Source organism: Leptolyngbya sp. AN02str (assembly GCF_050565595.1).
Classification (GTDB): Bacteria; Cyanobacteriota; Cyanobacteriia; order Elainellales; family Elainellaceae; genus Kaiparowitsia.
In genome coordinates, this window is the sequence record NZ_JBNXVR010000007.1 from 114,439 (window position 1) to 206,995 (window position 92,557).

General features: G+C 53.5%; 76 protein-coding genes and 1 pseudogene. 38 read left to right on the plus strand and 39 right to left on the minus strand.

Annotated features, from left to right (window positions below; translation table 11 throughout):
* Positions 1-197 precede the first annotated feature (197 nt).
* Positions 198-1,028: a carbohydrate ABC transporter permease gene (locus tag ACQ4M4_RS07550; RefSeq protein ID WP_430683866.1), complete on the plus strand. Its 831-nt coding sequence runs from the start codon at positions 198-200 to the stop codon at positions 1,026-1,028.
* 191 nt (positions 1,029-1,219) lie between these two features.
* Here the strand turns inward: ACQ4M4_RS07550 and ACQ4M4_RS07555 are convergent, their stop codons facing one another.
* From ACQ4M4_RS07555 to ACQ4M4_RS07565, 3 genes are all read right to left on the minus strand, one after another.
* Positions 1,220-3,181: a CHASE2 domain-containing protein gene (locus ACQ4M4_RS07555; protein WP_430683867.1), complete on the minus strand. Its 1,962-nt coding sequence runs from the start codon at positions 3,179-3,181 to the stop codon at positions 1,220-1,222.
* Positions 3,182-3,476: 295 nt separating this feature from the next.
* The gene (locus ACQ4M4_RS07560) at positions 3,477-6,116 is read right to left on the minus strand and encodes a chloride channel protein (protein ID WP_430683868.1); all 2,640 of its coding nucleotides are present in this window, start codon (positions 6,114-6,116) and stop codon (positions 3,477-3,479) included.
* A 283-nt stretch (positions 6,117-6,399) separates the two neighbouring features.
* A complete protein-coding gene (locus ACQ4M4_RS07565; RefSeq protein WP_430683869.1) occupies positions 6,400-7,062 on the minus strand; it encodes a DUF1997 domain-containing protein in 663 nt (220 codons plus the stop codon).
* A gap of 520 nt (positions 7,063-7,582) precedes the next feature.
* On the opposite strand from ACQ4M4_RS07565, the gene ACQ4M4_RS07570 reads away from it, so the two are divergent.
* Positions 7,583-8,245 carry an SDR family oxidoreductase gene (locus ACQ4M4_RS07570; protein ID WP_430683870.1) on the plus strand — a complete coding sequence of 221 codons (663 nt, stop codon included), beginning with the start codon at positions 7,583-7,585 and terminating at the stop codon, positions 8,243-8,245.
* A gap of 101 nt (positions 8,246-8,346) precedes the next feature.
* Entirely contained in the window at positions 8,347-9,045 is a 699-nt protein-coding gene (locus ACQ4M4_RS07575) for a glycoside hydrolase family 24 protein (RefSeq protein WP_430683871.1), read from the plus strand.
* Here ACQ4M4_RS07575 and ACQ4M4_RS07580 read toward each other — a convergent pair.
* The 3 genes from ACQ4M4_RS07580 to ACQ4M4_RS07590 all read right to left on the minus strand — a co-directional run bounded on the left by ACQ4M4_RS07580 (position 8,996) and on the right by ACQ4M4_RS07590 (position 13,463).
* Positions 8,996-10,771 carry a GspE/PulE family protein gene (locus ACQ4M4_RS07580; RefSeq protein WP_430683872.1) on the minus strand — a complete coding sequence of 592 codons (1,776 nt, stop codon included), beginning with the start codon at positions 10,769-10,771 and terminating at the stop codon, positions 8,996-8,998. The two genes, ACQ4M4_RS07575 and ACQ4M4_RS07580, sit on opposite strands and share 50 nt — an antisense overlap.
* A 190-nt stretch (positions 10,772-10,961) precedes the next feature.
* The gene (locus ACQ4M4_RS07585; RefSeq protein ID WP_430683873.1) at positions 10,962-12,362 is read right to left on the minus strand and encodes an alkaline phosphatase PhoX; all 1,401 of its coding nucleotides are present in this window, start codon (positions 12,360-12,362) and stop codon (positions 10,962-10,964) included.
* Positions 12,363-13,118: 756 nt separating this feature from the next.
* Positions 13,119-13,463 (minus strand): metal-sensing transcriptional repressor, encoded by a 345-nt coding sequence (locus ACQ4M4_RS07590; RefSeq protein WP_430683874.1) that lies wholly within the window; start codon positions 13,461-13,463, stop codon positions 13,119-13,121.
* A gap of 414 nt (positions 13,464-13,877) precedes the next feature.
* On the opposite strand from ACQ4M4_RS07590, the gene ACQ4M4_RS07595 reads away from it, so the two are divergent.
* Positions 13,878-15,047 carry an HhoA/HhoB/HtrA family serine endopeptidase gene (locus ACQ4M4_RS07595; RefSeq protein WP_430683875.1) on the plus strand — a complete coding sequence of 390 codons (1,170 nt, stop codon included), beginning with the start codon at positions 13,878-13,880 and terminating at the stop codon, positions 15,045-15,047.
* Between the two features lie 168 nt (positions 15,048-15,215).
* On the opposite strand, the gene ACQ4M4_RS07600 is transcribed toward ACQ4M4_RS07595, so the two are convergent.
* The 7 genes and pseudogenes from ACQ4M4_RS07600 to pilM all read right to left on the minus strand — a co-directional run bounded on the left by ACQ4M4_RS07600 (position 15,216) and on the right by pilM (position 24,017).
* Positions 15,216-16,649, minus strand: a complete 1,434-nt coding sequence (locus tag ACQ4M4_RS07600) for an FAD-dependent oxidoreductase (RefSeq protein ID WP_430683876.1) — start codon at positions 16,647-16,649, stop codon at positions 15,216-15,218.
* A 29-nt stretch (positions 16,650-16,678) separates the two neighbouring features.
* Complete coding sequence (cobD, locus tag ACQ4M4_RS07605) at positions 16,679-17,812, minus strand: threonine-phosphate decarboxylase CobD (RefSeq protein ID WP_430683877.1); 1,134 nt, start codon at positions 17,810-17,812, stop codon at positions 16,679-16,681.
* Between the two features lie 11 nt (positions 17,813-17,823).
* A pseudogene (locus ACQ4M4_RS07610) lies at positions 17,824-18,117 on the minus strand (HU family DNA-binding protein); the annotation flags it as partial.
* A 785-nt stretch (positions 18,118-18,902) separates the two neighbouring features.
* The gene (locus ACQ4M4_RS07615) at positions 18,903-21,014 is read right to left on the minus strand and encodes an AMIN domain-containing protein (protein ID WP_430683878.1); all 2,112 of its coding nucleotides are present in this window, start codon (positions 21,012-21,014) and stop codon (positions 18,903-18,905) included.
* Positions 21,015-21,131: 117 nt separating this feature from the next.
* Complete coding sequence (locus ACQ4M4_RS07620; RefSeq protein ID WP_430683879.1) at positions 21,132-22,100, minus strand: hypothetical protein; 969 nt, start codon at positions 22,098-22,100, stop codon at positions 21,132-21,134.
* Positions 22,097-22,900: a PilN domain-containing protein gene (locus tag ACQ4M4_RS07625; RefSeq protein WP_430683880.1), complete on the minus strand. Its 804-nt coding sequence runs from the start codon at positions 22,898-22,900 to the stop codon at positions 22,097-22,099. The genes ACQ4M4_RS07620 and ACQ4M4_RS07625 overlap by 4 nt, the downstream gene beginning before the upstream one ends.
* A gap of 1 nt (position 22,901) precedes the next feature.
* Positions 22,902-24,017: a type IV pilus assembly protein PilM gene (gene pilM, locus ACQ4M4_RS07630; RefSeq protein ID WP_430683881.1), complete on the minus strand. Its 1,116-nt coding sequence runs from the start codon at positions 24,015-24,017 to the stop codon at positions 22,902-22,904.
* A gap of 567 nt (positions 24,018-24,584) precedes the next feature.
* Between pilM and ureC the strand changes: the two genes are divergently transcribed.
* Together ureC and ACQ4M4_RS07640 are read left to right on the plus strand one after the other, a co-directional pair.
* Positions 24,585-26,294, plus strand: a complete 1,710-nt coding sequence (gene ureC, locus ACQ4M4_RS07635) for an urease subunit alpha (RefSeq protein WP_430683882.1) — start codon at positions 24,585-24,587, stop codon at positions 26,292-26,294.
* Between the two features lie 257 nt (positions 26,295-26,551).
* Positions 26,552-27,097 carry an N-acetyltransferase family protein gene (locus ACQ4M4_RS07640; RefSeq protein ID WP_430683883.1) on the plus strand — a complete coding sequence of 182 codons (546 nt, stop codon included), beginning with the start codon at positions 26,552-26,554 and terminating at the stop codon, positions 27,095-27,097.
* 3 nt (positions 27,098-27,100) lie between these two features.
* On the opposite strand, the gene ACQ4M4_RS07645 is transcribed toward ACQ4M4_RS07640, so the two are convergent.
* Positions 27,101-28,621: an FAD-dependent oxidoreductase gene (locus ACQ4M4_RS07645; RefSeq protein WP_430683884.1), complete on the minus strand. Its 1,521-nt coding sequence runs from the start codon at positions 28,619-28,621 to the stop codon at positions 27,101-27,103.
* A gap of 261 nt (positions 28,622-28,882) precedes the next feature.
* Between ACQ4M4_RS07645 and ACQ4M4_RS07650 the strand changes: the two genes are divergently transcribed.
* Complete coding sequence (locus ACQ4M4_RS07650; RefSeq protein WP_430683885.1) at positions 28,883-29,809, plus strand: hypothetical protein; 927 nt, start codon at positions 28,883-28,885, stop codon at positions 29,807-29,809.
* Positions 29,810-29,826: 17 nt separating this feature from the next.
* Here ACQ4M4_RS07650 and ACQ4M4_RS07655 read toward each other — a convergent pair whose 3' ends face one another.
* Positions 29,827-30,840 (minus strand): glycosyltransferase family 2 protein, encoded by a 1,014-nt coding sequence (locus ACQ4M4_RS07655; protein WP_430683886.1) that lies wholly within the window; start codon positions 30,838-30,840, stop codon positions 29,827-29,829.
* Between the two features lie 168 nt (positions 30,841-31,008).
* On the opposite strand from ACQ4M4_RS07655, the gene secD reads away from it, so the two are divergent.
* The 3 genes from secD to ACQ4M4_RS07670 all read left to right on the plus strand — a co-directional run bounded on the left by secD (position 31,009) and on the right by ACQ4M4_RS07670 (position 33,902).
* On the plus strand, positions 31,009-32,421 hold the full coding sequence (gene secD, locus ACQ4M4_RS07660) for a protein translocase subunit SecD (protein WP_430683887.1): 1,413 nt from the start codon (positions 31,009-31,011) through the stop codon (positions 32,419-32,421).
* Complete coding sequence (gene secF, locus ACQ4M4_RS07665; RefSeq protein ID WP_430683888.1) at positions 32,418-33,401, plus strand: protein translocase subunit SecF; 984 nt, start codon at positions 32,418-32,420, stop codon at positions 33,399-33,401. Before secD ends, secF begins: the two co-directional genes overlap by 4 nt.
* Before the next feature lie 66 nt (positions 33,402-33,467).
* Positions 33,468-33,902, plus strand: a complete 435-nt coding sequence (locus tag ACQ4M4_RS07670) for a hypothetical protein (RefSeq protein ID WP_430683889.1) — start codon at positions 33,468-33,470, stop codon at positions 33,900-33,902.
* Between the two features lie 76 nt (positions 33,903-33,978).
* Here the strand turns inward: ACQ4M4_RS07670 and ACQ4M4_RS07675 are convergent, their stop codons facing one another.
* Positions 33,979-36,708, minus strand: a complete 2,730-nt coding sequence (locus ACQ4M4_RS07675) for a diguanylate cyclase domain-containing protein (RefSeq protein WP_430683890.1) — start codon at positions 36,706-36,708, stop codon at positions 33,979-33,981.
* 567 nt (positions 36,709-37,275) lie between these two features.
* Here ACQ4M4_RS07675 and pgsA point away from each other — a divergent pair.
* Positions 37,276-37,782: a CDP-diacylglycerol--glycerol-3-phosphate 3-phosphatidyltransferase gene (pgsA, locus tag ACQ4M4_RS07680; RefSeq protein WP_430683891.1), complete on the plus strand. Its 507-nt coding sequence runs from the start codon at positions 37,276-37,278 to the stop codon at positions 37,780-37,782.
* 220 nt (positions 37,783-38,002) lie between these two features.
* Here the strand turns inward: pgsA and ACQ4M4_RS07685 are convergent, their stop codons facing one another.
* Complete coding sequence (locus ACQ4M4_RS07685) at positions 38,003-38,941, minus strand: NAD-dependent epimerase/dehydratase family protein (protein WP_430683892.1); 939 nt, start codon at positions 38,939-38,941, stop codon at positions 38,003-38,005.
* A 293-nt stretch (positions 38,942-39,234) separates the two neighbouring features.
* On the opposite strand from ACQ4M4_RS07685, the gene ACQ4M4_RS07690 reads away from it, so the two are divergent.
* Positions 39,235-40,266 carry a hypothetical protein gene (locus ACQ4M4_RS07690; protein WP_430683893.1) on the plus strand — a complete coding sequence of 344 codons (1,032 nt, stop codon included), beginning with the start codon at positions 39,235-39,237 and terminating at the stop codon, positions 40,264-40,266.
* Positions 40,267-40,344: 78 nt separating this feature from the next.
* Here ACQ4M4_RS07690 and surE read toward each other — a convergent pair whose 3' ends face one another.
* Positions 40,345-41,040 (minus strand): 5'/3'-nucleotidase SurE, encoded by a 696-nt coding sequence (surE, locus tag ACQ4M4_RS07695; protein WP_430683894.1) that lies wholly within the window; start codon positions 41,038-41,040, stop codon positions 40,345-40,347.
* 9 nt (positions 41,041-41,049) lie between these two features.
* Positions 41,050-41,595, minus strand: a complete 546-nt coding sequence (locus ACQ4M4_RS07700) for an SRPBCC family protein (protein ID WP_430683895.1) — start codon at positions 41,593-41,595, stop codon at positions 41,050-41,052.
* A 559-nt stretch (positions 41,596-42,154) separates the two neighbouring features.
* Here ACQ4M4_RS07700 and ACQ4M4_RS07705 point away from each other — a divergent pair.
* From ACQ4M4_RS07705 to ACQ4M4_RS07725, 5 genes are read left to right on the plus strand one after another with little or no spacing between them, the layout of a single operon-like run.
* Positions 42,155-42,346: a hypothetical protein gene (locus ACQ4M4_RS07705; protein ID WP_430683896.1), complete on the plus strand. Its 192-nt coding sequence runs from the start codon at positions 42,155-42,157 to the stop codon at positions 42,344-42,346.
* Between the two features lie 22 nt (positions 42,347-42,368).
* Positions 42,369-42,542, plus strand: a complete 174-nt coding sequence (locus tag ACQ4M4_RS07710) for a hypothetical protein (protein ID WP_430683897.1) — start codon at positions 42,369-42,371, stop codon at positions 42,540-42,542.
* 12 nt (positions 42,543-42,554) lie between these two features.
* A complete protein-coding gene (locus tag ACQ4M4_RS07715; RefSeq protein ID WP_430683898.1) occupies positions 42,555-43,124 on the plus strand; it encodes a DUF4168 domain-containing protein in 570 nt (189 codons plus the stop codon).
* Positions 43,125-43,178: 54 nt separating this feature from the next.
* The gene (locus ACQ4M4_RS07720) at positions 43,179-44,156 is read left to right on the plus strand and encodes a carbohydrate kinase family protein (RefSeq protein WP_430683899.1); all 978 of its coding nucleotides are present in this window, start codon (positions 43,179-43,181) and stop codon (positions 44,154-44,156) included.
* Positions 44,157-44,197: 41 nt separating this feature from the next.
* Positions 44,198-44,662 (plus strand): CYTH domain-containing protein, encoded by a 465-nt coding sequence (locus ACQ4M4_RS07725; protein ID WP_430683900.1) that lies wholly within the window; start codon positions 44,198-44,200, stop codon positions 44,660-44,662.
* A gap of 302 nt (positions 44,663-44,964) precedes the next feature.
* Here the strand turns inward: ACQ4M4_RS07725 and ACQ4M4_RS07730 are convergent, their stop codons facing one another.
* Complete coding sequence (locus ACQ4M4_RS07730; RefSeq protein ID WP_430683901.1) at positions 44,965-45,696, minus strand: response regulator transcription factor; 732 nt, start codon at positions 45,694-45,696, stop codon at positions 44,965-44,967.
* 510 nt (positions 45,697-46,206) lie between these two features.
* On the opposite strand from ACQ4M4_RS07730, the gene ACQ4M4_RS07735 reads away from it, so the two are divergent.
* The gene (locus ACQ4M4_RS07735) at positions 46,207-46,812 is read left to right on the plus strand and encodes a CPP1-like family protein (RefSeq protein WP_430683902.1); all 606 of its coding nucleotides are present in this window, start codon (positions 46,207-46,209) and stop codon (positions 46,810-46,812) included.
* Between the two features lie 231 nt (positions 46,813-47,043).
* On the opposite strand, the gene ACQ4M4_RS07740 is transcribed toward ACQ4M4_RS07735, so the two are convergent.
* From ACQ4M4_RS07740 to ACQ4M4_RS07750, 3 genes are all read right to left on the minus strand, one after another.
* On the minus strand, positions 47,044-47,784 hold the full coding sequence (locus ACQ4M4_RS07740; protein ID WP_430683903.1) for an HAD family hydrolase: 741 nt from the start codon (positions 47,782-47,784) through the stop codon (positions 47,044-47,046).
* A 199-nt stretch (positions 47,785-47,983) separates the two neighbouring features.
* Positions 47,984-48,499, minus strand: a complete 516-nt coding sequence (locus ACQ4M4_RS07745) for a DUF456 domain-containing protein (protein ID WP_430683904.1) — start codon at positions 48,497-48,499, stop codon at positions 47,984-47,986.
* 44 nt (positions 48,500-48,543) lie between these two features.
* Positions 48,544-49,200: a cofactor assembly of complex C subunit B gene (locus ACQ4M4_RS07750; RefSeq protein WP_430683905.1), complete on the minus strand. Its 657-nt coding sequence runs from the start codon at positions 49,198-49,200 to the stop codon at positions 48,544-48,546.
* 228 nt (positions 49,201-49,428) lie between these two features.
* Here ACQ4M4_RS07750 and ACQ4M4_RS07755 point away from each other — a divergent pair, with 228 nt between their 5' ends.
* Entirely contained in the window at positions 49,429-50,775 is a 1,347-nt protein-coding gene (locus ACQ4M4_RS07755; protein WP_430683906.1) for a D-alanyl-D-alanine carboxypeptidase, read from the plus strand.
* A gap of 97 nt (positions 50,776-50,872) precedes the next feature.
* Here the strand turns inward: ACQ4M4_RS07755 and lptC are convergent, their stop codons facing one another.
* The 3 genes from lptC to metG form a co-directional block, all read right to left on the minus strand.
* Entirely contained in the window at positions 50,873-52,030 is a 1,158-nt protein-coding gene (gene lptC / locus ACQ4M4_RS07760) for an LPS export ABC transporter periplasmic protein LptC (RefSeq protein WP_430683907.1), read from the minus strand.
* A gap of 292 nt (positions 52,031-52,322) precedes the next feature.
* Complete coding sequence (locus ACQ4M4_RS07765; protein ID WP_430683908.1) at positions 52,323-52,928, minus strand: NYN domain-containing protein; 606 nt, start codon at positions 52,926-52,928, stop codon at positions 52,323-52,325.
* Between the two features lie 106 nt (positions 52,929-53,034).
* A complete protein-coding gene (gene metG / locus ACQ4M4_RS07770; protein ID WP_430683909.1) occupies positions 53,035-54,621 on the minus strand; it encodes a methionine--tRNA ligase in 1,587 nt (528 codons plus the stop codon).
* A 356-nt stretch (positions 54,622-54,977) separates the two neighbouring features.
* Between metG and ACQ4M4_RS07775 the strand changes: the two genes are divergently transcribed.
* Both ACQ4M4_RS07775 and ACQ4M4_RS07780 read left to right on the plus strand, forming a co-directional pair.
* Positions 54,978-55,736: a lysophospholipid acyltransferase family protein gene (locus ACQ4M4_RS07775; protein ID WP_430683910.1), complete on the plus strand. Its 759-nt coding sequence runs from the start codon at positions 54,978-54,980 to the stop codon at positions 55,734-55,736.
* 71 nt (positions 55,737-55,807) lie between these two features.
* Positions 55,808-56,665, plus strand: a complete 858-nt coding sequence (locus ACQ4M4_RS07780; RefSeq protein ID WP_430683911.1) for an alpha/beta fold hydrolase — start codon at positions 55,808-55,810, stop codon at positions 56,663-56,665.
* A 354-nt stretch (positions 56,666-57,019) separates the two neighbouring features.
* On the opposite strand, the gene ACQ4M4_RS07785 is transcribed toward ACQ4M4_RS07780, so the two are convergent.
* Positions 57,020-59,506 carry an ATP-dependent Clp protease ATP-binding subunit gene (locus ACQ4M4_RS07785; protein ID WP_430683912.1) on the minus strand — a complete coding sequence of 829 codons (2,487 nt, stop codon included), beginning with the start codon at positions 59,504-59,506 and terminating at the stop codon, positions 57,020-57,022.
* A 454-nt stretch (positions 59,507-59,960) separates the two neighbouring features.
* Between ACQ4M4_RS07785 and ACQ4M4_RS07790 the strand changes: the two genes are divergently transcribed.
* Complete coding sequence (locus ACQ4M4_RS07790) at positions 59,961-60,230, plus strand: hypothetical protein (protein WP_430683913.1); 270 nt, start codon at positions 59,961-59,963, stop codon at positions 60,228-60,230.
* A gap of 160 nt (positions 60,231-60,390) precedes the next feature.
* On the opposite strand, the gene petG is transcribed toward ACQ4M4_RS07790, so the two are convergent.
* The gene (petG, locus tag ACQ4M4_RS07795; protein ID WP_430683914.1) at positions 60,391-60,504 is read right to left on the minus strand and encodes a cytochrome b6-f complex subunit V; all 114 of its coding nucleotides are present in this window, start codon (positions 60,502-60,504) and stop codon (positions 60,391-60,393) included.
* Between the two features lie 282 nt (positions 60,505-60,786).
* Here petG and ACQ4M4_RS07800 point away from each other — a divergent pair, with 282 nt between their 5' ends.
* Entirely contained in the window at positions 60,787-61,212 is a 426-nt protein-coding gene (locus ACQ4M4_RS07800; protein WP_430683915.1) for a c-type cytochrome, read from the plus strand.
* A gap of 56 nt (positions 61,213-61,268) precedes the next feature.
* Here the strand turns inward: ACQ4M4_RS07800 and ACQ4M4_RS07805 are convergent, their stop codons facing one another.
* On the minus strand, positions 61,269-61,976 hold the full coding sequence (locus tag ACQ4M4_RS07805) for a response regulator (RefSeq protein ID WP_430683916.1): 708 nt from the start codon (positions 61,974-61,976) through the stop codon (positions 61,269-61,271).
* Between the two features lie 217 nt (positions 61,977-62,193).
* Here ACQ4M4_RS07805 and ACQ4M4_RS07810 point away from each other — a divergent pair, with 217 nt between their 5' ends.
* The 6 genes from ACQ4M4_RS07810 (at position 62,194) to ACQ4M4_RS07835 (ending at position 70,059) form a co-directional block, all read left to right on the plus strand.
* Positions 62,194-64,110, plus strand: a complete 1,917-nt coding sequence (locus tag ACQ4M4_RS07810) for a hypothetical protein (protein WP_430683917.1) — start codon at positions 62,194-62,196, stop codon at positions 64,108-64,110.
* A 242-nt stretch (positions 64,111-64,352) separates the two neighbouring features.
* The gene (mtnA, locus tag ACQ4M4_RS07815; protein ID WP_430683918.1) at positions 64,353-65,414 is read left to right on the plus strand and encodes an S-methyl-5-thioribose-1-phosphate isomerase; all 1,062 of its coding nucleotides are present in this window, start codon (positions 64,353-64,355) and stop codon (positions 65,412-65,414) included.
* A gap of 5 nt (positions 65,415-65,419) precedes the next feature.
* On the plus strand, positions 65,420-65,896 hold the full coding sequence (locus ACQ4M4_RS07820; RefSeq protein WP_430683919.1) for a GNAT family N-acetyltransferase: 477 nt from the start codon (positions 65,420-65,422) through the stop codon (positions 65,894-65,896).
* A gap of 271 nt (positions 65,897-66,167) precedes the next feature.
* Positions 66,168-66,644, plus strand: a complete 477-nt coding sequence (ndhN, locus tag ACQ4M4_RS07825; protein ID WP_430683920.1) for an NAD(P)H-quinone oxidoreductase subunit N — start codon at positions 66,168-66,170, stop codon at positions 66,642-66,644.
* Between the two features lie 230 nt (positions 66,645-66,874).
* Positions 66,875-68,062, plus strand: a complete 1,188-nt coding sequence (gene ldpA, locus ACQ4M4_RS07830; protein WP_430683921.1) for a circadian clock protein LdpA — start codon at positions 66,875-66,877, stop codon at positions 68,060-68,062.
* 134 nt (positions 68,063-68,196) lie between these two features.
* Positions 68,197-70,059 (plus strand): R3H domain-containing nucleic acid-binding protein, encoded by a 1,863-nt coding sequence (locus tag ACQ4M4_RS07835; RefSeq protein WP_430683922.1) that lies wholly within the window; start codon positions 68,197-68,199, stop codon positions 70,057-70,059.
* Positions 70,060-70,346: 287 nt separating this feature from the next.
* Here ACQ4M4_RS07835 and rsmD read toward each other — a convergent pair whose 3' ends face one another.
* The 5 genes from rsmD to ACQ4M4_RS07860 form a co-directional block, all read right to left on the minus strand.
* On the minus strand, positions 70,347-70,910 hold the full coding sequence (gene rsmD, locus ACQ4M4_RS07840) for a 16S rRNA (guanine(966)-N(2))-methyltransferase RsmD (protein ID WP_430683923.1): 564 nt from the start codon (positions 70,908-70,910) through the stop codon (positions 70,347-70,349).
* 52 nt (positions 70,911-70,962) lie between these two features.
* Positions 70,963-71,607 (minus strand): imidazole glycerol phosphate synthase subunit HisH, encoded by a 645-nt coding sequence (gene hisH / locus ACQ4M4_RS07845; protein WP_430683924.1) that lies wholly within the window; start codon positions 71,605-71,607, stop codon positions 70,963-70,965.
* An 80-nt stretch (positions 71,608-71,687) separates the two neighbouring features.
* Positions 71,688-72,194 carry a DUF4112 domain-containing protein gene (locus tag ACQ4M4_RS07850; RefSeq protein WP_430683925.1) on the minus strand — a complete coding sequence of 169 codons (507 nt, stop codon included), beginning with the start codon at positions 72,192-72,194 and terminating at the stop codon, positions 71,688-71,690.
* Between the two features lie 95 nt (positions 72,195-72,289).
* On the minus strand, positions 72,290-72,763 hold the full coding sequence (locus tag ACQ4M4_RS07855; RefSeq protein ID WP_430683926.1) for an NUDIX domain-containing protein: 474 nt from the start codon (positions 72,761-72,763) through the stop codon (positions 72,290-72,292).
* A 210-nt stretch (positions 72,764-72,973) separates the two neighbouring features.
* Positions 72,974-74,275, minus strand: a complete 1,302-nt coding sequence (locus ACQ4M4_RS07860) for a dihydrolipoamide acetyltransferase family protein (RefSeq protein WP_430683927.1) — start codon at positions 74,273-74,275, stop codon at positions 72,974-72,976.
* Between the two features lie 86 nt (positions 74,276-74,361).
* Here ACQ4M4_RS07860 and ACQ4M4_RS07865 point away from each other — a divergent pair, with 86 nt between their 5' ends.
* Complete coding sequence (locus tag ACQ4M4_RS07865) at positions 74,362-74,529, plus strand: hypothetical protein (RefSeq protein WP_430683928.1); 168 nt, start codon at positions 74,362-74,364, stop codon at positions 74,527-74,529.
* 16 nt (positions 74,530-74,545) lie between these two features.
* Here ACQ4M4_RS07865 and ACQ4M4_RS07870 read toward each other — a convergent pair whose 3' ends face one another.
* Positions 74,546-74,995 carry a YlqD family protein gene (locus ACQ4M4_RS07870; protein ID WP_430683929.1) on the minus strand — a complete coding sequence of 150 codons (450 nt, stop codon included), beginning with the start codon at positions 74,993-74,995 and terminating at the stop codon, positions 74,546-74,548.
* A gap of 107 nt (positions 74,996-75,102) precedes the next feature.
* Positions 75,103-77,013 carry an AMP-dependent synthetase/ligase gene (locus tag ACQ4M4_RS07875; RefSeq protein WP_430683930.1) on the minus strand — a complete coding sequence of 637 codons (1,911 nt, stop codon included), beginning with the start codon at positions 77,011-77,013 and terminating at the stop codon, positions 75,103-75,105.
* A gap of 276 nt (positions 77,014-77,289) precedes the next feature.
* Between ACQ4M4_RS07875 and ACQ4M4_RS07880 the strand changes: the two genes are divergently transcribed.
* The 3 genes from ACQ4M4_RS07880 to ACQ4M4_RS07890 all read left to right on the plus strand — a co-directional run bounded on the left by ACQ4M4_RS07880 (position 77,290) and on the right by ACQ4M4_RS07890 (position 80,167).
* Positions 77,290-77,715 carry a DUF427 domain-containing protein gene (locus ACQ4M4_RS07880; RefSeq protein WP_430683931.1) on the plus strand — a complete coding sequence of 142 codons (426 nt, stop codon included), beginning with the start codon at positions 77,290-77,292 and terminating at the stop codon, positions 77,713-77,715.
* A gap of 665 nt (positions 77,716-78,380) precedes the next feature.
* Positions 78,381-78,989, plus strand: coding sequence for a DUF3038 domain-containing protein (locus ACQ4M4_RS07885; protein ID WP_430683932.1), 609 nt, complete (start codon positions 78,381-78,383; stop codon positions 78,987-78,989).
* Positions 78,986-80,167: a DUF4335 domain-containing protein gene (locus ACQ4M4_RS07890; protein WP_430683933.1), complete on the plus strand. Its 1,182-nt coding sequence runs from the start codon at positions 78,986-78,988 to the stop codon at positions 80,165-80,167. The genes ACQ4M4_RS07885 and ACQ4M4_RS07890 overlap by 4 nt, the downstream gene beginning before the upstream one ends.
* A gap of 199 nt (positions 80,168-80,366) precedes the next feature.
* Here the strand turns inward: ACQ4M4_RS07890 and ACQ4M4_RS07895 are convergent, their stop codons facing one another.
* Positions 80,367-81,056 (minus strand): hypothetical protein, encoded by a 690-nt coding sequence (locus tag ACQ4M4_RS07895; protein WP_430683934.1) that lies wholly within the window; start codon positions 81,054-81,056, stop codon positions 80,367-80,369.
* Positions 81,057-81,964: 908 nt separating this feature from the next.
* Between ACQ4M4_RS07895 and ACQ4M4_RS07900 the strand changes: the two genes are divergently transcribed.
* From ACQ4M4_RS07900 to ACQ4M4_RS07910, 3 genes are all read left to right on the plus strand, one after another.
* Positions 81,965-82,921 carry an OmpA family protein gene (locus ACQ4M4_RS07900; RefSeq protein ID WP_430683935.1) on the plus strand — a complete coding sequence of 319 codons (957 nt, stop codon included), beginning with the start codon at positions 81,965-81,967 and terminating at the stop codon, positions 82,919-82,921.
* A gap of 809 nt (positions 82,922-83,730) precedes the next feature.
* On the plus strand, positions 83,731-84,426 hold the full coding sequence (locus tag ACQ4M4_RS07905; protein WP_430683936.1) for a hypothetical protein: 696 nt from the start codon (positions 83,731-83,733) through the stop codon (positions 84,424-84,426).
* Positions 84,427-84,459: 33 nt separating this feature from the next.
* Positions 84,460-86,406: a peptidoglycan D,D-transpeptidase FtsI family protein gene (locus tag ACQ4M4_RS07910; RefSeq protein WP_430683937.1), complete on the plus strand. Its 1,947-nt coding sequence runs from the start codon at positions 84,460-84,462 to the stop codon at positions 86,404-86,406.
* 178 nt (positions 86,407-86,584) lie between these two features.
* Here the strand turns inward: ACQ4M4_RS07910 and ACQ4M4_RS07915 are convergent, their stop codons facing one another.
* Both ACQ4M4_RS07915 and rimO read right to left on the minus strand, forming a co-directional pair.
* Entirely contained in the window at positions 86,585-88,015 is a 1,431-nt protein-coding gene (locus ACQ4M4_RS07915) for a DEAD/DEAH box helicase (RefSeq protein ID WP_430683938.1), read from the minus strand.
* A gap of 9 nt (positions 88,016-88,024) precedes the next feature.
* Positions 88,025-89,392 carry a 30S ribosomal protein S12 methylthiotransferase RimO gene (gene rimO / locus ACQ4M4_RS07920; protein ID WP_430683939.1) on the minus strand — a complete coding sequence of 456 codons (1,368 nt, stop codon included), beginning with the start codon at positions 89,390-89,392 and terminating at the stop codon, positions 88,025-88,027.
* 740 nt (positions 89,393-90,132) lie between these two features.
* Between rimO and btpA the strand changes: the two genes are divergently transcribed.
* Positions 90,133-90,978 carry a photosystem I biogenesis protein BtpA gene (gene btpA / locus ACQ4M4_RS07925; RefSeq protein ID WP_430683940.1) on the plus strand — a complete coding sequence of 282 codons (846 nt, stop codon included), beginning with the start codon at positions 90,133-90,135 and terminating at the stop codon, positions 90,976-90,978.
* 151 nt (positions 90,979-91,129) lie between these two features.
* Positions 91,130-92,083 carry a vitamin K epoxide reductase family protein gene (locus ACQ4M4_RS07930; protein WP_430683941.1) on the plus strand — a complete coding sequence of 318 codons (954 nt, stop codon included), beginning with the start codon at positions 91,130-91,132 and terminating at the stop codon, positions 92,081-92,083.
* Positions 92,084-92,557: the final 474 nt, after the last annotated feature.

The following is a 92,557-nucleotide window of genomic DNA, read 5'->3' on the forward strand; positions in this document are numbered from 1 at the left end:
AATATCCAACGGTCTATGCCCAAAGAAGTTCTCACTTTGGGCCATAGAATCTAGTTGATGCTGCTGGCCAATCTGGAATCTGGCGACCGATGTGGGGCCTTTTTGCTTGGGCCTGTTGTCCGATGATCTGGGGCATGCCCTTAGTTCTGGCCTGCATTCTTTGCGCTCATTGCTGATCGACTTTTCTCGCCATGTCTATGCCATCCACGCTTGCTTCGCCTCTTGATCCTGCCTCCAAAGTGCGGTTGTGGATGGGGGTTAACCTTGTGCTATTGCTGATTGGCGCTGGGTTGGTTCTGTTGCCACTGGCTATCGTAGTGTTGACCTCGGTTCATGCGGGTGACCCAGAGACTGCGTGGACAATGGCTAGCTACCGGGTCGCCTGGGCCAGGGGAGACTTTTTGCTGGCTTTTGCCAACTCGACCCTGGTTGCCCTAGCCGTTACGGGGCTTCAGATCATCACCTCTGCCTTGGCCGGATATGCCCTGGCTCGACTGCGGTTTTGGGGTCGGCAGGCGGTTCTGTTGATGGTGCTTGCTACGCTGGTGATTCCGTTTCAGCTGCTGGTGATTCCCATCTTTTTGGTGTTGAAGTGGGGCCATTTGATCAATACCTATGGGGCGCTGATTCTGCCGACTGCTGTGAATGGGTTTGGTATTTTTTTGATGCGGCAGTTTTTTCAAACGATTCCCGTTGAGTTGGAGGAGGCTGCAGCCTTGGATGGAGCCTCTCGTTGGCAAACGCTTTGGCGAGTCCTGCTGCCGTTGGCGCGTCCAGCATTGGTGACGTTGTTTTTGTTTACCTTTATCGGTGAATGGAATGATCTGTTTAAGCCGCTGGTCTTTACCTCACGACCAGAGTTGCGAACGGTGCAACTGGCGCTGGCGGAGTTTCAGGAGCAGTTTACGAATGATTGGTCGCTGATGATGGCGGCTGTGGTGATTGCCACAGTTCCGGTGGTGTTGCTGTTTTTGCTGGGTCAACGACAGTTTATTCGAGGCATTGCCACTACAGGAATTAAGAACTAGCGCTTTGTCGCAGCTATGGTTAGGCTAAATTTCCAAATGCTTATTTCAACCAGCAGAGTTTACGAGACTTCCTGCTGAATCACCGCATGACTTGGCCACGCAACGGTTCATGCTTTAGAAGCTACTCGTGTGGGGGGGCTACGGAAGCGTTCACAGAACGCTTGCGCAAGTGGTGGAGAGGGCGATCGCCCCTAGGTGGTTGATGGAACCGCTGCAGCATGACCCAGGACTCGGTACACATGCACTGGCTGCTGCTTCCCTTGCAAGATCATTGGCCCCCACGGTTCGACTTGAAAGCGGTTCTGCAAATACGAGAGGGTTTCTTCGGCAATGAGGACTCGGCAAAGGTCAACCTGGCGATCTTTGGCGCAGCTTTCAAGTCGAGAGGCCGTATTGACTGCATCTCCAATAACACCGTATTCCATGCGTTCTTTGCCCCCCAGGCTGCCGACCACCACAGGCCCGGTAAAAATGCCCACCCGCATTTGAATTTCTGATAGGTTGCGCTGCACCCAGCCCTGGTTGAGTTGCTGGAGGCGGCGACCCATCGCGAGGGCACAGGCGACAGCGCGCTGGGCATCCTCTTCGACTTCGCGATGTTCGATGCGGGGCATGGGAACGCCAAAAATCGCCAGAAGGCCATCCCCCGTAAATTTGTTGATGATGCCGTGGTGCTGCTGAATTTCCTGGGTCATGGCTTCTAGATACTCATTGAGCCATTCCAACAGCGCTTCGGGTGGCAATTGCTCTGAAATGCGGCTAAAGCCTCGAATATCGGTAAATAGCATGGTGGCAATGAGGCGCTGACCAGGGAGTTTGCCAGACTGGAGCAGGCGATCGCGCGAGTTCCATAAAGCATCGGCAATTTCGGGCGAGGTGTTTTGGCCCAGCAGTGTCATCACCATTTGCTGTTGTCGATGGGCTTGCTGGGCTCGATAGGACACGACCGTGCCAAAAGCCATGACCGAGGCGATCGCCGGAGAAACGACCGGAACCCAGTAATGCGCTGAGAACAAGCCAAAGCTGGTGCTTGCCAGCAGCATGAGCGTGCCACCACAGCACAATCCCAGCAGCAATGGATGCCGGACACTCCACGCAATAAGCCCTGATACGGTTGCCCAGCCTGCAATCCACAGGGCTTCTTGCCAATCGGTCCAGTACCAAAACAAATGCTGCCCCGTCACCGAGGATAAAAACTGGCTCACCATTTGGGCATGAATTTCGACACCGGGCATCTGGTGTGCACTTTGCTCTCCAGCGCTGTAGGGGGTGTAGAACAAATCTTTGCTGCTGGGTGCGGTTGTTCCGAGCAGCACAACTTTGTCCCGAATCCAGGCTGGGTCAACCTGGTTATTCATGAGCTGGGTTAGGGATACGGTGTGTGCCAAGTTTTGCCGAGTGCGGTAGTCGAGCAAAATTTGGTAGCCTCGGGCATCGAGCTGCTGGTATGCGCCAGAGGTCGCCTCCAAGGGTGCATACACCCCTTGGCCGAGCTGCATCCAGTCGGGTTGGCGATCGCTCGCTTGAGGAGTGATGCCCTGCTGCCCCAGGTAGCGCATCGCCAACAACAGCGAAAACGAAGGAAAGGTGCCGTCTTCGGTGGTGGCAAATAGCAAGCTGCGGCGCACAACGCCATCCTCATCCACCAGCACATCGTTAAAGCCAACTCGCTCTGGCTCGACGGTGGGCGGGGGAGGGACGCGATCGCGCTCATCGTTGCCCAGTTTAGTAATTGCAATGAGATTGGGAGCTGCCAGTTGGGGTTCTAGTTCGGTGGTGCCCGGCTCTTGGGGAACATCTCGATACAAATCCAGCCCGATCACCGCAGGCTCATGGCGTTGCAGATTGGCTAACGCTTGGGCGATCGCCGCATCCGAGGGAGTGGCCCGTTGCAAAACTTGGATATCGGCCTCGGTAATGGCCACAATGAGCAGACGCGGATCGGGGGCCTCATCGGTTCGCACGCGCACCATCCGGTCGTACACTCGCAGCTCTAGCGATTGCAGCCAGCCTAAGTGCTTCATGCCCAACACAACCCCCGTCACTGCCAAACTCGTGAGCGCGATCGCCCGCACGCCTGGTAGCCAGTGTTGCTTAAGGTGCGTCAAATCGTTCCATGGTGGAGCAATGCGAACGGAGGACAGCAGTTTCACACGATTTCAGGAATAAAGATATTAAGACTCGACCACAAGATAAGCCCGTATCCAACAGAGCCAGACCTAACACAAGTCACTAAGCCAAGAGTTTTTGCGGGAGCAGAAACCTCCCGCATCTAACACCGATCAACAAGCCCAGAAGAAAATGCACCTCATGAAACGCTCAATGCGCATAAATGACGGATAAACCACCTTGCTGCATACCATGCACAAGCGCCATGTTCAGATCATTCCCCATATTTCTTAAATACAGCGAAAGTTTCCTCGGTTCCTGTCAGTTTTTTGATCTCGCTCACGATTCCGTGTCTAGGGCGCCCCGCACCAAAATCACAGTCGATGCACTATCGCGGGCGATCGCCTCGGGAATGTTGCCCTGCATCACTTGAGTCAGCAATCCCTCGCGGCTGGCTCCCAGCACAATCACGTCGTAGGGTTTGCGCATCGCCAGTTGGCACACGGTTTCGGGTACCGACTCTCCCCAAATGGGCCGTGCCACGACCGGACAATCGGTGGTTTGACGCAGTTGGGCTAGGGCTTCTTGCAAGGGTTGCGTAATGAGCGTTGGGCTATTGGGGGAAATGACCTGGCAAATGCGAATTTCGGGCTGGTGGCCCAACTGTACTAGGGCCGGGAGAAATTGCAGCGCTTGCTGGGCATTTGGCCCACCAGCAATGGGAACCAGCCACCGATCCATTTGTACGGTATCCCCAAGCTTGACCAGCATGACCGGGCAGGGCGATTGCCGAATCAGGGTATCCACAATGCTGCCAAATACTCGTCCCGGTGTTCGGGTTCCCCCTTTCCAGCCCATCACCACGAGGTCGATATGACGCTCGGCAGTAATTTCTAAAATGGCCTGGGCTACGTCATGGGCGGCGCGAATTTGAGTGTGAATGGGAATGCGCCAAGCTTCGCCCAGGTGAACCAGCTGGCGCAACAGCCTCCGGCTTTGAGTGGTGCGCACCGATGTTTCTGCTGGCGAGTTGGCGCGTGGCACGGCAATAATTTGCACGACCTCTAGCTCATAATCCCGATTGCTGGCGATCGCCGCTGCCATTTTCAGCAAAATCGGAGCTGATGCAGGATTACTAATTGGTAGCAGAACCCGACCTCGCCCCGTTGCGGGCGATCGCGTTTGCAAAATGGGGTAAGACGGCTCTGGCTGTGGGCCAAACTGCTGCCCATTGCCGCTGAGCTGATCCGATTCCGCCCGAATAATGTCGGCACGGGTAATAATGCCTACCAGCTTGTGCCCCTCGGTAACCGGCAAGCGACTCAGCTTAAAACGGTTTAGCAAGTACAGCACATGGTTTAAGGGAGCCTGCGGGCCTACCGTGACCGGATGCTGAGTCATAATATCTGCTAGGGTCACGGGCTCTGCCGTTGCCGGACGTCGGCTGGAATCGGACAGATCGGACTGCGTCACGATGCCCACCAGCTTGCCCTGCTCCACCACCGGAAAGCCTCGATGGTGCGATCGCGAAAAAGCTTGAGTCACCTCACTGAGCGGCATGGTGCTTGAGAGCGTCTCTACCCGCCGCTGCATCAGGCTGGCCGCAGTTAGGTGCTGCCAGGGCTGCTGTTGAGCCCCCGTCGCTTCATCAATATGAATGCCGTTCCACGCGAGCAAGTGGGAATAGAGCGAACCCCCGACCAGGCGATGTGCCAGCATGTAGGCGACAACCGACCCAATCATGAGCGGCAACACCAGGTTGAAGTTGGCCGTAATTTCAAACACGATGACGATCGCTGTAATGGGCCCCCGAGTCACCGCACTAAAAAAGGCTCCCATGCCAGCCAGAGCATAGGTTGTGTTAGAGCTAATGCCCTCCGGCACTCCAAGAGGAATGCCCACTGTCGCCTCCAATCCATGGGCCGACATCCCCACCAAATAACCCAGCGCCGAGCCCAAAATTAGTGAAGGGGCAAAGATACCGCCCGGTGCCCCCGAACCATAAGCTAGCAAAGTCAACAAAAACTTGACCACAAATGCCAGCAAGGTAATTTGCCAGGTGACACTTCCCGTGCTTAGGATTTCCAGCAGACCCGTATTGTCGCGAAATGCAACTGGTAGCACCATAATGACTGTGCCCGTCACCAGTCCGGCGATGCCAATTTTCCAAGGTAGGCCCACCTTCAAAACCCGTTGATAGAAGGCCAGCGATACAAAAATGCCTTTGCTAAACAACGTGCCCAGCAGCCCTGCCAGCAGTCCTAAAATTAGGAAAAACGGCACATCTTGAAGCGAAAAGTTGGCTTGATAACTGGTGACGACCAAATCCAAGCTGAGGCTGCGCCCTCCTAGCAGGCGCGAGACGACCGCCCCAATGAAGGAAGCCAAAATCGCTGAGCCAAGCGTAATTCCCGAAAAATCGTGGAGAAATTCTTCAATAACAAAGAGCACACCAGCAATGGGCGCGTTGAACCCAGCTGCGAGACCCGCTGCCGCTCCAGCTGCAATGAGCTGCCGACGATGACTAGGCGAGGTTGGAATCCACTGGCTGAGCTGAGCGGCCAAAGCGGCGCCAATCTGAACAGTGGGACCTTGGCGACCCAAGTTCATCCCTGCGCCTAGTACCAGCACCACGCTCATGAGCTTGACCAAAGCCACCCGCAGGTTTAAAACGAGGGGAACATTTGCGAGCAGTGCTTTGACTTGGGGAATGCCGCTGCCTGCTGCTTCTGGTGCAAGCCGTTCAATGAACCAGCCAGCCAGGAACCCACCGAGCAGGCCCACGACTGGCAGCACTAGCCAGGCCGGAGCTTGGTGAGACATTTGTACACGCCATCCGCCCAGCATGCCCACGCCTTGCTTGAGCAAGACCGCCGCTAGTCCTGATACCAATCCAATCATGCACGCTTCAAGAACCGCCGTTTGGCGCGGATTAATGAAGAGCCGTTGCAGCGGGCGGAAGACTGAAGAGGGCCACATGCGATCGCAAAGGAAAGGGAATGAAATGCCGAGTGGTAGAGCCCCTATGTTCGCATGAATCGATGAAAACAAAGCTGGAAAGCAGTCTGTTGTTCTCCAGCTTTGAAATTGTTGATTTGTTAGGCCTGACGCACGTCATCCGAAAAACCAGGGAGTTGAATAATGGTTGGTGCGCTTAGCGCACCAACCATTATTCAACTCCGTCAGCCCTGTTTGGATGACGTGACTGATTTTGAATCGCGAGCGAGTGACGAGCGAACTCCAGTTCTTAAAAGCCGCTAACTTACCAGAGAAGCTTGCGCTTTTTGCCTACGGCAATTCCCTGCGTTTGGTGAAAATCGTCTTGTACTTTTTGAGTGAGGCTACGGGACACCTGGCGCACAATTTGATTGAGCAGGCGATCGCCTGTGGATTGAACTAGCGATTTGGGCAGCGACTGGATGAAGCGAGGAAACTGAATTGCAACATCTAAGTTGAGTTCCCACGTCACATTGGTCAGCACGGTGGGAGCCGTTTCTAGGCGCAGCCGAGACTGAGCTTCTGCATCCACCTCGGACTCGACTAATTGAAGAGATGCTTTGAAGTCAACCTCATAGCCGATGGATTCGTAACCCGGAATGGCGATCGTTTCGATGCGATACACCCCGTTTTCATCGGGAGGGAGCAGGTGTAGGCCAATCTTGGGTTCTACCTCGTAGCCAAAGGAGCCAAACCTGCCGATGGTAAGCCCATAACCATTGTCTCCCAGCGACTCCGACTTCATCGGGCTGGCACAGCGAGGAAACCACGCTTGGTGGGCATTTAAGTAACTAGCCACCGTTGCCGCATCGGCAACCATTTCCATCGCGCTGGCATAGAACCCCGTAAAGTGCGTAGGCTGATGCTCCATAGCAATGTCAGAGGCATCTTCGGACAAGCAGGTCGAGGGTTCAACATAAGTTGACACAATCCCGAGTACAGAACTGTCCGATTCGAATGGCTGATGTCCCAATGAGTTGGCTTGCATAACCGTTGTTTGTAGCAGTATGTGTATCAGCGTGACCGTTGTGTAGTCAGTGTTTGTGATTCAGCGTGTACTATCAGCGTAACCCGTGAAAGTATCTCAACAGATACATTACAGAACAAACAGGGAACCGGAACGGACAGGGAGCAGCGAGGCAATAGTTTGAAATCTAAACTACCGCAGCGATTGAACTGTCGTCACTCTATCAAAGTAGCGAACCAGTCGAAGTCATGAACCGAATGCGATTGATGAACTCAGCATATCTCTACCGATTGAGCAGTTACCATGTTTAATTTACGGAACTCGTGGGCGTTTTGTTGATTGGCTGCATTCACTTTGAGCGCATGTATACCTAGAGAAGGATTCGCGAAGGATGCATCCTATCGAGTTCAGACGGGCAATTTCAGCTCGGTTGACTACAATTTGAACGGTTAGGTTTCCGCACGTGGTAAGGGAAAGACAAATGAAAGCATGTGTTGCAGGTGCTACTGGGAAAACTGGACGGCGCATTGTGCAGGCGTTGGTGTCGCGAAATATACCTGTGAAGGCACTGGTGCGAAATGTGGAGACTGCTCGGGCAATTTTGCCTGTGGAGGCCGAACTGGTCGTGGGTGATGTGCTCAATCCTGCCAGTCTGAGTGGGGCGATCGCCGACTGCACGGTTCTATTTTCCGCAACGGGGGCGGCTCCCAGCTTTGACCCGACTGGCCCTTACAAGGTGGACTACGAAGGCACCAAAAATTTGGTAGATGCCGCCAAAGCACAGGGAATTCAACATTTCGTCATGGTATCTTCGCTGTGTGTGTCGCAGTTCTTTCATCCCCTCAACCTGTTCTGGCTGATTTTGGTGTGGAAGAAGCAAGCCGAGGAGTATCTGCAAAAAAGTGGTCTGACGTATACGATTGTGCGGCCCGGTGGGTTAACCGAAGAAGACAATAACCCTGATCCGCTAGTAATGTCGTCAGCCGATACGTTATTTGATGGGCGAATTCCCCGTGCTAAGGTAGCGGAAGTGTGCGTTGAAGCTGTGTTTGATCCGGCCAGCCACAATAAGATTGTGGAAATTGTTACCCAAGCTGATGCGGCGGCCAAGCCTTTTAACGAACTGTTTGCGAGTGTAGCTTAGTGGTTTCAAAACGAACAAATGTTGGATCAGCTGGCTCCTCGCCTGCGGAACCGATGGATCGGCACCGGGCCAGTGGACCCTTGCGGTCACCGCACTCCTCAATGTCTACGGCCGTTCCCAAGGAATCTTTGCCCCGCAAAGCTGCACCAGAGCGATCGCCCAATTTGTTGACTCGGGCTGTGGTGCTGGGTGGCATGGCAATGATGGCGGTTGCTGTCTTTGATCGGCTGGAAAATGGGCGATCGCCCCTAGACCCAATGTGGGATGACTATCAGCCTGCGCCGTTGGTGATGGAGGGTGGCGATCCCTATCTTCGAGCGCTGATGCGAACCATTTCGGCCAGCGAAGCCAACGATCCCCGGCCCTACTCGCTCTTGTATGGGGGCGATCGCGCTCCTAGCCTGGATCAGCATCCCGACATTTGCATCCCCATTGTGGTGGGCCCCAATGTGGGCGATTGCACCACTGCGGCGGGGCGCTATCAGTTCCTTAGCTCCACCTGGGAGGAACAGGCCCGCAAGTATCATCCCAAGCCCGATGGCTTGCTGTGGTGGGAGCAGTACAGCTTTGCCCCGGAATACCAGGACTGGGTGATGCACAACTGGCTAGATGATCCGCGTGCATGGAATGCAGACTTGTCGGAGCTGTTGCGCGACGGCCAGCTAGATACTGTGTTGTATATCCTTTCGCCTACCTGGACCAGCCTGGGCTACGGCATCGAAACCAACTCCATGACAGCATCGCTTCCGGTTATTTATGAGGAAATGCTGGCCGAGGAGCTGGTCCAGTCGGCGGAGTAAGGGGGTGGGATTCGGGATCTGCGATCGCTTGTTTGTCGGTTCGACTCTGTCCATTTTTGCCATGGCTGGCGTGAATGGAACGGGGAACTCGCCGATGCAGCGAGCTATGAGGCAGAACCCGCAGCACTTCGTCCACCGTTGTGATACCAGCGGCAACTTTGGCGATCGCAGCAGCGCGAAACGAATTGAACCCTATCTCGTCGAGATAGGCGTGCAGTTGCGTCATGGTGCCTTCATAGATGAGTTCGCGCACGGTTTGATCCACATCGAGCAGCTCAATCATGGCTTCTCGTCCCGCGTAGCCCGAATGAAAGCACCGGGCACACCCTTTACCCTTCTGCCATTGGTTGCCGTAGGTCTGCTTTGGGTTGAGTTGCAGCACCTCCAGGTCTCGCTCGGTTGGTGTATAGGGTTCGGCGCAGTGCGGGCACACCCGACGCACCAACCGCTGGGCCACAATGCCCAACAGCGCGTCGCTGATCAGTCCTGGATCAGGGCCAATATCTTTTAAGCGGGGAATGGCACTGGGAGCATCGTTGGTGTGCAGGGTCGTCAGCACCAGATGTCCTGTTAACGCTGCTCGAACGGCGGTTTCTGCGGTTTCGGCATCGCGAATTTCGCCCACCATAATAATATCGGGGTCTTGCCGCAGAATGGCCCGCAGTCCAGCGGCAAAGGTCATGCCAGCAGGCTCATGCACCTGGGTTTGGGTAATGCGGGGTAGCACGTATTCCACTGGATCTTCCACCGTCACCACGTTGACGAATTCGGTGGCGAGCTCTTGCAGGCTCGTGTACAGGGTGCTGGTTTTGCCCGAACCGGTGGGCCCGGTAAAAATGACCATTCCCTGAGGCTGCCGCAGCCAGTGCTGGTAAATTTCTAGGGCCTTGGGCGTAAAGCCTAACTCGCGAATGGTGCTGAACGGATTTTCGCGCGGGAGGAGACGGATCACAGCCTTTTCGCCTTCAACGCAGGGTAGGGTGCTCACCCGCATGTCTAGCCCCAATTCGTCGGCATTGTCGGTCATGTAGCGATCGCCAATACGTGCATCCTGGGGGCGACGGCTTTCGGCAATATCCATGCCTGCCATCACCTTGAGCGCCACAATGCAGCGACGGCTAATCTCTCGGGGCAACAAAGTAATGTCTCGCAAAATGCCATCAATGCGATAGCGAACTCGTAGCCCCTCGCTGGTGGGCTCCAAGTGAATATCACTTGCTCGATTCCGCAAAGCTCCAGAAATAATAGTTTTGATGCGGCTGATTTGATCCACAGCCTTGGCCAGGTGTAGTTCAGTGATTTCTACTAACTCGTCTGCATCGGCTTCACCCATGAACGGGTTGTTTGAGAGACTGGCGGTAATGCGGTTCTGGTCAACCTTTTGGGTGTGACACCACGTGCGGTAACTCTTCTCAGCAATCGAGATAATTTGAATCTTGGTAAGGGTGCGATCGCCAATGTATTGAATCTGCTCCGGTGTGAGGGGTTTGGGGCTTCCCAGGTAATAACAGTTCCGCCACAGCAACAACGGCACGACTGGCGGTAGCATTCTTCCATCAGGAAACTCTCTTAAAAAGCGATTGCTCACATCTGAATCAATCAAGTATTGGTTGATGATGCCTTGATCATTGACCAGCAACTTGAGAGCCTGCTCACAAGTGATTTCGTTGTTGCGAAGCCGCTGCCACGCAGTAGAGACAGCCGATGACGATGGAGCAGAGTGCATAGTTCAGTACGCGCTTCAGGATGTAAACAACAATTCGAATAGCGCTACGCGCTCGAACTCAGAATGATGATTGTGGGGCAACGCTGTGCGGCTCGAACCATCTCCGCCCTAACCTAATTACGTAAGGCCATGAAAGTGGCTCAGTTGAAGAAGGGCGATCGCGACAGATTGCCCTTCTTCAACTGAGCCATCAAGAAGAGAAGAGTTGCGGAAGGGCCAACATTCTCCAACCGCGGCGACGGTTCCAGGGACCCCAAATTGCCATCGTGATACCTGGCGAGTAAATGTTGACAAACATCGTGTTGCCATCAGGCGAGAAGCAAGCACCAGCATACTCACTGTCATTAATATTGTTCTTCGCAAATTGGTACAACTCGCCAGCCTGGTTAACCCCCACAATGTAATTGTCAGTATTCCCGCCACTACCGTCTTCACACAGCATCAGATCGCCAAATGGGGCAACGGTAATGTTGTCTGGGTAATCCAGCACATCCCGCCCTGGAGATTCAATCACCAGAGTCAGCGTTTCAGTGCTTACGTTGTAGGCAAATACCTGACCAAATCTCGCATCACCGCCACTGGTACAGGTGAAGTAAATCTGATTGTTCCCGTACCAAGCACCTTCGCCACGAGAAAACTTAGCGGCTCCCTTATCCTGCGCCTCAAATCGCACAGTATCGGTATCGGGGTCAACATCGCTAATATGAACCCAGCTGACAGGCAGCGCTTGGCCCTTGTACTGCGAGAAATTGGTGGCTGTATTAACAGTGGGCATCCCTTCAATGACGAGTGCTTCAAGAACACCACCGCTTCTCAGATTGCCTTTCACATTGGGACGGAAACGGTAGAAGCAGCTATCACCTCTGTCTTCTGTCTGATATACATATCCAGTGGCTGGATCAACTGCAACGGCTTCGTGGTTGAACCGTCCCATTGCCGCCAACGGTACAGGGTCAGCAACGGCCATGTTCGCTGTGACAGGAACTTCAAAGTTATAGCCATGCTTCTTGAAAACGTTCGTGCCGTTGGGTACAGACACGTTCTCTTCACACGTAATCCAGCTACCCCAGGGTGTCGGACCCCCCGCACAGTTGCGGATCGTGCCACCCAAAGAGCCCCACTGTTTGATAACTCGGCGATTGGAGCCAACAATCAGCGTTGTGGTACCGCCCGCGCTAGTGTCATACAGCTTTGACACATTCACCTGGGTTGAAGAAGTTGGGTCTAACTCATGGTTTCGCACCAGAATGGTTGTCTGATTCGGGCCAGGAAACGCCGCCATGCCATCATGAGCGCTGGGCACTAAGTTGCCATCATCCATAGGCTGCCCAACGATTGAAAATGCGGCGTAGTTGAACTCTGGCGGCAGTTGCAGAATGGGAGTTCTGCCCAGGTCAATGCCATCACGCACAACCCCAACCAGCTCGCCGGCATTGACAGGCATTCTGGGTGACAGCGGGCCGTAGCCGACTCCCCGAGCCGCTTGACCCTCAACAACTCTGCCGATCAGTTTCTCTAATGAGGACAGTGCGGTTGCTCCGATGGCTGTTGAGCCAGCCAGCATCAAAAAATTACGACGTGAATAAGACACCCGACGTGCTCGCGAGGTTTAAGTGGATTCGTAATTTGAAAAGTAGAACCGTAATGATAGGTAGAAAACATCAGCCTACTTTTAACGGTGGATTAAGTATGAATAAACGTTCAGGGTTTAGGGCGGTAAGCTTTAACTGCTGAAGTTTGTAATGTATTGAATTGTTTTATTGAATGGGTTTATTCAATTTTTACATATTGCAATTCTATGGGTTTTGATTTTTGGCTCTAGTCTTTAGTTTTCTTTTTTAGCTGTTAAATTCATGGAATTTTGAAATTTTTATTCAATTACAAATTAGGGTCGAAAAGTTTATGCGGTTGATAATTTAACTCGCACTCATTGCCAAATTCTCTTGTGCTCATCAATCCGTTGCCAGAAATCCACTTCAAAAATCAATGTGGTTTCGTGAGCTCGGTCTACCGCTGCTGATGTTATTAGCGATAAAGGAGCCGATGGAGCTTGGCTGACAGGAACAGATTGCCAGAACCCCATTGGAACAAGGGTGTTAGGCTTCCTCCACTAACTGATCCGCATTAATGGATAATCAGTTTTTTAGAATCTGGACAAAAAATAAACGCCAACTAGCGCTTAAATGTTCAGACTAGGTTCCTTTCATGCAAAGAGTCCTATCGTAAGGAGTGCGATCGCGGCTTGAGCGAGTGGCTCTATCGTAAGCCCCATCATGGTGTACGCGACGGCTGGCGATTAGCCCATGTCGAAGGCGGGTGCCACTTGTCTTTTTGCCGAGCTGTGCCGTTACGGCAAAAAGCGATCGAGAGCAGATTTGAGAGCGTTGAGTTCGTCGTCGATATTCCCTTCTTTGGCGGCGCGGGCCACACACTCGGTTAAGTGCTCATCCAAAATGATGCGGGCAACGCGATCGAGCGCGCCACGTACGGCGGCAATTTGCACCAGCACATCAGGACAGGGGCGACTTTCGTTTACCATCTGCTTTACCCCACGAATGTGGCCTTCAATTCGGGATAAGCGATTGGTGATTTGTCGGAGCGTTTCTGCATCATGTACATGGGTATGGGGCGCATCATGATGCTCATGGGGGGATGGGAACTCGGGAGAAGTGGGCATTTTGGATGCAGTCATGCGTTCAGAAATGTGAGAGAGCTAGAAACCGAAGCAAATTTGGCAAAATCAAAGAAGCGAACCTAGATGAACGACCTGGATCATTGACGTTGGCCATCATCTTGGATCGCTAGCCTTGAATCATGGGTCGTAAGTCATGGATCGCAGATCATGGGTCGCACGAGACGACCTCTCCTGTAATGTGTTGATCTTAGACCAGTTCATTTAACTAGGGCGGGTGGTTCGTTTTTCTCACCATGACGGGGCCCCGGACCGATCGCTAAGATATCGATGAGACTGCTTGCGCGAATGGATCCAACTGATGATAGTGCAGCTAGGCCATGAGCAACCTAGTTGAGTCTGTTCGGTAGCATGTCGTTACATCTCTTGCTCTATCCATAGATAAGGTTCTCAAACGGCTATTAGGTACGTGCTATGCAATGGAATCTTTTCACCTCAAGATTCAAACAACCATTGACTCGAATTTTTGTGCTGGTGTTGGGGGCGATGCTGCTGGTGAATCCGCTGGGAATGCGGCCTACCCAAGCAGAGACCCTAACGGCGATCGCCCCTGTTACGACTCAGGGAGGTAGCTTTGTTGCTGCTGCGGTGAACCGGGTTGGCAATGCCGTGGTGCGTATCGACACCGAGCGTACGGTCACCCGCAATGTGGATCCGTTTCTCAACGATCCGTTCTTTCGGCGATTTTTTGGGGAAGGTATGATGATGCCGGGACCTTACGAAGAGCGACAGCAAGGTCAGGGGTCTGGCTTCATTATTGATACGAACGGCACAATTTTGACCAATGCGCATGTGGTGAATGGGGCCGATAGTGTGATGGTGCGGCTCAAAGATGGCCGTACGTTTGAAGGAGATGTGAAAGGGGTTGATGAGGTTACCGATTTGGCCGTGGTGAAAATCTCGGTATCGGGCGAAGAGTTGCCGGTTTCTAGCCTGGGTGACTCTGATGCGGTGCAAGTGGGTGACTGGGCGATCGCCGTTGGGAATCCCCTCGGGTTGGATAATACCGTTACGTTGGGAATTGTGAGCACGCTCAACCGATCTAGCGCGATGGTGGGCATTCCCGATAAGCGGCTCGACTTCATACAAACGGATGCTGCTATTAACCCTGGCAACTCTGGCGGACCCCTGCTCAACGAACGCGGCGAGGTCATTGGCATTAATACTGCCATTCGAGCCAATGCGATGGGCATCGGCTTTGCCATTCCCATCAACAAGGCCAAAGAAATTATTCCTCGTCTTGCTCGGGGTGAGCGGGTGGTGCATCCCTACTTGGGTGTGCAAATCGCCACACTGACGCCCGAACTGTCGCGACGCAATAACGAAGACCCCAACTCAACCATGATGCTGCCCGAGGTGAGCGGGGTGCTGGTGATGGGGGTGGTGCCCAATTCACCTGCTGCAAGTGCCGGAATTCGGCGGGGCGATGTGGTGACTCAAATTGATGGACAAGCGGTGACCACAGCCGATCAGCTTCAGCGGCTGGTGGAAAATAGCGGACTGGGTAAGGCGCTCCGCGTTACTGTGCGTCGGGGTGATCGCTCGCAGCAGTTTTCGGTGCGTACCGCAGAGCTGCAGGAGTAGGCTTTAAGCTTGACCCCCTATTTGGGGCGACAAGCTTAAAGCCGTAAATTGCCCATATTAAGGACAATTCAAGCCCCAGCATCTGGTCTACCAATGCTGGGGCTTTTTCATAAGGTTTGCGCGCCGTGCAAACCTTATGAAAAAACTTTAACCGAAACTGACGTTCCTTTAGTGATCGCGCGATCGCAACCAATCAAACCCTGAATCGAGGGCATCTAGCACCCGTGGATGTTGATGAAGCAGCTGCATTCGCCACACGCGTTCTGCTTCGTACAGGATTGCAGCAACCGATGAGCTGGCGATCGCACCTTTGGCAAGTTTGGGTAATGGCTGTCGGGTTTGCATGGCAAGAGCGATCGTCCCTATCCACTCTTCTGCTTCAGGAGCCAAAATATGCGCTCCCAAAATTTGGCCGTTGCGATGCACCACAAACTTGGATAAACCTGTTGTTTCGGCCCGGAGCTGTGCTTTGGGTACCTGCTTGAGCGGCAGCGCAATGCTCGAAACCGCTTTGCCCCATTGCTGTTGGGCTTGGGCTGCGGTCAAGCCGACTCGCGCTAGGGGTGGGTCGGTGCGCACAATGTTGGGCATCCACTGCGGTTGAAGCCGCCACAGTGGCAGAAACAGCGCATTCTTAATGGCGATCGCGGCCTCGAATTGGGCGTGCTGTGAGTCGCCACTCAGGGCATACACCCGAGGGTGGCGGGTCTTGAGTTTGGATGTCACGGTGAGGGATTCCAGGCCAATTCCGGCCAAATTTAGCCCTGTTTGATCAAGCTGGGGTGGGGCCGTTATCAGAATGTGATCTCCCTTGAGCGATCGCCCATGGGCCTGCACCACAACCTGCTGGGCCTGCGCCTCGGCGGCATCGATGGGCGTGTGAGACAACACGTGAACCCCATCGGCTTCTAACACCGCCTGCATGAGCGCAGCTAGCTCTGGATCTTCATTCGGCAACATCCGACTGGGGCATATTACCGTTGCCTCAATACCGATGCGAACCAGAGCTTGTGCCCAGGCCACCGCCCGACTATCGCCACCTAAAATCAACAGTCGCCGTGGAAGCCGCTGCAGCTGACCCAGCGTGACCAACGTTTCGGGTGTAAGCGGTGAAACGCCTGGCAACCCAGGAAGATCGAGCTGAGGAGTGGTGCGTTGGTTGGCTAGCAAATAGGCGCGCGATCGCAACAGGTGCCCTTCCACGACAAAGCCAACGTTTGGCCGCCGCACAAACTCGCCTCGCCCTACTCGCACATCCACCCCTTGGGCCGACAAGACCTCTAGCGATCGCTCTTCTGCGAGGGTGTCCGCGATCGTTTGCGCCCAGGCCATGCCCTGGCTCCAGGACTGACTAATCTGCTCTGGGGTGGACCTTTCTGGCTTGGGTAAAAGATTGCCCTTGAACGGTTCTACCCGATTGGCTTGCCGCTGCTGCTGCCCCACCTGTTGCCACAGGCGCAAACATAAGTCCGCATCTAGGCCTCGATCCTGGTTTGGAGGCTCTACCAGTGCCACTTGCGCCCGCAGACCAGCAGCGGCGATCGCGGCCTCTCGTGCCGCCAGTGTGCCACCAATAATGACGAGGTCGTAGTCTACGGGCATAGGCGCTCGGAATAGAGAGTGGGGAAGAGCTAGAGGTTAGAGAAGAGGGCTTGAGTGAGTGCGGTGAGGAGCGTTTGGTTTTCGGTGGGGGTGCGAATGGCAATGCGAAAGTAGCGATCGCCCAATTCAGGAAAGCTGATGCAGTCGCGAATGAGAATGCGGTGGTGTTTGAGCAGGTTGTGTTGCAGTTCCACTGCAGAGCGATCGCTTTTGACGAGCAAATAGTTGGCTGCACCAGGAAGCGGCGTAAGGCCCGAAATGTGACGCAGACCGGTGAATACTTGCGATCGCGCGGCGGATAGCCAATCCCAGGTTTGTTGTTGAAAGGGGGCATCAGCCAGGGCGGCGATCGCGGCAACTTCGGCGAGCGTGTTTACGCTCCACGGATCTCGCCATTGCTGCCACAAGCGCAGCCGATCGGGGTGGGCAATGGCATAGCCCAGCCGCAGCCCCGGCAAACTGTAGAACTTGGTGAGCGATCGCAACACTACCAAATTGGGATGCTGCATCACCAGAGCGGCCACGCTTTGATCGTACTCTGGCGGCAAAAAGTCCATAAATGCCTCATCTACCACCACCAGCCGAAATCGTTCTAAAGCTGGCAACAACGTACTCTGCGCAAACAGTTGGCCGGTTGGGTTATGGGGATTGTTGACGATCAGCCCACAGTTTGCCGAGGGCACCGACTCTGGCAGCGGACAGCGAGACAGCACCAACGCCCCCTGGCTGACTAATGGTTGCTCAGATTGCTCAATGGGCGCATCCACCCAAAACGGCAAATCCACGACCGAGGCGTCAAAAGCGTTGAGCGATCGCCGATAGTCGCCAAAGGCTGGCGTTGGCAAATAGGTTGCCTCACAATCGGCCAATTCGCGGCCAGCCCAGGTCAACAACTCTGCGGAACCATTGCCTGGCAAAACCCACTCAGGGTCGAGTTGGTGATGCTGGGCTAGTGCTTGCCGCAATGCCCCATAGCCAGGGTCGGGGTAGTGGCGCAACAGGTGAATGGAATGGGCGATCGCATCAAGGACCGACTGGGGTGGCCCTAGCGGATTGATACTCGCAGAAAAATCAAGAATAAAAGAGGGGGAACAGCCCGCCAGCGATGCTGCCCAGGCTAAATTTCCCCCATGCACAGGTTGTTTCAACCGTTGATTTTGCACAAACTCGGCGTTTACTTAGGAGCCACCAATTCTTTGAACAGCTTGCCAGCGGAAAAGGCAGGAACCTTTGTTGCAGGAATTTCCATCGCTTCACCCGTCTTGGGATTGCGGCCTTCACGGGCTTTGCGTTCACGAGGTTCGAAGGAACCAAACCCCACCAAAGTAACCTTTTCACCCTGAGAAACCGCTTCCATGATGGAATCAATTGCGGCGCTGAGAACAGCATCGGCCTGCTTCTTGGTTACGTTGGCTTTTTCTGCCACCTTATCCACTAATTCGCCTTTGTTCATGAGATTCTCCTTCCATGTTCGTCTATAAGAATTTGATCATCATTACAACGATCAAAAATTGAATTCGAGAGTGAGCCAGCATGAAATGGCTGAAACCCTGATGCACTCGAATTTTCAATGCTTAATTCTAGTGGCTAGTTGGCAAAACTGGATCGTCAAAACCTTTAATTTATATGGATTTGGGCGGTTTTTTAACTTTTCTTCGTGATTTGAGGGTTGAATTAGGCTAAAAATCGCCAAAAAACTGCAAAAACTCTAGTTAGCCGGGACAATCACCGTGTTCTCTAGGGCTTCTCAAAACTCTCGACTTTTTTTGGCAAAAATGAAAGTTAGCAATAATTGAAAACTTTTGTAATCCCTTGTGGCATCTAGGATTTATCCTTTTCCCCAAAACAAGTGGCAAGCTCACAAAGGGGCAAATTTTGCAGTTTAATGCCTCTGCTTTGAAATAACTTTAACTTATAAAATAAGCCTATTTTACTATCAGCTCAAAATACCATTAGCGGATTAAATGATGAATTTTTCTGACGCTACATCAGGTTTTTAATCCGTGCGATCGCCCTTTCCTCTGCTTGACCGAGCGTCTGAGAAATCGCGAATTTGCGATGACTTGGGATTGCCAAAAAGGGTGTTGAAATTCATATTTCTATAACAAGCTGGGCTAGATTGGAGAGTCCAACTTCCGCCATCCTGCTTCTTGTCACGCCTTGTCACACAATTAGGCACAAAAAAAGGGAGCGATCGCTCCCTTGTGGATTTTGGATGCTTTAGAGAATTCGCCCTAGAAACGCTTCGCTAGCCTAGGGACGGCCTCGCTCAATCAGGTTTTGAGTATCGCGGCTGCCTGGCACATAGCGATAGCCAAACGACGACTGATCCGAATCGTTAATGATTTGAGGAGTGAGCACCACAATCACCTCGTTGCGCTCATTGGTTCGCTCGGTGCGTCTAAATAGAGCACCCAGCAGCGGAATATCACCTAAGATAGGTACCTTAGATACCTCAACCCGATCGGCGTCTTGGATAATTCCCGATAGCACCAGCGTTTGCCCATCGCGCACGCGCACCTGTCCAGATGACAAACGTCGTGACTGGAGCAAGGTAATGGTGTTTTCGCTATCGTCAATCTCAATCGTCTGCGTATCGGCGACTGCCGTCACGGATGGAGCTACCGATAGCGAGATGAAGCCATTGTCATCAATTCGATCAACCTGGACTTCCAGCACCAAACCCGCAGGCAACCGCTCGGCCTGAATCGAAATTGTGGCCACCCCTTCCGATACGGTTACCTCTCGGGTAAAGTTCGTGATCACGTCTTGGGTCAACGCCACTTCAGCCGTTTGGCCTTCCTGAATCACCAGCGTAGGATCGGTCAAGATTTTGGCGTTGCCGTTGGTGATCGCAGCATTCAGCCGAGCCACAAACGGGCTGGTTGCAAAGCGTTCATCAAAGCCAACGCCAATGCCATCAGGGGCAAGGCCACTCAGCACATCAATCCCAAAGTCACCAATCCCAAAGCCAAAGCTAGAACCGACGTTGCCGGTCTCCAGCAGGTTCACGTCGATGACTCGTACGTTCACCGCAACCTGACGACGGCGCACATCCAGGTTAACCAGCTGTGACGTTGCCAATTCCACTAACTGCGGCGTTCCCACCAGGGTTACCGAGTTTGTGCGCTCATCGCCTGTTACCTGAAGGCCACGCAACAACGGTTCCGAGTCTTGATACGCAACCCGCTGAACTTCGATCCGCTCTTCGGTGGTGGTTTGAGTTTGAGTAATGGGCGAGGTACTTGTTCCCTCAGCAGCTTGCACCCCAACTGCGTTCACACTGGTGACCAAGCGCTCTCGGCTGACGGCTGTTTCAGCCCCAAGGCCTACCAAAAAGTTGAGGGCGGGTCCCAGCGTAACCTGATTGAGCCGCAGAGTGCGTACCACCAAGTTACGAGCCGAGTTGGGCAGCCGTGGCCCCACAAAGACAGTCCGGCCTGTGAGGTTCGCTTCTAAGCCTGCAATGCGCAGCACGTAGTTAAAGACGTTCTGCACTGGCTCGTTTTCAATATCCAGGGAGATGCGAATGTCTTGGGGCCGGTTAGCATCGGGGGTTCCCGATTGTGTCGCTTGGGGATCTGCTGGTGGCGCATCGCCAATATAGGCAACGTTGATGCCTGCTGCTCGGCCCAACAGGGACAACACATCGCGTACGGGCGCATTGCGCAGAACAAGGCGCGGCACTCGCTCGCTGGTGCCCAGGTTTACAATCGATGGGCTAAAGTCACCCGAAGACACGGCAATATCGCCAACCGGGGGCGCGATCGCCCGAGGCAGCAGTGGCGGCACACCCGAAGGCCCACTACCCGGTAAGCCCAAAGCTCCTGGTGTCCCAGACGGGGCAACCGGAACGCCATCAATCGTGACTTGGGGATTTGGCACCATCACGTTGGGTGGTGGCACGTTAGAAGGAGGAGGCAACTGGGCGATCGCCCCATCGGTTGGGCCACCCGCAGCACCACCCGTGTTCACACTCATCACAATTCGGTTGGCGTCTTGGCTAATTTGCCCTACCGGGGGAGCAGTTTGCCCAGCTACGGTAACTCGCACAGTGGTGGCATCAAGCTGATTCACCATCACCATGGCCACTCCGGGTGCTGGGTTGGCCTGCAGGTAGCCGTTGCCATCCGGCAGCCGCAGCTGAGCGTTGGTAAAGTCGGCCACCAATGCATTGCCCTGGCTTACGGTAAAGACCTGGGGGCGATCGCCATCACTGGTCATCAGCTGTACACTAATTCCGCCAGCGGCTGGGCGAACTTCTACACCCGTTACTTGAGTCGGGGCTGCGATCGCTGGTAAAGCCATCACCAGGGCGATCGCGCCTCCTCCCAAAAATTCAGTCAATCCAATCAAGGGTCTCACGCTTCACTCCTCCTTTCAAACCGAGCGAAATACAATCAGCATCCAAATCACATGTACTCAAGCTGCACCTCAATCACACCGTTACTTCTGAGTAACCCCAAGTAACCGCGGCCACCCCTACTGAGCCGGAGCAGGGGGCGGAGACGGCGCAACGAGAGGTTGTCCAGTCGCCGGATCAATCACAGGTTGTCCAGTTGCCGGATCAATGGCCTGCCCCGTACTCGGATCAACCGGATACCCCAACGTTGGATCAATCGGGAATCCGGTCGTGGGATCAATTTCAGGTTGGGCCGACGACGGCAACTCCTCATTCGGAATAAGCGCAATCAATTGAAACGACGTTCTCAACTTTGGCTCAAACGTACTTACAAGCTGTCCTTGCCGATTCACCAGCACCCGTTCAGTCCCTGCCACCTCCGACTCAAAATCTCGAGCCACCAACAATGGCTGCAAACGCTCAATATTGCGAATAATGGATTGAGTTTGGGCAAAGGTTCCCAGCATTTCCACATCGAACACACGCTCACGCAGCTTGCCATTCACCTCAGGGCCAAACGAGCTGTCGTTAATCACATCCGACGCCACCGTTCCATCGGGGCCAACCTCTGGCTCTACGAGCTCAAACTGAGTCAACGTGGCGCGCGGATCGCTGCTGGCCAGGGTTTCCCCTTCAGCATCTTGCACCTGTCGAGAAGGACTCACACCCGCATTGGCAGACTGAACCCGTTCGTTAATGTCCAGCAGCAACGTATCCAAGCTCTCCTCATCAGCAAAAAGCGCCAACACATCGGCCCGCAGTTGCTCGGCTTCCTCAAGTCGAACTTGGGCATCATCAATTTGTTGCTGTACCGCCCCCTGATCGACTAGCTGCCGTTCCTTTTCGGCAATATCCTGCTTTAGCGTTTGGTTTTCTTGGAATGCAGGCTGCAACGCATTGAGCAATAACCAGAGCGCCGCCCCCAACCCAACTAACGCCAGCAAAATACCAAGAATGGTTGGCGTTAGCTTTACCCCAAACACAACAGGATAATTTGGCTCATCTGCCGCGTTCACGTCCCCAGGAATAAAATCTCCACCCACTGTCATGGCTGTACTACTCCCAAATCCCGAAGTGCATCAATTCGTGCAGGCAACCCAACCGACAACGTGTTGCGCATATCTTGCAGCAGCTCAGACGAAGGCCGCTTAGTCAGCTCTCCCGAGATGGTGTATTCCACAACGTCTGGCAAGCGAACTTCTAACCCCTGCGGCTGCTCGCCTTGAAACTCGACCTCTGCCTTATTGGGAACGAGCAAGGCACTCTCAATCTTGAGCGTGTCGGGATCCCAAAAGGTTGATTGCTTTAACAACGCCAGCAAATCGTTGACATCATTAAACGATCGCGCCACTCCTGATATTGCAATCACTGGGGGCGGTGGCTCTGGTGCAGTCGTTGGGGGCTGAGTTGGGTCAGGTGGCGTCAACGCGACTGGTGCTTCGTCCTGAGTTTGCCGAATGGCCAAAATTTGCAACCCAGCCGGAACCCGACCCCGCAGGTCTTGAATGATAGCCGACCAGGGTTTTACCCGGTCAAACACACTGGCAAGAGCTTGGTTCTCGGCCTCAATGAGCGACACTCGCGTATTGATTTGCTCGACTTCCGCTAGCCGAGCTTGCAGCGATGCCAGCTGAGAGTCCAGATCCGCTTGACGGGTTCGCAAACTGCTGTTTTGGGTATTCAAAACCAGCCACAAAGCCCCGACCAAAGCTGGCAGCAAACCGCCAATAATCGCTCCGATAATGAGAGGTCGATTACTTTCCTGTTGCCCCCGAACAACTCCACCACCTGCAACCTCAGAAGGCCGCTCTTCGCGATCGTTTAAGAAATTGATATCTAAGCTATACATCTCACCATGCCTCTCTCAATCCAAGTCCAAGCACGACTCCCAAACCAGGCCGCTGGACGGGGGCAATCTCTTGATCGACCTCGAGGGAGAGGGCAGAAATCGGGTCTACCTGACTGACCGGTAAGCTCAACCGCTGGGAGAAAAACTCATCGAGCTGGCCGATCGAGGCACCTGGGCCAGCCAGCATGAGCTGAGCAACTTCGATGTTGTCGCCTTGGTTGAGGTAAAAGTCGATTGAGCGGCGCAGTTCGTCGGCTAGCTCGCCCAGAACTCGCAGCATGGCTGCTGTTCCTGGGTTTGTGCCACCCATTTTGGGACTGGCACCCACGCTATCCATTGGCGTAACCGGAACGGTCATGCCCTGCAGCAAATCGGTATTGCGAGAGGGTGGCAAATTCATCGCCCGACTGAGGGCGCTTTGGATTTGGAATGTACCAATCGGGACTGTTCTTGAAAACTGAGGAACGCCATCCACCACGATAGAAATTTCGGTGCTCTCAAATTCAATATCGACGATCGCAGCAGCTTCTTGAGGGGTAAACTGTCGCAGTTGTTCGCGAATGGTGCGAATAAGAGAGAAACTGCTAATTTCCAAAACATCGACTGCGAGGCCAGCCTGCTGGAAGGTGCTGACGTAACTGTCTGTGACCTCTTTGCGCGTGGCAACCAGGAGAACCTGCACTTTTTCAATGCCATCCTCATCGACAAAGAAACCGAGTTTTTGGTAATCCACATCGGCCTCTTCGCGGGGGAAGGGGAGATAAAGTCCGGCTTCTTGGTTGAGCACCATTTCGCGCAGCTCTCGATCATCTAGCTCAGCAGGCACCGGAATAATGCGGGTGACCGTGTCGCGCCCGCCCGGAATGGCTGTGGTGGCATGTTTGATCTTGAGCTTGCTTTCGGCAATAACGGACTGAATGATTTCTGCCATGGTTGCCGAGTCGAGGATTTGTCCCTCCTGGAACACGCCCTCGGGCACTTCGGCTGAGGCGAGAGTCAGTAACTGGAAGCCTTGACCTTTCCTCTTGAGTCGAGCCAAATTTACCCGATCCGGGGTGAGTTCAATGCCAACGCCTTGGGTTTTTTTTGAGAGTAATCCTTTGAAGCTGCTAAACACAGTTTCGTTACCGAGGGGGTGAATTTCTTGAACGTAACTACAGTGCGGACTTTGAGGGAACTTAAGGAATAACGACTAATGCTAACGCATGCTTCCCAATTTAATTCACATTTTTTGCAGGATGGCTGAACTAACGTAAATGGATACATTTGAGCCGCTGATGAGCCTGCTTGGAAGAGTTGCAGGACTTATGTAGTTGACTGATGTTTTAAGCGCTAAGCACTCCAAACATTAATCAAGCCCCTGGTTTTTGGATGAAGTCGTCAGTCCTAAGTCAGTTTTGCGGTTTTGGGTGGGGCTCGTCTGCAAGGCTGAGGGAGGATTCAATTCTTTGGAATAAATTTCGTCTGTTTCGTCACGCTCCGTGATACTCTCTGCGGGTTAGATTGTCTCAGGACTTGCGCAGTTGGGTTGTGGGTAAGGTGCTTCGCATCCTACCCACAACCCAACACACGAACTTAAGCTTTCTGCACGAATGGTGTTTTGAAGGATTCATGCAGGATGTCTATTGGGTGGACTCGCGTGAGGGCTGTGTCTATTTGTTGCTGCTGTGTTTGAGGACTTGCTATGAGCTACCGCATGGAGCGCCGTGCCTATGCCGAGACGTTTGGGCCGACGGTGGGCGATCGCCTTCGACTGGCCGATACCGAGTTGATCATTGAGGTGGAGCAGGACCTGACTACCTATGGAGATGAGGTGAAGTTTGGTGGCGGTAAGGTCATTCGCGATGGTATGGGGCAGTCGCCCATTACTCGCGAGGGCGGTGCGGTGGATGTTGTTATTACCAATGCGCTGATTTTGGACTGGTGGGGCATTGTCAAGGCGGATGTGGGTATTAAAGATGGCCGCATTGTGGGCATTGGGAAGGCGGGCAATCCCTACATTCAGGATAATGTGACGATTGTTATTGGCCCGGCAACAGAGGCGATCGCCGGAGAAGGTATGATTCTCACGGCGGGTGGCATTGATGCCCATATCCACTTCATTTGTCCGCAGCAAATTGAAACGGCGATCGCTTCGGGCATTACCACAATGATTGGCGGCGGTACCGGGCCAGCCACGGGCACTAATGCGACAACCTGTACCCCAGGCGCGTGGAATATTTACCGGATGCTGCAAGCTGCGGATGTATTTCCGGTAAACCTGGGATTTTTGGGCAAAGGCAACAGTGGCAAACCCGAAGGCTTGGCCGAGCAAGTAGAAGCCGGAGTGATTGGCCTAAAGCTGCATGAAGACTGGGGCACCACCCCTGCCACCATTGATACCTGCCTGAGTGTGGCGGATGAGTACGATGTGCAGGTGGCGATTCACACCGACACGCTCAACGAGTCGGGCTTTGTGGAAGACACGATCGCCGCATTCAAAGGGCGAACAATTCACACGTACCACACTGAAGGGGCAGGCGGTGGCCACGCGCCAGACATTATTAAAGTGTGTGGCGAGTTGAACGTGCTGCCCTCTTCAACCAACCCGACCCGGCCCTACACCGTAAACACGCTAGAAGAGCACCTGGACATGCTGATGGTGTGCCATCACTTGGATAAAGGGATTCCTGAGGATGTAGCCTTTGCTGAGTCCCGTATTCGCCGCGAAACCATCGCCGCCGAAGATATTCTGCATGACTTGGGCGCATTCAGCATTATCTCTTCCGACTCGCAGGCCATGGGGCGCGTGGGCGAGGTGATTCTGCGAACCTGGCAAACGGGGCACAAAATGAAGGTGCAGCGGGGGGCGCTTGCGGGCGACAGTAACCGCAATGACAATACTCGCGCCAAGCGCTACGTGGCCAAGTACACCATTAACCCCGCCATTACCCACGGCATTGCCAACCATGTGGGATCGGTGGAGGTGGGCAAGCTAGCGGACTTGTGCCTATGGAAGCCTGCCTTTTTTGGCGTGAAGCCAGAACTGGTGATCAAGGGCGGGCTGATTGCCTGGGCGCAAATGGGAGATCCCAATGCCAGCATTCCCACGCCGCAGCCTGTGCATATGCGACCGATGTTTGGTAGCTACAGTGGGGCGATCGCTGCCACATCCCTGACCTTTGTTTCTAAAGCAGCCCTCAAAGCCGGAATTCCTGAGCAGCTTCGGCTCCAAAAGCAGGCGATCGCCGTGGCCAACACCCGCAACATTGGCAAAAAAGACCTGAAGCTCAATGACTACACACCTCAAATAGAGGTTGATCCTGAAACCTATGAAGTGCGGGCCGATGGCGAACTGTTGACCTGCGAACCCGCAACCGAGTTGCCTATGGCTCAGCGATACTTCCTGTTCTAGTTCTGGGAATTGCCAAAACGCCAACAAACCCTGTGGCAAGGAACCAAACGGTTCCTTGTCATGGGTTAAACCTCCTCCACGAATAGCTTTTTGAGACATGAGTCGCGTTACACGACTTTGAGGGAGATGCGCCGCGTCACTCTTGGGAAAATGCTCAATTGAAACTGACGGCTGTCCAATGTAATTCACACGACATTGGAGAGGCACAATATGAATGACTCCTTCCAGTGCGGCGATCGCATCTTCCATCCATCACTGTGCATATTGAAGAACTGACCGTTGGCGGCCTGTGGTCTCATCTCGATGCTTTGGTAGAAGCGTACTTTCTAGCATTTTCGGCACCTCCCTACCACGAAACTCAGCAAGATGCCGATAGCTTTCGAGAATCGCTCCTTGAAATTCAGAACTGGCAAGGGTTTCGTTGTGTGGTCGCCTACGAAGACATCTCAAACCGCATGGTTGGGTTTGCCTGTGGGCACAGTTGTTTACCGGGGCGCTGGTGGGCGGATATGATTGCCCAAGCGCTTGGCCCAGAGCGGACCAAATACTGGCTGGCCGACGGGTTTGAATTTGTGGAACTGGCGGTGATTCCATCCCATCAGCGGCGAGGCATTGGCGGACGGTTGCACGATCGCCTGCTGACCCACTTGCCCCATCGCACGGCGGTGCTCTCGACGATGGCTGGCAACGGGCCTGCGATCGCCCTCTACCAGCAACGAGGATGGCAACCTCTCATTCCTGAGTTCACCTATCCCCATGGTCGGGTCGATATCATATGGGGGCGAGCGCTACGCCTGTTCTAATCGCTACGCCTGCTCTAACGGTTGAATCGCTGGCCCTTGCAAAATTTCCCCATCGCACCCAAAGCGCGATCCATGACAGGGACAATCCCAGCTTTTCTCGGCATTGTTCCAGTTCACAATGCAGCCCAAGTGCGGACAGGTGGCCGACACCGCATGAATTTGGCTTTGCTCATCCCGATAGGCCGCTACCTTTTTGCCATCAATAGTGAGCAGTTTTCCTTCACCGATAGCGACATCGTTGAGAGAGTGTTCGGTCAAGCCTTTAAGGCGATCGCCCACCCAGTGCTTGCCCACATCTAGGTTCTCTTTAATGGACGTACCCGAGAGAAACGGCGTTACCCGCAGCGAATCGTAGAGCGATTCCCAGGGATTGTCTTTGCCCTGCACTGCATCGGCAAGCAGCATTCCTGCCAGAGTGCCGTTGCTCATGCCCCACAGGCTAAAGCCCGTCGCGACAAAGGTGTGCTCGTGCATGGGGGTTAATCGGCCTACATAAGGCAGCTTATCAAACGAGACAATGTCTTGATTTGACCAGCGATACGCAAAAGACTCAATCCCAAAGCGATCGCGTCCATATTCCTCTAGCTTGGCAAAACGGGACTCAGTATCTTCCACCGTGCCAACTTTGTGGCCTTCGCCACCGATCATCAGCAAGAGGCGATCGCCGTAGGGGGTTGTGCGTAGCGAACGATAGCCCTCGCCCACACCAATGTACATGCCTTCTGGCGCCTGGCTGGGGTCTACCTCTGCTGCCACAATGTACGACCGCTGCGGATACCCCTTGGCGAAAAACAAACCCTCATCCGAAATGGGCAAGTTTGTTGTAATCAACACATCCTGCGCCCACAGCACTCCCCGCTCAGTCACTATTTTGCAGGGTGCGCCTTCCTCCAGTCCGGTTACTCGGGTGTGCTCAAAAATGTAACTACCAGCACCCGAAATCAGCCGTGCCAAATGCTGCAAATACTTGCGGGGATGAAACTGTGCCTGGTTGTCGAACTTTACGGCCCCAGCGATGGGAAAAGGCAACGAGGTTTCTGTGACAAAGGAAGCAGGCAACCCCAACCGCTGGGCGGCTTCCACTTCGTCTTTAATCTTGTCGAGTTGGCCGGATGATTCGGCAAAGGTGTAAGTGCTGCGTCGGCTAAAGTCGCAGTCAATCTCTTCTGATCGCACCCACAAAGACACCTGCTCGATCGCCGCCTGGTTGGACTCTCCATAGAGCCGAGCCTTCTCTTCTCCGTGCTCTTTGATCAGCGATGCGTAGACCAGTTGGTGGAGCGAGGTAATTTTGGCGGTGGTTTTTCCGGTTACGCCTGCTCCAATGGTATCGGCTTCGATGACAGCGACAGTTTTTCCAGCTTGCTTGAGCAGCATGGCCGCTGTCATTCCCGCAATGCCGCCCCCAACGATCGCCACATCGACGCGCAAATCGGGCAATAAGTCAGCCTGAAAGGTGGGAAATTCGCCTTGGGGGGTGGAATCAATCCAGTAAGAAACGGGCTTGCCTGTCACAGAAGTCATGGTTATCTAGCTCTACAGTTGCATCTCTATCGCAACCGTAGGGGCTATTTTCGGTTTCGTTCATCTGTCAGGGGTTTGACCCGCGCGCAACTTCTATCTAGCGAGAGAGGAACGAGGGCGATCGCTCTTCCTCACCACCACCAACCCAAACACTCCACCTTACTGAAGGGTTGTGTGTATCACATGACACGCTTGTAAACATCTTGATACAGAGAAGCCTGGTGTGGGAAACCTGAGGGCGTTGTTGCTGATTACCTGACTATGGCCAAGGTCAACGTAAGCGTTTCCGTTGCAGATAAGGGTGAGCAGAAGAAACAGGGCTGGATGATCGCAATACTTGGCGTCAGTGTTGTGGGTCTGTTAGGTGTGGGGGCGATCGCCACAGTGTTCTATAACAAAACCTCAACGGCACCAGTAGCAGACGCGATCGCATCCCCTGAAGCATCGCCCTCACCTGCCGCTGTAGAATCGGCACCCGCTGCCCCTCCATCTCCCCCAGCCGCTACCCCAACGCCCACACCCGTTGCCTCAACGAGCCCCAATTATCAGCTTGCACTGGATACCGGAATGGCTGCCGCAACGTTTGCTCAAACCGCTGCATCCACGGAGGATTGGCAGGGTGTGTCATCGCTGTGGAGCCAGGCGATCGAGCGCCTCAACACGATTCCCCAAGGCGACAAAAACTACGCCGTGGCTCAGCAAAAGCTGACAGAATACCAACGAAATTTGAACTATGCGCAGCAACAAGCCACCGCAATTCAAAACGGGGATAACTTTACAGCGTTAGGGATTTCTCGAAATCAACTGCTGTACAACCTTGAGGGTTATGGCATTGAGTTTAGTCTTGAGGAGGCTTCGCCCATCAACGGCCAGCCAAGAATTATTGGCAAAGCCTCCAACGGTGCTGTAATTGAGCTGATTGGCGATCGCGAAGTGACAAAAGCTACCTTGGTCGCCCCATCTGCACGCACGAATGAAGGTCTGGTTAGCGGTATGTATCTTGCTGCGTTTCTGACGGAGGTGATTCCCAATTTGGACTCGGTTGATTGGTTGGTTGCAAAAGCGGAAGAAACGTTCCGACAACGCAAGGAACCGCAATTTTCGACGATATATGGCGATCGCCAAGTCACCGCTGCCGTTGTTCTAGAAACTGGAGCCTTATCGCTCACCGTGGAGCGGGTCAAATAGCCTCTTTGAAACAACGCCTAGTTGCGAGATGAAGGAGTACTCATCGAAACGGCTGGGTAGTTGCTAAATCCGTAGGCATTGCGCACGAGATACAGAGGTCGCCCCTTTACCTCTTCGTACACGCGTCCCAGATATTCGCCCAAAATGCCCAGCGTCATCAGCTGCACGCCGCCCAGCGACAAAACCGCCACCATCAGCGAGGCATACCCCGGCACATCCACCCCAAACAGCAGCGTGCGCACCACCAAAAAGCCCGCATACATGAGCGTGATGAGGGAAATCATCAGGCCCAAGTAGCCCCACAGCTTCAGCGGCACCAGGCTAAAGGAAAAAATGCCATCCAACGCAAAGTTCCAGAGCTTCCAATAATTCCAGGTGGAGCGGCCCTGGTAGCGGGGGGCGCGATCGTACTCGACAGCAGTTTGCCGAAAGCCCACCCAGGCAAACAGCCCTTTCATAAAGCGGGTGCGCTCCGGAATTTGCTTGAGTACCTCGACTACCCGCCGATCGAGCAAGCGAAAGTCTCCGGTATCTCTGGGAATGGGGGTATTGCTAACGCGGCCAATGACCCGATAAAAGCTGTAGGCGGTGAAGCGCTTGAGCCAGGTTTCTCCTTGGCGCGATCGCCGCACGGCATACACCACATCAAACCCTTCGCGCCACTTGGCAAGCAACTCATGAATCAGCTCTGGTGGGTCTTGCAGATCGGCATCCATCACCACAACCGCATTGCCCACGGTGTAGTCCATGCCAGCGGTAATTGCCACTTCTTTGCCAAAGTTGCGCGAAAAATCCACCACCTTAATGGCGGGATTGCGATGATGATGAGCAATTAAAAAAGACACAGTTTGATCGCGACTGCCATCGTTGACACACACCACCTCATAGGCCACATTAAGCGGTGCCAACACGGCCTCAATCCGCTCAAAGAACCAATCAATATTCAGCTCCTCGTTGTAAAACGGAACCACAATCGAGAGTTCTACTTCGGATCGTTCAATATGCGGGGTAGATTGAAATGCACCGGACATGGCTGTAGATTCCACCTGGGCGATCGCAAGAAAAAGATGTGTGCGTTGCGCGCTTCTTGAAAATACAGCATTTAGCTGGGATGGACTAGCGCTAGGAAGGGAGGCAGAAGCCCTGACCATTCGCTCGCGGTTCCGGCTATCATAGCGAATGTTGTATCAGCTACAGACATGGGTAGGCAGCGCTCACTTCTGGCTTTTATTTTGGTGCTCACGATCGCATCCATTGTGGTGCTTACGCAAATTCCCATGCGGTTGGGGCTTGACTTGCGCGGTGGTTCGCAGCTAACGCTTCAAGCGCTGCCCACCGATGCAGTTCCCGAAATTACCCCCGAAAAACTGGAAGGGGTTCGCAGTGTTGTGGAACGACGAATTAACGGTCTGGGGGTTTCGGAATCGGTGGTGCAAACCGCAGGCGAAGATCAGCTTGTGGTGCAGCTACCCGGTGTGAGCGATCCAGAGCAGGCGGAGCGGGTGCTGGGTGGCACCGCCCAGCTCGATTTTCGTCAGCAGCGCGCTGGCACTGAGGGCAATCTTCAGGCCGAATTCAGCGCTCGCCAAACGCTATTGCAAGAGCAGGCAACCCTGCTGGCTAGCGGGGGCGATGAAGCTGCGATCGCCCGCAACCAGCAAGCGCTGGATGAAACAAACGCTTCAATTGCCACCTATTTTGACAAAACAGAATTAACAGGCGATCGCCTAACGAATGCCTACGCAGCTCCCATTAGTGGTTCTGCCTGGGAAGTGGGCATCGAATTTGATGACCAGGGTGGCAACCAGTTTGCCGAGCTGACCAAAAACATTGCTGGAACTGGACGCGGCCTGGGCATCTTTCTGGATAACGAACTGTTGAGCGCTCCCACCGTAGAAGCCCGCTACGCCGAAACGGGCATTACGGGCGGGCGGGCTAGCATTACCGGGGGCTTCAATGCCCAGCGTGCCGCTGATCTATCCCTGCAGCTGCGTAGTGGTGCCTTACCCGTTCCGGTTGAAATTGTTGAGAACCGTACCGTTGGCGCGACCCTGGGCCGCGATAGCATTCAGCGCAGTTTGTACGCTGGCTTGGCGGGACTGGTATTTGTCCTGGTGTTTATGGTGTTTTACTATCGCCTGCCAGGAGCGATCGCCGATGTTTCCCTCATTATCTATTCACTGCTGTCTCTGGCCGTTTTCGACCTCCTGGGGGTGACGCTCACCCTGCCCGGAATTGCCGGCTTCATCCTCAGCATTGGCATGGCGGTTGATGCCAACGTCCTCATTTTTGAGCGCACCCGTGAAGAGTTGCGTGCTGGCAAAACTCTGTATCGCTCTGTTGAATCTGGGTTCTATCGAGCCTTTTCCAGCATTTTGGACAGTAACGTTACCACGCTCATTGCTTGTGGTGCCTTGTTCTGGCTGGGATCGGGGTTTGTGCGGGGCTTTGCCCTGACGCTGGCGCTGGGTGTGTTGGTGAGTATGTTTACCGCACTGACCTGTAGCCGAACGCTGCTGCTATTTGTTCTCAGTTTTCCGGGGTTGCGCAAGCCCCAGTACTTTGCTCCCAAGCTGTCCAATTCGTCGTCTCAAGCCAACGTTGCCTCATGAAACTTTACGTCATCCAACAGCGCAAACTTTGGTGGGCGATTTCGCTGGCCGTCATTCTTGGCGGTATTGTGGCCATGCTCATCTCTTGGCGGCAAGTCGGTGCTCCGCTTCGGCCTAGTCTCGACTTTGTAGGGGGGACTCGGTTACAAGTTGAGCTGATTTGCGCTCGCACCGATACCTGCGAAGGTCCCATTTCGCCCAGCGATGTGCGGGATGTGCTAGCAGACCGCAATTTAGCCAACAGCAGCATTCAGCTCTTAGGAGACGAACAGCACGCGCTTTCCATTCGCACCTCGATTTTGGATGTGGAAAACCGTACGGCATTACTCAGTGCGTTGAGCGATCGCATTGGCGAGTTTGACCCACAAACCACGCAGATTGATACCGTTGGCCCAACGATTGGTCGCCAGCTCTTCACTTCGGGAATGCTGGCCCTCGTGGTGTCCTTTGTGGGCATCATGGTCTATCTAAGTTTCCGATTTCAGTCTGACTTTGCGGTGCTGGCGATCGTTGCGCTGCTACACGATGTGTTGGTCACCTTAGGCGTGTTTGCGGTGCTGGGTTTGGTGTTGGGCGTTGAAGTCGATAGCCTATTTATCGTTGCCTTGTTAACCATTGTTGGATTTTCGGTGAACGATACTGTGGTCATTTACGATCGGGTGCGCGAGCTGATCAAAGAACATCCAGAACGCCACATCAACGACACTGTGGATGATGCCGTTAACCAAACCTTGACCCGTTCTATCAACACCACCTTTACAACGGTGCTGCCTCTGGTGGCTATCTTCCTGTTTGGTGGCGAAACGCTGAAATACTTTGCTCTGGCCCTCATTATTGGATTTATTGCGGGGGTTTACTCCAGCATCTTTATTGCCAGCACGCTGTTGGCCTTGTGGCGTGAGCGATCGGGGCGGGCATTTTTGGCTCCGGCTAGTGGGGTTGCCATAGAGGGGGCGATCGCGCCAGATGAGGCCTCTTAGCGATTTGCCTCGGCTCAATTTGCTTAAGAGTAACCGGGTACAGAAGGGTGCGACCAGCCACATGTCATGAACGACTCTCCGCAACCGCCTTCCGTTGAGGCAAACCACAACCTCATTGGAGATGTGCTAGACCCAGAGCTGCGACAGCAAATGGAGCGACTGCATCGCCTAACGGTGTATGGTCGCTGGGCGGTTGTCGTGGCGTTGTGGGTATTACTGGCTCCTTTCAGCGTATGGTCGCTGCGCTCGGAAATTGCCCTATGGCTGGACTACTTTACTTGGACGGCGGTACGTTACTCTCTCGCCTTTAATCCGGTTCCTGCGGTGGCTTTGGCCTTGTGCATTGGCATGACGGTGAGTGTGTTGGTGTGGCAGAGCCGCAATATTTTGTTTGGGTTGCCCGAAGGCGATCGCCGTCGCTTGCAAGATCGAGTCCTAAAAATCCGGCAGCAGGGACCGAGCCATCCCCTATGGGCGCGAGTTTGTCAGACATCGCGATGATGACTCTGTGCCAATGCCTCCCTGCGGCTTTATAGGCAACGGGATGAAGAGCAATCCATCGCCAGATTCCAGGTTGCTAAAGGGATAACACGGCGTAGCGATCGCGTCCTTGGCTTTTGGCTTGATACAGCGCGTGATCGGCCACTTCAATCAACAGTTGGGGCGAGAGATTTGAATTAGGCAGGGTCGTAGCCACTCCCAAACTCAGGGTGACGTAGGGCTGAATCGGCGACGATGCATGCAAAATTGAGAGCGATCGCATTGCCTGCTGAATCTTTTCCACAACATGAACTGCCCCGGTGGTACTGGTATTGGGCAACACAATGACAAATTCCTCGCCGCCATAGCGGGCCAACAGGTCGGCAGGTCGGGCGACCGTTTTGCTAATCGTTTGGGCAATGCGAATTAAGCATACATCGCCGGCCTGGTGGCCGTAGGTATCGTTGTAGGCTTTGAAATGGTCTACATCACACAGAATTAACGAGAGCGATCGCTGCTCGCGAGCCAAACGCAACCACTCTTGCTGTAGATAGTCATCAAAGCGGCGACGGTTGGCTACCTGGGTTAAGCCATCAATGGTTGCCAAATGCTCCAACTGTTGGTTGGCGGCTTCTAGCCGTTGGTACAATTCCGACTGCTGAATGGCGATCGCCAACTGAGCTGCAATCACCTCTGCCAAACCGCATTCATCCTCATTCCATTGATGGGCAGCTTGCACCCTCAGCAGGCACAAGCAACCCCAAATGCGCTCTCCACTTTGTTCGCCATAGTGAATGGGAACCAGCAGCCAAGGCCCCGGAAAGGCCCGCACCAACCGATGGTGGATGGTGTCTGCTAAGGTTTCCGGTTCTGTAATTTGTATCGTTTCGAGCTGACGTAACCGCTGGCTGAGTGGATTGCCCTGATCTGTAAACTGAAACTCATGGGCTCGGGCACCGCGCGCCCGGCGACCATGGGTATGAACCGTTACCCAGCGATCGCGAGTGTTCACGTATTGCACAATAGCGACCGCATCAGCCCGCAATAGTTCCACAACTTCCTGCGCGGCCGTCGAAAAAATATCCTTCAGGTTCAAGGAATTATGAATTACCTGAATCACTCGATTCAGCGTTTGTTCTCGCTCAATTTTGAGCCGCAGCGCCGACTCAACGTGCTTCAGGTCGCTAATATCGCTAAACGTACACACCACTTGCAGCACGTGCCCCTCCGCATCGTATTGGGGCTCGGCATTCACGGATAGCCACACATGGGCCTGGCGAAAAGGGTTGATGACCCCCATGACTACGTTCCGCCGAGGCTCGCCAGTGGCTAGGGCGATCGCCACGGGATGCTCCTCATCAGGCAGGGGCGAGCCGTCCTCTCGCAACATCGCCCACTGAGGGTCAAATGCGACCGTACCCGCTAGCTGCGCCTCTGTCAAACCCAACAGGCGCAGTGCTGCCGGGTTGCTCAGTACTTCCGATGAGTGCGCTTGGTGAACTAGCACCCCCACATCCAAATTTTGTACCAAATTATGAAACCGTTGAGCATTCGGTAATCTATCCACTTGCTCAAGCCGTTGGCGCTGCTCTTGTAGCTGATGCATGAGTTGGTTAAACGCTTCGGCCACATTTCCCAAGTCGCGTTGCGGTGGAACTTCAACCCGCACATCCATTTCGCCTTGCAATGCCAGCCGAGTAGCCCGACTCAATTGGGTAATAAACCTGCGCTTCCACTGCGTGGCTAATACTCCAACGCTCAGCGGAACTAAAAGCACCAGGATACTCAACCCCACGGGCCATTGGGCGGTGCCCATGGCCGCTATCCCAGTCTCCGATAGCGCGGTCACCAGCCGCCACCGCAGGCCATATTGATCCTGAAAAGGTTGGACATGGATGAGTTGGATTCCCTCGGGTGTGTGAACGCGATGTAGTGTGCCCTGCTCAATGTTTTGAAACCCTTCGTGGTGGTTCGCCAAAAACCGACTAATGGTTCGCACCGAATCATCGCGACTGTCAACGGCGGCAATGCGCTTATATTGCAACTTGCCGTTGGCAAGAGTTGCGGTAAAGGTAGGGGTTGTTGTGGAGCTGGCCACTATCAAACCGTTGGGCTCCACCAAAAAGATGGTGCCTACGGTGCTGGTTTTCATGGCGGCCAGTAGGTGGTTCAGCAGTTCCAACTCAATGCCTACAGCCACAACGCCTTGCAGCTCTTGCGTAACTGGATCAATGAGCGGCCGACTAGCATACATGGATAGGGTCGTATATCCCAACGCTGGCGTGATGGGGCTCCAGGTTGGGTGCTGGGTTGCGATCGCTTTTTGATACCAGGCTACCTGCGACACCGGCAGCGTTGTGGTGATATCCTGCAGTTGCTGGGGGCTACCGTTGGCACTAAGGGAATAGTGCTGGATCTGATTGGTCTTTGGGGCATCAATCTTGAGCAATTGCAAATGGCCCAGTCGGGTAACGGCGCGCAAATTGCCCTGAGATTGGCCGATGCTTAGACTACTCACAGAGCCAAAGGTTTGCATCCGGCTCCACAAGTGTTGTTCAACCTGCCGCATATTTTCAAGGTTGAGCCTGCCGTCTGCCACATCCTGTTCGATCAGTTGACCCATTAAATGGGCGATCGCCAAATAGGACTCTAGCTTGGTTGCAATTCGCAGGCTCGTTTCATCGATTAACTGATGCGAAAAATGAGGAACAGTATGCCGTTCGTATCGATCAGCCCAATAGCCTAAAACGCCAGCCGTACCCAACAGCTGCAATACGGCTGCAACCGTCCACAACCAACGGATTGAGCAACCATGTTGAAGGCGCAAGCAAAGGTTAGTAATGTTTCGATGAGAAAGTTGTGCTGCCCAAATGTTCAGAAAATGACCCATAGCCAGTGGGCATCCCGGGTTTGCTAAAAAAACATGTTTATAATGAATCGACCTCTTGAATGGGCGGACAAACGCCAAATGTTGCGTTTTTCCGTGGGGGTAAATTTATCCTAGCCTTTTCAAGACCCGACTGTAAGCGCATACATACGCTTCAACTTGCGTCAGCAATTGCCAGGTTGGTTCGGCTCGGTTCAGGATGGGTTGTCTTCCCTGTTTCAGCACGCAGTTGCCAACCAATAATTTTCTATCGGAGTGTGGAGTGCGATTGCTAGTCAGGCAAATTGCGGCATTGCTCTAGTCTGTAACGCTTTATGATTGAAGCTTGAGCAGTTGGGAGTTCCACCAATGATGGCTGACCTGTGCCATTCGCGCTTTTGGCCATTCGCAATTTTGTCGCCCCAATGGTTAACCCATCCCATGTTGAATCACTAGACGGCATACATCCCCCTCACAGCATGTGGATGCGATCGCTTGGGCTTAATCTTCCCTGTTTGGTGCTTGGGTATGAACCTTCCTACTTGGATTACGGTTTCGCGCTTGGTTGGTGTGCCTGTGTTGCTGGTGTTGCTACACCAGCCAACCGAGTCGCTACGCTGGTTGGCATTGGCCATTTTTTTGGTCGCGGCGGGGACTGACTGGCTCGATGGATACCTGGCTCGCAAGCTCAATCAGGTGACCGATCTGGGTAAGTTCTTGGATCCTTTGGTGGATAAGCTGCTGGTGCTGGCTCCCCTGCTGTCGTTGATTCAGTTGGGGCAGGTGCCTGCCTGGGGCGTGTTTTTGATTTTGGCGCGAGAGCTGGCGATCGCCGGATGGCGCGTCAACCAGGTCAAAATTTCGGGAGCCAACATTTGGGGCAAGCTCAAGACGGTTACCCAAATTGGGGCGATCGCCCTGTTGATTGCCCCCATGACAGCGACAAGTTTGCTTGCCCAAGTTGCCTTTTGGTTAGCGGTTGGCCTCACCCTTGTGTCGGGTGCGATCTACGCCTTTGGCAAGCCCGCCAGCTAGCAGACCTGCAGCATGAATTGGAGGCAGCGTCGCTGTGCCACAATTCATGCTGCAAAAAACTGAGTTTTGGATAAGCTGAAGTGCCCATTTTTGCGTGCGCGTCGCGCACGCAAAAATGGGCTTTTCTGAGGGTTGCGCGTCGCGCAACCCTCAGAAAAGCCCTTAACCGAAACTGATGCTGCAAAAAAATATTCGTGCAGGGGGCTAGGAGTTGAGCTGCTTACGACCGAGCCGCCAAAATTTCATCATCTACAGAAAAGTCGATTTCAGCTTTGTCGCGTCCCGAAGCCAAATAGTCATTCTGGAACGAGTCCTGGAGGCCCGATACCAAATCAAACTCAGGCTGCCAGCCCAAATCGGTTTTGGCCTGGTGAATATCGGTGAAGAAGTGTTGCGTTCGCATGGGAAAAGCCTTGCGCTTACCAAAGTCAAAGGCTTTGGGGTCGTAATGAACGAGCTGTACGCTGTCGGGGGCTTTGCCAGCCGCCGCCGCACAGGCGCGGGCCAATCCATCGAAGGTGACGGCGCGATCGCCCGAGATGTTGTAAATTTTGCCGATCGCTTGTGTGTTGCCCAACACGGCTGCCATCGCCGCTGCTAGGTCGCTGCAATGGCCCAACTGAGTGAGGTGCATCCCGTTGCCAGGTATGGGAATGGGGCGATCGCGCACAATGCGATCGAAAAACCACGCTTCCAAATCGTTGTAGTTCTGCGGCCCGTAAATGTAGACCGGACGAATGGATGTGAAGGGCAATCCCTGCTCCGCTAAATAGGTTTCTGTTTCAAACTTGCCTTTGTGACGACTTTTGGGATCTATGGCATCGCCTTCTATATGGGGCATTTGATCCGATTTCAAATACACCCCTGCCGAGCTGACATAGATAAAGTGCTGGATGCGATCGCGACAAATTTCTGCCAGAGGCTGGGTATCACTCAGCTCGCGGCCATTGTTGTCAAACACGGCATCAAAGGATTCATGGGCCAGCTTGTCTTTCAAAATGAGGGGATCGGTGCGATCGCCCACAATGTGCGAAACCCCTTCTACCGGAATCGGCTTGTTGCCCCGGTTAAACAGCACTACGTCGTGCCCCTGCTTGACCAACTTCCTGGTTAGGTACACGCCAATAAAGCGGGTTCCGCCCATCACTAGCACGCGCATGCCATTACTCCTTTTCTGTGCCGGACTCGATCAACTGTCTGCTTGTTTCCTCATCCTAAAATGGATCGCGATCAATTCTTGCAAGCCAGGGGAACAGTTTGCCCTCCCAGAGAGATCAATCCTGATAAGAGGCGGGAATTCTAAGTACAACTTTGTCTGTGTCTGGACTTACGCATTGGTGTTGTGAGTAGGGTGCGAAGCACCCTACTCACAACACCAACACACCAGATTGAGTGGGCTTGCGTAAGTCCTGTGTGTGTAAACAGCGACATCTTACTCGGTGGAGTCAAGTGATGCAGCGAATCATTCGCCATGGAATGTGGGTGGTCATTGGGGTGGTGGTCGTGGTGGTGTTTGCCGTGATGGGAAAGATAGGCGCGTCCTCTCCCGCTGCCCTAGAGGGCGGTATTGCTTCGGTACGCTTGGGTGAACCCTCGACCGCCGCTGTAACCGCCATTCTGCCAGGGCGGGCATTTACGTGTACTTTGGGCGATACCGTGGATGAATGCACGACAACCGTTGACGGGCGATCGCTCGTGGTGATGGTGCGCTATCCCAGTCGTGAGCGTGTCATGTTTGCGCCGAATGTGGCGTGTGAGGCAACCTACAGCGGCACCCCAGTGGGCTGCGAAGCCTACTACGACTATGGCCCCGGAGCGATACCGATGATTGGGCTGAACTCGGATCTAGGTTTGAGTCGCGACCAAATGCAAGCGTTGCGCAGTACCTATCCCCTTGAGCAATCGGGCGAGGCGGGGTGGTTTCGGCTGGTGCAGCAGGTGGCGATCGCTTCAGCAATTCTGGCTTGCATCACGGCATGGCTCAACACTCACCAACAGCTAAACGCCATTACCAGATTGAATGCGGGCATTGTAACGGCAACGATTGGCTATGGAGCTTTTATGGTGTTGCTGCTTCGGTATGCGGGCCTGTTGGGTTGGTATGACACAACTCCTGTGCGCACCATGTTGGCGATCGCCGTTGGGGTAGCGTTTTCGGCTGTGCTGGGTGGGTTCTTTGCCTGGAATTTGAGAGGACACGGAAATCGGGCGATCGCGGGCTTATCTAGTGGCCTTGGTGCGGTTTTGGTGCTGCTGGGGGTAAGCCTGGTGACGCAGTTTACCTGGCTGTCTAATGTGATGATCCCTTTTGGGCCGTTGGTTGCAGCCGTGGTGTCGATAGGCTGTGCGGTGGCAGCCCTCGTGTGGTGGCGACCTCTTATGCTAGGGCGTGTCTTTGCCGGGTTCAACCTTGGCTTGTTTGTTTACTGCGGCCTGTTCTATTCCTTTGTATTGCTCATGCTTGGCTCAGGTCTTGTGGATTGATGGCTGCTCCAAGCATGCTAGAGAACGATTGCGCGATGCGGATGGCAGATGCCTGCCTGAATTCCAGCACCAACAGACTCAGTTCCAAAGCTTAATTTTGGTGATGGCAATGTTGCCGGAAAAGCACACGTCTACGTCTGCTTGAGGATCGCGATCGCGCTTGGGATATTCCCCGGCATAGCGCCAAGCGTCGTCCTCCAGCACAAACTCCAGCGGTAGCGGTTGGGTACACAACGGACAAAACACTAGCTCTGGCTCTGGGTCGGCCAGGGTGAGCGGCGGCAGATTCACATTCCAAAAGCTGCCCGGTTCCAGCGGCAGCGCCATCAGCTTCTCCAACACGCGGGCGGTTTGCTGTGTAGCGTACTCCCAGTCAATGGGCATGCCACGTCGAATCATGTGGGACAGGGCAATCCCTGGCACCCGATGCAGCACCGCCTCACGCACCGCCGCCACCGTGCCAGAAATATATACATCCGTGCCCAAATTTCCACCCGCATTCACACCCGACAGAACCCAGTTGGTGTCGGGAGCTAAGTGACTCAGAGCGATGCGGGTGCAGTCGGCAGGTGTTCCAGCGATCGCATATTCCCCTTCCGCCCGCTGTTGAATGGCAATGGGGCGATGGGTTGTGACCTGATGGCTACATCCAGAGTAATGGCCGGCAGGGGCTACAATTACGCTGCGGCTGGCACTCTGTATCAGGGAGAGCGATCGCTGCAACGCTCGAATTCCTGGTGCGTCAATGCCATCGTCATTGGTAAGAATCATCATGCAACTAGCTTAGGCACACAGCACGCGGCGCATTTGCTGCATATTGCTGGGCAAATCAATGCGCATGGCCTGCTGCAATACCATTGAGGGCACTGGAATGGTGGGAGTGGCCTTGACCGAATAGGTCAGCAAGGTGCCGTCGCGATAGTCGTGCAGTTCCAAATCAGCCGAAAAGTCGTGGAAATTGCCTCGCTCCATGCGGAACTGAATGTGCTGGCGATCGCCCAAATGCCGTTCCAGCACGCTCAAGTACACCTCCACCTGAGCCGAAAACATGAGGAAGCTTTTGGTTGCCGCCTGATACAGCCGCTTCCAGCTACGTTCTGCCGTTTGCGAAATCACTTCGCTGCGAGTCACATCGGGAAAAAATTCCACCCAGCGAGAGTAGGTGGTGAGCTGCTGCCACGCAGACTCCCGCGATACAGGCAAAAACATGGTAGCCGTAACCGCAGCGCCCCAATCGGTATGGGGTTGAGTGTTGAGCAAAATTTCGCCGTTGAGCAATCGGGTGCGATCGCTGCCAGTAGGAGGTATTGTTGTCGCGTTTGTTGTCATACCAGCGGCACGAGAATCGGAATGAGGAGAATTCAATGAGGCCGCGTTTAGGTCTGAAGAGAATGCAACCATAGGGGTTAGGGTCTCAGTTCGCATTACTGTAACTCCGGATCAACCCTGCAAAGAGCCTTAGACTCTCACCAGTGTGCAATGAGTTTTATAAGGAAATGCACAGGGTTCTGATAAAGTTTCTGCTAAGTTTGAAGCGATGCCGCAACGCCAAAGGCGAATAAACAAGCCACCCCAATCGGGGGAAGAGTAAAGCTGCTGTGGGGCGCTCTCGATTGGGTGATGCACGGACTGCTCTCTGCCAACTTGTACATGCGCTGACTGACGGGCTTCTCTACAATAGTCGATACATTGGGGAAAGCGGCCTCCGTGGCGATCGCGAAATTCGAGACCCTAGCATTGTAGGTCACTGTAGAATCTCGGATAGATTCACTCGTCACATAAAATGGCAAGGAACCCAGCGGCGGTTTTTCCTTGTTTGTTTGATTTCGCTGAAAAATAGCCCTACAAAGCGGTACAAATAGTTTGGATTGAATTTGGAGTAATATCTGTGGGCCGTTCTCCCAACCTTGCCATCACAATCTTTCTCTTCACCATGGGCTTTTTGCTCGTGACGATGGCAATTCTGTTGCTGTTGCAGGCATTTGGTGTATTGCAAAACATTCCGCAAGAGGCCATTTGGGCATTGGTGTTGCTTGCAATTGGGTCTGGCATTTTGGCGGGCATTCGCCGACGAGCTTAGCGTGGGGGTAGGTAAGAGCATCATGCGAGTGACCACCAGCATCTTTTTATTTGCGCTGGCTATTACTGCAGCTGTGTGGCTGATGCGAGGCTTTGGCATTTTGACTTTTTTGCCAGGAGCTGTGATTTGGATTTTGCTGATACTCACCATCGCAGCTGGCATTTTAGACGTGGTTCAGCGTACTCGACGCTGGTGAGCTTTTGAGGCCATGACTGCCGTCCCCTCCGCTGCCATCCCATCCGCTGCCACAGATACTGCTGTCATGCAAACACCGATAATGTTCTGTCTGTTGCCAACACACCCCATGCTGCGCGATCGCACGTCTACTAGCAGACCTTCCTCTCACCGTTTTGGCTACCTGAGCGCTGTGGCCTGGGTGATTGGGTGGGTATTGATGATTGGATGGGTGATGTTGCCAAGTTTCCCCGCTCTTGCCGAGCCTGCCCCTCAGTCAGAGCTGCAAGCTGAGCCCATCATCGAGCCCTTACCCCGATCGTTTAATCTGCAAGCAGAAGATATTTCATCCGAAAAAGTGAGCCAGTTCGTTCACGCGTATCTTCAGGTTTTAAACCTAATTGAACAGCGTGAGGGGGATCTGCAATCGGCCGAAACTCAATTAGAATCTCTACGAGTGCAACAAGAAATTGAGACAGACGCGTTTGCCATGATTGAGTCATCTGGCTTGACGTGGCAGGAATATTTGCAACTGTTGGGATTGGCAAATACCGATGCCGAATTTGGAGAACGTGTCGTCAACCAATTGCAAGAAGCAGCGTGATGGCTTGGGCAGATCCGTTGCTTTGCGATCGCCCACAAGATTGGAGGACAGGTTATGACAAAGCCCCGTGTACTGTGTTTTGGTGAAGTGCTGTATGACTACTTGGCCGATCAGCCGGGTCGCCCCTATGAACAGGTTGTATCCTGGACGGCTTACCCCGGAGGTGCTCCTGCCAATGTGGCCTGCGCGCTCACCAAGCTAGGTACACCTGCGGGTTTTGTGGGTTGCGTTGGGCAAGATGAACCCGGCAATGATCTCGTCCAGCTTTTGCAAGATACAGGGGTAGATGTTAGCGGTGTGCAGCGGCATGCCACAGCGCCTACTCGGGCCATTTATGTGGTGCGAGCCGAGGATGGCGATCGCCAGTTTGCTGGATTTGGCGATCGCACAAGTGATGAGTTTGCCGATACCCGCCTCCAGGCCGCTCACATTCCGGCTGAGCTGTTCGTTCAGGCCGATTATCTCGTGCTGGGCACCCTAGAAATGCCCTATCCTGAGACCAATGCAGCCATTCAGCGTGCCCTCGAACTCGCCGAAATGCACTACGTCAAGTTGGTGCTGGATGTGAACTGGCGGCCCATGTTTTGGCCGGATGAGCAGGCTGCATGGCAGCAAATTCATAGCCTAATCAAGCGAGTGGATTTTCTGAAGCTTTCGGCCGAGGAAGCCGATTGGCTATTTGAAACCCGCGATCCCGGCGTGATTGCCCATCGGCTGGAAAGTATAGAAGGCGTGCTGGTCACCGATGGCGACAAGGGCTGTGCCTATGCGTTTTCGGGGTATGAGGGTAAGGCGGCCGCCTTTCCGGTCGATGTGGAAGATACAACAGGTGCTGGCGATGCCTTTGTGGCCGGCTTCTTGCACCAGCTGTGCCAGTTGGGCATTCCAGCGCTGCAAGATCCCGAAACGGTGCGGTCGGTCATGAGCTATGCCAATGCTGTTGGAGCGCTCACCACGATTCGGGCTGGGGCGATCGCCGCCCAACCCAGCCCAGCGGAAGTCGATGCCTTTTTATACATCAACCAGCGGTAGCCATTTACAGACTCGCAGAGACGAGCCACATCGAACAACGTATGGGCATTGAAATCGAGCGCAAGTTTTTGGTTACGGGCGATGGATGGCGATCGCTCGCAACAGGGACATCCTATCGTCAGGGATACTTGATGGCGGCTCAGGGGCGTACAGTCCGTGTTCGCATTGCAGGCTACCAAGGCTACCTCACCATTAAGGGAGCAACTCAGGGGCTAACTCGGCGGGAATTTGAGTACGAAATTCCCCTGGCTGATGCCGAAGAAATGCTGCATCATTTGTGCGATCGCCCCTTAATTGAAAAGACACGCTACAAAATCCCATTCAAGGGATTGATGTGGGAAGTCGATGAATTTGCTGGAGAAAATCAGGGGCTAATCATCGCAGAAGTTGAGCTAGAAAACGAACAGCAGGCGATCGCGCTACCCGAATGGATTGGCCAAGACGTATCCCACGATCCCCGCTATTACAACGCCTATCTCTCCAAACATCCCTACACCCGCTGGTAAAACCCTGGTACCCTGTTCCGCATCAGCCGAAGCCACCATTTGCCACCATTTGCATGAGCATCCTTCACGCAAAATGGGGGCTTTTCTGAGAATGGCGCACCGCATAACCCTCAAAAAAGCCCTGAACCGAAACCAACCGTTGGTGACAACCAGCGCAAGAACCGCCACCATCGCAACAAATCAAAACCCCCTGACTAAGCATAGCCAAGGGATCTGATCGCGTTCGATTGAGGAGGAGTTTTCAAATAGGAGTGTTCAGAACGGCGGAGAATCGGTTGCCGATGGAAACAACGCCTGTGAGCCTAGCTCTCTGCCTCCACCGTTGACGCGGCACCTCCCACCTGCTGGGGGGCCTCAAACTTGTACCCCACTCCACGGACTGTATGAATCAGCGTTGGCTGGCTGGTGTCAATCTCAATCTTTTTCCGAATTTGGCCAATGTGGACATCCACAACCCGTTGGTCACCCACATACTCGTAGTCCCACACCTTTTGAATTAGCTCGGCTCGCCGCCATACTCGGCCCGGATTGCTCGCCAAAAAGTGCAGCAAGTCAAACTCTAGAGCCGTCAGGTTCACCAAATCGCTGTTGAGCGTCACAATACGCTTCACCGGGTCAATGGATAGGCCGTTGAACTCCAAACATTGTTGCTCTGCTGGGGTAACCGGGCGCTGACGCTTCAAAATTGCCTGAACCCGCACCTCTAGCTCACGCAACCCAAAGGGCTTGGTGAGGTAATCGTCTGCTCCTTGCGAGAAGCCACGGATTTTGTCGTCTTCGTCAGCTCGACTAGTCAGCATGAGAACAAAGACGCCGGTGCGCCCCTGCATTTCTTGGCAGAGGTTATAACCGGTCGAATCTGGTAAATTTACGTCCAAAATGACGAGATCGGGGTTGAATTGCTCGAAAATTGCCATCGCGCCCTTGCCATCTTCGGCTGCCTCTACCTGATAGTCATGTTTGGAGAGAAAGCGGTGAATCAGGTTTCGAATTCCGGGGTCGTCGTCTACTACGAGTATCTTGGCTTGAGCCATGACTATGACCTTGTCTCTTGAAGTTTAGATAACAGTAAGAAGGAGTGACGGGGATTGAAAGAAAAAGTCGGATGATAAAAAATTGGGGTTTGAACGTTGGGCTGTAAATATTTCAACAATGCTAACCAATACTTAAGAGATTGTACTTACTCTATTAAGCATCGAATGAAGAGATTCATCCGTATAGAACCAGAAATTTGCGTCAAAACGGTAAGGTAGATCTAGGGCTTAATCTGGGCTGGATGATAAGAACCAATATTTCCTCCTAAAAGGAATATTTTTATGGCTTCAAATTGGTGAATCTTTACTGATTCTATATTTGCGAACCAGAACTGGAAAGCTACACTAGTGGCTAGTGTCAGCATATCAAACTGGGTGAGTCAGGTTAGCATGCGAGGGAATCTACTGGATACCGATGGCAATACCTGCCATTTTGGCCTGTCTCCCTCTAAAATAATGCCCATAGTGTAGCTCTAAATTTACGATTGCGCGGGTCTTCGGAGGGTTTAGATGAGTGACCTCAGCCATTACGAAAAGCTTGGAGTCGATGAAGATTCTTCGTTTGAAGAAATTCAAGAGGCTCGCGATCGCTTGCTAGAGACCTGTAAAGGCGATCGCCGTCAGGCTGAAGCGATTGAAACAGCTTATGATGCCATCTTGATGGAGCGCTTGCGCATGCGTCAGGAAGGGCGGATCAAGGTGCCCGATCGCATTCGCTTTCCTGAGCGTATTGTTGAGCCTGCACCCGACTACGCCCCAACCCCTGCCAAGGCCAGCCCCGAGTGGCTTCAGCGGCTAGTTGATACGCCCAGCCGCAATGACGTGCTCTTGCCAGGTGGGTTAATGCTGGCGGCGGCATTATTTAGCCTGAGTTCGCCACCCGTTGCTTTAGCCTTGGGGGTGTCCTTCTGCTTCTACTTCCTCAACCGAAAAGAGCACAAGTTTGGCCGAGCCTTTTTGCTCACCTTGATTGCGCTTGTGGTGGGTGTGTTGATGGGTTTGGGCATCGGTAGCGTGCTAGCGACGATGCTGGGCGGTATGGGGCTTTCACCCGATGCGTTTGCAGCCATGTTAACGATGGTGCTGCTGTGGGTGGTTTCTAGCTTCTTACGCTAATTTTTGTTTCCGTTTCCATCTTGCTTTCATCTCCATAAGAGGATGTCTGAGAAGTCAAAAAGTAGCCCTCATCCCCCAGCCCCTTCTCCCAAAATTGGGAGAAGGGGCTGGGGGATGAGGGCAATACACGAAACTTTAGGCACTTTTCAGCCGTCTTCTAACTTTCATCCCAAAGCAATAGCCCGGAATGATTCAAGCCATTCCGGGCTATTGCTTTGGGATGTGTAGTCTTTAAGCCGACTGGGCAAAGTCAGAGTCGGCAGCAGCAACGACCGTGGATCGGGCGGGCTGAGTGCGGTATTGCTCAATCATGCGCAGGGCTTCGGTGAGGTTGGCGGCGATCGCATCGGGCTGGTGTAAACTTAGGCGATCGCGATCGCGAATTCCCGATGTGACGGCAATCACGGGAATTCCGTAGGTTTTGGCTGCGATAATGTCAGCCTCGGTATCGCCAACCATCCAGGTTTCGGCGGGGGGCAGCTCTGCCAGGGCACGCTTCATCAGCAAGGGCTTATCTTTGGTATCGGCAGTTTTTACATAGTTGTCGCTAAGGCAGTAGCGACGATCGGCCCGAAAAAAGCGTCCTAAGTTGCAACGCTCAAATGCTTCGTTGAGCTCGCTGGTGCGGCGCATCGTCATGACGGCTAGGTCGTACCCACGGGCTTGAATTTCGACGAGGGTATCGATAGCACCCGGAATTGGTTTGTCGTAGATGAGATAGGGCTGGGTGTGGACTGTTTGCTTGCGCAGCTTGGCAAAGGCTAGGGCTTGGTCATCGCATAAACCTGAGCGATTGCCAATTTCGCGTTCTGGAATTTGCGATCGCTTTAAGGCCCAAAATTCTGCCTTACTCAGCAGGTTGATGGCTTGTTCTGGCTTGCGTACCGTTTCCAAACAGTACTGGTACACGCGATAGTACCGCTCGGAAACATCCATAATCGGACCATCGAAGTCGGTGATAAGGCGAATCATGGGAGTACTGGCTACTGCGATTGTTAACTTTTATCTCAGATTAGCCGATTTTTTGGCAGATCAAAACCGCTAGAGGATAGAAATTCTGCTGCCTCTAGCACGATAAATCGTGAAGTTGGGCTGACGATTGGGAAGAATGGGGGGCTCGTTGCCAGGATTGACCCTGCTGAGTCAACGCTCATGCGCAGTGAGTCAATGTCTAGCCACCATAGAGCTGTGGCAGAGTCGTGATTAGAAATACGACGGTGCTGGCAATCGCCAAAACGAGCTGCACCAGCTGTCCCACCACATTGCCCACAAAGATGCCGAGTCCGGCCTTGAGCGCCACTTTAAAGTCTTTGCGGTAAAGGAACTCACCCACAATTGCCCCCACCAATGGGCCAATAATGGCTCCCAACAGCGGCCCCCCAAAGGGCAACGCAGGCAGCAAGCCAAAAATTCCCAATAAGAGCCCGACAAATGCGCCAATGACGCCCCATCGGCTTGCGCCAAACCGTTTTGCCCCCCAGTAGGTCGCCAAAAAATCAACGCCGGTACACAGCAACAGCGACACAATAGCGACCACCAGTGGCAGGGTAATGCCCGAAAATCCATTGAATGCGCCCCACACGGCGATCGCCACTGCGATGAGGCCCACTCCAGGCACGCCGGGCAAGACCGCACCCAAAATGCCCACTCCCATCAACAACACTAAAATCCAGTACAGCGCGACCATCGTTTCTCTCGCTTGCGTTTCGTTGCAGCGCTTTCATTGCAAAGCTATGCCGACGGCACCTGCAACGTGTGTAGGGTATTTTCTAGTTTATCGGCGATTCCGGCGATCCAGGCTTCATCCTGCTGGGTGTAGCTGCGGGGGGCATTGGCCGCCAGCAGCAATACGCCGCGATCGCCCATGGGTTGGCAGATCAGCCCCTGCACATTGTCGGGTAGGTAATCGAACTCTACCCGGCCAGGATAAAGCTGCAAACTGACCAAATAGATTGGCTTTTGGGTTTGTAGAGTCCGTTGTACGATAGGGCCAGCCTGGGTCATAGGTTTTGGCCCGAGGACGCCCCGCCGAAGCAGCACGCGTCCGTCGTACCACACCAGCAGCGATCGCGTAACGGTGTTCGTCAACAGTAGGTGAGAGGCCCATGCCAGTTCAGTTCTGACCGCTTCGGGCAAGTCTTCGGCCAGCTCCAAGCCTTCGGTGCCATTCAAGACCACTGCCTCGGGCGATCGCGGCTGAATGCGCTGCCACAGCAAGCCAGTCAAAATCAGCACGGCACACAGCATAATGCCCATCGCGTCAGAACGGGCTTGGGAATCCATCAGCATGGGAGTCGTCACGCGGTTGAGAAACAGCAGCGTACCGCCAATGCTGCCGACCACAAGGGGCAGTTGACGCAGAATCCGGTTGGGGTCGGGTTTGGCCATAGCAGGGAAAGGGGTGAAACGTTACAAGCTGGGAAGTGGGGCACAAAGCCTTCTCTATTTTCTACGGTTTGGGCCAGAGGGGGTAAGGTGAAAGCCGTCCTCTAGAGATGAGAAATCGGCAGTACGCTGATGGAAAAACTGGCGTTAGGATAGGCGTTGGTGATTGGCGATCGCCCACAGATTGAGAACTGCCTTAACGTTGACAGGTCGCTGTAAGGAGCTGTGCCCGTGCTGCATTGGTTGAGTTTGGGATTGCTAGCAACACTGCTAAATACGCCAGAGGCGCGCCCCATGCTGGCGGTCAACTGGGCCAGTTGGGGTGAGGATGCCACCTGGACTGCGGTCATTGAAGAACCAACGTTGGTTGACGATCCGGTTGCGATCGCCGCTGTCCAGCAACACCTGCAACGCCTCACCGCCTTAGGAATGCCCGCCTCGGCTCAGGGAGTTTGGCTCCAATCTGGCCGTGAAATCTTGGCTGAGCATCGGGGCACTACGCCGATCCCCGCTGCGTCGCTGACCAAAATTCCGACTACCCTAGCCGCTCTGGAAACTTGGGGCATTGATCACCAGTTTGAAACCCTAGTAGGCTTTCAGGGAACAGTGCAGCCAGGCGTACTCACGGGTGACTTAGTGATTGAGGGCAGGGGCGATCCGCTGTTTGTTTGGGAAGAGGCGATCGCGCTAGGAGCCGCACTCAATCAGTTGGGCATTACCCAGGTCACGGGCGATCTCATCATCACGGGCGACTTTGCCATGAACTTTGAGGCCAATCCGCAGCGATCAGGTGAACTGTTGCGCCAGGGCATGAATGCCAACCTGTGGAATGCCGAAGCTGCCACGCAATACAACACCATGGTGAACCGTCCGGCTCAGCCTGTGGTACAGATTCAGGGCAATGTGGTGTATTCGGACCGCACGCCCAGCTATACGCCCCTGCTTCAGCACCGGAGTCTATCGCTGACTCAAATCCTGAAGGCGATGAACATCTTTAGCAATAACTTTATTGCCGACTGGCTAGCAACTCGCATGGGAGGTGGCCCCAGCGTCGCCACCAAGGCGGCGGCGGCAGCACGCCTCTCACCCAACGAAATTCAACTCATCAACGGATCGGGGCTGGGCGAAGCAAACCAAATCTCTCCACGAGCGGTCACCGCCATGTTGCTCACGCTCCAGAGCCGATTCAAAGCGAGCGAGCTAACGGTGGCCGATTTCTTTCCCGTTGTGGGGCGCGAGCGAGGTACCTTAGGGCGACGTAGCATTGTGCCCGGAGCCGCCTTCAAAACGGGTACCTTAGACCGAGTGAGTTCGTTGGCGGGTGTGGTTCCCACCCGCGATCGCGGCTTGGTATGGTTTGCCATTTTCGACATTGGTACGGGCGAATTGGCAACGCTTCATGCCGAGCAAGATCGGCTTTTGCAAACCCTGGTAGGTCAGTGGGGACAGGTCGATGCCTTGCCTAGGGAAATTTTGCCGAGCGATCGCCTCAAAAGCTATGCCGAAGAGTTGGGCGATCCCAAGCGCATTCAGTTACTCCAGCCTGTGCCACCTCCGATTCAGCAAGAAGCGCCATAGCCGCGATTCGTAGAGCAAGCGATCCCTGTTGCGATTGCTGCCAGATGCAGGTCTCACACAGAGGCAGGCTCACAACGCAGTGATTTTGGCTGCGCGGCTACCGGGGAATGATTTCGGTAACAACACGTCCACCGCTCATGACCACGGTTTGATTTTCCAGCCGACCTACGGCACGTGGCCCCTTCACCATCAATGGAGGATCTGCCTGCCGATAGTCCACATTGCCTTCGGCCACAATATCGCGGGTCGCCATGTTCCACGTCAGCGCATTCGACCTGAGCAGCGAGCGATCGCGCTGGGCAACTGCCTGCACATTGCCATTCAAGAAGGCCATGCGGCTACGCATATTCAAATTGCCGCGATTGCTGCTCAGCACAATCATTTGTTGCCGCAGCACAATCGTCAGCGGTTGATTGGAGTTAATCGTTTCCTGTTCCAAATTCCAGATCAGCACTGGACTGTTGACCTGCATGGGCGGGTCGGACGTCACGACTTGGGCACTATCCTGTAAGGTTGCGACTTTTGTTTTTAGCTCGACGGTTGCTTTTTGGCTGAGGGCCACATCGCTGACCCGATCGTTGATCACCCGAGTAATTTGAACAGGGCGATCGCTCACAATTCGCTCATCATCAATTCGCCAAACGAGTCGTTCGCCCTGAAAAATCAGCGCCGGATCTTTGGTCACTGCATTCACCTGCCCAATCAATTCCATGCGCCGATCTTTGTTGTATAGACGTGCCTCGTTTGCCGTGGCGCGCACTTGAGCATGTTCCCCTTTCAGGTTGTTGCGCACAATCAACACCCCATCCTTGGGAATCCACTCCAACTCGTCGCCCGTCAGCACTGCTTTACTTTTCAGGTCAACGGCTTCCACCTTGCCCTTCAGCAATATTTTTTCGCCATCTTGCTGCACCACACCGCGCTGAGCCTTGACTCGATAAATGGGCTGTCCCGCATCGAACAGTTCCCCCGAGGGAGAGGCCACATTGGCAACTTGCTGATCTTCGTTGTAGGTTGCCTCCCGGGCTGTGACCTTCCACAGCATGGCACCGCTATCGTCCGCCTGCTCTAGCGTGATGTTGCTAAAGGTCAGGTCGTTTTCAATTTGTTGAACGGCATTTCCGCTGTTGGCATCGGCCTCAGCGGTGCGATCGCCACTGCCACAGGCCGATAGCCCTAACACGACCGTCAACACCACTGCAGGCAAGACCGCCATTTTAGAAAACTTGTGTTGAAGAATGTGAAACTGATGCATGCAATATCCGAGAGCTGGGATCAACCGTGGAAACGCGATCGCCGCCAACATCAACATTCCCAGAGCTACTCTAGCTTAGACGAACGCCGCCTTAAATAGCTCCCACCTATCGGGCAAATCCAAGATAGCCAAGCTCATCTGGCCCAACGCTTCACAAATGAAGATTGAGACAATCAACTTTCGTCAAACCCCTTGGTTGAACAAAGCTCATTGGCAAATCAACGTTTGGCGAAAGTTCGGCAAAAAGTTCGGCAAAAAGTTCGGCAAACATCTCGGCAAATGTGTTGGTCGACTATTCTTGAGTCGGATCCTCCGTTAAGCTAATGCCCGATAGGGGACGGTAGGAGTAATTTTGTCGAGGCGTTTTCATAATGTCCTCTTTGATAGATTCCAAATCAATGTAGCGATCGGCTACATTGATGAGGCTATCGCTGGTCATGGCGCGCAAACTCACCACCTCGACTCGTACGCCCCGGTAGCTCACTGCATCCACCGCATAGGCCAAGTCACCATCGCCGCTCACCAGCACTGCCGTATCGTAGGAGCCTACCAGCGCCATCATATCCACTGCAATCTCCACATCGAGATTGGCCTTTTTAGATCCATCGGGTAGCTGCACCAAGTCTTTGGTAATGACGCGATACCCGTTGCGACGCATCCACAGCAAAAAACCCTGTTGCTTCTCGTTCGTGCGATCGACCCCGGTGTAGAAGAACGATCGCAGTAGGCGCGAACCTCCCGTCAATCGACACAGTAACTTCGTGTAGTCAATCTCAATGCCTAACTGTAGCGCCGCGTAAAACAGGTTCGACCCGTCGATAAAAATGGCGACGCGTCCCCGGTTCTCTAGCACCTGCTCCGGTGTAAAGACGGCATCGTTTTCCATGTGGTTAAGCATTTTATATCCTCAAATCTTATGAGTGAATTTTGAACAGGGAGATGCAACACAGTTGCCCAGAAGTTCAGAGCCGCCACCGCCCGACAAAGGCGGCGGCACAACAGGCTTACTCAGGCAACTCTAATCGTTGAAATACAGGTTCGGGATTTTCGACTATTTGCCCCGCTGGTAGTGCGCCCCACTGGTTGTGGCTCGCAAAATTTAACGGAATCTGACTGCTCTGAAAATCGACCGAAAACCCCAGCTGACGATAAATGCGGTTACTAATGTTTGGGATAACCGGCGATAACAAGTACGCGGCTTGTCGGACTGTTTCAAGAACGCTATAGAGAATGTGCTCGACGGCTTCATGGTTGCCCTCCTTGTACAACTTCCATGGAGCTTTCTCGTCGATGTATTTGTTGCCCATGCGTACAACATCGAGAATGGCATTGCAAGCATGGCTAAAGGCAAAAGCATTGTAGGCATCGGTCACAGGATGGCTAAGGCCGGTGCCTGCTACTTTTAATGCATCATCGGGTGGGATATCGGCGGCCGAAAGGTTAGGAATGGCTCCATTACAGTATTTATGAACCATTCGGAGGGTGCGGTTGAGCAGGTTGCCCAAATCGTTGGCCAGATCAGCGTTGAGGATGTTGACAAACCGAGTTTCGGCAAAATCTCCATCTCGGCCTAATTCGATTTCCTTAATGAAATAGTAGCGAACTGCGTCCGATCCGTAGCGGGCAACCAAGTCAAATGGGTCTACAGTGTTGCCCAAACTTTTGCCCATTTTCTGCCCATCTTTGGTCAGAAAACCGTGCCCAAAGACACGTTTGGGCAGTGGCAACCCGGCGGACATGAGCATGGCTGGCCAATAAACCGCATGAAAACGCAGAATATCTTTACCAATGAGGTGAATGTTGATGGGCCACCACTGGGCGATCGCTCTATCTAAGGTCGGCTCATCATCTGGAGCGAGCAGGGCGGTAACATAGCCCAGCAGCGCATCAAACCAAACGTATAGAGTATGGTCAGGATCGTTGGGCAGAGGGAAGCCCCAGCTGACATTGACCCGGGAGATGGAGAAGTCTTGCAAACCTTGCTGCACAAAATTCAGCACTTCGTTGCGCCGGATTTCGGGCTGAATGAATTCAGGGTTGCTTGCGTAATGGGCTTCGAGCTGCGCTTGATAGCGTGAGAGCCGAAAGAAATAGTTGGCCTCGTCGCGCCACTCGGCTTCGCGATTGGTGTGAATGGCACAGCGATGGCCGTCTAGCAAATCGCGCTCTTCTTTATATTCTTCGCAGGCAACGCAGTACCAACCTTTTTGCTGCCCAAGGTAGATATCCCCTTGATCCCAGCAGCGCTGGAAGAATTCTTTAACGATGGCCTCGTGGCGTGGGTTGGTGGTGCGGATGAAGCTGTTGTATTGAATGTCGAGCTTTTCCCACAAGGCCTGAAAGCTGGATACGATGAGATCGCAGTGCTCTTGGGGCGATCGCCCTTTTTCTTCAGCCGTGCGCTGAATTTTTTGGCCATGTTCATCTGTTCCTGTGACAAACATGACAGGAACCCCAGCCAAGCGATGGTAGCGAGATGCCACATCTGCCGCAATGGTGGTGTAGGCACTTCCAATATGCGGCACGTCATTGACGTAGTACAGCGGAGTTGTAATTGAAAAGGTTTGCTTTTGCGGCGCAATAGAGTCCATAGAAATAAAATTAGAGATGCTTGAAGCTAGCTTGCATCTATTAAAAAGCTTCAAGCGTACATTCATCCTACTAATCTATTTCATTGAATCATCAATTCAATTGAACTAAGAAAGCCTACAACGCTTATGTATAAACCTGCACCTCTACATTGAGCAACGAATGATGTTCCAAAAAGCTTAACTATCTTTCGCTGTAAGTATTTCAAAAAACAACGGCCCAGAGTTGAATTAGCAGGCTGTTCAGCAGATCTACGTCACGAGTTTGATCAGGCCAAAGAGTCGGTTGGTTACACAAAATTAAATTACATTTAAAACTGAGACTAATCATCAATTCATATCAATTCTTGCGCCGTTTTGTGAATTCACCTTATTCAAGGGCGATCGCTCTGATGTCTGATTCGGCTCCTTTGCTTCTTTCCCAACAGATTCTTTCAGTATTGCAAACTCGCAGTTTTATCCACCATCAAGACCGGATTCCTGAAAAAAATGCTCCCCTCTTGGTGGTGAGCAATCACCGCAGTGTGATGGATGTTCCCGTGCTGATGGCTGCTCTGCAACGTCCAATTCGGTTTGCGTGCCATCGCTATATGACGCAAGTCCCCATTCTCAAAGACGTTGTAACGCAATGGGGAGCGATTCCATTGGATGAGCCAACCCAGCGGCGGCATCAGTTCTTTCAACAGGCCAATCAAGCCTTACAGGCTCGTCAGTCGGTGGGCATTTTCCCGGAGGGCGCCCCTTCCATGATTCATGAATCGACCCCCCAAGCGCTGCATGAGTTTCATCGGGGGTTTGCCCACTTGGCACTCAAGGCCAATGTGCCCGATTTGGCGGTGCTGCCCGTAGCGATCGCCTCCCATCAAGAAAGTGTCACCAACCTGTTTCCAGTGCGGTTACTCAGCTGGTTTGATCCAACAGAGCCCCTATTTCACCAAGCGGGATGGCATCCGATGGTGCTGTACCACCGGGTGACGGTGCTGGTGGGTCGCCCGGTATGGATAACCCCAGCCCAACAGCACGACTATCACGGAAAGCAGGCGCGATCGCTTGCAAATGCGCTGACCGAGTACTGCCATACCGAAATTGCCACCTTGTTAAGCCAAGGTGTTTACTAGTCAACGCCATCATTGGCTGTGTCTGTACCCCAATTTTCTATCTCAATTACGTTTAATCTTGTTGCCGACCTATGACCTCGTGTCCAGTCCAGTCCACCTCTACCTCCACGCTGCGATTTCGCACCCCATTGCCACAAAATCCCGAAGCTCCACTGTTTGTCTTTTTGCCAGGAATGGATGGCACGGGTGAACTGCTGCGACTGCAGCTAGAGTCGTTGGGGATGGTGTTTGATATTCGCTGCCTGGTCATTCCTCCCGATGATTTGACGAATTGGGACGAGCTGGCCTGCGAAGTGATTACGTTGATTTTGCATGAACTAGAGCGCAATCCCCGCCAGCAGGTCTACCTGTGTGGCGAGTCGTTTGGTGGGTGCTTGTCGCTGAAGGTGGCTCAAAAGTCGGCTGAGATGACGAAGCCAAATGGCAGTCCGTTACTGGATTACTTGACGCTGGTCAATCCGGCTTCGGCGCTGGGACGGGTAGGGTGGCTCCATTCGTTATCGGGCGTTGCGCGTTGGCTGCCCCATCCTACGTTTGCGGTGGGGTGTTATATTCTATTTCCATTTTTGGGAGCGCTGCATCGTATGCCGCCCGAGGTTGCGCAGGAGTTGCTGCGGGCTACCCAATCCATTAGTCCCGAAAGCGCATACTGGCGGGTAGATCTGATTCGCTCGTTTCAAATGTCGCCCCAAGAGTTGAACAAGATTGAGATTCCAACTCTGGTCGTAGCTAGTGGTGGCGATCGCCTGTTACCTTCTGTTCCCGAAGCGCAACATTTGATTCAGCACATTCCCACGGCAGAAATGCATGTGCTGCCTTATAGCGGGCATACCTGTTTGCTAGAACCAGAGGTACACCTGCATGACATTTTGGCCGAGCATGGCGCGTTAGATGGGCTGGTGTACAAACAAACGATCGCCAGTCCGTAAAGGCCATCCCATTCCTGAACATGCAGCGAATTCACAACCGCAGCCTGAAAGGTTGCTGGTTGCTGCCAGCTAAATGTTGCTACAGGTCAGGTCTACAGGCTAGGTCTACAGGCCAAATGGGTCTGCACGTTGGGTGGGAGATTTGCTGCCTATAAAAGCCGATCTAGAGAAGCGAAAAAGCCCATTGTTGCGTGCGCGTCGCGCACGCAACAATGGGCTTTTCTGGGGGGCACGCGCCGCGCGACACCCAGAAAAGTCCTTAACCGAAGCTGGCGTTAAGAAAAGGGCGGGGCAATTGCTCCGCCCTGGCTTTCGTGTGAGGAAACCATTCGTCAACGAAGGGCTATAGACGGCTTATGAGCCAATTAGCTGAGGCGTTTTTACAGGTTGCGCTGTGACAACAACGCCACCATCCGCATCCACATCCAACAGGGCGGTGCTGCCGGATTGTACCGTGCCATCTAGCATGGCTTCGGCCAAGTGGTCTTCCACTAACCGCATCACTGCACGCCGCAGCGGACGCGCACCATAGGTTTGGCTATAGCCCTCGGTGACAAGCTTTGCTTTGAGCGCTGGAGTAACCTCCAGGCCGATGCCTCGACTGGTTAGGCGATCGCTCACATCTTGCAACATCAGTTCGGCAATTTGTCCCACCTCTTCGCGGGTGAGCTGACGGAAGACAATGATTTCATCTAAGCGGTTCAACAACTCAGGCCGGAAGAACTGCTTAAGCTCATCGTTGACGCGATCGCGAATGCGATTGTAAACTGCCTGCTGCACATCGTCTGCAAAGTCGAACCCAAGTCCGCCACCATTCTTTTCAATGACCTTCGAGCCAATGTTGGAAGTGAAGACAATGAGCGTGTTCTTAAAGCTAACCACCCGGCCTTTGGAATCGGTCAGACGGCCATCTTCCAGCAGTTGCAGCAGCAGATTAAACACATCGGGGTGGGCCTTTTCTACCTCATCGAACAAGACGACGGTGTAGGGTTTGCGGCGAACGGCTTCGGTAAGCTGACCACCCTCATCGTAGCCGACATAGCCCGGAGGCGAACCAATTAGCTTGGAGACCGTGTGGGACTCCATCAGCTCGGACATGTCAACTCGAATCATGGCGTCTTCAGACCCAAAGACCGCAGCAGCCAAGGCTTTTACCAACTCCGTTTTTCCAACACCGGTAGGGCCAGAGAAGAACAAGCTGGCAATTGGCCGATTGGGGTTTTTGAGGCCTACCCGACTCCGACGAATCGCGCGGGACACTGATTGTACCGCATCGTTTTGGCCAATGACACGCTCATGCAAGCGCTCTTCCAAATGCATCAGCGAAATAGATTCTGACTCGGTGAGGGTGCTCACGGGAATGCTCGTCCAAGCTTCGAGCACTTGAGCAATATCCTCGGCCGTTACTTGAGATGCTGTTGCAGATGTGGGAGTGGAATCGGCTTCATTCGATAGGTTGACGGTCGTGCGCAGTTTGGCCTCCAGTTCCTGCTCGCGATCGCGCAGTTGGCTAGCCTTATCAAACTCTTGGGTTTCGACTGCTGCGTTCTTTTCGGCAGTCACTTTGCGCAACTCTTGCTTAAGGTCGCGATCGGGCGAGCTTATAGCTGTCCGAAACCGCACGCGCGATCCGGCTTCATCAATCAAGTCAATGGCTTTGTCGGGCAAAAAGCGATCAGTAATGTAGCGATCGCTCCATTCTGCAGCGGCAACCAATGCCTCATCGGTAATGATGAGCCGGTGGTGCTGCTCGTAGCGCTGACGCAGACCCCGCAAAATATCGATCGTGTCCTCAACCGAAGGCTGATCGACCTGCACAGGTTGGAAACGGCGCTCTAATGCAGCATCTCGCTCAATATGCTGGCGATACTCATCCAGCGTCGTGGCCCCAATGCACTGTAGCTCACCCCGGGCAAGGGCAGGCTTCATGAGGTTGGCAGCATCCATGCCGCCTTCTAGGGAACCAGCCCCCACTAGCGTATGAATTTCGTCAATGACGAGAATTACATTGCCCGCTTTGCGGACTTCCTCCATGATTTGTTTGATGCGTTCCTCAAACTCACCACGGTAGCGGGTTCCCGCCAGGAGCGTTCCCACACTCAGGCTAATGACCTGCTTGTCGAGCAGCACTTCGGGCACATCCTGATTCACAATACGCTGGGCTAACCCTTCGGCGATCGCAGTTTTACCCACGCCAGGCTCACCCACCAAAACGGGATTGTTTTTGCTGCGCCGTCCCAAAATTTGAATTACGCGCTCAATCTCTTTGGCGCGGCCTACCACGGGATCCATTTTGCCTTGCTGAGCCAACGTGGTCAGGTTTGTGCCAAATTCTTCCAACGCTTTGAACTTAGTGGCACGGCCTTTACGGGGAGCGTCGGCTCGTCCACCCATAGAAACCGGTGCCGTTTCGCCAATCGCACGAATGACGAGTTTACGCACGTGGCCTAGGTCAACATTCAGGTGTTGTAGCACGCGCGAAGCAACGCTGTCTTCTTGCTGGGCCAGAGCTAGTAGCAGGTGCTCTGGCGCAATGTAGGGTTGGTCAAGCTGGCGCGATTCCTGAAACGCTTGGGCAAAGAGCTGCTTGACCTTGGGCGTGAAGGGAATTTCGGGAGGGACAAAACTAGACCCGCGCCCAACAATCTTCTCAATTTCGGCTCGGGTGCTGTCTAGGTCAACCGCTAGTTCTGTTAAAACCGCTGAGGCGAGGGTGTCTTTCACCTGTAGCAAGCCCAACAGGATTTGCTCGGTACCGACAAAGTTGTGGCCCAACCGACGCGCTTCCTCTTGGGCGGCCATGACAACGGCGATCGCTTTTTCGGTGAAATACTCAAACATGACGAGGATCCTTTACGAAGTTCTCGTGACTAACCACTGGTTAATCAAGCGTCGATCTCTGGTCATCAACAGTTCACAAGGGGTTGAGCCCTACGGAAAGCCTGCAAATGACTCAAATAACGTATGAAGTTTTATTTCGTCTTGATACCAATGTACCGACCGATGACGCACCAAGGCAGGGAGGATAACCGTAATTCGAAAGGCCGGATCTAGGACGGTAGGGAGAGCCGAACCCCTGATTCTGTCTACGTAGGGATGCCAGAGATCGATCGCTCCTGTTCCACTCCCTTCATGTCGCAATAACCGAACCTTGCGTGTGTGAGATCTCTCCACGTTCAGCGACATGTGCGGCAAGCACGGCAGCATTTGCCGAAGTTTCCCCACCTAAGTGGCTCTCACAAAACCCAGGCCCAGGCTCAATACTGGATTCATCGTTTCAAATTCCAAGGTTGTTATGTTTCAACCCACTCATTGGTTGGTTTCACGCTCCCAAAAAACACCGATTCAGCTCATTCCTGGCGAAGCTGGCTTTAGGCTGTTGACTGAGATAGAAGCCAATAAAGGAGCCGAGCCCGCCTTCGAAATTCGGCCTCGACTCGGCATTTTTTGTCGCAACGTGCCCATCACGAGCTACAGTTTGCAGCCGATTCCTGCGAACCAACTCCAGCCTGTTGCGCAGACCAACCCGCCTGTGGTGCATCCCACTCAGCCATATCAGTCATAAATGAGCGATCGCACACTCCCCACCGCGCAAAGGAGATTCCTGTGTCGCCTCATAATGCATGTCCTATACGCTAAAACCCCCACCGAATGATTTGGTGGGGGTTTTGCTGTGGGCAGATTTGATCGTCTGAAGACTGGTTTCGAAGGGTAGCGATCGCAGCCTACAGGCCCAACTGGTTGCCCCGACGATACTGGAAATATGCAGCCACAAACAGACCTGCCAGCGTGATAGGAATCAATCCCAAAACAATTCCCGAAAGCAAAGGCTCAACCACGGTTCTATCTCCTTCGTTAACTGACCCAATTTTACCAATGAACAGATTCTTGCAAGGGCTTAAGCTTTATAACTTGTTCTCATAATAGGCTGAAATGCTCTGTTACAAAAGCTAGCTGTTTTCGAGGGCGGGTCTACCTCCCAAAAGCGACAGTTTCCCAGGCCATGCAACCAACTCACCCAATGCTGGGCATCTTAAATAAATCTGTGAAAGTTGCAGGCACCCCTCAAAAAACTTTAAGCTAAGTTATAAATTGAAACGCTTTTACTGCGGAATCTTGCTTTGACAGAAGATTTGCTAGAAACCAACACCCTGGGTAGCCAGACCACTTCGCAAGATATGGTTGTGGCTCCTGATGTTGTCCCTTGGAGGAGACTCATTGCAGTAGCATCAGGCGTTTTGATGGCTATTGTGGGGGCGATCGCCGCCTTGTATATCGTGCAGCACTCCGATCCCTACGTGCAAAGTGTGCTCTCGGTGAATGGCGATGCCATGCATGGACAAGAAATTTTTCAAATGAACTGCGCCACCTGTCATGGGCTGACTGGCGGCGGAGTGGTGGGGCCAAGTTTGCACCATGTTTCTACGCGCAAATCTCGCGTTGGCCTGATTCATCAAGTCACCAGTGGCCAAACGCCTCCCATGCCGCAGTTTCAGCCGAATCCTGAAGAAATGGCCGACCTGCTGAAATATTTGGAAACGCTATAGCCCGTGGGTGCCATTCGCCAGCGATTGGCCTTCCTGACGCGGTTGGGAACGGAAGGCTAGGGCATTGCATCCTCAAACTTATAGCCCACGCCAATGACCGTTTTGACAAAGTTGGGATTGGCTGGATCGGGTTCAATTTTTTTACGCAGGCGAGCCACGTGAGTATCTACCACGCGCTCATCGCCAAAAAAGTCACTTCCCCATAGCTTTTCGATCAGCTGAGCCCGGTTCCAAACCCGGCCGGGATAGCTCATAAATGTTGTGAGCAAATCAAATTCGAGGGTGGTGAGATCGAGTGACTCGTTTTTGCCAGGCTGCACATGGCGATGGGCAACACGCTGATCCACATCAATGGTGAAATGTTGGGTGTGATACGTGCGCGATTGCCCGCCCTGGCGAAGGTTGCGCCGCAGCAGTGCCCGCACCCGAGCAACCAACTCGCGTGGGCTAAAGGGCTTGACCATGTAGTCATCGGCTCCGGTAGACAGGCCAATAATGCGATCAATTTCTTCCCCTTTGGCGGTCAGCATGAGGATGTAGGGATCTTTGGCACCGGGCTTTTGGCGAATGCGAGCGCACACTTCTAGCCCATCCAATTCGGGAATCATCAAGTCTAGGATGATCAGATCGGGCTGCTGCTCTTGAAACACCTGAAGTGCTGATAAGCCATCCCGACAGATACGGCATGCAAACCCCTCTTTTTCTAAATAAAGCTGAATCAGCTGGGCGATCTCAGCTTCGTCCTCAACGATTAGAATGTCCATTGATTTCGGGAGGCATTTCGGTCATATTGTCTTCTGAACGTATGCTACCAAAGGAAATTGTTCTGGATGCTTTGAGGTGCTTTAGCATTAACTAGCGTTTACACGCTGCGATCGCCGTTAGGATGGCAGCATGTATTGCACCAAAGGTCTGAATACCTGTCGTGGATACATGGGGTTACCAACCCATGTGCAGTGGGGTTAAACGAGGTTGAGCCATATGGAAGCAACGCTCCTTCAAAATCAGCTCGAATTGCTAAGCTCTGATTTGCAACAAGGACTGCACACAGCCTTTGCTCCAGAAACCCGGCTGCTCATTCGTTGTGCTATCAAGAATGAGCAGCTCTTGGTGCTGGTTCAGCATCCGGCCAATGTCAGTATTCATTGCGACCAAGTCTTTTCCACGCTAGAGGCGCTGCTGTATCGAGCCAATGCCTTGGGCTATTTGACCGATCTACAGCCTGAAGGCCCCAGTGCCCAATGGGTATCGGTTCGGCTATTTTTGCGCTTAACCGGGCAGCACCATCCCTATGTGGCCCATCGGTTGACGTTAAAACCTACTCAGGTGGTGCTTCCTAACGCTGCCGACGACCAATTTGTCCCGCCTGCACCTGCAGATGCTGACTCTCCTTGGGTTGCCAGTGAGCCCGTTGACGATGCAGAGATGCAGCAGTGGATGGAGACGGCGATCGCCCCTGATGGTGCTTCTTCTGAGCTTCCTGAGCCCGATACAGACTCGCTTGATCCACCGCTGCAAACGGTCAAGCTGCATCCCCCATCAGACTTTGATATGCCCCCAATGCCAAGTCACCCAGCCCGATCGCGGGGTTTTGGCATGTCTGCAATGACAGCAGCGGGGTTGGCGGCGATCGCCCTAGTAGCGGGGTTAGGCGGATATGCGCTAAGCCGTCCTTGTGTGATTGGGGACTGTGAGCCCTTGCAAACTGCTCAGCGCCTGAACTTTGAAGCATCTCGCCGAGTCAATGATGCGGCCTCTGCTCAGGAGGTTGTGGCAGCCTACGACCAAATTACAGACTCGATGTATTTGCTGAGCACGATTCCCTCGTGGTCCAGCCGATATGAGGATGCACAAGCGTTGATTCAAACCTATGGAGCCAACGCGCAGGTGATTGAAAAGGTGGTGATTGCTCAGCAGCTTGCCTGGTCTGCGGCTGAAAAAAGCCAGGAGCCACCGCATCCCCTGGCCACTTGGCGCGACATTCAGCAAGCTTGGCGCGACGCGATCGCCCAGTTGAAGCAGGTGCAAGCTGACAGCCCGGTATATGACCTGGCTCGCGCCAAGCTAGTGGAATACGAAGGCAATCTGGATATCATTGGTCGTCGGATTCGCATTGAGCTACAGGCCCAAGAGCGCGTGGGGCAAGCTCGCCAAACGTCCAAAGTAGCCGAAGCCCAGGATGGCATTGCCCAATCGGTTGAGAGCTTGCGAGAAGCGACCAGCACTTGGCAAACCGCTGTGAGCCTTCTCAAGGATGTGCCCACCACCACTATGGCCTATGCCGAAGCTCAGCAGTTGTTAGCTCTATACGAGCCTCAGTTGAATGAGGTACGGAGCCGATTAAATCAGGAACAGGTGGCCGCAACCAATTTGGATAAGGCAATGGCGATCGCCGCCGAGGCCCAGCGGTCGGAGTTGCGCAACCAATGGTCTCAGGCGGTTGGGCATTGGCAAGAAGCGCTGCTATTGGCTCAACAAATTCCCATGGGCACCGTTCATTACAACCAGGCGCAGCCCCTGCTGTCGTCCTATCGACTGGCTTTGGATACTGCTCAGGATCGTTTGCGGTCGTCGGTGTCGCTGCAATCGGCTATGGCAGATATGGAAAGCATTTGCTCCGGGATGCTTACAATTTGCACCTACAGCCGCAGCAGTCAAGGCATGCAGGTGCGCATGACCATGGCTTACAACCAGGCGGTTGAACAGGCCGCAGGTGGGCAAACCCTCAATTCCACTCCTTCTTCGCCTCAGCTTAACCAGATGAACCCCCTCTTGCGGGCGATCGCAGCAGTTGGCAAGTCCTCTGCCATGCCCATTGAGCTGTACAACGCAGATGGGTCTTTGTTTGGCGTGTACGATCCTCGGGTTGATGGCTACGTGCCTACTTCATCGCCATAACCGCAGCTCCCCACAACACTAGCCACGCAAAAACGACAGGGATAGCAGGGATAACAATGATAGACACTTGGCGGTGCTATAGTCTTCCATGTTTAGAGTGCTTAGGGTTGGGTTTAGGGTGACGGTTCGGTTCATGGCTTACGGCACCGCCCCCACCGCACCGAGTAAGCTAAAAGCTTCTATCGAAGAAAAAGTTCCTTATTTTGGACGGTTATCAACGTCCATTGGCACGTAGTTACGCTATGAGTACCTCTTTCAATCACGTCTATCCCGTTATTTGGCAAGATAATCACGTTCTGTTAATCGATCAAACTCGGTTGCCGAATGAGTTTGATTTGGTGCAAATTAGCCGCAGCGACGATATGGCGATCGCCATTAAGGAAATGATTGTGCGGGGAGCCCCGGCGATTGGGGTGGCTGCGGCCTATGGGATGTATTTGGGAGCCCGTGAAATTGAAACGAGCGATCGCGATCTCTTTCTGCACCAGCTAGAAGCGGTTGCCGACAAACTACGAGCGACACGGCCCACAGCTGTCAATTTATTTTGGGCGATCGAGCGGATGCTGCGGGTGGCTCGGCAAACTGTGGGCCAAGTGGATTACTTGAAGCAGACTCTGCTGGAAACTGCAGAAGCCATTCAGCTCGAAGATTTGCAAACCTGTCAGGCGATTGGCGACCACGGTCTTGCGGCGCTGCCCAAAACGCCCCATCGGCTGCGGTTGCTCACCCATTGCAATGCGGGTGCATTGGCCACGGCCGGGTATGGAACAGCGCTGGGGGTTGTGCGATCGGCCTGGCGCGAGGAACGGTTGGAGCGGCTGTATGCCGATGAAACGCGACCTCGGCTTCAGGGTGCCCGGCTAACGGCTTGGGAATGTGTGCAGGAGCAAATCCCCATTACGCTCATTACCGACAGTATGGCCGCCCATTGTATGAAGCAGGGCATGGTAGATGCTGTGGTGGTGGGGGCCGATCGCATTGCGGCCAATGGCGACACGGCCAACAAAGTGGGTACCTATGGATTAGCGATCGTGGCGCAGGCCCATGGAATCCCGTTCTTTGTGGCGGCACCGCTTTCTACGGTGGACTTTCAGTTGACCGATGGTTCTCAAATTCCCATTGAGGAGCGCGATGGTCGAGAAATTTCTCACGTAGGGGATACGCTCATTTGTCCGACTGAGGTGGAGTTTTATAATCCTGCCTTTGATGTGACACCGGCCCGATTGATTTCGGCCATGATTACGGAGCATGGTGCGATCGCCCCCGATCAGCTTGTTCAGTATCGCGATCGCCAGGTGGTGTAGTTGGCATGATTCGTCGCGCAAACCCAGGGGATGTGAAAGCGGTACTCAATCTGTTGCAACAGTTGGGCTATAGCCCTGATGCAGAGCAGGTTCTTGCCTTGCTGGAAACGGGTAGCACGGGCAACCAAACCACCGGAGATACCACCGATGAGGTGTATGTTTACGAGCAAGGTTTATGCGTTGTGGCCTTTGTTGCGCTGCATCGGCAGGTGTACTTTCCTACGATGGAGTTTTTGACTCGGGTCATGGCTCTGTGTGTGGATGAAGCCCAGCGCAGTCGGGGTATTGGCCAATATTTGCTGCGGTTTGTAGAAAACCTTGCCTACCAGCGGGGCGATCGCGCAGTGGAGGTTACCAGTTCGCTACAACGCGATCGCACCCATCAGTTCTATCTCAACCAGGGCTATAGCCAGCACTCTTATAAATTCATCAAAGAGGTGGCCGTCACTGCACCCAGCGAGAATGATAATTGGCGCCTATAGAAACCATACTGATGAGTTGCCCTTGAGTGTCCAGAAGGGCGATAGAATTCAGGCATGTAACGCTTTATGATCGAAACGAGCAGCTTGCAAACGCCGACTGCTCTGCGCAGCTAGAAATCGCTGTTTCAAATGCCGTTTGCCTTGGTTGCCCGTGACGTTGCGATCGCCTGTTGGCTAAACAACACTCATCTGCGGCAGGGGCGATGGACACCCGCAACCTTGCTTAACCTAACCGTTTCTTGACGACCCGTATTGACGACACAGGAGCCCTATGGAACTCATCATCACCGGACAAAAATTCATCCGTGAGCTGGAGCAGGCAGGTGCGCTGGGTGTTTATGTTCCCCTAGAGGGTGGCACAGAAGGGCGCTATCAGCGGCGAGTCAAAGGAGCAGGCTACAAAGTGCTCAACCTGACTGCCCGCGGATTGGGCGATTTGTCGTCCTATCTGCTAGATGTGCACGGCATTCGGCCTGCTCACCTGGGTAAAAAGAATTTACAGCGCGAGGGAGCTGTGGGCTACCGCTACTATGCGCCCCCCATTGTGACCTACGAAGTGCAAAACCTGCCTCCCAAGTCCAAAGGGCTAGTGCTGTGGCTGATGGAGGGCAATATTTTGTCTAGCAACGAGCTTCAGTTTTTGACCTCGCTGCCTACCTTAGAGCCAAAGGTAAAAGTGGTGATTGAAATGGGTGGCGATCGCGAGTTTAGCTGGAAGCCATTGAGTGCGATCGCTGCCATTTCCTAAATTCACCCTTTCAACTCCATCCTTTCAACATTGATGCTGGAGCGGGTAGGTGAGCGTTGTGACAGCAATGCAAAACCCCCCGCTTAGAGCAACCGTTTGTAGAAATTCAACGCAACCTCGTTCCATCCCGGATTGAGCTTGTGGCGGCACCCTCTGCCTCAAGGGGGATTAAACATGCTGTAGGCCTTGATCCCAGTGCCTTTTCTAGCAGAACCCGCTAGGATGGAGGAGTGAGTGATACTTCCCAACCCTTACAGTCTTTAGCATCTGGAAACTGGTTCAAGCTCATCTGTGGAGCCAGCTTTCAGCATTTGCCCGCCATTCGCAACCTGGCACTGGCCTATGCGTTGGCTGGAGCTGATTGTGTGGATGTTGCCGCTGATCCTGCCGTGATTGCTGCGGCAAAAGCAGGTTTGGCTGCTGCTGCCGACTTGAGAGCAGAGGCCACAAAGCTGGGATTTTCGCCCCATCATTCTTCTTGGCTAATGGTTAGCTTGAACGATGGGGAAGATCCGCATTTCCGCAAGGCCACTTTTCAGGTTGATCGCTGCCCTGCCGATTGCTCTCGACCCTGCGAGTGGGTCTGCCCAACTCAGGCCATTGTGTTTGACCGTTGGGTCAATGGCGATCGCCTATCGGGTGTCATTGAGCAGTTGTGCTACGGCTGCGGTCGCTGCATTCCCGTGTGTCCTGTTCAAAATATTGCGGCTCAGTCTTATGTATTTACCCCCGAGGCGATCGCACCATTGGTGTTGCAAGGGGTCGATGCAGTTGAAATTCATACCCAGGTCGGTCGATTCGAAGATTTTCGTCGGCTGTGGGGGGCGATCGCCTCAAATGCTCCTCAGCTAAAGCTCATTGCCGTGAGCTGCCCCGATGACCCAGAGTTGATCGATTACCTGTGGGCTTTGTCCGAATTGATGGGATCTGATCCCCAAGCTGTTGTCTGGCAAACAGACGGACGACCCATGAGCGGTGATATTGGAGATGGCGCAACTCATGCCGCCATCAAGCTCGGCCAAAAAGTGGCTGCGGCTGGCCCTCCGGGCTATGTGCAATTGGCCGGGGGCACCAATCGCTATACGGTTCCCAAACTCCAATCCCTCGGCTTGCTAAACTCGACTCGCACGTTGCCCCTTATCCAGTCCACAGCTCGCTCCATTGCTGGGGTTGCCTATGGTGGTTATGCGCGATCGCTCTTGGCCCCTGTGCTGCAACAGCTCGAACCCGCGATCGCTCCATGGGATCAGGCTTCGTTGACTGATGCCAATCAGAATTCATTGGGCTCTCAGCTTGGCGGAATTCAGGCTTACAACTTGGAATCTCAACCTGAGCTGCTATGGCAGGCTGTCGCTTTAGCCAGTGATTTGGTGTCTCAGCTCAAGCCAAAATCCCAACCCATGCTTACTCATTCCTAATCAAAGGAGGTCTCCATCCATGAAGCTCACATCTCAGCAAATTCAGCGATCGCATCACTTCCAACCCGCGACCTGTACCAACTGTCCAAAGCATCTACCAAAACATCTTTCGGTTATTCATTAGCAACGAACCTATGACGTTTAACGCGAACCACGTTCCGACTGAAACCCCATCGGCGCAGCCTGTGAATGGTTCTTCGCCGTCTCCGTCCCAGCCATTGCAAATTACAGATGATCTGGATCTGCTGCTGGCCATTTTGCCTGATTACATCCGCTACCCCCTCGAACAGCATCCTCTTCGCAATGTGCTCGTTGAGGTGGTGCTCGACTTGGGCCGACAGCCCGAGGCCAGATTTCCGGGTTCTTCCGAATATTTAACGAATGAGCCCATCACACGGGCCGATCTGCAATATTGTGTCGATCGCGTAGGTATCTTTAGCGGCGACAACCGCGCAGGAATTGAAAAAACCCTGCACCGCATTAGCGCCATTCGCAACCGGGCTGGCGACGTGATTGGATTGACCTGTCGCGTCGGTCGAGCGGTGTTTGGCACCATTGGCATGATTCGCGATCTGGTGGAAACTGGAAAATCCATTTTGATGCTGGGTCGCCCTGGGGTGGGTAAAACCACTGCCCTCCGCGAAATTGCCCGTGTATTAGCCGACGACTTTAACAAGCGAGTCGTCATTATTGACACGTCGAACGAAATTGCTGGCGATGGTGACATCCCGCACCCCGCACTGGGACGGGCACGCCGCATGCAGGTGGCACGCCCCGAATTGCAGCATCAGGTGATGATCGAAGCGGTGGAAAACCACATGCCCGAGGTCATTGTGATTGATGAAATTGGCACGGAGCTGGAGGCGATGGCCGCTCGCACGATTGCCGAGCGCGGTGTGCAACTGGTGGGAACAGCCCACGGTAACCGCATCGAAAACTTGATGAAAAACCCCACCTTATCGGACTTGGTTGGGGGCATTCAGTCGGTAACGCTGGGGGATGATGAAGCCCGTCGGCGCGGTAGTCAAAAGAGTGTGCTAGAGCGTAAAGCCCCGCCCACATTTGATATTGCAATCGAAATGCTGGAGCGGCAAAAGTGGGTGGTGCACGAAGATGTGGCCGTGACCATTGATATGCTGCTGCGGGGCAAGCAGCCTGGTTATCAGGTTCGCACTGTGACAGATGAGGGCGAAGTTTCCATCACTCAGGAAACGCCGCCGAATCCCGGAGCCAATCGTCCGCGATCGCTCCCCTTGGGGGATGGATTTAGTTCGGGCAACCGCGAAATGCGTGGTGGCTGGCGTATGTCGGGCCAGATGCGTCCTGTGCCCAGCTATATTGAGCCAAAGGCGCCCAACCCGCCCGCCAGCTTTGCTGCACGGGCAGATCATCAGTCATTTGACGAGTTGCTGAACTCCTCGTTGGAGCAGGCGAGCCCTCGGTTAGTGGAACCGTTTGCCGATGAGCACACGGTTGGCCCCAACGGAGAAGATTTGCCAATTCATCTTTATCCGTATGGGGTGAGCCGTCACCAAATTGAGCAAGTGATTCGTACGCTACATTTGCCGTTTATTTTGACCAAAGACCTAGACGAAGCGGATGCGGTGTTGGCGTTGCGATCGCACATCAAAAACCACTCCAAACTCCGCCAGCTAGCCAAAACCCGCGAACTCACCATTTACACGGTGAAGTCCAACAGTGTGCCGCAAATTATTCGGGCGCTGCAACGGATGATGCGGCTCGATGAGGACGGCATCGAAGCCCCAATTGATCTCAACTTGTTTTCGCGCGATGGCGATGAAGACGAGCTGGATGCCCTGGAAGAAGCACGGCTAGCCGTAGAGCAAATTGTGATTCCTAAAGGTCAACCGGTGGAACTGCTGCCGCGATCGGCTAAGGTGCGCAAGATGCAGCACGAGCTGGTGGAGCACTATCGGCTCAAGTCTTCTAGCTTTGGCGATGAGCCCAATCGCCGCTTGCGGATTTATCCTGCCTGATGGGTGGCGTTATCCAAGCGGTAGCTGTTTCGGCATGGCTGAACCTTCTGCTCTGTTGGCTGGATGGCTTGAGCCGTGCTGCAATTCACCTCATCTGTCCCAAGCAAAATCTATCCAGAGCAGAATCTATCCAGAACCTGAGCTTTGGATAAGCTAAAGTGCCCATTTACGTGCGCGACGCGCACGCAAATGGGCTTTTCTGAGGTTTGCGCGTCGCGCAAACCTCAGAAAAGCCCTTAACCGAAACTGACGTTATCCAGAGCAGATCTTGCTCTGGAACCTGCTGGCTAGCGATGCGCAAAAAATGCTAGGGAGATATTGCCATAGGTCTTTTGGCGAATCAACTCTAGGGGCGCGGCAGCAGCGACCAGGGTGCTGAATTCTTGGGGCCGCCAACGATTTGTGGCGTGCTCTAAGGACAGTTCACCGTCGGGAGCCAGAAGGTTGTATTGGGCGATCGCCTTCACAATCGGCTCATACAAGTCGCTAGCGTAGGGCGGGTCCACATAAATGCGATCGAACGTTTGCCCTACCAGGGTCGGCAGTTTTTGCAGCACATTGCCGCGCACCAGCCGAAAGGCTTGATCGGGTGTGGCAACCTGGCTCCAGTTGTCGCGAATGATGGCACAGGCCCGAGGCGATTGCTCAATCCCAACCACGAGCGTTGCCCCCCGGCAGAGTGCTTCTGCCGCCATAGAGCCACTGCCGCTGCATAGATCAAGCCAGCGGCACCCGTCCACCTCTCCCTGCCAAATGTTGAATAGGGCTTCTCGTACCCGAGCAGGCGTGGGGCGTGTATCTTGCCCAGACAACGTTTTTAGCGGGCGATTTCCATAAATTCGAAGACTCATGCTGATTTTGCTGTTTACCTGATCCAGATGAGCAGCTCTCCATTCAGGGCATTTAACCGACGTTGGCCAATAGTTTGGAATTGACCAACGCCACAAAGTTTGCCAACAGTTGCAGCCCTGCAGTTGAGGACTTTTCGGGATGGAACTGTACCGCCATAAGGTTGTCACGGGCGATCGCGGCTGTCACAGTTTGAGACCCATGGGTAATAGTGGCTGCTGTAAAGCTAGAGTCACTGGGATCTGCGTAATAGGAGTGAACAAAGTACACCCAGGGATCGGCTGGCAACTTCTGCCACAAGGCCAAGTCCGGTTGCGTGAGCTGAAGCTGGTTCCAGCCCATGTGGGGAATCGTGATACCCGGTTCGGGTTGAAAGCGCCGTACCACCCCAGGAACTACACCTAGTCCCAGCTCCTTGCCTTCTTCGCTGCCTTCTAACAAAATTTGCAGACCCAGGCAAATGCCCAAAAATGGCTTACCGCTGGCAATAATGTCGCGCAGGGGATGAATCAAATCGCGCGATCGCAAATGTTGGATAGCTGGGTCAAATGCTCCCACTCCAGGCAACACAACTGCATCTGCCTGTTGCAGATCCTGTACCGAGTTGGTCACCAGTGGGGTTGCGCCTGCCTGTTCCAGCCCTTTGCAAGCTGAGTGCAGGTTGCCCATGTCGTAATCCACCACTGCAATCCGCGCCATGCGTTTATCCCCTCAAAAAAACGCTTACCTTACCATAGTATCTGTATGGTAGCCAGGATCTGCAGGATAGCCGCGCCGGATCAACCCACTGCCCCACCCGATGTCAACAAGCTCCACACAAACTGCAGCAATAGGGTGACAAACACGGCAACCCCCACCACAATGCCAATCACGGCGATCGCCATCACGATTAAAAACCATCGACTGGCCGGTTTCCCAGGGGATGGATCGGCAAAGTGAGCCTCCAGCAACGCCAAGTTGCGAGCATTGGCCTTCCACACCACATCAAACACATCTCCCGCAATGGGCACCGACCCCAACACCGTATCGGTCAGCAAGTTAGTGAACATTTTGACTAGAGTTTCCCGAGGGAGTCGCAGCCGAATCGCTTCTAGAACGATATAGCTTGCGATCGCCGTACTCAACGTATCGCCCCCGCCCGGAATCAGCCCCAACACCGGATCCAGCCCCACCCGGAATCGTGTTCCCGGAATCCGAACCGCGTTGTCTAACACCAGGCTCAGGGTGCGCACCCGGCGCAAAACGGCAGTATGGTTTTGGGATTTAGGACGAATCGGAGCAGCCATAGGTTCAGGCAACCTGCGTTAAGACATGAAAGGGGTGGATGACGAAACGCTCCTAGCTTACTTGGTTCTTCGGGTTTGTGCTACATCGTTTTGTGCTACATCGTATTGCGTGATACCGCGTCGTGGTGATCGCCATGGGTCAAATATCCTGCCGCGTTCAACGCTTCCCAACAGCGGGTGGAGCAATCCATCTGGTGCAATGAGGCAATCGGGAGCCATTGAATGCCGCGATCGCCCACCTCTGCATCTTGACTCTTCAGCTCTGCCGGACGCGACAACACCGAGCAGCGGTACACAATATTGAGTGAATGCAGCACCTCTTCTGGTTTCCAGGCATAAAAGCCCTCTACCACCGTCACCAACCCATCAACCTCAAAGCTTTCAATTCCGGTTTCCTCGCGCACCTCACGCTCTAATGCTACGAGTAACGGTTCATCGGGCAAAATCCCTCCACCGGGCAAATCCCAGCAATCCGGTTCAGGTGGCGTCGTTTGATGAAGCAGCAACACATCTCCCCCATCGACAAACAACCCCACAACACTGACTCTCAGGCGAGTTGATGGCTGCATCGCTGTCCTCAATTTAGGCTTCCAATCCAAAACAATAGCTCGGCGTTTGAATCTCGGCTTCATAAAAAAACGTGAGTTTTGGCAAGTCAAAAAGCCCTTCGCCGCAACGGACGTTAAAAAATTGGCTCTGCCCAACTTCCTGTCGAGAAAGTCGAGCAGAGCCGAAATCGTCAAGACGACTGATTATCAAGGCATCGCAGAATCAATGTCTTACATTGTCAGCGATTGAACATCGGTTTCAATCAACTTGGCCAAGTCTTGCAGGAAGGCCGCTGCATGAGCGCCGTAAATGATGCGATGGTCGCATGTGATGTTGACCTGCATCTGAGACTTCACACCCAGCAACCCATCGGGAGTCGCCACCACTTGAGGCCGCGAAGCACCGATCGCCAAAATGGACCCTTGACCCGGCGGCAAAATAGCGTCAAATTGGCTGACTCCAAACATGCCCAAGTTCGACAGGGTAAAGGTGCCACTGTTGTACTCATCGGGCTGGAGCTGCTTTGCCCGTGCGCGATCCACCAAATCCTTCCAATTGCGAGAAAGGGAGTACAGGTCGAGCTGGTCAGCGTTTTTCAGCACAGGGGTAATCAAGCCGCCATCATCCATGGCAACGGCGACTGCCACGTTGATGGCATTGCTGTACTGGGTGCCCTGGTCGCTGTAGCTCGCGTAAAGTAGGGGATGCTTTTTGAGGGTGACAGCAACAGCTTTGGCTAACAGCGCTGTCATGGTTACCCCCTTGGACTTCACCTGCTTGTACAGTTTGTCCAAATTATCAGTGGTGATGGCATAGCTAACGTGGAAGGTGGGCACGTTGAGGCTGGCCATCATGTTGCGAACCACCGCCCCTTGCAAGGTGGTGAAGGGAGTGAGCTGACCTGGAGCCGCTGGCGCTGGAGTTGGAGCCGGAACCGGGCGAGGAGTCGGAGCGGGGGCGGGGGCGGGGGCAGCGGGGGCTGTTGCCACTGGAGTTGCGGCTGGAGCTGCGGGTGCTGGGGCTTTGCCAGCAGCACGCTCAACGTCTTCTGCCACGATGCGACCATGGGGGCCACTGCCCTTCAGGGTTGATAGGTCAACTTTCAAATCTTTGGCGAGTTTGCGAGCGCGAGGGGAAATGACGGTGCGGCCATTATGAGAAGCACCGTTGCTGGCTGCAACTGGAGATTCGACAACATCGGGCACGGTGGCAGGGGCGGGTGCAGGTGCAGGTGCCGCACTGCCACCCGAGCTCTTACCGGCTGCTTTTTGCTTGGCCTCTTCAATTTCGGCTTCGGTTTCGGCAATGAGGGCGATCGCCTCTCCGACCGGGGCCGTTCCTCCCGCTTCCACAATAATGGTTGCCAGGTAGCCCTCGTTGAAGGATTCCACATCCATGTCGGCTTTGTCGGACTCCACCACCAACACGGTTTCCCCTTTTTCCACCTTGTCGCCAGGAGACTTAAGCCAAGACACAATTTTGCCTTCGGTCATGGTGGAACTGAGGGCAGGCATGAAGACTTCGTAGATCATGGAGTGACTTCCGACTTGATGACTAGAGTGAACAATGATGATGGCAACAATAAATTCTATCGCGAGGCGGGACGCGATTTGGTAAGATGCCTGGGCAATGCAACAGCTGGCAACCCTCTATTGTGGCGCGATCGCCCAGAGAGAACTGTTTGGCGGAACACGTTGGGCTTTTGGGGTTTGGTAGCCACCATAGCCAGCTCAACCGAGCCAAGCGGCGAGAGTGCATGGGTAAGCGCAAATGGGCTCAGCCGTGATTCCACCAACAAGCGGCTACAGGTCGCCGCGAATTTCTTCCACAACCCCATCTTTCAGCACAATTTCAACCTGCATTTTTTGCACCAGATTGTCGCCTTTTTCAACGCGGAAAAAACCTTCCATTTGACCTTGGGGAACCTCTTGCCCGTTGGTCAACAGCTGAACCTTCTGTAACTCTTGCAAAATCTGGTTCTTGCGTTCCCAAATTTCGGTGCGCTTTTGGTTGGCCTGTAGCTGAACATTATTGATCTGCTGAGCGATCGCCGGATTGACTGGCCCAGGCCCTTGCTTTTGCAACTCAGCAATCATGCGCTGAGCCTGAGGCTCTAGCTGTTGTAGCTGACCGTCCAGCTGGTTAATTTGAGCTTGGAGTTGCTGTTGCACATCCTCTTTCCAGCGATCGGTCACTATGACCTTGATATTGACAAAACGTTTGAGCAGGAGATTGGGATTGGAAAGATCCATGCGATGAAGGTGGAAAAACGGCAGCAAGATTTGATGTGATCCAAACCGAGACTCACGCTGCGTCAAGCCTTGACGAAGAAAATAGCGCTAGGCTCATGAACCTGGGATCAAACAAACATACCGTCAATCATACTGCGATAGCGTTCCATCACGACCGCCCGCTTTACTTTTAGCGTTTGAGTCAACATGCCGTTGTCGACCGTAAATGGCTCCGTGAGCAAGCGAATGGGACCAATGCGATCGTCGGGCCGATAGCCAGGGCGATTGGTCACTTCTCGGTTTAACTCTTGTCGGAACAAATCCTGCACCGCTTTGCTGTCCAAATCCACATGGCCAGTTGCCGCATCGACTGGTAGATTTTGCGCCTCGGCCCAGGTTTTTAGGGTTTCAAAGTTGGGGACAAGGAGGGCACCCAAAACCTTTTGGTCTTGCCCGACCAGCATGATCTGGTCAATGTAAACGCTGCGCATACAGGCGTTTTCAATCGGCAGAGGCTCAATGTTTTCGCCATTGGTGAGCACAATCGTATCTTTGGCGCGGCCCGTAATGGTGAGATCGCCCCAGGGGGAAATCCAGCCCAAGTCTCCTGTATCAAACCAGCCTTCGGGATCGATGGCCTTTTGGGTGGCTTCGGGATTTTTATAGTAGCCCTTCATAATTTGCCGACCCCGCACCAAAATCAGCCCTTGTTTGCCAACGGGCAAGTCTTGGCGCGTTTCGGGATCGACGATGCGGGTTTCGGTATAAGGCAGGGCTTGGCCATCGGCTCCACGAATGTTGCGACCGGGTCGCCGCACGTGGGTAATGGGTGAGGTTTCTGTCAGGCCATAGCCACTGAGAATATTGATTCCTACAATCTCAAAAAAGTCTTCTAGGTGCTCAGCAATGGAGCCACCGCCACTCACCACAAATCGAAAGTATCCGCCCAATCCGTCGCGTACTTTTTTGTACACCAGCTTGTCGCCGAGGGCATGCACTGGGGCTAGCGCGGCGACCTGTGCGGCAGCAGCCAGCCGATCGCCCATGGAGGGATTCAAATTATCAATATTCAGGCCCTGAATGGTGCGACGCGCTTTGATGTAGCGATCGCTCTTGTCCAGGAAAAAGTTCACCAGCTTTTGCTTGCTTTCAGGCTGGTCCCGAAACTGTTTTTGCACGCCTTCATAAATGGAATCCCACAGGCGCGGCACGCCCACCATGTACATGGGCTTATAGTCTTTAATATCTTTTTTGACGAAGCGAATGTTGGTGTAGATCTGGCTACAGCCGTTGGCAAAGATAAAGTACTCAAACGTGCGCTCGTAGGAGTGCCAGATCGGCAGAATACTGAGGACGCGATCGCCCGGACGCAGATAAACCACCGTGCTGGCCCCCGCCACCTGAGATAGCAAATTGCCGTGGGTGAGCATGACCCCCTTGGGCTGACCCGAAGTGCCCGAGGTGTACAGTAGCGTTGCCACGTCATCCCGCGTAGGGGTGACGGACGGGAGCGTTTGGTTTTGGCCCAGCTCCAGCAGTTGCTTAAAGGTCAAAATCTTGAGGCCGGAGATCTCGGGAGGCGTTTCATCCGAGAGGAGAATGACGCGATCGACGGGCAAGGGCTCGTCGTTCAGCAGCTTCTCCAGCACGGCCACATTTTCCACCACAAGAGCCACACTGTCGCTGTGGGAGAGAATGTAGCGCAGCTCGCTTGCTTCTGCCTGGGAACCCCGAACGGCGTTGACTACGCCCAGCGCCATCATGCCCTGATCGGCAATCAGCCAGCGGGGCTGGTTATCCGAAAACAGCGCCATGTGTTGTTTCGGCTGAATGCCTAGTGCGTGCAGGCCCTTGGCAAACTGCTGAATCTGCTGATACAGCTCGGCATAGGTTAGCGAAACGGTCGGCGTGGCGTGGGGATCGTTTAGCGCCACAATCGACCCAAACCGCTGTGCTGCGATCGCCCACATTTCTGGGATCGACTGCACCTTCTCGTAATATTTGGGGTCCGTTGCATTTGCTATTGTCGCAGCGCTCACCGCAGTTACCTCACATTTGATATCACACAGTACAGCTCAATACAGCTATGGCAAGCTGTTTCAACCATTTGCCTTGATCTATCTATCGACAGCATGCAGCTATACAGCAAGCAGCAACTTCCATTCCTTCGTAGCCTCACTGTAATACTGCATCGCAATCCCTCGTTCACCAAAGACCTGTCCGTTCAAACTTCTTAATTTCCGAAGCTGGCTTGGTGCCAACTATGCCAGCTAGGGGCATAGGCTGCAGACAGGGCAACGAATGGTTCAACCGACATGTTCAAGCTGATTTGGACGAGCGATCGCTTTCAGTTAAGCCTATTTCGTTCAACGCTAGAATGGCATACGGTGCAGACGGAACCTGATCTGTCCCAAACTTCCCATCATGAACGTTCGTCGCATACCGGAGTAGAACCAATGCCAAAAGCAACCTGGAATGGAGCTGTAATCGCCGAAAGCGATCAATGCGTTGTAGTCGAGGGAAACCAGTACTTTCCCCCTGATGCCATTAAATCTGAGTACTTTCAGCCTAGCAACACTCACACCACCTGCCCCTGGAAAGGAACGGCCAGCTACTACAACGTGGTAGTTGATGGGCAAACCAACGCCGATGCCGCTTGGTATTACCCCACAACCAAAGATGCCGCCAAGCAAATTGAGGGCTATGTTGCCTTTTGGCGTGGGGTCAAAGTGGAAGCCTAAAGCCCCCTGCTCGCAAACCTAGACCAACCACAAATGCACCCATGGTTAATGCCCTGTTGATGAACAAACCCCTGTTCAACGACACGGCAAACTGATGCAGTTGAATGATGTTTGGTGCTAAGAGGACATCTGAAAAGTGCCTAAAGCTTCGTGTATTGCCCTCATTCCTTGTGTTTCCCTCTCCCAAATTTGGGCGAGGGGAAAGGGTTTGCAGCTCTCCTTCTCCCAATATTCTCCCAACATTGGGAGAAGGGGCTGGGGGATGAGGGATATTTTTGCTTCTCAGACATCCTCTAAGCGCCCCAAACATCATGCAACCCCGTAGTTGTTCGGAGGCAGTGCGTCGGTTCTACGAGAGAAAACGGTCAATGTTTTAGACATGTGGATGTTGGCTGTAGAAGTTGATTGTACGAAGGGGTGTGGATTTACCCTTCTGCAACCAACGTCCACAAATGTGAAACGCAACCAATGTGAAACACACCTGGGAAAACGTATTGGTTTTCCCCTTTACGGGCACAATAGTGGTTGGCGCTCAGTCAGAATGGGTGGAGTCGGTCAAAAACCGAATTCTGTCTCATACTCTGGCGTACATGCAAATCCTGGCCGATTGTTCGTAAACAGCCAGGGCTTTGCTAAAATTTCAGCTGATTCTGGCGTAACGATTCATGCAAGTCGATAGTCCTCCCGCATTGTCGAGTCCCATTATTTTAGAAACGCTGCCCGATATTTCTGGCGTGGGCGATTCGTTTCCACGGCGGGCACGAGTGCAGCTTGATCTGCTGTTACTCGGCATTGAGGCGCTGGATCTGGATGGTTCGGAAGCATTATTGGCGATCGCTAAAGATCTGGAATTGCAAGGCATTGTCAAAGATCGCGTCAATCTGTGGCGGATGCGCTGCGCCAACCCGTTGCGCAAGTATGGCAGTCAACGGAGAGAACTGTCCCATGCTGAGGCAAAAGCCCTCACGCTCATGGTCTGTCATTTGGCTCGTCGGCTTACCGCACTGATTCGGCAACTGCTGCTGGCCTACGACCAATTGAGCGATCGCCAGCTTCCTTTAGAGTCCTCCTATCGGCTGAGCGAGTATTTGGAGCGGTTTCGAGCCCATTTCCGTTCCCGGATGAACCCCAAGCGAGCCGCTGTCATTCCGTACATGGATGACGACAAGCTCAATAGTCTAGCCATGAATGTGTTGAACCAACTATTGTTTTGCACGGGTACGGCGGGGCCACAGCGCCTTTGGTCTAGCCTGTTTGATGGAGAAGTAGCATGACCCTGCAACGAGAGTATTACCTACCAAACTGCAAGCTTGTGGTGGAAGGGGTTGCAGACGATGTGAGCAATCCAGCCTTTGCAGGACGGCCTCCGATGTCAATTGTGACTCATGTGGAATGCCACCTATCGGGAGTGGAACCGCCGCTGACGGGTGGTCGCGAGTTTTTAGAAAGCTTGGCGGCGGTGGTGAGTGGCTATGCGCAAGAGTGCTTGAGCGGTATCTCCCATTTCTCTAGCCGCACTCACCATGGCGCAGCAGGTTCGGTTCATATTGAGCGCATGGGTGCCGAAAAACATCGCCTCACGCTGGTCTCTTCCACTGGTACAACTGCCGCTGACAATGGGGCGATCGCCACGGCAGCTCCTGCAACTCGGCAAATTGATTTACAAACGGTTCAGCTATTTGACCTGGTTGAAGCGATTGACCAACTGCTGAGCGATCGCCAAACCCTACCCGGTCTTGAACTCAACCTGGCTCCAGTATCACGCCGTTTTGCCTCGACTCAGGTGTCTGCAACTCAGCGGTTCTTGCCCGCCGCATTGGGATTAGCTAGTTTAGTCGCCGCCGGATTTGCCCTCTTCTTCCTTCCCATTCCCGAACGACGGCCCGAGCCAGAACCCAACAGCACCGAGTCTCCGGCTGCTTCGCCTGCGGCCACCACTGGTGCTTCGCCCAATCCACCAGCAGCGATCCCAGCTGAAGCATTGACTGAAGAGGATGCCTCGCCGGAGGCCACCCCATCACCGCAGGCTGAGTCGGATGCAGATGCAAGCGAGACTACGGCACAGTCTGTCGCCAGCTCCGCTGACGATGCTGAATCGAACGCGGAACAACTGCCAGATGCCCTCAATGCCCCTGCCGAAATTACCGAGGTGGAGCAGCTGGATCAACTTAAGCTGCAATTGCGCGACAGCCTGGATACGGCATGGACCCAAGACACCAGCTTTGATGAAGAGCTGGTGTATCGGGTATCTGTGGCGCAGGATGGTGACATTTTAGGATTCCGCTATTTCAACGACGCGGCAGTTCAGTATGTAGGACAAACGCCTCTGCCTGATTTGCGCTATAACCCAGCGGGTAGCCCTCCTCCCGAAGCTGTTGCGGATTTTCGGGTTGTGTTCACTCCGCAAGGAGTTGTCCAGGTCAGCCCCTGGTATGGCACTCCACCGCAATAGTGCGACCCAAACGCCCGGCTTTTCATCGGCTTGGCCGACTAGCTTGTTGACGAGTCGCTTGCCTAGCCTTGCTCAAACCTGAGTTTTGGATAAGCTGAAGTGCCCATTTTGCGTGCGCGTTGCGCACGCAAAATGGGTTTTTCTGAAGTTTGCGCGCCGCGCAAACTTCAGAAAAACCCTTAACCGAAACTGACGTTGCTCAACAATGCGCTTGGGGACCTGCCCATACGTGGGTCATATAGTTGCCATAGGTCATGGGTTGGTCATCGGCCACGGCATGGGTTTGTCCGTAGGGATCGACCGCCCACAGCGGCCAGTCGGGTTCTCCTAGCATGCCTGCCCGAAACAATACCTGATCGGGCCGACGGCAGCTCCAACCTAGCAAAATCGCATTCGTGTATTCAATGCCAATTGGAGACAACGTTTTGGTATGGCTGCCTTGCTCATCCCAAATGACGGCAAAGTCAGATGCAACGTTAGAACCAAACAGTGACTCAAATTCGCGAGCCAAGATGCGATCGCTCTGGGCAGACCACGCAACGGGAATCAAAATTGCAATGCTGCCGGGTGCGGCGGTCTCCGTTTCAGCGACAAAGGGGTTATTGGCCAATGGAGAAGATGCCGTCACCGTTTGTAAATCCCCAGAGTGCAAGTTTTCAATAAACAGCACGCTACTCACCCGGCTGTGAACAAAATTGCGCTCTACTCGCATTTGAATGCGGCTGTAGGCTGCATACTGACCATTCGGTGAAATTAATGCTTGCGTTCGGTAATAGCGCAGTCGAGAAACCCGGCTGGTTTGGTGAGCCGTTTGGGTGGCCAGCACCCAATTCCACGGTACCGGAAAGGGACTGTTGAGCGGATCGATTTGGACGGGTTGCTGCGTCATAAAAAGCTCCGAAAACGCACCTGATTGCAGACTAGTAATGAACTCTCTCCCGCAAGCGATTGGGGTTGGTTGACTAAGTTGACTAAGATGTTGAGCATGTTGCGCCAAAACTGATTGTGGCCAACGAATTGCGGGCAACTGACTGGGCGCAATCAATGATGAGCCACCGATGCTACGGGTTGCCAGTACAGGCTTACGGGCTGCAACAAAGGGACTTACGTCAACACGGGCGTCAGCAAGCTAATGAACAGAAAACACACTGGAAGAGGTGTTCGCAGCGCAGCAGGCATGGACATGGGTAGATCACACCTTGCAAGTCCAACCCGAGATTGGGTGCCAACCGTGAGAGCGATACAACGCCGGGCGATCGCCAGATATACTACCAGCAGCACCAGTAGCGATATCCGGACAATTTCAGGAGCTTGGGTTTGATGACAATGTGCTGAGGGTTGAGCAATTTAGGATCAATCACTTTAGGGGAATGACCGAATTGCGACGAGTAATACAGCTTTGAGTCTGGATGTGGAAAGAAGCAGTACCGCCCCGTAAAAGTAAAATACGGATGCAATACCGATGCCCTAAACAGGGTGGCTTGATGCTTGATACAGTCGCGAGCAGCTCCACCAGCCCAACTACCTGATTCAGGTATAACAAGCGATCGCCCAACCAGACACAAGAACCCGAAAGTCTTTAAGAGATTTAACGTGATCCTGAAGAATCAAGCTTTCGCAACATTTAGGCTAAACTTGGAAACGCCTGGCTAGTTTGTGAATCTAGTTCCTGCAAGCTCAGGTTCTTATCGCCTGGTTTGATAGCGTGTCTGGGTTCTGAGCTTGATGTTTCCCTAATCATTTGCATGCTGGTTGATGTCCATGCAAACGGTTCTGTTCGTCACATACACCTGCCATATGACCCAAACATCTTCTCAACAACCAACGGAGCCTAAGCCTAATCGGCCTCGAAATAAAGCGAAAGCAAAACGGCCACGCAGCCCTCTGGTTGGCTTATTTGTTATCCTGTTTCGGCTATTGCTGCTAGGGGTTGGCGGCAGCTTGGCCTGGGTAATTGGTATGGCGATCGCGCAGATGTATCCCTCGTCCTCAACTGACCCCCCGCTTGCCGAGCAAGTCCTGCGCTGGATCGATACCACCGGACAAAGCATTGAGAATCTTGCTCCTGGAGCCTCGGCGCCTTCTCCCGATGGCAGCCCAACGCCCAGCAGCAGCGCATCCCCAAATCCCACCCCGGCTGCCTCGGCTCCGGCTGCGACAGAGCTGTCGGCAGATGAGCGAGAACAAGCCGAAACTGAACTTGCTGCCTTACGCACCGAACTTCAAAACCTGAACGAACGCGCTCGTGAGTTGGCGACTCAGGTGGACAGCCCCGAAATCGGCACTTCTATCGAAGCCCAGCTTCAACAAATTGAACAGCGGCTTGATCCTAATGCGGTTGCTGCTTCAGCCGAGAACCCCGATCCAACCTCCGTCACGGTTGCCGATGCATCGCAGCGCAACAGTTTGCTAATTACCCTGCCGGCCGATGCCCTGTTCACTGAAGACGAGCGATCGCTCAAGCCAACGGCTGAACCCATTCTGGCCAGCATTGCCAACGATTTGCAGTCCTACCCAGGGGCGCTCATTCGCATTTCGGGCTACACCAACAGCCAATCTAACGATGCGCTCAACCGATCGCGCTCCTATGAGCAAGCCAAATTGGTTGAACAACAGCTGAAGGAAACCTTGGGCGATCGCTATCGGTGGATTACGGTTGGCTATGGCGATACCCGACCTTTGGCAGAAGGCGGCAATACCGACAATCAGCAACGGAACCGCCGTATCGAAATTGCCATTGAGCCTCGAAACTAGAGTCGCGAGCGGCTGGTAAACCATGCGATCGCCCGGCAGGCGAACAGTACAGGCTGTCGATGAGTCGCCCCTGTCTGGTCTTGTTTGGGCTGTGGTGAGTGGGTGCATCTTTAGGAAATGGCGAGCATTGACAAATGGTGAGCATTGGCGCGGCGTAATTTGGGCAAGAGCGCCTATCCGGAATGAATTTTGCAAAAATTCCTGCGACTGGGCTGCCAAAGATGCTGCTGAGCCCGGTCAACGTGCGATCGCGTCTTGGTCTCGCTCTACTTCGTGATCCCAGCATTGCGCCTTTAAACAGCTTTCGAATGCGCAACAAAAATCGGCTAAAAAGTTGAAGGAAATTAAAATCAACCGACTATGATGGGTGTCAGATATAGTCAGGTTTTTTTGTTGGCTATGCTGCTGCTTTGGCAATCGATTGCGAGTGCCAAAACGGCAACCAACGATTGGGTAGTGCTACCAAGCCTAACCAAGCCTCTTCAGTACAGGCCATCGTGCTGAAAAACATGTCAAGGGCGATTCGCCCCTGGCACAAAGCAAGCGGATAAGCTAACCTGCAACAGCGTTGGTGTCATCTACCATGCGGCAGGTTTGCCTCTCGTTATTCGCAGGAGGTGCACCATGGGTAACCCCAATGCACCTGTTCTGCATTCACTTATTTAAGATTTCATGGTTTGGTTTGGTAGCAAGGAGTATAGGGAATGACGGCTTCTCCTCAACCAATGAGGCGCCCATCTCGGAGTCGCTCGAGGTGGTCTGTCACGCATCCGCCAACTGTTGAGCAGGATAGCCGACGCAAGCTTGCCATGTTTCCTCCATTGCGCGACGCTTTGAGTGATGTCTCGCCTCATGCGATCGCCCCAATCTCTCAGGCCCCAATTGTGCCGGTTTCTCGGCATCTGGAGTTGCCAGCCCCAACGGTTGAGGTTATGGCTCCGTTGCCCACCACCCCAACCGAAATTGTGTTGGCCCCACCTCTGCCTAAAAGCATCGCCAAGGCTCCGCCCATTGTGGTGAAGGCGCGCCCTATCAAACCCAAGGCACGGCCTTTACGTCTCAAGGCAAACGCTTCAGCCACCGCGAAAGCAGACACCACACAGATCGGCTCTGTTCGCCCTTTTCCGGCCGCTCAGCAAACGCCTACATGGCTCAAAAAGCTGCTCATGGCTCAGGCCATTTCCAATCCCTTGACGCTGGTGTTGGTCATTGCCGCCGGAATGGTTTATGCGGGCACAGTCTACACTCAGCAGATGTGGAGCCGAAGCTATAGCCGATTGGAATCCTTGCAGAGCCAAGAGCGCCAGATTATTGCCGCTGATGAATCCCTAAAGCACCAAATGGCTCAACAAGCGGCCAAGGCTAACAGTGGGTTAACCCTTCCCACAACCGACCATACTATTTTTTTGCCGGCGCCATTACCGCTTCCGGCTGCTTCCATGCAGGCCCCTCAACCAACGCTACCAACGCCCCAAAACCCGGCTTCTCGGCCTTTGGGCTACTAACCTGGGTTATCTCTGTTCCTGTTGCCCTGATTTATGCCTACCTTCGATCGTTCTCGCTCCCAAACGTCGATGCGCCGTGTACGCCGAAGAAGTTCTGCAACGGGTACGGCTACTCGTGTCAAACCGCGATCGCGCATGGCTGCAAATGGGCGATCGCCTCGTCGGATTGCCCAGTCTGGGAGGCGCATGTTGGCTACCAGCCGCAAGTCTGCAAAACGTCGTCCCAAGCCTGCAGTTGCGGCGCGGGTACCGCGTCTGCGATTGATGATGGTCTTTGGCGTTTTGGCCTTTGGGGCAGTGGGGCTCATGCTCAATCTGGTGCGCCTACAAGTTTTTCAGGCGAATGACTTAAGGGAACAAGCCAGGGCGCAGCAAACACTCTATGTCAAAAATCAGCTGCCTCGACGGCCCGTTGTGGATGTCCGAGGCAATACGGTGGCGATCGATCGCCCGGTGTATACCCTGTACGCCCACCCCCGGTTGTTTAAAGAATCAAAAGCGGCGATCGCAGAAGCCATTGCGCCCATTGTGAACCAGCCTTCCCAGTCGCTGTATGAACTGTTCAACACGGGGGAGAGTGGCATTGAAGTTGCCTATACCGTGATCGAAGATTCGGCCAATCGGTTGCGTCGGCTCCGAATTGATGGCTTAGAGCTGATTGAGCGGCAGCAACGGCTTTACCCACAGGAAGATTTGATGGCTGAGATTGTGGGTTATGTGAATGCCGAGCAGCAGGGCCAGTCTGGGGTGGAGTACAGTCAGCAACAGGCGCTACAGCGTCGAGTGCGCGATCGCGGATTTGCCCTTAAGCGAACGGGTGATGGCTCCATCCTGCCCGAAAACCTGCCGCCTGGGTTTCCCTACCAGGATGATCTAACGCTCAAGCTGACGGTTGACAGCAACCTTCAGCGCATTGTGCGAGATACTCTGCGCAAACAAATGCAAGAGTTCAGCGCCAAGCGCGGGGCGGTGATCGTCATGGATGTCCACAGTGGCGCAATTCGGGCCTTGGTCTCGGAGCCTACCTACAACCCCAACGAGTATTACAAATTTGATCTGGAGCGGATGCGCAACTGGATCGTGACTGATGCCTATGAACCAGGGTCCACATTTAAGCCAATTAACGTGGCGATCGCTCTAGAATCTGGCAAAGTTCAGCCCACCGAGTCCTTTAACGATGAGGGACAAATCTATGTGGGTGAATGGCCGATTCAAAATAACGACTATAGCTACAGCGGCGCTCGCGGCATGCAAACGCTGACGGAAATCGTGCAGTATTCCAGCAACGTAGGCATGGTTCGTCTCATGCAGCGACTGTCTGCCGAAGAGTACTACCGCTGGATTCAAAAAATTGGCTTGGGCCGTATTACGGGTATCGATCTTCCCTTTGAGGCTGCAGGCTACGTCAAGGACAAAGAGTTATTCCTCAACGATCCCATCGAGCCTGCGACCACCGCATTTGGACAAGGCTTTTCTCTAACGCCCATTCAGCTGGCTCAGTTGCATAGCAGCCTGGCAAATGGGGGGTTCTTGGTAACGCCACATGTGGTGCAAGGGTTATATAACGACCAGCAACAGTTGTATTGGCAACCCTCACTCCCAGCGCCTAAGCGGGTGTTTTCTGCCAAAACGACCCAAGCCGTTTTACCGATGATGGAAGCAGTGGTTGAGGATGGCACCGGCAAAATTGCCCAAATCAATGGCTATCGAATTGCAGGCAAAACGGGCACAGCCCAAAAGGCCAGCGCGCAGGGAGGCTACTTAGCGAATGCCCGCATCACAAGCTTTGTGGCACTCTTCCCATCGGATGCTCCGCGCTATGCAGTTCTCGTTGTGGTTGATGAGCCCAAAGGAGACAATGCCTACGGCTCTACCGTGGCAGCCCCAATCACGAAAGTTGTGATGGAAACTCTCATTTCAACTGAGGGGATTCAACCATCCGTTATGCCTAGCAGTAACCTTTCAGACGAAGATCAATAGCGTGTGCCGCGCAACTCTCAGAAAATCCCTTAACCGAAACTGACGTTCAAATACGTTGAAGGGGAAGAGGTCTTGACCTCTTCCCCTTCAACGTCTACACCTGTCTACACAGATAAACAAACGTCAGTTTTCTGCCAGTTCAGGAGTGCCTGTTTTTTAAGACAAGCACTCGGCTGAGTTAGCGTTGATGAGACGGAGTGGACCGACGATCGCGCTTAACGGGTTTGGGCTTGGGTCGACTGGAGCCATCGCCTCGCAGACGAGGGCCATCATTCGCCGGGGCTTCATCCACCCAGTTTTGCTCTTGGCGAGTCCAGGCTGGACGGGTTGCATCATAGGCCATCTGCAATGCTGCAGCGGCGATCGCCCGCATGTCGTACTCTTCGCTTAGGTTGGTCACAATTGGCAGGAAGGAAGCAAGGCGATCGCCCGCGAGCGCATCCTTCAACTCCGATTGCAGTTTCACCAAGTGGCGTGCCTCGATCTCGGCGCGAGTGGGAATTCGTCCCTGCTCCAAGCGCTGACGCACGTGGTGCTCAATATCGCGCAGCTTGCGACGATCCATGGGCGAAATCAGGGAAATTGCCGTGCCTTCCTTTCCAGCACGCCCGGTTCGGCCAATTCGGTGCACATAGCTTTCCACACTATCGGGAAGGTCAAAGTTCACCACATGGCTCAGATCTTCTACGTGTAGGCCACGAGCCGCAATATCGGTAGCCACTACCCAGCGAACTTGGCGCTGGCGGAACCTTAGCAATAACCGCTCACGCTGAGCCTGACTCAAGTCGCCGTGGTATTCATCCACGCTGTACCCTGCGGCCTGGAGCTGACGGGTTAGGTCTGCCGCAGTTTTACGGGTGCGCACAAAAATCAGTGCCGACTCGGGATCTTCCAGTTCCATGATGGGCTGAAGGGCGCGAGCCTTGGTCCAGCCGCGAGGTACCGTATAGGCAACCTGATTAATGCGGGTGGGAGCGGCTTTGGGCTGCTCAATGCTCACCGTGACGGGCGATCGCAAAAACTTCGCGGCCAGCTCCCGAATGGTGGGCTCCATCGTGGCTGAGAAGAAGGCCGTCTGTCGCTCCGGTGGAGCTTGACTCAAAATGCGCTCAACATCTTGAATAAAGCCCATGTTCAGCATTTCATCGGCTTCATCCAACACAAACCAGTTCACATTGTTTAAGCGCAAGTCGCCTCGCTTTAGCAAGTCCAGCACTCGACCGGGTGTACCGACCACAATATGAACGCCCCGTTGCAGCTTGCTGATTTGCAGCTCAATAGATTGTCCGCCATAGGTAGGCAGTACGCGCAAACGGCGATCGTCACTAAAGTTGCGAATTGATTGATACACCTGCATAGCCAGCTCGCGAGTTGGCGTCAGGATCAAGGCTTGAACTGTCGGGTTTTTGAGGTCAATCTGCTCTAGAATGGGCAGCGAAAATGCCGCAGTTTTGCCCGTTCCAGTCTGGGCCAATCCAACAACATCTCGCCCCGATAGCAAGTGGGGAATGGCTTGCGACTGAATAGCAGTTGGTGCTGTAAAGCCAATTTTCTCAAGATGATGCGCACGTGCCTCAGATAGACCCAGGCTAGTAAATGAAAAGGTCATTCGATCTCCTTATCGTGATTGAACTGAGACACGATCGATCGCGCCTCGAAGTTGAGTGGACGCATCTGCAACACGTCCGAACAAGTCATAGGTATCTGCCGACTCGATGAGAACCGGCACCATTGCTCCTAACCGAGCTTCACCTTGCACGTACACCAACCCATCGACATCGGGGGCAAAGCGGGCTGAGCGTCCAATGAGTTGTCCCGTTTCTGGATGCTCTTGCTCAATGAGCACATCCACAACCTTGCCAATTTCAGCCTGGTTGCGTCGCAGCGAAATTGGCTGTTGAGCCACCATCAAGCGATCGCGCCGGACTTCCATCACCTCTTGGGGTACCGGGTTCGGCAGGTCAAAGGCGGCAGTGCCCTCTTCTGGGGAAAAGGTGAACACACCTACGTGATCAAACTCATGCCGCTGAACGAAGTTGAGCAGGTGCTCAAAGTGCTCATCGGTTTCACCAGGGAAGCCCACAATAAATGTGGTTCGCATGACAGCATTGGGCAAAGCCATGCGCAGGCGATCCATGATTTTGTCGTTGATATCGGCCTGCCAGGGGCGGTTCATGGCCCTGAGCACCGTTGGGTGCGAGTGCTGCAACGGTAAATCAAGGTAAGGCAATACGTTGGGGGTTTCGCGAATCGCATCGATTACTTTGGGTGTTAGGCCGGTAGGATAGGCGTAATGGATGCGAATCCAAGGAATTTCAACTTTACCCAATGCCCGAATGAGTTCGGCTAGTTTGGGTTCGCCGTATAAATCTAATCCATAGTTGGTCGTGATTTGAGAAATCAAGATGATTTCCTGGACACCCTCAGCCGCGAGTTGTGTTGCTTCGGCCACGATGGACTCAATGGAGCGGGATCGCTGGTTTCCTCGCAGATGAGGAATGATGCAAAATGCACAGCGATAATCACAACCCTCTGCTACCCGCAAGTAAGCGACTCCCTCAGTCGTTGTGCGGTAGCGAGGGACAGACTCATCGGCAATGAAGGTGGGCTGTGCCGAAATTTCGGTGACCCGCTCTCCCTGCTCGACGCGTTGAATCACATCAACAATTTTTTGATAATCTCCAGTACCCACAAGGGCGACAGCTTCGGGCAACTCATCCAGCAGGTCTTGCTGAAAGTGTTGGGCCATGCAGCCTGTGATCACAATCTTTTTGTTGGCCTCGGCGAGTTCTACTAAAGCACGCACCGATTCTTCTCGAGCGGCCTGAATAAAACTGCAGGTATTGACAATAACAAAATCAGCGAGGTCTTCGTTAGAGTCAACTGAGTAGCCTGCTTGCACTAGCAAGCCCAGCATATGTTCTGTGTCGATACGGTTTTTCTCGCAACCCAAATGGGTTACTGCAATGGTCGGTTTATTACCCATGCACTTGCAAATTTAGGAAACTCGTCAAAAATCGATGAGGTAAGGCTTAAACAAAAGCAAAGAGAAGTCTTCGAACAGTTGAGAACGAGGCGATCGCTCAAACAACGGACTGTCTCCATGCTTCCAAACCCATCGATCTTACACACTACGTGCCAAACTGCCTGGGTGGAGCCTTCAACCGCAATCGCATCTAATTACCTCAGCTATCTTAACGCAAATTAATGCAAAATTTATTACATAACTACACAATTTCTGAAAATCTCTCTAAAAAGGAGCTTGTAGAGTTTGCTGTTTGCCCAAGCCTCCAGCGGGAATCAGCATTCTAACCTGGGATAGATGTTCTCTAGTAATTGTAATTATTTGCAAATTGGGCAAGCTAAACCTTCAGGTGCGATCGCCCGGAATAGGCGAGGGTCTCTAGTCTATATTCTCGCCTCTGCCTCAACTAGCCCCGCGTGGATTGACGGTGTTTGGACTGACGGTGTTTGGATGGATAGTGTTTGGATGGATGGTGTGTGCGATTTCGTAGGTCTTCAACTGTTCGCCTCTTGCTTTGAATGGGTTAGCAGAATCGCCAAAAGCAGCGGAATCTTCTGTCTTGAATAGTTACCTCAAAGTAAGCAAGGCTCAGCCCTATCGCGGTTCCCCATTGCTGTTAGAGTTATTTATAAGGAGCAATGAGGCCATTTTGCTGCATCATTGGTTCTGTTGAACATCCGAGTCCGAAGCTTTGTAGACACGTGGACTTAACGCAGATATTTAAAACCGATCACCCCATTGTTGGTGTGGTTCACCTTTTGCCCTTGCCGACGTCTCCCCGTTGGGGCGGCAGCCTCAGGGCTGTCATTGATCGCGCTGAGCAAGAAGCAACGGCCCTTGCTTCGGGCGGTGTCGATGGCATCATTGTTGAAAATTTCTTTGATGCTCCTTTTACCAAAGGCTCTGTTGATCCCGCTGTGGTGAGTGCGATGAGCCTGATTGTGCAGCGCCTGATGAACCTGGTTACGTTGCCAATTGGGGTCAATGTGTTGCGCAACGATGCCCAAAGTGCCATGGCGATCGCCACTTGTGTGCAGGCTCACTTTATTCGAGTCAATGTGCTGACTGGTGTGATGGCCACTGACCAGGGCTTAATTGAGGGCCAAGCCCATCAGCTTTTGCGCTACCGCCGAGAGCTTGGCAGTGATGTCAAAATTTTGGCGGATGTGTTGGTGAAGCATGCTCGCCCGTTGGGATCGCCCAATCTTACAACTGCTGTCCAGGAAACTATTGAGCGAGGTCTGGCAGATGGCATCATTCTTTCGGGCTGGGCAACTGGGAGCCCGCCGAATTTGGAAGATTTAGAATTGGCCAGTGCTGCTGCCAACGATACGCCGCTTTTTATTGGCAGTGGAGCCAATTGGGAAAACATTCCCCAATTGATTCAGGCTGCCAATGGGGTGATTGTTTCTAGCTCGCTGAAGCGGCGAGGCAAAATTGAGCAGCCCATTGACCCAATTCGCGTGAGTCAGTTTGTAGAGTCGATGCGACGCAGTGTAACTGCAAAAACTGAGCTTGCTGCCCCGTCAACGGTGGTGGTGTCATAGGTTGTGTCGTAGATGCTGTTTCGGGTCTGGCAGTGGCAAAATCGACAAAACTTTCTCAGCGATCGCGCATCTATCTTCTTCAGACATTTGTTAGATTAGGCCAAAATAGAAACAACGTCTCTCTAGCCGTCATTTACTAGATACACAAGCTATGGCTCGCCGTCGTCAAACCCCCTGGCTCCATCGGTGGTCGCGATACTTTATCGGAGCGATCGCCATTTTGGGTGCGCTCAACACCGCCTATCTCACTGCCACCAAACTCTTTGGTGGTGAGACCGTGTGTCCCACCAGTGGATGTGAGCAGGTTCTTTCCAGCCCCTATGCCGAAGTATTTGGGCAGCCCCTCGCGCTGTTTGGTTTGCTGGCTTATTTAGCGATGGCGGCTTTTGCCTTTGCACCGATGGCCGTCAACCCCGACAAAGACAAAGCGCTGCACAACAAGATTGACAACACCACTTGGCTACTGCTGCTAGCAGGCTCAACCGCCATGCTAGTGTTTAGCCTTTACTTGATGTACATCATGTATACCAAGTTCGTGCTGGTGTATGGGCCGCAGGCTGTGTGTTTTTATTGCATTGCTTCTGCTGTCTTTGCTTTGGGCATGTTTACGTTTACCCTTTTGGGCCGCAGTTGGGATGATATTGGTCAGCTGCTGTTCACCAGCGTGCTGGTAGGCATGATTACCCTCGTGGGTACGTTGGGTGTGTTTTCCGGAATCAATGGCGATGGTTCCACCGCTCAAACACCCGGCTTCACCGTTCCTGCTGTAACCACCGTTTCTGGTCCTGCAGAAATTCAGCTGGCAGAACACCTTAAGCAGGTGGGTGCAGTGATGTATGGCGCATATTGGTGCCCCCACTGCCACGACCAAAAGCAGCTCTTTGGTGAAACCGCTGCCAAGCAGATCAACTATGTTGAATGCGCACCCGATGGCGCCAACTCTCAAACCAGCCTGTGCCAGTCCAAGACTGAGGTTCGCGGCTACCCAAGCTGGGAAATCAACGGCACATTCTACGCTGGAACCCAAACCTTGCAACAGCTTGCCGAGCATTCTGGTTACACCGGGCCTACCAACTTCCAAAATAGTCTTGGTTTTGGTGGATAAAACTGGGGTAGCAATGCTGCCATCTGGTTAACAGGATATCTACACACCGAATTGGGGGATCACACATTGTGTGGTTCCCCAATTTGTTTTGATCGGGTTTCCTTAGGGTGAAAACAGCAGACGAAGGTGCCTAAAGCGTTTATCAAGAGTCCTCCTGCACGAATGGCTGTTTGTAATCATGAAGTGTGGCTCAGCCGCGCCACACCACACTTTATATCGGATGCCTAAATATTTATTTTTATGAATTTTTTCGGGGATGGAAACTCTAAAATCTGCGATTCCAGCCAAGAGTTGGCCATGAAAGTTTCGGCGATCGCAGCGATAAAGCTCTTCTCACCAGCATTTTGGCCGACATTCCGCAGGTTGCTCTGGGAATTAAAGGGAGTGGGGATAAGCTGAGGGAGACGAGTTAGGATCGCCCCCTTGCAGATCGAGAACTTGGACCACTTGGGACTGATTGCGGGTGTTATTGAT

Excerpts from the sequence above, each read along its gene's own strand:
- ACQ4M4_RS07685 (WP_430683892.1), bottom strand. The coding sequence starts at position 38,941 with ATGCGCGTGCTAGTGATGGGCGGAACCCGCTTTATTGGCGTGTACCTA.
- ACQ4M4_RS07855 (WP_430683926.1), bottom strand. The coding sequence starts at position 72,763 with ATGCAGCCATCAACTCGCCTGAGAGTCAGTGTTGTGGGGTTGTTTGTC.
- ACQ4M4_RS07600 (WP_430683876.1), bottom strand. The coding sequence starts at position 16,649 with ATGCCCGTAGACTACGACCTCGTCATTATTGGTGGCACACTGGCGGCA.
- ACQ4M4_RS07820 (WP_430683919.1), top strand. The coding sequence starts at position 65,420 with ATGATTCGTCGCGCAAACCCAGGGGATGTGAAAGCGGTACTCAATCTG.
- ACQ4M4_RS07710 (WP_430683897.1), top strand. The coding sequence starts at position 42,369 with ATGCGAGTGACCACCAGCATCTTTTTATTTGCGCTGGCTATTACTGCA.
- ndhN (WP_430683920.1), top strand. The coding sequence starts at position 66,168 with ATGGAACTCATCATCACCGGACAAAAATTCATCCGTGAGCTGGAGCAG.
- ACQ4M4_RS07910 (WP_430683937.1), top strand. The coding sequence starts at position 84,460 with ATGCCTACCTTCGATCGTTCTCGCTCCCAAACGTCGATGCGCCGTGTA.
- ACQ4M4_RS07810 (WP_430683917.1), top strand. The coding sequence starts at position 62,194 with ATGGAAGCAACGCTCCTTCAAAATCAGCTCGAATTGCTAAGCTCTGAT.
- ACQ4M4_RS07625 (WP_430683880.1), bottom strand. The coding sequence starts at position 22,900 with ATGTATAGCTTAGATATCAATTTCTTAAACGATCGCGAAGAGCGGCCT.
- ACQ4M4_RS07890 (WP_430683933.1), top strand. The coding sequence starts at position 78,986 with ATGACCCTGCAACGAGAGTATTACCTACCAAACTGCAAGCTTGTGGTG.
- rsmD (WP_430683923.1), bottom strand. The coding sequence starts at position 70,910 with ATGAGTCTTCGAATTTATGGAAATCGCCCGCTAAAAACGTTGTCTGGG.
- ACQ4M4_RS07670 (WP_430683889.1), top strand. The coding sequence starts at position 33,468 with ATGAACGACTCTCCGCAACCGCCTTCCGTTGAGGCAAACCACAACCTC.
- ACQ4M4_RS07735 (WP_430683902.1), top strand. The coding sequence starts at position 46,207 with ATGAGTGACCTCAGCCATTACGAAAAGCTTGGAGTCGATGAAGATTCT.
- ACQ4M4_RS07620 (WP_430683879.1), bottom strand. The coding sequence starts at position 22,100 with ATGACAGTGGGTGGAGATTTTATTCCTGGGGACGTGAACGCGGCAGAT.
- ACQ4M4_RS07650 (WP_430683885.1), top strand. The coding sequence starts at position 28,883 with ATGGCCAAGGTCAACGTAAGCGTTTCCGTTGCAGATAAGGGTGAGCAG.
- ACQ4M4_RS07765 (WP_430683908.1), bottom strand. The coding sequence starts at position 52,928 with ATGCTTAACCACATGGAAAACGATGCCGTCTTTACACCGGAGCAGGTG.
- ACQ4M4_RS07915 (WP_430683938.1), bottom strand. The coding sequence starts at position 88,015 with ATGACCTTTTCATTTACTAGCCTGGGTCTATCTGAGGCACGTGCGCAT.
- ACQ4M4_RS07780 (WP_430683911.1), top strand. The coding sequence starts at position 55,808 with ATGACCTCGTGTCCAGTCCAGTCCACCTCTACCTCCACGCTGCGATTT.
- ACQ4M4_RS07550 (WP_430683866.1), top strand. The coding sequence starts at position 198 with ATGCCATCCACGCTTGCTTCGCCTCTTGATCCTGCCTCCAAAGTGCGG.
- surE (WP_430683894.1), bottom strand. The coding sequence starts at position 41,040 with ATGATGATTCTTACCAATGACGATGGCATTGACGCACCAGGAATTCGA.
- ACQ4M4_RS07655 (WP_430683886.1), bottom strand. The coding sequence starts at position 30,840 with ATGTCCGGTGCATTTCAATCTACCCCGCATATTGAACGATCCGAAGTA.
- secF (WP_430683888.1), top strand. The coding sequence starts at position 32,418 with ATGAAACTTTACGTCATCCAACAGCGCAAACTTTGGTGGGCGATTTCG.
- ACQ4M4_RS07745 (WP_430683904.1), bottom strand. The coding sequence starts at position 48,499 with ATGGTCGCGCTGTACTGGATTTTAGTGTTGTTGATGGGAGTGGGCATT.
- ACQ4M4_RS07720 (WP_430683899.1), top strand. The coding sequence starts at position 43,179 with ATGACAAAGCCCCGTGTACTGTGTTTTGGTGAAGTGCTGTATGACTAC.
- lptC (WP_430683907.1), bottom strand. The coding sequence starts at position 52,030 with ATGCATCAGTTTCACATTCTTCAACACAAGTTTTCTAAAATGGCGGTC.
- ACQ4M4_RS07835 (WP_430683922.1), top strand. The coding sequence starts at position 68,197 with ATGACGTTTAACGCGAACCACGTTCCGACTGAAACCCCATCGGCGCAG.
- ACQ4M4_RS07865 (WP_430683928.1), top strand. The coding sequence starts at position 74,362 with ATGCCTGGGCAATGCAACAGCTGGCAACCCTCTATTGTGGCGCGATCG.
- ACQ4M4_RS07700 (WP_430683895.1), bottom strand. The coding sequence starts at position 41,595 with ATGACAACAAACGCGACAACAATACCTCCTACTGGCAGCGATCGCACC.
- ACQ4M4_RS07730 (WP_430683901.1), bottom strand. The coding sequence starts at position 45,696 with ATGGCTCAAGCCAAGATACTCGTAGTAGACGACGACCCCGGAATTCGA.
- ACQ4M4_RS07580 (WP_430683872.1), bottom strand. The coding sequence starts at position 10,771 with ATGCACTCTGCTCCATCGTCATCGGCTGTCTCTACTGCGTGGCAGCGG.
- ACQ4M4_RS07560 (WP_430683868.1), bottom strand. The coding sequence starts at position 6,116 with ATGTGGCCCTCTTCAGTCTTCCGCCCGCTGCAACGGCTCTTCATTAAT.
- ACQ4M4_RS07595 (WP_430683875.1), top strand. The coding sequence starts at position 13,878 with ATGCAATGGAATCTTTTCACCTCAAGATTCAAACAACCATTGACTCGA.
- ACQ4M4_RS07900 (WP_430683935.1), top strand. The coding sequence starts at position 81,965 with ATGACCCAAACATCTTCTCAACAACCAACGGAGCCTAAGCCTAATCGG.
- rimO (WP_430683939.1), bottom strand. The coding sequence starts at position 89,392 with ATGGGTAATAAACCGACCATTGCAGTAACCCATTTGGGTTGCGAGAAA.
- ACQ4M4_RS07850 (WP_430683925.1), bottom strand. The coding sequence starts at position 72,194 with ATGGCTGCTCCGATTCGTCCTAAATCCCAAAACCATACTGCCGTTTTG.
- metG (WP_430683909.1), bottom strand. The coding sequence starts at position 54,621 with ATGGACTCTATTGCGCCGCAAAAGCAAACCTTTTCAATTACAACTCCG.
- ACQ4M4_RS07725 (WP_430683900.1), top strand. The coding sequence starts at position 44,198 with ATGGGCATTGAAATCGAGCGCAAGTTTTTGGTTACGGGCGATGGATGG.
- ACQ4M4_RS07750 (WP_430683905.1), bottom strand. The coding sequence starts at position 49,200 with ATGGCCAAACCCGACCCCAACCGGATTCTGCGTCAACTGCCCCTTGTG.
- ACQ4M4_RS07785 (WP_430683912.1), bottom strand. The coding sequence starts at position 59,506 with ATGTTTGAGTATTTCACCGAAAAAGCGATCGCCGTTGTCATGGCCGCC.
- ACQ4M4_RS07930 (WP_430683941.1), top strand. The coding sequence starts at position 91,130 with ATGGCTCGCCGTCGTCAAACCCCCTGGCTCCATCGGTGGTCGCGATAC.
- ACQ4M4_RS07715 (WP_430683898.1), top strand. The coding sequence starts at position 42,555 with ATGACTGCCGTCCCCTCCGCTGCCATCCCATCCGCTGCCACAGATACT.
- pgsA (WP_430683891.1), top strand. The coding sequence starts at position 37,276 with ATGAACCTTCCTACTTGGATTACGGTTTCGCGCTTGGTTGGTGTGCCT.
- ACQ4M4_RS07645 (WP_430683884.1), bottom strand. The coding sequence starts at position 28,621 with ATGACTTCTGTGACAGGCAAGCCCGTTTCTTACTGGATTGATTCCACC.
- ACQ4M4_RS07690 (WP_430683893.1), top strand. The coding sequence starts at position 39,235 with ATGCAGCGAATCATTCGCCATGGAATGTGGGTGGTCATTGGGGTGGTG.
- mtnA (WP_430683918.1), top strand. The coding sequence starts at position 64,353 with ATGAGTACCTCTTTCAATCACGTCTATCCCGTTATTTGGCAAGATAAT.
- ACQ4M4_RS07905 (WP_430683936.1), top strand. The coding sequence starts at position 83,731 with ATGTTTCCTCCATTGCGCGACGCTTTGAGTGATGTCTCGCCTCATGCG.
- ACQ4M4_RS07740 (WP_430683903.1), bottom strand. The coding sequence starts at position 47,784 with ATGATTCGCCTTATCACCGACTTCGATGGTCCGATTATGGATGTTTCC.
- ACQ4M4_RS07575 (WP_430683871.1), top strand. The coding sequence starts at position 8,347 with ATGTCTACGGCCGTTCCCAAGGAATCTTTGCCCCGCAAAGCTGCACCA.
- hisH (WP_430683924.1), bottom strand. The coding sequence starts at position 71,607 with ATGGCGCGGATTGCAGTGGTGGATTACGACATGGGCAACCTGCACTCA.
- ACQ4M4_RS07805 (WP_430683916.1), bottom strand. The coding sequence starts at position 61,976 with ATGGACATTCTAATCGTTGAGGACGAAGCTGAGATCGCCCAGCTGATT.
- ACQ4M4_RS07570 (WP_430683870.1), top strand. The coding sequence starts at position 7,583 with ATGAAAGCATGTGTTGCAGGTGCTACTGGGAAAACTGGACGGCGCATT.
- ACQ4M4_RS07860 (WP_430683927.1), bottom strand. The coding sequence starts at position 74,275 with ATGATCTACGAAGTCTTCATGCCTGCCCTCAGTTCCACCATGACCGAA.
- ACQ4M4_RS07590 (WP_430683874.1), bottom strand. The coding sequence starts at position 13,463 with ATGACTGCATCCAAAATGCCCACTTCTCCCGAGTTCCCATCCCCCCAT.
- ACQ4M4_RS07885 (WP_430683932.1), top strand. The coding sequence starts at position 78,381 with ATGCAAGTCGATAGTCCTCCCGCATTGTCGAGTCCCATTATTTTAGAA.
- ACQ4M4_RS07880 (WP_430683931.1), top strand. The coding sequence starts at position 77,290 with ATGTTCAAGCTGATTTGGACGAGCGATCGCTTTCAGTTAAGCCTATTT.
- ureC (WP_430683882.1), top strand. The coding sequence starts at position 24,585 with ATGAGCTACCGCATGGAGCGCCGTGCCTATGCCGAGACGTTTGGGCCG.
- ACQ4M4_RS07895 (WP_430683934.1), bottom strand. The coding sequence starts at position 81,056 with ATGACGCAGCAACCCGTCCAAATCGATCCGCTCAACAGTCCCTTTCCG.
- secD (WP_430683887.1), top strand. The coding sequence starts at position 31,009 with ATGGGTAGGCAGCGCTCACTTCTGGCTTTTATTTTGGTGCTCACGATC.
- ACQ4M4_RS07790 (WP_430683913.1), top strand. The coding sequence starts at position 59,961 with ATGTTTCAACCCACTCATTGGTTGGTTTCACGCTCCCAAAAAACACCG.
- ACQ4M4_RS07870 (WP_430683929.1), bottom strand. The coding sequence starts at position 74,995 with ATGGATCTTTCCAATCCCAATCTCCTGCTCAAACGTTTTGTCAATATC.